This is a genomic window from Lactococcus sp. FSL W8-0209 (assembly GCF_038006585.1).
GTDB lineage: Bacteria > Bacillota > Bacilli > Lactobacillales > Streptococcaceae > Lactococcus > Lactococcus lactis.
The window spans coordinates 403701-519043 of record NZ_JBBOVN010000001.1 but is presented as its reverse complement, the minus strand read 5'-3'; the positions used below and the strand labels follow the sequence as shown (position 1 = coordinate 519043).

The window sequence follows — 115343 nt, the reverse complement described above, 5'->3', positions numbered from 1 at the left end:
AATTCCACGGTGCAATTGTTCCCGAATCAAATTTCCAGAAATATCCATCATTGGAACATCCACCCACATAATCGGATAAGAAGTTCCTGCCCGATAACGAGGCCTACGAATCCCAACGAATTGAACTAATTCTAATAACTCATCAATATGTGCCCAATGAGCTAAACCAGAAATCATGTCACCACCGATAATAAAATAAAAATCACAATCTGGATTTTCTTCATGAAGCTCAAGTACCGTTTGATAAATATCAGCGCCATCTTTAGCTTTCAGGCGACAAGCGTCTACTTCTAAACCAGGACAATCTTCAATAGCTGCGGTCAGCATAGCTGCAACATGCCCGTCAGTATTATGTTCTGGTAAAAAGACAACTTTTTCCAAATTAAGTTCTTGGCGCACTTGGTCAGCAATTGTCAAATGGCCAACATGAACAGGATTAAAATTACCCCAAAAAAGTCCGATTGCCCGTCGTTTCTCGTCTTCTTTAGCTTTTAATTCTACCTTTGTAAAAGGAGTCAATAAATCTATTGCCATTTGTTCACCCATTATATCTTAGTCTTTGATTATTTTTTAGAACACTTTATTTCACAATATTTTTAACTTCAACCGAAATTTTGCGATTTTCTTTGCGGTCAGAAACTTTAAACACAATGAGATTTCGACCGATGATTTGAACAACATCAAGTCCCATTTCTTCAATTGCTTCTGCCACATCTGTTGCCACTTCATCTGAGTTTTGTAAAATATTAACTTTGATTAGTTCACGTGCATCGCAAGCCGAGCGAATGCTTGTCAAAATTTCATTAGACAAACCACTTTTGCCAATTTGAACAATTGGTTTAATATTAACTGCCAAGCTACGCAAGTAGCGTTTTTGTTTTCCGTTCATTTCCATGATTTAATTTTTTCCTATTTCTATTTTTAAAATTTCCGGCAACCTTTAGTTATTGGGTAATTTCCAACTCAATTCAGGCGCAATCAATCCTTTAATCAGATATCCTTTTTCACCCTCAACCACTGATTGCACCAAGGCACTTTTTCGTAATTCAGGTAACTGATAGGCTTTTTCGTAAGGTAACTCTAACTCAAAAGCATCAAAAAGTTCATGTAATTTTTCCAAAATTGCTGTTTTCAGCCATTGCACGCCACTTTCAGATTTAATTGAGAGTTGTAAACTTGGTGATAAAGTTGGTAAGAAATCACTTGGTGCTATATCCATTTTATTATAAACATTCAGCACAGGAATATTGGTAAGCTTCAAATCTTCCATGATTTTTAAAACTGTTTGTTCATGAATTTCGTGATGAGGGTTGCTGGCATCCACAACATGAATCAGTAAATCAACATTAGCTGATTCTTCTAGTGTTGATTTGAATGCTTTAATCAGCTCTGTTGGCAGGTTTTGGATAAAACCGACAGTATCGGTCAGTGACACCGTAAAATCTTCAACCAATTTAACTGCTTTTGTTGTGGCATCCAAAGTCGCAAAAAGTTCATTTTGCTCATATTGTTCTTTATCAAGCCCAACTAAAGCATTCATAATGCTGGATTTTCCGGCATTGGTGTAACCAATTAAACCAATCCGAAAAATTCCTGATTTTGAGCGTTTTTGGCGGATATTTTCCCTTGTTTTTTCAACTTTTTTTAGGGCTTTATCAATGTTTTCAATTCGAGTGCGAATATAACGTCGATCTGTTTCAAGCTTGGTTTCACCCGGCCCTTTAGAACCAATTCCCCCACCTTGACGGCTGAGCATAATCCCTTGTCCCACCAAACGAGGCAAAAGATAATTGAGCTGGGCTTCTTCAACTTGAAGCATTCCTTCATGCGAGCGCGCACGCATAGCAAAAATATCCAAAATCAATTGCATTCTATCGATGACTTTGACACCCAAAGCTTCCTCTAAATTGACATTTTGCCTTGGTGATAAGCGATCATTGAAAATAACCGTATCAATTTCACCCACTTCAATCGCCCAACGCATTTGTTCTAATTTTCCAGAACCAATCATTGTCCGACTATCTGGACGTTCTCTTTTTTGAGTGAATTGGTCAATAACCAAGCCGCCAGCTGTTTTTGTCAGTTCAGCAAGTTCAATCATTGATGACTCAAAAGCCTGAAAATTTTCAGCTGTTTCCACTCCTGCAAGGAGAACTCTTTCTTGTTTTTCTTCTAAATCTATCAAATTTTTAGTAAAATTTTCCTTTTTTATTTTTGTCAGCTGAGTTTAGACTAAAATTGTTATAGAGTCAAACTCTGCTCATTTATTTATTCAGCTGTCACAATTATTTTGATTTGAGAATTTACTGACAGATTTTTCAGCTCGTCAGCAAAGAATGTCGGGAAAGCTTTGTAATTTTTATACTCAGCAATTGGAATCCATTTCAAAAATTCTTTGCTACCATCAGTCCCAAAACTCTCCGATTTTACTGACAGATTTTCTGTCAGTGGTTTCATCAGAAAATAAAAACTCAATTCATGACAATTGACCTTATTTAAAAAATCACTTTCCTGACCTGTAAAAAAATTTTCATGGATAAAAGCTAATCTTTCGATTTCAAGTTGTAAACCAGTTTCCTCATAAAGCTCACGCAGACAAGCCTCCTCGGCCGTTTCACCCAATTGCACAGCACCACCAACCGAATAATAATAATCATTGTGGTCATTGCCAACCATCAAAACAGCATCATCTTTAATAATAATTCCAGCTGCCCGATATCGAAACCATTGATTATTACGCGTAAAACCAATATCCTGACTAGTCTCTTCCATTTTAATCCTCCAAGATTTTACTGACAGAAATTCTGTCAGTAATTTCACAAGACAAACTGTGAATATTTTTTACCCAATCAAAGCCTTACGAACAACTACATCCACACCTTCTGGCACCCAAGCTGCCACAACTGCTTTTTGTGGCACACGAACCCAGCCGAGACCAGAAAAGACAATATCCGATTTGTCAGTAATTTTAAACTCACGACGAACCAATTTAGCACCAACTAAAGCAGGAGCCAAGAGTTCTCCTTTATGCTTCTCATAAAATTCAGTTGCACCTTCAAGTTTCGTCCGATGAACATTGATTTCATTGTCAAAATAAGCCGTCATTCCTTGACGTTCGCCACTTATAAAATCAAAACGTGCCAAACCACCAAAGAACAATGTTTGTTCAGGATTGAGTTGATAAGTTTTCGGTTTAATTTCTTTACGCGGTGACACATATTTCAAATCTTCTGGTTCCAAATAATGAGCCATTTGCCCACGGTGAATAATCCCCGGTGTGTCAATCAATGCCGAATCTTCATCAAGCGGAATTTCAATCTTATCAAGGGTTGTCCCAGGGAAACGTGAAGTTGTAATCACATCCTCAGAACCTGAAGCTGATTTAATAATTGCATTAATCAAAGTTGATTTACCAACATTCGTTACCCCAACCACATAGACATCACGCCCACGGCGGTAGTATTCAATAGCTTCCATCAATTCAGCCACATCATCTTTATTTTGAGCCGAGGTCACTAAAATATCTTTAGGTTTAAGCGAACGTGAAGCCGCTTGTTCTCTCAACCAAGCAGTTAATTTCCCGACTTTTAGTGATTTTGGTAAAACATCACGTTTATTGGCAACCATGAGTAAATCATTTCCACCAGTCAATTTATGAAGGTTAGGAATCAAAGAGCCATTAAAGTCAAAAATATCAACCACATTGACAATCAAAGCATCATGTTGACCAATTTCTTTAAGTAGACGCAAAAAATCTGCATCCGTCAAACTTGTCGGTGCAATCTCATTATAATGACGCAAGCGGAAACAACGCTGACAGTATAAATCCTCAGTTTTGATAGAAGCTTCGCTTCCCTCATCTCCAGCCTGAACAGCTTCCATTTGGTCGCGTTCAGCTATTTTTTTCTTCAAAGCACCCGCAGGCAAAAAGCCAAGTGCATTTTTATCCTCAGTTTGAATTTTTGCACCACAACCAATACAGTACAAATCTTCCATTGTATTTTCATTTTCAATCATATTGCTTATTATACCACATTTCAACAGCATTTTTAGCCTTTTTTCCTATAATAAAAGACCTATTTTATCATCTTTTTACTGACAAATTTTTCTGTCAGTAAATTTCAAAATAAAAAAGAGAACGACAACTTGTCAATTCCCTTTTTTTACTGACAGAATTATTGTCAGTAATTTTTATTGTACAGAATAGTTAGGTGCTTCTTTAGTAATTTGTACATCATGCGGATGTGATTCTTTCAAACCAGCACCAGACATTTCGATAAATTGTGCTGAATCATGCAAAGCAGTAATATCAGCCGCACCAGTATATCCCATTCCTGCTTTCAAACCACCAAGCATTTGGAAAACGATATCTGTCGCTGTTCCTTTATAAGCCACACGTCCCTCAATTCCCTCTGGAACAAGTTTGTTAGCTTCATTAACAGCCCCTTGGAAATAACGGTCTTTAGAACCTTTTTTCATTGCTGCCAAGCTACCCATTCCACGGTAAGTTTTAAACTTACGACCTTGGAAGATTTCAAATTCCCCAGGAGATTCGTCAGTACCTGCAAGCATTGAACCGAGCATAACAGCGTCTCCACCAGCAGCAAGCGCCTTAACAATATCACCAGAATATTTAATCCCACCATCAGCGATGATTGTTTTACCAAATTCACGCGCCACATTTGCCGCATCATAAATGGCTGTAATTTGCGGAACACCTACACCAGCAACAACACGAGTCGTACAGATAGAACCAGGCCCAATCCCAACTTTAACCACATCAACACCAGCTTCAAACAAAGCACGAGCACCCTCACCAGTAGCAATATTACCAGCAATCAAAGTACGGTCTGGGAAATGATTACGGATTTCACGGATTTTACGTAAAACACCAGCTGAATGTCCATGAGCCGTATCAATAACAATCGCATCAGCCCCTGCAGCGAACAAAGCTTCCGCACGCTCAAAAGTATCAGAAGATACACCAACTGCTCCAGCAACAAGCAAACGACCTTGCTCATCTTTAGCAGCATTTGGGAATTCAATCACCCGTTCAATATCTTTAATTGTAATTAAACCAGCCAATTTACCAGCTTCATCAACCAAAGGTAATTTTTCAATTTTATGCTCTTGCAAAATACGAGCAGCTGTATCTAAAGTTGTTCCAACCGGAGCAGTAATCAGATTTTCAGAAGTCATCATATTTTTGATTTGTTGATTATAATCCGTAATAAAACGCAAATCACGGTTAGTAATAATCCCTACCAATTTACGATTTTCAAGCGTATCAACGATTGGTACACCAGAAATTCGGTAAGTTGCCATCAAGTTTTCAGCTTCTTCAATTTTATGATTTGGAGTCAAGAAAAACGGATCTGTAATAACACCAGATTCTGAACGTTTCACTTTATGAATTTCTTCAGCTTGTTCCTCAACAGACATATTTTTATGAACTACACCAAGTCCACCTTGACGCGCCATTGAAATAGCCATTTTTGAGTCAGTTACAGTATCCATGGCAGCAGAGATAATTGGAATATTCAAAGTCAAATTTTTAGCCAACTTTGTCTTCATACTCACCTCATTTGGTAAAACATGAGACTCTGCTGGAATCAGCAATACATCATCAAAAGTAAATCCCTTTTTCAAAAACTTAGTTTCCCAGTTTGACATCGAAAATATTCCTCCATTATCGTGCTATATATAAGCAATATAGCTATATTTCTATGGCATTCGCCAATTTTTTATTTTTACTATTCTACCACTATTCCCAAAGCATTTCAACAGTAGAAAACAGATTAAATAAAAAATATGCAAAATTTAAACTCATAATTACCTTATTATTTCATAAACTCGCCTTAAATATGGTAACATATATTATACAGGGTAAAAAAATACTGTTTAAAATTACATTTAAAACCCAAAGAAAACATTTTCATTAAAATGTTAGTTATTTTTTACTAAAACGCAACAAAGCTTTGTTGTCCTCATTGTAAAATATTATATGAAACCATTTATTTTTCATCCACACAAAGGAAAGCTGAAAATTTAGAAATGAAACTGAAAAAATCCCACATTATTCCCCTAATTCTATTGTCAGGGCTATTTATGGCCAAACCAGTATTTGCTGAAGATAATGTTAGTCAAGATGACCATCCAATGGGCTACTACATCAAACAAGAACAAGAGCAGCAGGCTTCAGATGAAAGTACCAGTACAGACGCAGCTGAAGTACCATCAATCAGAGCACGTTCTTTCGCAGCAGCCATACCAGCTGCGAATGCTCCTGATATTCTTTATTCAGATAATACATCTCTGCCAAGAAAAGATGCCGTTGATATTTCTAGTCATCAATCTTGGATGGTCCAAGCAGATTTTAATGCAATAAAAGCAGCAGGTGTCAAAACTGTTATTATTAAATTGACTGAAGGAACAGGCTATATCAATCCGTATGCTTCAAGTCAGATTCAAATGGCCAAAAGTGCTGGATTAAATATTGCCGTCTATCATTATGCTACCTTGCAAGGAGCTAACTCTCAAGATGCTGGTAACTCCTTGGCTGTACAAGAAGCCAATTATTTTGCAAATACGGCAAAAAAATTAGGACTCTCTACAAATATTGTCATGATTATGGATTGTGAACAACCTTATAAAGATAGCTCTGGAAAAATCATTGGTCCGAATCCCGCTAACGTTGACTGGGCAACTGCTGCTGCAAAATTTGCCAGCCAACTAAAAAGCCAAGGATACAGCAACACGATATTTTATACCTCATCTTCTTGGTTAGGCACAAATACAGCAACTTGCCAAATGAATTATAATACTCTTGGTGGAGCAAAAAAAGTTTGGGCTGCACAGTATCTCTATGGTACTCCCTCTTCCAACAATCTGAAAAATACTCAATACGGTGCTTGGCAATATACCAGCCAAATGCGTTTCAAAGGTGGAACATCAAATCTTTTAAATAATAACTTAGATACTTCAATTGACTACAATAATATCTTCAGCGCTCCTTCACAAAATTTACAAGATGTCTATCGTCTCTACAATGCCAACACAGGTGAACATTTTTATACATTAAATTTTGCCGAAAAAACTAATCTTCAAAATGTTGGTTGGCGTTACGAAGGAATCGGTTGGCTTTCTTCCTCAACTGGTTCACCCGTTTACCGAGTTTATAATCCTAATGCAAAAGGTGGAGATCATTATTACACCATGAGCAAATATGAAGCACAGCAACTCGTTAGCAAAGGTTGGCGTTGGGACAATAACGGAGGAGCAGCTTTTTACTCAAACGGTTCCAAAAATCTCTATGTTGCCTACAATCCAAACGCTTCCTCAGGATCACACAACTACACCACAAATTCCTATGAACAAGACAACCTCCTCAGACTAGGTTGGAAGTATGGTGCAGTCGCGTGGAAAGTTAATTAAAATAAAAAACTAAGAAAATTTTCTTAGTTTTTTTATATTTACTCAGTCTAATAATCTTCAACTAAAACCTAAAAAATAAAAGGTGACTTTTTAAAATTTTAATATTGTAAACAAAGTATCAAAAAGTAAAAGACTATTAGAAATTACTATAATCACACCAGAAAACAAAGCAATTGTCTTGTAAGAAACAACCTTTAATTCAAAGTGTTCATTCCCAGCAAATAGTGGCAGTAAAAAGAACATCGGGGTTATGTAGCGCCCTTGAACCCCACCAATTGCCCCATTAGCTCCATTCGCTCCTGAAGAATATCCCGTAAAGAAATTCACATAAAGGGCTAATATGTTTAGAATGAAAAGGCCTAAAGCACCATAACAAATTAAAGGATCTTTAACAAACTTAGTTTCTGCGAAAGCTGCCGCTAAAATCATTATAAACCATACACTTGTAAGCCAAAATGGCATCATATTATGCGTAGCTAATGGCTGAACAAGAATAGTATTGATATCCTGTACATTTATATTAGGGTTGAAGTTATATGAAAAATTCATAAATAGCTTATAAATAACCAAGCCTAATCCACCATATCGTTGAGCATATACAGCCCCACCAATTAGAACAACGATTAAAAGAATAACACTTGTTATCAATTTTAACCTACCAGGAAGTTTACTAATTTTATTTCTTATTTTACCTTTCATAAGAGTAGATAAAATTATTATAGGAACAATAAGAATTAAAAGTTTAATATTGGTTTTTGCAGCAAAATATACGGCGATTGAACTAATAATCATGGGGATTAGATTAAAAGGAGTTACTCTACCCTTGTCCACCATATTAATACCAATAGCTACAAGAAAAGCCGCGAGAACTAATGTTAATCCGTCATAAGATAAGCTAGAGAAAGTATTCATTACAACAGGACTAAGTCCAATTATTGTAAATACCAATTTCCCTCTTTTAACATATTTGATTATAAAAAATAATATCAAACTATAGACAAACATTGATAAAAGTCGTGCACATACTATCATCATTCCCATTGAAGGATAGATGTGATACCCTAGCCAAACTCCAGCAGCGGGTACTATATGTCCCAAAAAATTATAAGATAATACTTTAGGATACTCCGTAGACCTAGGAAGTTTACTCATAGGCATTCTTTGAACTTCAGTTTCAAAGTATTTTTTAAAGTAATCTCCATTCTGATAAGCAGGTTTTTGATTAATAAATTGATTCCCAAACCATTTTGAATTTTCGCCATAAACCGTTATATCTGTCGTCAGGTGGACAATATTACTTGAGTTAACAAAATGGTAAACACCATCTGGTTCGTTAAAGAATGGCATTCCTATTGATAAAACAACTCCAAAGAAAAGGGCAATTGTTAAATAAAATTTATGGATTTTCTTCTTTATAGTTTCTTCGTTAAATGAGAGTCTAGACCTCTTACTAACTTGTTTATTCTGATAATGATCATTTCTTCTATATCTAACTGTATCCATATTACACCACCCTCACTAAAAGACCACCAATAACCAAAATACCTAAAACAAATAACGCTAGTGGAAAAATTATTGATTTCAGAGCACTAAAATGAACCTCTTTTTGAGGAGTAACAGCCAAGACATTATATTCATTCGTTCCTGCACTATAGTCTGGAATAAGACCATTTATTTTGAACGATTGATTGACTGCCGTTTTGATGCTGGTTTTAATAAGTTGACTACCATTAGGAGAAACTATATTTTCTGAAAAAATGGAGAAATTAATTGGTGTTTTATCAACAGAATAATTAGCGGGAGTAGCTACTTGATAGAGAAAATAATCTTTTCCTTCACCCAAACCAAATAGTTTTATTAAAGATTGGTTAATCTTAGTATCACGCTCATAATCATAATTGAATCTACTATTATTCAACTCAATAGGACTTACTTCATTATCGCCAAAAACATATTGATTTCCTCCCCTTAGCAAGGTATAACTTGTCGGAACTGCCGCAGAAAGGTCTTGAATTTGACTCCACTTTCCTTGACTATCATACAGATACTTCTTACTACCGACAGTCTTTCCCAAAACATAAACGGCATCCCTTACCATTTTGTTTTTACTCGCATCTACTTCAACAAAGTTAATACCAGTTGTGTTTACTTTAGGAGCAGATGAAGTAATCTGAGTCCCTGTTGTTTGGGAGATAACATTAGCTGTCATACCAAAATTATTATCTGGAGAGCTAGATACTTGAATTGGAATATTCATTTTTGTAGTATTAGTACTCGTTCCTTGTTGAATCAATATATCATTTAAGTAGACAACAGGGGAAAGATGTGCTTTTATATCAATTGATACATCACTATCTGTTGGTGGAATTGTCAATTCGTACATATTAATTTGCGAAGAAATTAAAGTCTGTCCTATTGTTTCAGCAACCTTACTTAACTGATCCGAACTAGACAATGGGTCAAATGTTACCCCAGGATTAATGATGGGTGGGATTAATGAATTTACCGTGTTGGGAACTGATGTCTCATCAATAATAATATTAGCATCCGGTCTAAGAACAATTTTTGTCAAAGCGGTAGGACTTAACATTTTTTTATTTACTTTGAGCATATAATGTAGTTCCTGATTTAGCTCAACTGTCCTAGGTTGAGTACTTTTAGAGTTCCCAGAGGCAAAAGAGAGCGAAAGTCCTGAGCTATCCGTGTCCAATTTAACTTCCCCCATACCAGAGGTTACATCAATTAGCTCTACAATTCCTTTACTACTTCCATCCACAATCGCTGTCAGTCCTGTCGGAACTTTTGCAACAGCTCTCCCTTTAGCATCGGTTGTTTCATTTGAACCACTAGGAGTTCGCATTCTAACAAAGTTGCTAGGAGGATTAAAAGACATAATATCTGTTCCATTATTTGTTTCATTAATTGACTGAAGAAGTGTAAAATTTGTACTAAAGAGTGTCGAAATTATCGTTTTTGCTTCACTATCAGAATGTTTATTATTTTCTCCAACAGTTAGTCTGGCAACAACTATCACGTGTTCAGTATTTTGTGTCCCTCGCCAAGCCGAAGAATTCGTGACAGAACTCGGAAAAGTCCCCGACTTAATATGTTCATAGGCCGTTTGATAATTTCCAGCCGCAAAGGTCCCATTTTGAATCGGTTCTCCTGAGGCAGTGACTTTTATTGATAGATTCGCAGTAGAGGTTTTACCCGAGGCGCTCACAACCTGTCCTTCAGAAAAAGTAAAGAGGAATAGCCCCAGCACCCCAATGAGAGTGACTAAGAAGGTTACATTTTTATACATTTTATTCTCCAATCATTTAGTATAAGGGTTATTTTTTACTTACAATCTTTTTGACTTCAATAAAAAGACTGGTTTTCAATAAGATATTAAGAATTATATATATTATAGCACCAATCACTATTTGAAATAAAAGATTACGGAAATTCATCTTCCATAAATTGTTGAGATAGAAAACAACCCCAAACATAATCGCACCGGATAAAAAGTACTTCCAACATGATAGAATCATTGTCCCTATCTCAAAATCATTTCTCAAAATATAGAATTGATAAATTGTTACCGCGGCCTCAGCAATTACCGTCGCAATCATTGCCCCTGTAAGCCCTAAAGACGGAATTAAAACAAAGTTAAGTAAAATATTAAGAACTGCTCCAATTGTTACCGAAGTAGTGAACTCTCGCATTCGATTTAAAGGAAGGAGATATTGGATTCCCAAAACATTACTCCAGGCAATAAAAACAATAATTGGAGCTTCCATCATTAACAAAGGTCCTACAGCTACCCATTTTGAACCAAAAAAGAAGCCCGCAAAATTGAGTGCTATTCCCATCACCCCAAACATTATTGGTATGGCAAGTCCAGTCATAAGAACAAAGGATTTTTTTAAGGTATCCTGAACCTCTTTAATTTTTCCTTTTGAAAAAAGATTGGAAACGTGAGGTAGCATGACTACACCCAAAGAGGTGACAATACTCAATGTTACTTTAATTAGACTATCTGATTGACTAAAGAATCCCGATGCCGTTTTTCCATCAAAAATCCCAATCATCGTCTTGTTGGCAATTGTATAAATTTGTGTTGCAATTTGTGGTAAAAAAAGTAATAATGTTGGTTTTAAATGATGACCTAAGGCAAGTGTTTTCCATTTGGGAGCAAAAATTTCCTTACGTAAATAAGGCCAAAGAGAAAGATTTCCAATCAAAGATGTACCAGTAATAATCAGTACATAAAGAGGTAAATCCTTTGGACTCTTAATAAAAGTAAAGATAAAAATAACCGAGATAATAGAGACAATAAAATTACGACCAACGGTCCGCTTAAAGTTCTCCACTCCCATAAAATACCAAGAGATATCAAAAGCGGCAGCGATAATTGCAATACTTTGCAAAAGATAAATTTCAAAATTCTGTTTTTGAAAAGCCAAGAAAACACAGAAAACAAGAAAAGAGAGAGCAATTGTACAAAATCTCAAAAATGAAATTTCCCAAAAAATTTGACTTCTCTTTTCTTTGTTAGATTGATGATAGGCAATCTCTCGATTTCCATAAGTTGTTATCCCAATTGAACCAGCTAATACAAAATACTGGATAATCGCATAAGTAAAAGTATTTATACCTATGGCTGTTGTTCCTAGTACTCTGGAAATATAGGGTATTGTGATAATTGGAATAATCACAATTAAAAGCTGGTAAGAGCTATTCAAAAGATAGTTTTTTAATACTTTCAATCTTTAAATTCCTTCTCCACAGCCTTTAAAGCTGCATTAAAGACTTGGTCCATATCATAATACTGATAATTTCCCAAACGACCACCAAAAATAACCGTTTTTTCATTATCCGCTAATTTACGATATTTCTTAAAAAGTTCTGAGTTTTTAGTATCATTGACGGGATAATAAGCTTCTTTTGTACGATCCCAATCTTGAGGATATTCTTTAGTGATGATTGTTTTATTATCATCGCCTTTTTTGTCAAAATGACGCCATTCCATCACTCGAGTGAACGGAGTTTCAGCATCTGTATAATTAATAACAGCATTTCCTTGCTTGTTATCCGTTTCAAAAGTTTCTGATTCAAAACGAACTGAGCGATACTCTAATTCTCCAAATTCATAGTTGAAATATTGGTCAATCATTCCTGTATAAACAATTTTAGGGAATTCCGCTAAATAATCCTCTTTGTTTGAGAAGAAATCAGTATTTACTTGAACATCAATCAAATCAGAATCCAGCATCTTATCAAAAATTGCTCTATAACCATCTACTGGAACTCCTTGATATCGATGGTTGAAATAGTTATTATCAAAAGTATAACGAACTGGCAAACGACGGATAATAAAACTTGGAAGTTCTGTTGCTTTACGCCCCCATTGTTTTTCTGTATATCCTTTAATCAATTTTGTATAAATATCAGTACCAATTAAAGAAATCGCTTGTTCTTCAAGGTTTTTTGGAATACCTGAACGACCTGCAGCAACTTTTTGCTCCTCAATTTTTGCCGCTGCTTCTTCTGGAGTTTTCACTCCCCACATTTGATAAAAAGTATTCATATTGAATGGAAGATTATAGAGTTCACCTTTATAATTAGCTACTACTTGGTTAATATAGCCATTGAACTCTGTAAATTGATTAACATAATCCCAAACTTCTTTATTGTCTGTATGGAAAATGTGTGCTCCAAAGTCATGGACATTGATACCATGTTCTTTATGAGTGTACATGTTTCCACCAACATGTGCACGTCGCTCAATAATCAAGCTACGTTTACCACGCTTAGCTGCTTCATGAGCAAAAATTGCACCGTAAGGTCCTGCTCCAACAATTAAATAGTCATAGTTATTAGTATTATATTTCATTATTTATTCTCCTCAAGAATGTTTTCAGCTTTTTTTAAGGCCTCACTCAAAAAGTAGCCTGAGCGAATTTTATTTCCCATTTTTTGAACATTAGTTATCATCTTATTATAATCTTCCTCTGAAATTTCCGCAATCTTTTCAGGCAAATCTAATAAGCTGTTAACAGCGAATCCTAAATTGTTTTCCAAAACGAATTCAGCCAAAGCAGCCTCTTTCCAAACAATCACAGGAAACCCTGCTGCTAAATATAGAGAGGTTTTATGAGGGTTATTATAGCGTTGGTAATTACCGTATGTACCAACTCCCCCCTCTAATTTTTCACTATCCCATACTAATCCGTATGAGCCTTCAATAACATTAGGAACTTCGTCAGATGGAAAACTACCGAAGTAATGGATATTTTCCCCCTCTGCTACTTCTTTTGCCAAGTTAGGACCATATAAATTAAAATTAATTTCTGGAATTCTAGATAACTTCTCTAAATATTGAGACTTTTCAGGAGTTAAATTTCCTGCAATTACTATCCCTTTATTAAATTTCCCACCAGCATTATCGCTAATTGTAGTCAGATAATCAAAGATTTCTAAATTAATAAGATGCTTTTCTTCATACCCTTCTTTAATAAGCCAACTTATCATTTTGTTATTATGAGCAATAAAATAAAAATTACTGTCTTTATAGTTCATCAGATTTCGATAAGCCGTTGGATTTTCACTTCCTAAACGTAATTCATAAATATCGTGTATTAAAACAAAAACATGTAGATATTTAGAACGTTTTTTTAAGAAATATAAGCTAACTCGTTCAAAATAAAAAATAGGAGGAAAATTTAATGCAACTTGACTCCCTTTAGGAAGAAATAACACTCTTATCATGACTTGTATAGAAATTATATAACTGTATAAAAATCTTAAATATTTATTTTTTATATTTACCTTTGGAAGTAATCCTTCATATCCTAAGCTTTTAAAAATTTTGCTGGCATCGTTCACGGCTTTTGAACCAGCATTCATATTTTCACCCTGGACTGCATTAATATAATATTTTTTCAATTTTTCTTAACTTTCATCTTTAGAAGTTTTCTTTCCGAAAATAGCTAGTATTTTATTCCTAGCCATATCAGATAATATTTTCCCACTCCTGTGCTACTCTGTCAATAGTAAACTCTTTTAATCTTTCCAATGATTTTTCTTGATAATTTTTTCTTTCTTCAAAATCATTAATAAGATTCGTAAGCTGTCTAACCATTTCTTCTACATTTCCATTTTCAATAAGAATCCCATTTTTTCCGTAATCAAGAGCATAGCGACTCCCGCTCTGTTCAAAGGCTACTATTGGTAGACCAAAACTCATAGCTTCCACAAGGACTAACGGCAGACCTTCAAATCTTGAGGTCATCAAATAAATTGAACTGTTTGAATAATGGTTCCGAAGTTTCTCGCCAGATAAGCTTCCTTGAAGAATCACTCTTTCTTCTGCATCATTTTCAGACAAATAAGTCTGGAATTCTTTCATATTACCATTACCTGCAACAGATATTTTCCAGCCCTTTGGAAGTTTACCCGCAACCTGCGCTAAATAATCTATCCCTTTTTGAGGATTTGCTATTCTTCCAGTCCATGAAATAACCTTGCTAGTAAGATCAGAGACCTGAGTATTTTTTAAAACCAGTGGATTATTTATTACTCGTGTCTTCTTATTGATTTTCAAAAAGATGTCCCTATCCTCTGGTGTCAAGCATACAGCTTCATCAGCCATAGCAAAACCTTCACGCCAAAATTTGGCAGTATATCTGAAAGGTTTTTCTTGATAAGATTTTGCAGAAAAATGACACCAAGCAATAAATTTTATTTCAGGATTTTGATGCTTTAAAAATGGAATGAGATAGATAAAACCACTACTAATAATAACAGTGTCAATCATATCTTTTTGACAGATCTTACTAATCTCTTTTGCTTTTTTTGACATCCATAAACGGGCAAGAGGATTTAAGTGTAACAAACCTAGCAAACTACTCACTCTAGAAAAAACTTTTAGACTAAAATCACTTTGACCATCTAGCGGACATTCAGTATGTAAATTTTTATTTTGAGGAGTAGCCAATGTAAAAATAGCTACCTGATTTTTTTCTGACAGCTTATTTGCTATTGCCACATTTACTATTTCTGTCCCTCCTAAATTCCATGCAGGGACAACAAATAAAATTCTTTTTTTCATTTTTAAACTCACTTTTTGGAAATATTTTGTTTTTGAAGAGCAATGCGTCAATAACACAAAATCATAGCAATCTGGTACAGAAGTCTACAATATAGCTTTTAGCTCTGGAGAGGTTTATTAATCTCTCTCAGGTCAAACCAAAGCTTTCGTTAATTATTATTTTGGGCCTTCAGAATTCTCTAAAAAACGTTCTCCTAATTCTTTCTTTATCTGCGATGAAGAAGTCTTACCTCTTGGGAAATACATAATTTTTAAACTTGGAAATTCTTCTTTTAAAAAATCAAATTTCCCTCGCCAATCGTCTCCCATCGCAAAAATATCAACGTCAAACATATCAATGTATAAAGTCTTATCATCCCATGTTTGTTCAGGAACTACTAAATCGACATAACGTAGAGCTTCGAGAATATACTTACGAGTATCATACGATTGATAGGCCTTTTTTGATTTTTCATTCCAGTTAAATTCATCTGTAGATAGCATTACAATCAATCTGTCACCAAGATTTTTAGCATTTTTCAACATATTAACGTGGCTCTCATGCAAAATATCAAAAGTTCCAGCAACCAATACAATTTTTTCTTTATCTTTCATTATATTTTACCTTATTTATACTTTCCAAAATCTAAAATGGCCGGATAATGATTATATCTTTTATCTTCTGGTGGAAGTGTCATATAATCACCATAATGTGCAGCCAAATATTTATCTGTTTCCTTTGGAATTTTTATTTTTTGTCCATCAAAATCAACACGTCTAGTTGGTAAGAGGTCATTTCGATCAAAAATTTCTGAAAACATTTTTGACTGATTCATATACATTACTCTTTGCGTTTGAGAAGAGTTATATTTTCTAGCTACTCCTTCACCTTTTTTAATAAAAAATTTAGGGGTAACTTTAAAAAGTTTGAATGTTTTTTGAAAGACTTTTATTGTAGTATTAATAAAAAATAGTTTTATTCCTACTTGATGAACTGTAGGGTTTTCAATTGTTGTAAGATATGAAAGTTTCCCATATATGAAAGATTTTATACCTTGAATTTTTGCACGTCTTTCATTATCTGCTAGATTGTCAAATGCTAAAATATCCAGTACGATCTGAGTGGTATAGCTTTCCTCGCTCTCACTTCTTATTTCGGCCATGAATTTTGTTCCGTTTAGCATTAATCCTGCAGATCTAAGATATGGAAATTTTTCATTTCCCTCACTACTCATAAGACTATATTTTTCATTTTGTGAATTATTCATGACTTGTATAAATTTATCATAATTCTCACCAGTCATTCCAACGTCAATATCATCATCCCAAGGTATCATCCCATTGTGCCTTACAGCTCCAAGTAAACTTCCACCTACTAAAAAATAATCAATATCGTTATCTTCGCATATTTTATCAAAATCTGCTAACATCATTCGTAGTATCTCTTGAAGTCGTTCCAAAGTCTCCGAATCATATTTCTTTTCACTCATTTATAAAAATACTCTTTCTATGTTAAAATTTTCTTTGCTAAGCCTCGAATAAAATCATTATTCCACACTCTTACTGAAATACCTAAATATATTTTATATAGTATTTTACTTTTGTATAAAAATTTGCGGCTATGACTTTGCTTTGAAAAATACTGATTTTGTTTATAAATTTTTTCAAAAAGCTGAATTGCATAGCTAGAACCATCTTTAATACATTTCATTGCTACATAGTCATTTTCATTCATACAAAGTTGATAAATATAATTTAAAGCTTCAGGATACTTATCTTTTACAAAATTTATTTGAAAATCATTTTTTATAAATATAGCTTCATTTTTTTCGGTAATTTTTGACTGGGTGATACTCCCCGAATTAACACGATAATAATAATCTAGGCTATCAACTAGAAAAATATCTTTTGCCCTATCCACAATTGGTAAAATGATTGCTGTATCTTCATGTATTGTAAGATTAGGGTATCTAATATCTTCGAAAATATTTCGCGTATAAAGCTTACCTATTGGCCCAAACGAAGGATAGTCACTTGCTTGAATTCCTTTAAGCTTTTCTAAAAAATTTGCAGATAATTTTTTTACCTCTCCAATTCCTTGATTTCTTTCAAACTTATCCTGATTATTAGTGAATTTTGAAATTGAAAATCCAATTTTTACATCTTTCAAGGCATCATATAGGTGTTCGATGGTCTCTGGATTTATTTTATCATCTGAGTCAAGAAAAAATAAGTAATCACCACTCATATGATTTAGACCAAAGTTACGGGTTAAACCCGCACTACCATTATGCTCTACAAAATGAAGGATACGTGAATCTCTTTGAGCTAGCTGCTTTCCCAAATTTATTGAACCATCAGTTGAATTATCATCAACTAACAATATTTCTAGATTAGTATAAGTTTGAACAAGAACAGAATTTACGCACTCTTCTAAGTATTCTTCTGCATTATGTACAGGAATAATCACACTGATAAGTGGGTAAGTTTTTTTTATTATTTTCTCGTTAATCACTTTGCTTTATTTTTTCATCCTTTTAACAGTATTCAAAAGTCCACGTTCCACAACACGCCAAGTTTTATTCGTTTGAACTAGATTACGGAATTTGACCGCTGGATTTATAATTTTCCCACCTGTTTTAACAAGCAGTCTACTCAAAGATAAAATTTCATCATCTTTTTCAATAGACTCGGCTCTTAAAAAGTTTGTGAAATCTTGCATTTCTTTTTGACGAATTGTTTTTTCTGGAATTGATAGATTAACAACGTATTGAGCAAGAATGAGCTCGGAAAATCTTTGTTTCAATACTTTTTTAACTACTGAACTTGTTTCAGGTGGCAACGTCTTAATAAAATCCCATTCATGTTTTAACATTGCTAAATGCATGGCCCGATTTTTAACCATGTTTCCAATCGCCATACTCTGTGTCCCTGAATTTACTCGATAAACATAAACTGGGAAATCTAAATAGACTTGTGTCTTCACAAAGGTAAGTGGGAAAGTGATGTATTCAACATCGACGTAAAACATTTTTTCATCAATTTTAATCTTGTTATTTTTCAAGATTTCTGTTTTATAGGTAACGGTGTGCATTGGAGGAATCTTGATTGCTTCCACAATCTCTTCATAATTATTAAGCTGATGACTCTTTATTTTTAGCTCCATCATTAAAGTTTCAGCTTTTGTTACTTCATCATGCTCAAAATAAGGATTATTGATTAAGTCTACATCCGTATTTTTTAGAAAATCAACCAGCTTTACAAGATTTTCTGTTTTTACCCAATCATCTCCGTCGACTACTTTAAAATATTTTCCTCTTGCTTCAAGAATTCCACGGTTGATGGTAGAGCCGTGCCCACCATTTTCTTTTTCAATAACTCGAATGGTTTGCGGATATTTTTCAGACCATTTAGTAGCAACTTCAACTGTTTTGTCCTTAGAACCATCACTTACAACAAGAATTTCAATGTCATCAACAATGGAATCATCCAACAAGAAAGGCATGCACTCATCAATATATTTTTCAGTATTATAACTTGGTACTGTAATAGTTAATATTTTATTCATGTCCTTCTTTCTCTTCTCCATCATTAATTTTCTTTTTTAGTAAAGATACTTCTTGTACTAAATTCTTTATTTCCTTTTCAGCAGATATTAGTGAAATTTGATATTTCAGACAGATCAGTAATAAAGCACCTACTAAGAAATACAAAGCTAGTGAGGTTAAAGTTCCAATTCCCAATAAATGAGCGATACTCGTTCCAAAATCAGGAATAAGAGAACCAACAAGCAATATGAGAGCTAGAACAAACCATTTTAGCATATGTCGTATCTCTGCTCTATCTTTACGAACTAAACGAATAGTATAGACAAAGAAGAATGCTGCCAAAATAATTGCTAGTATACGAAGTTGAATGGGCATTATTTTTTCTCCTTTCCTAATAATGAGCTCGCAATAATAGCCAAAGATACACTTATCATATAACTGACTCCTTTTACCATATTAATACTTGAAACTCCAGTGGTTCGTTCAAACATCCTTACTCCCACTTCTTTTACACGAATATTTTTAGAAAAGAGGTGCATGTAGCTTTCGGGTTCTGGATATTGTCTTGGATATCTTTTAACAAATTGCTCAATCACTTTACGGTTTCCTGCTCGATAACCGCTAGTAACATCTTTAATTTTTATTTTAGAAGACATATAAATCAAAGATGATAGAATTTTTATACCCATTTGGCGCGATTTTGAAGACTTAAATTCTGAATTGCTTTCGTCTAAAAATCTAGAACCAACGGTAAAATCAGCTTCATCATTCAAAATAGGTTCTACCAGATTTGGTAAAGAATGGATATCATGCTGACCATCTCCATCAAATTGAACGGCTATATCGTAAGAATTTTGCAAGGCATAAAGATAACCTGTTTGCACGGCTCCACCTATTCCAAGATTTTGAATCAATTCAACGTGGTTAATGTTGTTTGCCGTCAAAATTTCTTCTTCGTTGTCAGTGGACCCATCATTTATCACTACATAATCTAATTGATAAGGACAAGTGGCTTGATAGTCCTCTACAATTTTTAGATTTTCTAATATTCCTTCGCCCTCATTATAAGCCGGGATAATTAGTAAAATTTTCATTTTCTTGTCTTCGGACACAGTGCCAAGTTCTCCTCATAATATTTGCGCTGTACAACTTTCTGTACAGTTTTCTAATATAAATTTTACCATAAATTTACTTATTTTTTTTATTAAGTCCTAAACGGTATACAATAATTACTTTAATCTTTTTAAAGATCATTTCAACCAGATCCCGCAATTTTGTCTGTGTTAAATCAGTCTCTACAGAACGTAAGAGTCGATTTGCTGAAAAGTTCGCAACAAACCCATTATTTGTTTGTATTTGAGAAATACGGAAATCATAACCATTTGCCCACGAAACATAAACAAGAAGGCGTTCAAATGCATGTAAAATACTATTATATGGTAAAGGCTCTTCTGGAACATCAGCCTGAATATTAACATTTAATAAGTTATTCAAAGCTTGAGGACGATACCAAATCATTGTGCCGTAACTCATCACATAGCTATCTTTCTGCTTCAATTCTTTGGAATTTTCAAAGTCTATTTTTTGCCAAATTTCTTGCATATCTGGCCAAATATCACGTTCGGTGATGTATGTTGGCCCATAAAAATGTTCAAAAAATGATGGAACGTCAGCAATCATTAAGCCAAGCTTTGGATTTTTTTCAAATTCTTGAAAAATGGCTTGAGCAGGTTCTAATAAAGAATATTCAATATCTCGTCTCCAAGATTCTCCCACAATCCAATCGTTATCTTTTGATTTTTTAGTGTGAAAATGTCCGCAAAGATCATAATCTGTCATTAATTCTGAAACTTGCATCCACGGAAGAACGTCTCTTCCTTTATTACCGGTTACGATAAATTTTTTTATTTGTGGAAGAGGATAATTTTTAAGAATTTCTTCATACTTTTCTTCTGTATCTGTGGTGATATATAAATCATAATTTTGAACATATTTATCAAAATAATTAAGATATTCAGGAATTAGGTCAAGATAAAATGCATGAAGGTGAATACCAATTTTCAAATTAGTTTTCGAACTTACTTCTTTTGTGAATTTCAGTGTTTTTTCTTCTAACATGTATTCACGGTCCGGATAATCTACTTCTGTCATGTGATTAACAATAAGTTTAACCGGAAAAGAAGTTTCTTGTTTTAAACGTTCAATCACTAAAGGAGTATAAATATTTTCTGCACCATAGCTGAAAGCTTTTATTTTTAGGAAAGGAATGTGTCTTTTCAACAATTCTGGTAAATTGAATACGGAAAAATCATGGACAAGCATGCCTGCCCACTCTTCTTTACGTGTATCAAATACAACTCCTGACTTAAATCCAGCATCTTCAAAATACTTGGTCATTGCTGTTTCGTATTTTACGATAACTTCTACAACATCATCTAAAACTTCAATATTTGCCCAAAAATTTTCAAATGCTTCACTCTTTACAATTTTTTGTTTATAGTTGACAAAATAGCTTTGAATATGGTCTGGTAATACAATCGCTTCTCGATTTTCCCAAGGTTTTACCTTATGGCTTCGATTATTAGTAATTCCCCAAAAGTCAACGCTTGTATCTTTGTCAAATTTTGCTAAAATTCCTTCAAAATCATAAACAGGACCAAAACATGTATCATTCATAACAGTAACGGAATCATACGAAGCCAATTTATCAAATCCATAATGCTTCATCGCGTCTGACCAAGCGACAAAATCATACCCCTTGTTTTCACGTTGCATAAAACCGTCAATAAGATTTTGCCCTGTTAATGTTGATAAATCGTTCTCATCCATTTGACTATTTGAAATGAAGAAAATCTCTTCAAAATTCTGACGTAAATGGGTTAGTTGATATATAACATGGTCGCTTAATTCGTTATTTCGGTTAAAATGTACGTATAGTAATAATTTATTGTTCATGTTTCTTTCCTAAGGGGTGTAGAAGTTTGTTTAATATTCGATAAGCTAGCGAGTTGGTGATATCAGAAATCACTTTTTCTTGGTTAGCAATATGAGTATCTTTGTCAGCTATGATTTTTCTCATTATCTCTTCTTGGGTATTATGATTAATGAGTTCTTGTTCTTTGTCAGCAAGTTTTTGCTCACTATCAATTACTAGATTTTGGTAGTTGTCTACCCAAAGTAGTAGATTTTTTTGTAAGGCTTCTATCAATTCTGCTGGAATTTTTTGAATATATTTGTTGATGATATAGAAATAGGATTTATAATAATTTTCCCAATTGCCACGCTTACTTAAGGACTCATTTAATACTCTATAATTTAACTTTGTAGTGGAGACATAAACTGGTTTTGCTTCATTGTTTATAATTAAATTAAGCCAAAAGTCATAATCTTCAAGAGTTTGGTTATTCAAAGATTCATCAAATTTTGCATCAACAATCTTAGAAGTCCTGACAAGTGATGAGGCATCAATTAAATTCCCCACAATTTCTTTTTCAAAGCTGTATTCTAAGTCTGGACGTAAAACGTCTCTTTGGGCATTAAAATTCCAAAGTTGACAATAAGCAATGTCTGAATTTGTTACTGACAATTCTGTCAGTAATTTTTCGATATGATCATCATTTAAAAAGTTATCACTATCTACGAACAACAGAAAATCGCCAGTCATTTTACTCAAAGCATCATTTCGGACGTAGGCCAAACCTCTATTTTTTTCTGAAAAATAATGTGTTTCTGTAAACGGAGAATCTTGCAACACTTCTGAAATCACCTCTCCAGAAGCATCTGTTGAACCATCATTAAAAATTAAGAGTTCTATTTCTTGATGAGTTTGCCCAAAGATACTGCGCAAGCATTCCTCAATGTATTTTTCATGATTATAACATGTCACTACGACTGATACTTTTTTATCCATAATTTCACCTATTTAAAGATATAATGTTCTATTCCTGAGCGGTATTCATCCATTGGTAGATGAAAGTGGTAAGACCTAAGTGTGGTAACACCTAAGTTCAAGACAAGGGCCATTAAACTAACAAAAAGTACGATTCTTCTCAACCAACTTCCAGTTGATTTAACTGAAATTTTTTGGGCTAGAAGGGTCAAAATTGGTGCCAAGAGTAAGATAAAGACTGTGAAGTATCTTCCTTGTGGCCCTGTGATTACGTGTTCAGTAAAAGCTGGGTCAATGGAAAATTTAAATAATACTCCAAACAGATTAATCAAGTTAATAAGTAAACCTAACCATGCAAACCAACGCGGCACTTGTTCTTTAGTATAAGATAAGAATAAAAGAATTAATGCACCATATTGGATTGGATAAAACCAAGCAGGTATTGCTGCTGTTGAAGTTCCACTGATAACTTGAGTTGTTAATACTGAGTAATAAGGCTCCATGAACGTGTAAAGGAACTTACTTACTACAAGGCGTAATTGGTCATGATATCTAAAAATATAAACCAAAGCTCCTAGGCCAATTAATACACCACTTCCAATAAGAACTTGTAGTTTTGTTAAGCTAAGTTTTAATTTTTTCGCAACTATTACTATAAATACTGCCAAAACAATTAAATAAAGTAAGCGTGAGTTGGCCTTTGAAAAATACAAGGCAATTGACGGAAGAATAATTCTTAAGAAAAAATCTTTTAGCTGAATTTCTTTATTTTCTTGCAACTCTACTGCCAAGTTAATCAAGGTTGCACTTAGCCAAGCAAAAACAATATAATTATAAGAATCATAACTTAAACTTGTAGCAAATTGAATAGCAACAGGAGTGACAGATATGATTGTGAATATCATTTGGTAAGCTTTTAGTTTTTTGATGATAAAATACATCGTCAAAACAAAGAAAATTAAACTAAATAACCGAGCAACCAAGACCATCGAACCTAGTGATGGGTAAATCATATAACCCACTTTTACGCCCAAAGCAGGAATCAAATGCATGATATCCTGATACCATTTTGTTCCTAAGGCACGCTTATCTGTTACTTTACTTTTAGAAACTAGTGGAAGTTTTGTTTCAAAAAAATCTTTGAAATAAGTTCCATCTTTCATTTTCGTTGTGACCGTTGTAAAAGGAAGAGGTGCTGATTGATAATCCTCAGCAGGAAATCCAATTTTTGTTCTATCCACAACTGTATTTGAAAGATAAGACGATTTATCAAAATGATAACTTGAATCGGGCTCAATAAAAAGTGGTTGAGCAATCGCAAAAATCAAGCCAGCAACAAGAGCAACAATTAAAAAAAGTCGCTCTGGTTTTATTAATTTTTTAGTTTTAGTCTTTTCTTTAACCAAAATTCCAATCTCCATTCCGCAAGATTAGGCCGCTTGCTGAATCCTTAGCACTGAGGTCATCTTTTGGAATGTCGAGACGATTAATAATAATGATTTTTTCATCGATATCATAAGCAACCATTTCATCTTTGGCATTCCGAACTGAAACTTGTAGCTTGAGTTTTAAATTATTAACTTGGTCTAGTTTGCATTCATAAACAGCTCGTTTTTCACCTTGACCTTCGGTCAGGTAATCCATTGAGTTGTCATTATAAATCCAGATATTTCGGTCTGCATCGGTTAATGAGAAAGCAACATAAGTTTTAATATCTTCTTTAACATTATAAGAAACTTCAAATTTAATGGGTTGTTCTGGCGTTGTTTGTACTGGTGATAATAAATTTACTTTTAAATCACTGACAAACTCTTCAACTTCTTCTGTTGATTCTTCTTGAGCCGCTCTAAGACGTTTTAAATTGTCCAAACTGTATTGGTTAGCAACTTTATCTACATTTCCTGCAACTTTAATTAGACCATCTTCGATAAGTACCGCTTTATTACAATATTTTTTTACGGCATTCATGTCATGGGTAACTAAAATGGTTGTTAATCCAGATTTTTTTCTTTCCAAGAAATAATCATTACATTTTCTTTGGAATGCTTCATCCCCAACAGCCAAAACTTCATCTAAAACAAGAACATCTCCTCTTGCTTTGATAGCAACTGAGAAAGCCAAACGAACTTGCATTCCACTAGAATAATTTTTGAGTTTTTGGTTCATAAACTCATGTAACTCTGCAAAATCGACAATTTCGTCATACATTTCATCAATTTCTTGAGTTGAAAATCCAAGCATCGCACCGTTCATATAAACATTTTCACGGCCTGTAAGCTCGGGATTGAAACCAACACCAAGTTCAATGAAAGAAACTAATTTACCATTAACGGTAACTTTTCCTTTTTCTGGAACATAAATTTGAGAAATGATTTTTAAAAGTGTTGATTTACCTGACCCATTACGACCAACAATCCCAAAGAAATCACCTTTTTCTACTTCAAAATCAATGTCTTTTAGGACATGTTGTTCTTTATAACCTTTGATTCCTCTAAATCGATTGACAAGAGTTGTCCGAAGGCTTGTACTCGCTTCTGTCGGAAGACGAAAATACTTACTTACATGATCAATTTTTACTGCTAATTCAGCCATTTTGTCTCCTTAATTAAATAACTTCTGCGAATTTCTTAGAGTTTTTAGTAAATATCCAAAGTCCAAGTCCGAATACAAGAATCGGTAAGATATATGGAATGATAATTACAAAAGGATTGTGCCACATTTGCCATAGTGTTGGATTGGCATTGTTACTAAAAGTTAAAATATAACGCATATCTTGAACAATTTGAGCCATTGGATTAAGCATCAATATTTTGGCAATTTCAAGATGTGAAGTTGAGATTTGTGTTACTGGATAGATAATTGGTGTTCCGTAGAAAGCTGCTTGCATTACTACTTCCCAAATTGGTCCTAAATCACGGAAATAAACAAAAAGGGTTGAAAGGATAAAGGCAATTCCCATCGTGAAGATGATTAATTCTAGAAGTAAAGGAACGGCGAATATTACTGTCCAGCTCATTTGTACCCCATTAATTAAAGCAAAGATAATAACGACAACTAAAGAAATCATTAAATTAATAAAAGCGTTGGCAACAACTGAGAAGATGAGGACAGGTTTTGAAAAGTTAACTTTTCGCAATAAATCTCCACGGCTGACAATTGAGAGCATTCCCATATTTGTTGCTTCACTAAAGAAATTCCAGATTGTAATCCCGAGTAACAGAGCAACAGCAAAGTGAGGAATTGCTTCCCCAAAACGCATGAATCTTACGAAGACGAGATAGAGAATCAAGAAAAGTAAAAGGGGTTTTAAGATAGACCATAGGTAACCTATGACGCTTCCTTGGTAACGAAGTTTAAAGTCAGTTTTAATTAACTCTTTAAGTAGAATTTGATTTCTACGGCTGAAGAAATTCATTTATTTTTTTCCTTTATATGCAAATTTTGTGATGATAAGTGCGCGAAAAATACTTGTATGATAATTTTTGTTTTTACGCAAATTATATCGGTCAAGAATTTGTCGACGCTCTGCTTTGGGTTGTTTTAAAATATTGATATAATCACTGACAAGTGCTCTATCAGCTTCCGACATTAGTGACAAATTTTCTGTCAGTAATTTTTGAGCTTGTTTTTGACTGGCTGTAATGAGCCACCAATATTTTTCAAACCATAAGTTTGGGTGTATCCATTTTTTTATCCGTTTTGAGAGGGTTCTTGCCCCCAAAACATTAGAATCGTGCTGACGATAAAGATGAGTAGGTTGGTCAATATAAACCAACTCACCGAGTGCAGCTGCTACAATTGCCAAATACCAATCATGCATAATAATATCATTTGTGCTTTGCCAAAGTTGTGCAAGCTCATGATTAATCATACTCGCTCCACCTGTGACCGTATTTTCGGTCAATTCTTGAACAAGTTTTGTATTTGCATGGTCAGACTGACTGCGTATCATAGATTCCGAAGTCACATTAAGGTTTCTGTCAGTAACTTTCAAATCTGTATAATACATGACCGGTTTACTATTATCATGTTTTTTAGTTTCTTCTAACATTACTGACAGCTTTTCTGGCAACCAATAGTCATCTTGGTCAGCAAAAAAATAGAAGTCAGCATTGTTATTATCTGTCACAAGCTCATGAAAGGATTTAATCACCCCAACATTTTCAGCTCGAATTAATTTAACTCTGTTGTCTTTACTGACAAAATCATCAACAATTTTGCAGGTTCTATCACTTGAACCATCGTCACGAATGATTAAATTCCAGTCAGTATAAGTTTGTTTTTGAATACTCACAATCTGATCAGCGACGAACTTCTCGCCGTTGTAGGTTGACATTAAAATATTAACTCTCATCTCCGCCTCTAGCTAGGTTCTCCGTTTTTCTTAAAGGCTCAGACTCATCAGTAAACTTTGGAGCGAAAAGGTCCTCATATTGAGCACAAATATGCTCCCAAGTATATTTTTCTTCGATAATTGCCTGAGCTTTTTCGTGTAATCTTTGACCTTCATCTGGGGTCAAATTTTCAACTTCTGACAAAGTTGTCAGTAAATTTTCCTTGTCAAAATAAATGACGGAATCGCCTGCTGTCGTCCGGTTGAAATTGACTCCTAAAACAACATTGACCGCTGTTGACCACATGGCCTCAAGCAATCCAGGATTTGTCCCCCCTACCTCATGACCATGTAAATAAGCAAAGGCATGTTCACGAATATATCTCAATTCGTTTTGATTATAGACTGTTCCAACAAATTTAATTCGTGCATCCTTGTCGAATTGCGTTTTTTCGCGCAATTCTTTGAAGTAAGCATTGCCTTCGTGATTAGTAATAATCACAAGGTCTCGTTTTGTTGAACTTTTCATGAAGGCTCTAATTAGCGTTTCATAATTATTTTCAGGCACAAAGCGTCCTACAATCAAATAATAATCATTAACTTTATATTTTACCAGAGTTTCTGATTCTGTCAAATCGGACTTGAACTTTTCTGTTCCATAAGCAATCACTTCTGATTCAACTTGTCCATATTCACTTGTTAAATATTCTTTAATTCCTGCGTTATCTGAAATAATCAAATCAGCATATCGCACCATTTTTTTCTCAGCAAATTTCAAATAAGAACGAATTGGTGCTGCCCACTTGGTTCTTTCCCATTCCAATCCATCAGGATTGACAAATAATTTTCCACCAAGTTTATGGATTTTATTAGCATAATGGCCAATAAATCCACCTGCTGTATTCCCAAGAATATAAAAAATAGGCGCTTTGATTTCTTCTTTTTTACAATATTTAAGTGCCGCATTAATGGCTAAAATATCATAAGCAATCACACGTGCTGAACCAATTTTGGGTAACTTAATTACAAAACAATCTGTTCCAAGATACTCAAAATGTTCTCCAGGTAGTGCCATGTCTGAATTCTCACTTTGACAAGCTACATGATATTTTATATTTTTATTATTTTGATGTTTGACGAGTTCTTCAACAAATGTTTCAAACCCTCCATATTTCGCTGGTAAGCCACGGCTACCAATGATAAAAACGTGTTTTTTCATGTTGTTCCTTTTACTCACTAAAATTTATTTAGTGATTATTTCAGCCTCTCAAAATGAGAATTCTGTCAGTACTGACGAGCTTTTGCAGGTCGCTGACAGAATTTTCAATTAGTTTATTTTAATGACAGAGTCATTATTTTTTGTTAATTTCGCCTTTTACGCCATCTTTATTTTCACGCAAATCGCCTTTTTCAAGCATACTTGCTAAAGCTTCTTGCCATGTTGGAATGACAAAACCTGTCGCTTTTGCTTTTTCAAGACTCATTGTTGAATTAAATGGACGTTTTGCTTTTGCCGGGAATTTACTTGAATCCACAGGTTTAACAAGCACATCTGTGTCTTTCAAGATTTCTTTGGCAAAATCAAACCAAGTCACATCTTCACCAGGCGCAGCATCGTTTGTTAGATGATAAAAACCAAAATCAGCTTTTTCATTAACCAAATAAACCATAAATTCAGCAAGCGTACGTGTCCAAGTTGGTCTGCCGTGTTGATCATTAACAACGGTTAATTCTGGAAAACGTGTCGCCAAGTTTTGCATTGTGAAGACAAAGTTTGGTCCATAAGAACCAAAAACCCAAGCAGTACGGATGATGTAATGTTTTACACCAGAAGCCACAACTGCTTCTTCACCAAGATGTTTCGTCCGTCCATATTCAGATTCAGGAGCTTTTGGTGCATCAACCGGCCACTCTTGGCCAATTGGCAAAGTTCCGCCAAAAACATAGTCAGTTGAAATATAAACAAGTGTTGCCCCAACACGTGCTGCCGCTTCGGCTACATTTTTAGTTCCATCAACATTGATTTTTTCATCAAGTTCACGACCTTCGTCTTCAGCTTTATCAACAGCTGTATAAGCCGCACAATGATAGACAAGTTCAGGTTTATTTTCATCAAAGAATTTATCAACAGCGACGCCGTCAGTAATATCGAGTTCTTTAGCATCTGTTGCTGTATAAGCTATGCCACGTTCATCAAGTAAATGACGCAACTCTGTTCCAAGTTGTCCATTTCCACCTGTTATTAAAATCATTTGTTCTCCAATCTTTAATTTTTTACTGACAGATTTTTTCATTATTACTGTCAGTAACTTTTAGATAATATAATTGGAATTTATTTTATTTATCCAAAACTTTTTGTGTTTCAGCATATTTTGCTTCAACAGCTTCTTTTTCAGCTTTCCACCAGTTTTCGTTTTCACGATACCAGTCGATGGTCGCTTGCAAACCAGATTCAAAGTCAGTATGTTTTGGAGCCCAACCAAGTTCTGTACGCAATTTTGTATTGTCAATCGCATAACGAAGGTCATGGCCAGCACGGTCAGTTACACGGTCATAATCGTCTTTATCTTTGCCCATACGAGTCAAAATATCTTCAAGAACTTCTTTGTTATTTTTTTCACCGTCTGCACCGATAAGATAAGTTTCGCCCATACGACCTTTAGTCAAAATTGTCCAAACACCTGATGAATGGTCTTCTGTATGAATCCAGTCACGAACGTTTTTACCATCGCCGTAAAGTTTTGGTTTGATTCCTGAAAGAATATTAGTAATTTGACGAGGAATAAATTTTTCGATGTGTTGGAATGGACCGTAGTTATTTGAACAGTTTGAAATTGTTGCTTTAAGCCCAAATGAACGTACCCAAGCACGAACAATCAAATCAGAAGCCGCTTTAGTTGAAGAGTAAGGGCTTGATGGATTGTAAGGTGTTTTGTCAGTAAATTTTTCACCTTCACCTTCGCCATGACCTGGCAAATCTTCGCGATAAGGCAAATCACCATAAACTTCATCAGTAGAAACATGGTGGAAGCGTAAATCATATTTACGAGCCGCTTGAATCAAAGTATAAGTTCCGATAAAGTTTGTTTGGATAAATTCATCTTGAGATTTCAATGAATTATCATTATGGCTTTCAGCTGCATAGTGAACAATTGCGTCTGCTTTAGAAGCTACTTGATCAACAATTTCAGGGTCTGCAATGTCGCCAACAACAAGTTCGACACGTCCACTGTCAAATAACATGTTAATGTTATTAACATTTCCTGCATAAGTTAATTTATCCAAAACTGTGATATGCACGTCTGGATGATTGTTATAAACATAGTGTACAAAGTTTGAGCCGATAAATCCTGCTCCACCTGTCACAACGATATTTTTAAATTCAGTCATGTTTTTTCCTTTTTTGATTATTTATTAGTAAATCTTGAAAATTAATCCACTCGATACTCTCTGACAAATTTTGCTTTTGGCACAGCTTTTAAATATTTTCCATTGAAGACCAAATAATCGCCAATAGGGACTGTCATTTTGAGTAAACCACCGACATTTTTTACTGACAGCGATTTATCATTCCAAGAAAAGCCCCCGTCAGTAAATGCCTGATTGGCCCAGCTCGGTCTGTCAGTATTTTTTTCAACTTGCCAAAATTCTAAACGTTTTTTTGTTCGTAAATGTAAAGCAAACATTAGAGTTCATCAGCCTTCAAAGCTTTTACATCTTTTAATAATGGATGATTTTTATCAGCTTCAGAAACTTCAGCATTTTCAACATCTTCCCACTTAATTCCCAAAGTTGGGTCAGCATAATTCACAAAAGCGTATTTAGGTTTAAGTTCAAGTGCCCAGTAATCATTAACTAAATAGCTATAAGAAACTGTGTCAGACAAAACTTGGAATCCATTAGCCACACCACGTGGAACAAAAATTCCTTTACTTGCATCAATCACAGTTTGATAAACATGACCGAAATTTTCTCCTTCACGTAAATCAACCCATGCGCCTAAAACACTTCCGCCATCAGCGACAGAAATATACTTATCCCAAGGTTCAGCGTGGAGACCACGCAAAACATTTTTACGAGAAAAACTTACATTGTTTTGTAATTTTTCTTCGGCAAAGAAGCTTTCTGGAAAGCCAAGTGGCATCATTTTTTCTTTTTGGAAATTTTCTTTAAACCATCCACGATTATCACCATGAACTGGGATATCAAATTCTAACATTCCAGGAATTTGGCTGATTTCTCGTGCAGCCAATGTTTTTTCAAAAAAATTATCAGTCATATTTTTCTTTCTAATCACTATTTTCAAAGTTTATTCAAGAACAACGCTAACTTCATTCAGTCACTTATCTTTTTTCGCTTTTGCATTGACGTGTGATTTTTGAATGTGTTCGAGCGTTAGCTTATTAGGTACATCTGGATGATGTTTTCGACAAAGAACATAAAGTCCATCAGCTGTGCGATGAAGTCCAATTCGATGACAACCTGGTGCATGACATTTTAGTCTTCGCCAAACAACAGCAAAGACACCAAAAAGTGGCAAACAGCTGAAAAATCCGCCCCACCACGCTGACCAACCTGCGTCAGTCACACCAGTAAACCACAAAAACCATTCCCAAATATTTTTTAGCATTGATTGTCCTTCTCGTACTTTGACAACTTTACTTTAATAATGACTTTTTAGTCTTTTCCAATCAAACGAAGCAAGTATTGACCATACTCATTTTTCTTAAGCGGTTGAGCCAATTTAAGAACATCGTCAGCTGTAATATAACCCATACGATAAGCAATTTCTTCCAAGTTTGCCACTTGCATATTTTGCATCCGTTGAACTGTTTCAATATATTGTGCGGCTTCAAGGAGAGATTCATGTGTTCCAGTATCTAACCAAGCAAAACCACGGCCCATTAATTCAACTGATAAATCGCCACGTTCAAGATAAGCTTTATTTACGTCAGTAATTTCAAGCTCTCCACGAGGTGAAGGTTCAATGTTTTTGGCAATTTCAATAACATCATTATCGTAGAAGTATAAACCAGTTACTGCATAATTTGATTTAGGTTCTTCTGGTTTTTCTTCAATAGAAACAGCATTCATGTTTTCATCAAATTCAACGACACCAAAACGTTCTGGATCAGGAACATGATAACCAAAAACAGTGGCTCCTTTTTCTTTTGCAGCTGCATTTTGGAGCATTTTAGACATTCCAGGTCCGTGATAAATATTATCACCCAAAATAAGCGCAACTGAATCATCATCAATAAATTCTTCACCAATAATAAAGGCTTGAGCCAATCCATCTGGTGATGGTTGTACCGCATATTGCAGATTAATCCCAAACTCAGAACCATCTTGAAGTAACTCTTTAAAACGTGGAGTATCTGTTGGTGTCGAGATAATTAAAATGTCTTTAATCCCAGCCAACATCAAAGTTGACAATGGGTAATAAATCATTGGTTTATCGTAAATAGGCATCAATTGTTTTGACGCAGCACGTGTCAGTGGGTAAAGTCGTGTTCCAGACCCTCCTGCTAAAATAATCCCTTTCATCAAAGGACCTCCATAATCATAATTAATCAATATACATTATAACACAAAATTTTTATCAATACACAACCCTCCGTGGTCATTTTGAGGATAAAAGGTTGATAAATAGGCATTTCTGATACTATTTTAAAACGCTAATGAAAAGATTCTACCTATATAAATAAAAAATCTCTAAAATCAGAGACTTTCTTTTTTATCTTCTTGGTTGAGCAACCAAAGCAGATTGAATGTTAAATTGACGTTTCAAGAGCCAACGAACTCCAAAGGCTACAAGTCCAACAATAACTAAAGCAATTGCGGGAAGTTGCAAATTAACTGATGTTGGCAAAAGACCAGAGAAGATGGTTACCGCAATCCAAAGGAGAACTGACAAAGTGGTTGCTGCAAAACCTTTCCAATTCCAAGTCCTACGACTGTTATCCGCTTTAGGACGATAAAAGTAACGATACATCATATACATTACCAAACCAGCAACTGCCGCTGACAAGATTGTTGTAATCAAGCCATAAACCGGAGCCTTAGAAGTGATAAGTGCGGTTGCTCCATTTAAAAGAGAAATAAATCCTAAAAAGAGTAGGCTACTATCAAGCCACATCAAAACTGGATTTTCATTTTTTTCACTGACAGGTCTGTCAGCAACTTTTGGTTGATATTGAGAAACAAATTCAGTTGGCGCTCCCAATAATTTACGAGCAATAATTCCTGATTTTTGACCTTCAATAATTTGCGGAAGAATGTCATTCAAGATTTCTTTAACTTCTTCATCTGATTCCCCAACTAAAATCAGTTGTTTCGTTACCGAATGAATGTATTCTTTATTTTTTGCAGTAAGTTCTTCGATTAAATTTTCCATAATCTCATTTTATCAGAAAGCGTGAAAAAAAACAGCCAAAAATAGTCAAAAGCTTGATTTTTTTATTTGAAAAATGTTATAATCAACAAGTATGTTGTTTTTAAGCACATAAAAATCTAATGGGAGGTAAATATCATGTCTAAAGAATGTTATTTTACTGGTCGTAAGACTGTTTCAAGTAACAACCGTTCACACGCGATGAATCAAACTAAACGTGTAGTTAAACCAAATCTTCAAAAAGTTACAATTCTTGAAAACGGTGAACTCAAAACTGTATGGGCTTCAGCTAAAGCTTTGAAGAAATTGCCAGCAGGCGTAGAACGCGTATAATTTTTGTTTTTTGCAAAACACAAAAATATCCTGTCATCTGACGGGGTTTTTTATTTACTGACAGAGCTGTCAGTAAATAAAATTGTTACCAACAAACTCTGTCAGCGCTGACAAATAGTAAATTTCAAAAAGCAGTTCAAAAGAGCTGTTTTATTTTATAAAAGTATGATAAAATGAGTAATGATATTTAAATAATATGGAGGAAAGTGCCGTTTGTCAGTCAATTTTTCTTTATTTACAAAATTTGTAAATTATTGACGACGGTACAGCTATGAAAATGAGTGTTACTATCAACAACCAACACGGGAATGTCGATATTGCTACCGAAGTCATTGCAACGGTTGTGGGTGCATCTACAACTGAAATTTTCGGCGTAGTCGGCATGACCAGTAAATCTGCTGTTAAAGATAATGTTCGCAGTGTTTTGCGTCAAGAAAACTATTCTAAAGGAGTTGTCGTTACAACTGCCGACAACGAAACTTCTATCGATGTTTATGTTGTCATTTCTTATGGTGTAAAAATTAGCGAAGTTGCAAAAAATATTCAAGAACGTGTTCGTTTCAATCTCGAAAATCAACTTGGCATCACAGCCAGTAGCGTAAACGTATATGTACAAAATGTGAAGGTGGTTGAAGATTAGTGTCAAATATTAATGCAAGTAAATTTCAAGAAATGGTTCAAGCAGCGGCAAGCCGTTTGAACGAACAAGCCGAATATGTTAACTCGCTTAATGTTTTCCCTGTTCCCGATGGAGATACAGGAACAAACATGGGCATGACCATTACAAATGGGGCAAAAGATGTTGCTTCTAAACCAGCTGATACTGTTGGTCAAGTGGCTCAAATTCTTTCAAAAGGTCTTCTTATGGGCGCTCGTGGAAATTCTGGTGTTATTTTAAGCCAACTTTTCCGTGGTTTCGCTCAATATGTTAAAGATTACGAAGAAATTGATGGAATCCATCTTGCAGCTGCGCTTCAAAATGGGGTCGAAGTAGCCTATAAGGCAGTTATGAAACCTGTTGAGGGAACAATTTTAACTGTTTCTCGTGGTGCTGCTGAGTTAGCAAAACGCAAAACTGACGAAACTGATGATGCTGTTGAAATTATGGAAGCAGCACTTGAAGGGGCTAAAAAAGCACTTGCCATGACTCCTGATATGCTCCCAGTTCTTAAAGAAGTTGGAGTTGTTGACTCTGGTGGTCAAGGTTTGGTTTATATCTATGAAGGCTTTTTAATGGCGCTTAATGGTGAATTCGTACCAGAAACACCTGTTGCCGAACTTGGCGCAATGGACCGTATGGTTAATGTTGAACACGAAAGTGTTGCCAATGCTTCAACAGCGGACATCAAATTTGGTTATTGTACAGAAATCATGGTTGAACTTGGTAAAGGTCCAACTTCTCGTGAAAGTTACGACCACGATAACTTCAAAGCTTATCTTGCAGGAATTGGGAATTCACTTCTTGTTGTTGATGATGAGGAAGTCGTTAAAGTCCACGTTCATACAGAAGATCCTGGTTTAGTTATGCAAGAAGGACTTAAATATGGTCGTCTTGTAAAAGTTAAAGTTGACAATATGCGCCTGCAAAATGAAGGTGTCGCTGAAAAAGAAGCAAAATCAACAAATGTTTCAACTTCTACTTCTAAAAAAGACTGGGGCTTAATTGCTATTGCTGCTGGTGAAGGTTTAGCTGATATTTTCCGTGAAATGGGTGTTAATCATGTCGTTTCTGGTGGTCAAACAATGAATCCTTCGACAGAAGATATTTTGACTGCTATTGAAGCTGTTAACGCAGAAAAAGTAATTATCTTACCTAATAACAAGAATATCTTTATGGCTGCAAAATCTGCTGCTGAAGTTGCTGAAATTCCTGTTGAAGTGATTGAATCTGCCACTGTTCCTCAAGGATTTACAGCACTCTTGAGCTTTGACCCTACACGTTCAATTGAAGAAAATAAAGCCGCTATGACTGATGCGCTTCTTGATGTTAAATCAGGTTCAGTAACAACAGCCATTCGTGATACAAATGTCGATGGTATCGAAATTCATAAAAAAGATACACTTGGAATGTTGAATAACAAAATTGTTGTTTCAACACGAAAAATGAATGATGCAATATTTGCTGTCTTTGACCAAATGATTGATGAAGATAGTGAGATTGTAGCGATTTATATCGGTGAAGAAGGTAAAAAAGCCAACGCTGACAAAATTGCTAAAGAACTTGAGAAAAAATATCCTGAGATTGAAGTTGAAATCCACGAAGGAAAACAACCGGTTTATCCATATCTCTTCTCAGTTGAGTAAAATATAGAAATAAAAAAATTCTGATGTTAAACATCAGAATTTTTCTTTTGTTTTATAAAAAGTTACTGACAGAAGCATTTTTCATCGATTAAAATTTCTGTCAGTAACTTTTTTATTGAGTGTATAGAATTATGAAAAGTATTTTACGTACTCTCCATAACCCTCTGCTTCTAATTGGTCAAAAGGAACGAAACGCAAAGCGGCAGAATTAATACAATAACGTAAGCCTCCCTTATCTAAGGGACCGTCAGTAAAAACATGACCCAAATGACTGTCAGCATTACTAGAACGAACTTCTGTACGTTCCATAAATAGAGATTTATCTCGTTTTTCTTTGACAACTCCTTTTTCAATCGGTTGTGTAAATGCTGGCCAACCGCAGCCTGATTGATATTTATCTAAACTTGTAAATAGCGGTTCACCACTCACAACATCAACATACAATCCTTTTTCAAAGAAATCATCAAACTCATTAGCAAAAGGGGCCTCTGTCCCATTTTCTTGGGTAACACGATAAGCAAGTGGGCTTAATTTCTTTTTAAGTTCTTCTTTTTCCATCAGCAATTTTCCTTTCCTACATGTGACCATTGACTGTCAACCTTTTTGACACTAGTGTAAACTTGGTTGACAAAGGGCTTGACACCTTTACATTAGGCTGTCAATAAGCACTTTTTTGTCAAAAACAAGTCCTCATCTAATATGATTCATCCTATCAAAAATCGCTATTGATTTCCATTGAAATTACTTAAAGATTTTAGGAGCTCCATTTCTTAAATATTAAAAGTTACTGTTATTTTTCAGAAAATTATTGTATCGTACTTTAAATTTTGATATAATCATAAATGTAAAACGTACTTGACATTTTCTGTAATCATTTGATTCCGGGAGGTAAAATGAAAACTCTTAACAATACCCATATTGGGCAAATTTATTATATTCATAAAATTATTGGGAAGAATCAAGCTAAACTGCGTGATTTAGGCATGATTTCCGATAAAAAAATAACACTAATTTCTACTGACGGCGAGAATGCAATTGTCAAAATTGATGAAACTCGCCTTGCTTTAAGTTCTGAATTTTTAGAGCAAATTTTTGTAAAAGAAGAACGTTCTAGCGAGGATATCATTGGTTTAGCTCACTTGCAAGTTGGCCAAACTGGTGTCGTTCGTATGATTGATGCAACGTCTGATATCAGGCGCCGCTTGATGGACATGGGCATTACGCGAGGAACAAGTGTTCATCTGCAAAAATTAGCACCACTTGGCGACCCTCTTGAACTTAGGCTTCGAGGCTATTCTCTCTCTTTGAGAAAGACCGATGCTGAAAAAATCAAAGTCGTTCTTGAACAATAGTGAGCAAAATTGTTGACCTATTTTTATCGTTATTTTTGTAAAGAAATTGTCCTAGAACCCTTAACAAAGTCTAACGAAATTTAAGAAGAAATTTTAATAATATGAAAATAATTGCGCTACTCGGAAACCCCAATAGTGGAAAAACGAGTATTTTTAATCAACTAACCGGATCAAATCAGCAAGTTGGTAATTGGCCAGGCGTTACTGTTGAAAAGAAATCTGGATTTTATCGAAAAGATAAAAGTATTTGTATCCAAGATTTGCCTGGTCTTTACTCTCTTTCTCCTTATTCGCTTGATGAGCAAGTTGCCAGAGATTTTTTGACAAAAACACCACCGGATGCCCTCATTAATATTGTGGATTCAACGAATTTAGAGCGTTCACTTTATTTGACTTTACAGCTGATGGAACTTGGAATCCCTATGGTTTTAGCGCTTAATATGAGCGACCTTTTGGCTGGTCAAGGAAAAAAAATCGACATTGAAAAACTTTCTTATAGCCTTGGAATTCCTGTTGTTACAACCTCGGCCATTAAAAATAAAGGTTTAGATGAGGTTGTTAAAGCAGCACTAAAAAGTCATGAAAGTCAGCCTTTAGATTATGACCATCGACTTGAAGGGGCGCTCTCGGAAATCGGTAAAGTAACTGGCTTTACCAATCGTTTTGAACAAATAAAAGTTTTCGAGGGCGACAAACTTTTATTAGCTGGAGAAACAGATAAAGCGCTAAGTCAGCAAGTTCATACTGATAATTCTCAAGCTGGCTTATCAGCAAAACAACTGGCTGAAATTGAGGAAATTGTTTCTATCACCCAAAAATTAATGGCAGATGACCGTGAATCAATTATCGTTAATGAACGTTATGATTTAATTGGTCATATTGTTCAACTTTGCGTTACTCAGACTGAAACTGGTAAAATTAATCTGACAGATCGAATCGATCAGATTATTACCCATAAATGGTTGGGACTTCCTATTTTTGTTTTCGTCATGTGGTTGGTCTATTTTATTTCTATTCAAACTGTCGGAACAGCAGCGACCGATTGGCTCAATGATGTCTTCTTTGGTCAATGGCTTCCTGATTTAATTGCCAATGGAATGAATGCTTTAGCTGTTACTCCTTGGGTTCAAGATTTAGTTTTAAATGGTGTCGTTGCCGGAATTGGGGCAATTTTAGGTTTTGTTCCACAGATTTTTGTGCTCTTTTTACTTTTAGGAATTCTGGAAGATTCTGGATATATGGCTCGGGTAGCCTTTGTCATGGACCGAATTTTTAGACGCTTTGGCCTTTCTGGTAAGTCTTTTATTCCCATGCTTATTGCTTCTGGCTGTGGCGTACCTGGAATTATGGCGACGAGAACAATTGAGCAAGAACGTGACCGAAAAATTACAATTATGGTCACAACTTTTATGCCTTGTTCTGCCAAACTCCCTATTATCGCATTAGTTTCTGGCGCTTTTTTTCCTCACGCTTCTTGGGTTGCTCCTAGTGCTTACTTTTTGGGAATGTCCATGATTATTCTCTCCGGTATTATTTTGAAAAAAACACGGATGTTTTCTGGTGATACTTCGGCTTTCATCATGGAACTTCCTGCCTATCATTTACCTTATGCGATGACTGTTTTAAAATATGCTTTCGACCGTGCGTTTTCTTTCGTCAAGCGGGCTGGTACAATCATTTTCGCTATGAATGTTTTGATTTGGTTCACTTCAAATTATAATTGGACCTTGGCACATGTTGATGCGAGTCAATCCATTCTTGCTGATGTTGGTAAAGTTGTTGCTGTTATCTTTGCTCCTCTTGGTTTTGGCGAGTGGCGTGCAACAGTCGCTACAATTACTGGACTAATTGCAAAAGAAACAATCGTCGGAACAATGGGTGTCCTGTTTGCTCATAATTCTTCTGACAGTCACCAACTCTGGTCTGCTGTTCAAGCCACCTATACTCCTCTTTCCGCTTATTCTCTCCTTGTTTTCAATCTGCTTTGCGCGCCATGTGTTGCTGCAATCTCAACAATTTATAAAGAAATGGGCGATGTTCGTTGGACTTTACGAGCGGTTGGTTTTCAAACTTTAGTTGCTTATAGCATGAGTTTCATTATTTATCAATTGGGTAGTTTGTTTAGCTCACAAAACTTTGATGTTTTTAGTTTATTAGCATTAATTGTATTGTCGGTTGGTTTATATTTCATTTTCAGAAAAGGGAAAGGTCTTACTTATGAACTTAGCTAGTATTGTCATTTTGGCTGTCATCCTCATTATTACTGGATTTGCCATTTTTAAAACTGTTCGTAGCAAAGGGGCTTGCGAAGATTGCAATGTTAACACCTGTCCGGTCAAGGGAGCGGCGGCTCTACCCGTTTCAGCTGAATCTCATTCAACTAAAAAAACAGATGTTAAACATGATTGTTGTAATTAAAAAAAGTTACTGACAGATTTATTATGGTTAAATTTACTACCATAACAAGTCTGTCAGTATTTTTTTAAGCTTATTTTGAATGTTTTAGAATACCGATAATTTTGTCAGTACTTTTTACTTAATAATCTTGATTTGCCTGCCACTTACCCTTTGTTTATAATTGACAAGTAGAAAATTTAAAACTATAATCAAAATATAACTGAAACATTATGCAAAATCTGTCAAAGTTTTTTCACAAAGGCTCACTGACAACTATTTTTGAACTCAAGAAAGGTCTTCTATGAAAAAATACATCATCAGCGTCTTTAGTGTTTTCTTGGTCTGGCTTGCCTACCTACTGGCACTCAATCCTATTCTCAAGGCTCTTGGTCTTATCAATTGGTTACGCAGCCTCGGACATTTTGCTTCACTAACCTCTATTATTATTCAAGAAATTCCAATTATCATCATCTTACTGCTACTCAATCATTTTTTCTGGCATCAAAAATTGCTATTTAAAGGATATAACTGGAAAAAAGCATTAGGAATGCTCATTCTTCCTTTAGTCATGTTTCTGGCAGGTTTAGTTCTTGCAATAGGAAAACATGCCCCCGCTTCGTATATTTTTCTAGCCATTGGAGCCACTTTATTAATTGGTTTTGCTGAAGAACTCTCTTTTAGAGGTTTAATTTTTGGTATTTTAGTTAAAAATTCTAAAGATAAGATTATTGTTCCTTTATTTATTTCAAGTATACTATTTGGACTCATGCATTTGGTCAATATTCGCAATCAACCTTTAGGAAATACTATCATTCAAGTTCTTGGAGTTATGGCTTTTGGACTTTTCGCAGCTGTGGTTTACATGAAAACAAGCAATTTGATTTTTGCGATTGTGGTACATGCCATGAATGATTTCATGGCAATCATGGCCAGTTCGGGTAGTTTATCTTCACAACAAACCAACCCTCTGACAATTCTCTACGAATGGTTTATTTTTGGTACACTCGCTTTCGCATTATTTTACACGGGTTGGACTCAAAGAGAAAAATTCATTGCCGCTATTCAAGAACGTAGTCCACAACTTACAGCCCGTAAGTTACCTACTCTTGCTCAAAGTTCAACTTTCCGTAGAATTTTTGCCCTAGTTTCAATGATTTATGGCATTTTGATTTTACCAACGATGCTCCTTTTTTCAAAAATATCTACCAGTGCTGGCAGTCGAGCAGAAATTGCAAATAAAGCATTACCTATTTATCTTTTATTCCTTCTAGGAATCGCCCTATATGTCTTTTTAATTGTTTTCTTTAATTTCCACTTAGGAAATCTTTGCTGGTTATTACTTCCTTATATCGGTGGTCCAGTCTTTGCTTTAATCGCTCTGGTTAATGGTGCAAGACCACTAACTGAAAAAACAAATCAATCTAAAACAATCAATAATAAAACTCCAAATTAATTCATTTGGAGTTTTTCTTTTTTTAAAATTTAATTAAACTAACAAAGAATAGTAGGACTTGTACAAGTTGAAAAACCATTAAGATTTTAACCGATGAAATAAATGTTTCTTTTTTTACTTGTTTTTGTAAATATGGTTTAGCAAATTTTATCATCAATGGTGCAATTAACAGAATTAAAAGCATAATCGGAGAAAGTAATCCTAAAATTACTGCAACAACAATGGCAACAAAAGCCAAAATTAAAGCTGTAGTCCACCAAATAAGTGCTGCCTTTTTCTCAATATAATGCACGATTGTGTAGCGGTGATTGGCTTCATCTTCTTCTAAATCACAGGTGTTATTGGCTAACATCAGATTTGCAATCAATAATGTATTAGGTAAAGCAATCAAGAAAGTTGTTGCCAGATTCGCAAATGACCATACAAAGTTCTGAGAACTATTGATATAAAGGCAAATCAGAAAAATGACATAACCCATTGTCAAACCTGATAAAAGTTCCCCAAGTGGAAGTGATGAGAGTGGTTTTGGCCCGCCAGCATAGAAAACTCCAACAACATAGCAGAGTAGTCCCAACCAAAAGACTGCCCAACCAGTCATTAAAGCGACAATAATTCCTAAAATCAGACTACCAAAAAAGAAAAAGGCCAATAAACTTTTGATGAGTCCCATTGATAAGTTCTCGCGTCCGATAATATTTGTATTTTTTTGATAATCATCTGTATCTACTGCTTTATGATAATCATTATAGTTGTCCCAAATATCAACAAAACAGTTGAACATAAACATTGCCACAAAATAAATGGCAAGTGCTGACAAATTGACTGACTGATAATGATAAAGCGAGTAAGCAAGCCCTAGTAAAAATGGAAAAATTGAAGCAGTTTTAGCTTTCAATTCAATTAGTTCAGCAAATATTTTAAAATTCATTATTTCCTCTTTTTATTTATCAATTCGTCTATAAAAACTATTTCTTATTTTATCACATTTTAAATCAAAACTTTTAAAATCAAACTAGAGAAATACTAGCTTTAAAAGCTTTATCTCAAAAGTTACTGACAGAAATTTTGAGATAAAAAAGTTACTGACAGAAAACTTTCCTAATAGCTGTCAGTAAAATTTTCTATGAAAAAGCCTGTCAGTGACAGGTTTTCAATAATTTCTTTCCAATAAAATTTGTGTTGCTTCTTCTAGAATCTGCCGATTTGGTGATTCTGGTAATTTCCGAATTTCATTCAAAGCCAGTTCTGTTAATCTTCCGGCAACAAGGAGTGCTCCTGCTATCCCACCTGATTCTGTCACTAATTCTGCTAAATCTAAACATTCTTGTCTTGACAAATTTTCTGGCGCTTCTAAATAAGGAGCAATCGCTTCATCATTTACTTCACGAGCCAAGAGTAAAGGTAATGTATAAATCCCTTGACGGAAATCTGTCAAAATAGGTTTATCAGCTTCATCAAGTCCTACTGTAAAATTTAAAATGTCATCATAAACTTGAAAAGCAAGACCAATTGCTCGACCAATTTTACGGGCAGAATATTGTAATTTTTTATCCCCACCAGCAAAATAAACACCTTCTAAACAGCTAAGACTCAGTAATTCAGCTGTTTTTCCACTAATTGCTTTCATATAGCGTCTCGCTGTATTATTTTTGTCAAAAGCAGATTGCATTTGAGTCAATTCACCCTGAAGAATTTTTTTCATTGATTGAGCATTTTTAGCGACAAAACTTGTCCCATTCATGGTTTCAATCAATAATTCAAAATAAACAGTATAAACAAAATCTCCAGCATAAACAGCTACATCTTTGCCAAATTGTGACTCTATTGACGGTAAACCACGTCTTAAAGGAGAGTCGTCGATAATATCATCGTGAATCAATGTTGCTGAATGAAGCATCTCTAATGATGCAGCGATTTTAATGAGCTTCTCTTCATCTTTAGAGCCATTAGGGACAATCCCAGCGAACAGCAAAAAAAGCGCAGGACGAACCATTTTCCCGCCACGTGATGCAAATTTCTCTAGTGCTGCTTCTATCTCTTGATTATTAATTTTTAAACGCTCAATCATGAGCGCTTGAACATCCTTTAATTTATTCTGAATTTCGGGATAATCCTGCCAAAATGTGAGCAATGTTTTTTCTCTTTCCTCTCGATAATTCATTCATTTCTTTTGATAATGACTTATCAAATATCTTACTCCATTTTAGCAAAATAGACCCAATGTTGCGAACATAATGCCTTTTTTTCATAAGTAAAAAGAAGTTCAGATGAACTCCTTTTTTTTATCGAATTTCCATAATTTGACTTTGAGGTAGGCGGTAACTTGGTTTTCCTTTATCTTCTGAATTTCCAAGCGGAATAATTAGTTCTGGGCGATAACGTTTTTCAACTTCTAAAAGTTCATTCACTTTTTGAGTTCGATTAAAGCCCATGATGATGTTGCTCTCATAACCGTAATTTTTAATAGCCAAAACAAGATTCATTGTAACCAAACCAATATTGATAGAAAGATAATTACTTTCATGAAGTTCTTCAAATCCTTCATACATTTGTGGATAACGACTATTGAAGCGCAGAAGTTGTTCATCGTCCAACTCTCCAGCTCCTAATCTAGCAATATCACGAGAACGTTCAACTAAATCTGTATCGCTAAAGAGGACGATGACTGCACCAGCTTGTTTGATTTGTTCGTGATTGCCAGGATCAACTTCAGAAAGTAATGCTTCCCGTTTTTCTTCTGATTCTACAATGACAAAATGCCAACTTTGAATATTGTGGGCAGAAGGAGCTAAACTTGCTGCAGAAATAATTTGTTTAACATCCACTGTGGGAATTTTTTTACCATCAAAGTTTTTTACTTTGTGTCGTGATTTATTGAGCTTTACGTAATCCATGATACTCCTCTATTCCTCTTATGAGATGTAGCTGAATAGTTTCTCTGAAATTGTTTGCATCAATTTCTAAGTCTAGTAGAGCAGACACCCGTTTTTTCTTTGTTTATATTTTAGCAAATTTTTGTCACTTTTGCATAGCATATTTATTCATTATATTTATTTTTTTATTAAATATAGGTTATTTCCGAAATATTTTACTGACAAAAGTGGAAATAAAAAAACTGCCTGGTCAGCAGTTTTTATATTAGGCTAATTTGGCCTTATTTTTCTTAATTTGTTTAGAACGTAATTGTCCACAAGCTGCATCAATATCTGTTCCATGTTCTTGACGAACGACACAGTTAATGCCATTTTTCTTCAAAACATCATAAAATTTTGCCGTATTATCTTTTGTTGAACGTTCATATTTAATATGTTCTGCAACTGGATTGTATGGAATCAAGTTAACATAAGACAATTTATTTCTAGGTTTTATCAAGTCAGCCAATTGTTGAGCAATTTCTGGGCTGTCATTTTCACCAGAAAGCATAATATATTCGTAAGTCACACGTCGATTGGTTGTTTCTGTGTAATAGTCAATCGCTTCAAAAAGTTTTTCAAGTGGTGCGTTACGAGTAATACGCATCAATGAAGTACGCAACTCATTATTTGGAGCATGAAGTGAAATTGCTAAATTGATTTGTAGATTTTCATGCGCAAATTCTTTAATTTTTGCTGGCATAAATCCACAAGTTGAAACTGTGATGTGACGAGCCCCAATTGCCAGCCCATTATCATCATTAATAACACGCAAGAAGTTCATTAGATGTTCGTAATTATCAAAAGGTTCACCAATTCCCATAACTACCACGTGTGAAACACGTTCATCTAAACCACGTTCATCAAAGTATTTTTGAACGAGCATGATTTGGCTGACAATTTCCCCAGCAGTCACATCACGTTCTTTTTTCAAAATCCCAGAAGCACAGAAAGTACAACCCATATTACAACCTACTTGAGTTGTAACACAAACAGACAAACCATAAGATTGACGCATCAAAACTGTTTCAATCATCATCTTGTCAGGAAGCATAAATAGATATTTCACTGTTCCGTCAGCAGATTCTTGAACAACAACTTGTTCTAATGGATTCAAAATAAAATGCTCATTAAGTTTATCAATAAAAGCAGCTGATAAATTGCTCATTTCTTCAAAAGATTGAACACGTTTACGGTAAAGCCAATCCCAAACCTGAGTTGCTCGGAATTTCTTTTCTCCATTTTCAATTGCCCATTCAATTAATTGGTCACGTGTCAATCCATAAATTGAAGGACGCGTTTCTGTTATTATATTCTCTGTCATTATTTTCCTTAAGTATCTCAAATTTTAATCGTGCAATTTTTCATATCCCTTGAATACACTCATAAAATCAATTTAAATTATTATCATTTATTTATGAAAAACTAAATCACTTAGAAGTCCATAAATGTTAATTCTACGATAATTTTTAGTCTTTGACAAGTTGGCTGACCGTCAAATAACTTTTACAAAATCCTCAATCCTTTTTACGATTACGAATGACAAAGCCTTGATTCTCTTGCTTTTTAGTCTCTGTTTGCTCAACTTTTTTACGAGGATTCCGTTTTTTCATTGTAAATTTTTTATCAGAATCTTTAGCTGGATTTTGTTTTTTATTGTCTGTTTTTCTCTCTTGAGATTTTTTACTGACAGAAACTTTTTTATTTTTGTCAGTAACTTTTGGTTTTCTGTCAGTAGATTTTTCACGAATTTTAAAATCTTTTCGAGCTTCTGATGAATTTTCCGAACGTTTGTCTTCTTTAGTAACTTTCTGTTCATCACGCGCCCGATTTCGATTGCGATTTCTCTTACGACGTGGCTTATCAAATCCTTGCTTCAACTCTTTTTCGGTAAAAAGTTTCTCAGAAACAAAAGCTTCATCTTTTGTCCGAATCCGCCGTAAAACAAAATAAGCACAACCATAATTACAATATTCATTGACATAATCTTCAAGATGATCAATTTTATTGTCTGCCAACATTTTTCTACGACTGGTTGAGAAAAAACCCTTCAAACGCAATTGCTCAAAGCCCCAATCTCCCACAATATAATCATACTTATCTAAAACATCAGAAAAACGTTGTTCTAATTTTTCCGCATCAAAAGCCTCACGATAATTATGAACAATATGAAAAGTTCGTTGTCCAACTTGAACAACTTCCCCTACTGCCATAACATGTTCGCCAGGATATTTATTATAATTTAACTTACTTTCGTCTATTACTTTAGCCATTAATTTTTCTATTTCTATTTATTTTTAAAATGTTCTGCTACAATTTCTCGTAAGAAATAAGGGAATAAAATTTCTGATTTTCCCAATTTTTTCAATAAAGGGAAATACCAAGCAAACAAATATTGGTCAGGTAAAACAATTTGATAACTCTCTTCATCAGAAATTTTTTCAAGTGACCGATTTTCCGAATTTTTTATGTAAAAATCACCTTCGCGTGGCTCAATTCCATGAAATATAAGAGAACCAAATGTTTTTCCACGAAAACCCATTCCTTGAATTTTTTGGGTGGCAAGGAAATCCGAAACATCCATAATTTCAAGCAAAACTTGTCTAAGTTCTTCACCTGTAAATGTGAAACGAACTAAACGAATCGAATGGGGTAAAAATTCATGTAAATCATCTAAAGTTAAATGATTTGGTAATTCATCTGTCACCAACAAACCGGAATTCATGAGACAAAGTTTTGTATTTCCATAATCCGCAAAGATTTTTGCCAAATAATGACTTGCTTTGAAATCCGGTAAAACATTAGGTAAGGCTTTAGGTAAATCAGCAACGACTGTTCCCTCTAAGAGTTTATGCCCTCTCAGTTCCCAACCATTGGTTTCTACCAAATCCGATTTCCTTTGAGGAAGCGTATTGGTTGCTATAGCTTCAATTTGTGCATCAACTAATTGATTATTTTCATTAAAAGTTAAATCAATTTGCCCCACATATTCGCCGTAGCGTCCAGCAGCTGCAAGAAGGGTTTGATTAACTTGAGCACCATGTTCAAATAAATGATGTGTATGAGCTCCAATAATCAAGTCAATCTCATCATAGTCCTTCGCAATTTGCTCATCAACATTCTTACCCAAATGAGAAAGTAAAATGGTAAAATCACAATCCAGTTTTGGTAAAAGTTCATCTAAAACCACAAAAGGGTCTGACAATTCCCAGCCCGCCTGTGGATAAGCAAGAACATAAGGGGCTGTCAAACCAATTAATCCAATTCTTAAGCCAAATGAAGTCGTGACTATCAAAGGCTCAGATTGTGCAAAATTTGTCGTCAAATTTGACAAGAGAACAGGAAAATTAGCTTCATCATAGAGATGAGAAAGCATCTCATGTGTCAGTCCTAATCCCTCATTATTACCTATTGTCGCCGCCGTCAAATCTAAACGATTCATCAATTCAACATTAAATTGTCCCTCTGTTGCCTCCGTCAAAGGATGAACCCGATCCACATTGTCACCCAAGTCGAAAGACAAACTTTCAACTTCTTCATGTGATTTTTCCGCAAAAAAACGCTCAATCACAGGGAAACGTTCCAAGTGAGAGTGTAAATCATTCAAATGGAGGATACGCAGTTTATTCATAATACTATTATAGCATAGCTACTAAGGCTAAACAATATTTCGTCTTACTAGCTTTCGCCTAATTTATAAGCAAGTGAAACTTAAGATTGCTATAGTATCTTCCTCAGAGCAATAAAGCATCTACAGATGCCCTAGCAGTTTGCTTGTGACAAACTTAAGATTTATAACACAGGTAATGGGAATAGGCTTTAAAAGCTTCCGTTCACAAAAATAAGAAGCGCAATTGCGCTTCTTAAATTACTTTAATTTGGATTAAGCTCCTGTTGACCCAAAACCACCAGTCCGTTCTTCTTTTTCTTGATTTTCATCACCATCAGCGACCAAGAAAGGCATGAAGACTCCCTGAACCACGCGCTCCCCTTTTTCAACTAGGACTTCTTCATCAGTGAAATTACGCATTTGCATGAACATATGCCCTTCATTATCAGGATTATTATAGTAATCCTTGTCAATAACGCCTACTGAATTGATTAAAACCAAGCCTTTTTTACGAGGATTTGATGAACGGTCATACATGTAAAGCACTTCACCTGCCTGCATATAGGCCTTCAAGCCTGTTGGAATTAATTTAATTTCCCCTGGCGCAAAACTAACGGTTTCAGCTGCTTCAATGTCATAACCTGCTGAATGTTCAGTTGAACGTTTTGGTATATTAATTCCAGCATTTTTATATTTAGTTACCACTTCAAATCCACGAATTTTCATCTCTTACCTCATTTGTTTTTTTCTATTATATCATAAAAAAAGCACTCAGAGAGCGCTTTTCATTTAGACTTCTTCAGCATTTGTTTCGATAAGATGTTGATACCAGTAATAAGAATCCTTCGGTATCCGTTTCAATGAACCTTCCATTGTTTCATCTTGGTCAACATAGACAAAACCATAACGTTTTTGGTAGCCATTTAACCAAGAAAGGAGGTCAGTATAAGACCAAGTGTGATAACCAATGACTTTTGCTCCATCCGTCATCGCTTCTTTGATTGCTTTAACATGACTTTCTAGATATTTGATTCGATAATCATCATGAATTTTTCCGTCTTCAACTTTATCATATTCGCCCAAGCCATTTTCTGTAATCATCACTGGAATACGATAACGAGAAGTGATACGACGAAGTGCAATTCTCAGGCCTTCAGGGTCAATTTCCCAATCCCAATTAGTTCGGTCAATAAAAGGATTTTGAATTTTTTTATGGAGACCTGGAATTCCTGATTCTTTGGTTGTTCCTTTTTTACCACTTGTATTAAAGGAACCAACTCCAACTCCTCCGTCAACTGGATTCCATGCGTTAGTAGCTGTCTGGTAATAATTAATACCTAGAAAATCAGGTTTAGCTGATTTCAAGAGTTCAGCATCCCCTGCTTCAAATTCAGGTGCTAGCCCATTTTCACGTAAATAAGCCATTGCCGCAATCGGGTATTCTCCGTAAAGATAAACATCCATCCAAAAATGACTATAAAGCTCTTCTGCATTTTCAGCCGCTAAAACATTGAGTGGGTCAGAATCCTTAGCATATTGTGGCGTATAGGCAAACGAAGGCCCAATTTGTCCATCCATTTCATGCTCATGAAATTTATTGATTACCGCAGCATTTGCCAGATTAGCGATATGATTGACCTGATAAAAAAGTTTCATATCTCTTTTTCCAGGTGGGTGAGTCGCGAGTGACCAACCTTGACTTGTAAAAATATTTTGTTCATTAAGCGATACCCAATATTTTACTTTACCTTTGAAAGCTTTAAATAAAACTTCAGCATAGTTAACAAAATCTGCAATAATTTCTCGTGATTCCCAACCACCATATAAATCTTCTAAGGCTTGGGGCAAATCCCAATGATAAATCGTGACAATTGGTTCAATCTCATTAGCAATCAACTCATCAATCAAATCTTCATAGAATTTCAAGCCTGCTTGATTGACTTCGCCACGTCCGTCAGGTAAAATCCGCGTCCAAGCAATTGAAAAACGGTAGGATTTAAGGCCCAACTCTTTCATTAAAGCCACATCTTCTTTATAGCGATGATAATGATCAACAGCGATATCCCCATTCGTTCCTTTAAAAGTCTTGCCTGGAATACGGACAAAATTATCCCAGACACTGGCTTTTTTGCCATCTTCAAAAGGTGCTCCCTCAACTTGATAGGCTGCCGAAGCTGAACCCCATAGAAAATCATTTGGAAATGCTTTTAATTTTTTGTGCTCCATTTTATTCCCCCATTACTTGTTTATAGTCTATATTATAACATTTGTAACCGTTTTATTTTGTTTTATCTTTTGGAATTTGTTTTTTTATTTTTACGTGATTATCCTAAAAAAGTTGTCTTAAAAGACAACTTTATTTTCTTGATTTTATTTTTATATCTTTATGTGCTTGTTGATTTTCTGCTTCTATTTTGTTGGCTTTCTTTTTTTGGCTGCGTGCAATAAGAATCATTGCCAAGCCAATTAAAACGATTGCTAAACCGAGCCAGTTATGATAAGCCACAAGCAATAGACCTAAACTGATAAAAGCGATGCCCCAGGTACTCATACAACACTCACATTAAAGAAGACAGCTGCTCCAAATGAGCTTCCTTTAATTAGCTGTTTAGCCATTGCTGCGTCAGTCGTTGCGTCATCTGTTGGTGTTTCAAAGAAAAGTTTTAATCCTTGTTTTTTTGTATGTTTAAAGCCATTTTCTTCTAAAAGTTGAATAATTTCTTTTTGCATCATTGCAGAATTTACGAGTATCATAGTATTTCCTCCTCTATGAGTGTTTTTTATCACATCTGATAAGGTTTATATTATAAATCTTACCAGATTTAACAAAAAATGTGTAGAGCAAGTTTTCTCACTTGCTCTACCATTAATTTCAAATTTAGTCGAGTTCAGTTTCTTCCAACTTGTTAGCTGCGATAACGAATGGTACCCAGATAACAAAGGTAATGATCAAGTTGATAATTGTAAGGACAATTGCCCGCCAGTCAAAACCGGTTGCCATGAAGGCATTCATAATTGGTGGTGTTACCCATGGCACAGCATTGACAACTGGGTCAACCAAGTGAAGGGCTGTTGCAGTGTAGGCAATGATTACAGAAATCAATGGAGCGACTGCAAATGGAATAAAGAAGATTGCATTCAAGACAACTGGCAGACCGAAGAGGACTGGTTCGTTGATGTTGAAGATACCAGGTGCAAGTCCGAGACGTCCAACAATCTTGTAGTCTTTACGTTTAGAGAAGAGGATGATTGCAATAACAAGTGTAATTGTACCACCTGATCCACCAAACCATGCAAAGGCGTCCCATGAACCACGTACCCAAAGGTTAACGTAGTCACCATTAATGGCATGTGCTTTATCAACCGCACCTTTAGCAATCAAGTCACGGATACCTTGTGAGTGAACTTGGAAGTAGAGGGCTTGGTTATTAAGTCCAAGAGGTCCCCAGATACCATCGAGTACTGGTGCCAAAACGTTTGGTCCGTGAAGTCCGAAGAACCAGAATACTGAAACAAAGAGTGTAACAATCAGTACTGAGAAGATATTTTGTGACAGGATTTGGAATGGCTCTGCAATATAGTGGGTAATCAGGTTAATGACAGAGTCATTTGTCAATTTACCAATGATGTAGTAGATTAGACCAACGATATAAAGTGCTGCAATTGTAGGAATGATTGCTAAGAAAGCTTTTGCTACTGCAGGTGGAACTGATTCTGGCATCTTAATTGTGATGTCAGCAAGCATGAGTTTTGCATAAATAATAACTGCAAGGGCACCCATAATAATAACTGTGAAGTATGCTCCAGCATCGAGGTGAGCTGAGGCAAAGAGTGGTTTCCAAGCGGCAAGCCCTTGATCACCAAGAACGCCATTAAGCTTGTCAGTTGCTGCTACACCAGCTTTACCTGTACCAAGGGCTGCTGTAAATTTACCCATTTGGTTTGGCAATCCTGCAAATAAGGTTGCAACTGATACGATACCACCAGCGAGATCATTGACTCCGTAAGCACGGGCCAAATTGTAACCCCAAGAAAAGGCAAAGATAAGACCAATAACTGTCAGTGTACCTTGGTTAACAAGGGCTGAAATATTGTTCAAATCACCAATGATTGGTGTATTAGCAAGTGTCCAGACTTTCTCTGGTGCTAATTTTGAGAATGCTGTTGCTCCCAACATCATTTGTTGGATAGCTGACGGGAATGTTGTCACGATAGCTGAAATCATGGCAGCTAAGGCACCAGCAAGTGTCGCTGGCAACATACCGATAAATGAGTCACGCAGCGCAACTAGGTGTTTTTGAGACCCAATCTTTGCCGCAACAGGGACGAGATATTTCTCCATCCACGCAGTAATTCCGTTCATGGAATTCCTCCTTTATAATATAATAATAAATAACTTTCAAAAAAACTTTTTGAATATAATTAAGGTTCTGTCAGTACTGACAGGCATAGATTATCGATTATTTTTTGCTCTCGATAAGTTTAAATGAGCTCCATGGTTTTAGGAAATCAAGTAGGAATAATTCATCATCAGCGATACGTCCAACCACATTGACTCGACCATCATTTTCCATTTCACGTAAGGCGATTTGAGTCTCACCTTTATATTGACCATAGCCTTCGTTGTCAATAATGACATCGCCACGTTGAATTTTATCAGTATCGTGAGCGGGGAATTCAAGGTCTTTATAAGTGATTCTTGTCATTGTTGAACGGAGCATGTAAGCTGATTTATCACCACGGTAGCTATGTGTCGCTTCAAAAAGACATTTGCGTTCATTTTCGCTGATTGTTTCACGTGGAACGACTTTAATCTCAGGCATGCTTGCGTTAAATGCTTGGCTCATTGCTTTAAGTTCTTCTTCGCTCGCATAAGCATTGGCAATAGTGACATCATCAATTCCACCGAGGAGTTTGTAATGTTTAACTTGTGTCGCAATTTCAAGGCTTCTGTGGTCTTCAAGAGTACAAAGGCCATCTTGAGTTGGCCAAGGACCAAATGTTGCTGCTTGCGAATTGACAAAGGCCATGGTGTTTAAATTATAGCCTTTGAATTTTTCTGTACATTTAAGATAATGGTTAAATTCCAATCCTGTGTAACGATGTGGGTAGAAATTGTGACTTCCCAACAGTTTTTCAGTATCAGGTGAGTAATCCATTATTGAATCAACATAGGTTGTTCCCTGACTCATGTTGATTTCAATTTTGATTCCGTAAGGATTTCGGGTCATTTTGGCTTCTTCGGCTCCCGTGAATCCTATGTCAAGTCGAACTCCATCTGCACCCATTTCATGGAAAAAGCTGAGGTCATCATAACTAATGTTAAGTTGTGTAAAGAGACCTGGATTGATATCCACCATGACTTCCATTCCTAACTGATTGGCGTAATCAACAACTTTTTTGAAAGCTGCAAGAACCCCTTCTTTATCTCCATCAATTTCGAGTAAAGAAGTGAAGACACGCTTAAATCCATATTGATGCGCTAAATCAAGATAAGCTTTATCTGCCTCAAAATTTGAGCGTTCTGGATAGATAGATACCCCTAATTTTCCCATTTTTTTCTCCTTTTTCTTATTTGTTTATTTCCTTTTTTTATTTCTGAAATAAACCTTAAGTCTATGATAAGGCTTTCATTTCATTTTTGCAAGCGATATCATCTTAAAAAAACATGTTTCTTAAATTGAAACATTAACGATAAATTCTCATTTTTAGATAGGTTTAACGCTTTCTTTCGTTAAAATCTTTAAAATAAGGCGAATTGACCTATACCAATTTTTGTCAGTAATATCAGTGTAACAAACAAACTACTCCTCCCACAATATTCTAATTTTTTAATTTCTTTAATTTTTATCAAAAAAGTTACTGACAAAGCTGTCAGTAACTTTTTTAAAAATATTCACGAAGAATCGCCTGATTCTCTTTTAAAATTTTTGCCGTAAATTGGCCAATGGTCATTTTTTCTCTTTTTCCTTCTCCGAGACTAATATTGTTTTCAGGAATAATTTCGTCAGTAATTTCAACTGAAAAATCGGGCTGACCGTGTACTTTTAAAAATTCCTGTAAGTTAACAATCCGTGCCTGCATATAAGGAACAAGTTTAATTTCTGCTCGCTGTGGCTCTGTCAGTTCTTCTTCAAGGAGAATATCTGAGGGTGCTTGCCAACTAATTTCCGAAAATGAACCGGCATGGCTTGAAATAAAACGATAAAATGCTTGTTTTGCCTCGTCAGTCAAAGTTATCAGTTCTTTGATAACAAATGTCATTTCTGAAAATTCATAGAGAAGATAGCCCAAAGCCTTACCATTTTCGCGATAAATCCCACAGTGAGGTTGTGATTTAAAACTGAAAAAGTAAGACCAAAGTTCTGGAGAGCGAACAAGTGAGCCTTGATTATCAGCCTTTTGATGAACTTCTGTCAGTACTTTAAAAAGGGCTGTATTTTTACTGACAGAAAATTCACTAGCATTTTCATCATCAAACTCAAACTTTTCTCGACTAATTTCGCCCGCACTTCTCTTACCTTTAGGAAAATCTTGAGCTGCTAGTCGATAATGTTTTTGATTAAAAGCATAATGATAACCAAATTTTTCATAAAAAGCATATGAAAATGGTGCTAAATATGAAAAAATCACTCCTTTTTCATAATTATCTCGCAAACTTTTGGTCATTAATTGTCGAATGGCTCCATTGCCTCGAAACTCAGGATAACTGGCAACATAACCAATTCCAGAAGTTTTGACTTCTTGATTTTTCCAATAAACATTAAAGTGTGAATCAATCACCATTGACGTGAGTTTTTGATTTTCGTAGTGTCCATAAGGAGTTGAAAATTCAAGTAATTTGTCAAAAGCTTTTGCCCGTTCCTTTGTTTTAGGCTTATGAAAGGCATAAGTTGCCAAATCTAAAAATTCTTTATTATTTTTTGTATTCGCATTCATAAATTCATTTTAACACAAATTTGTAGGAATAAGAAAACATTTTTGTTAACGTTTACTTTTTTGATTTTTCTAATCGTCCAATAGAAAAACAGCCAAAATCGGCTGTTTCAAATCCAAATTTTAATTTCTTCGAGACCAAATATTTAGCCCAAAATTACTGACAGCTTTCAGTATCTTGTTCTTAAGAGCAATCAGTACTTTTTAATTCTTTCCAATTCAAAATCATCATTCAAGGCTGATTCTGTCAGTAAAGTCAAACAGTAAAACTGAAAATTCAGTTTAGTATTATAATCTTTCCGCCTAGCTTATCACTGAAAATAAAGCGCATGAAAACAACTTATTTCTTTGTAAATCTGAAAGTCTTAAAATTTTCATTGTCTGACACTTTACTTATCTTGCTCTACCGCCATTGTAAGCTCGATTGACATTATCCAAAACAGCAACCATTTGACGCTTTTTAAAACGTCCCAAGAAAAAACCAACGGCTTTGTCGTTAATCATTTGAATAAAACCATTTGATGTTTGGTTCTCTTCAATGACCACCTGAGTGCTTCGGTCATCAATTTTATGCAATTCCCAGCGAGTACTAAAAGTATTGCGATTTGTTTTAGTCGTAAAAGCGTAAATGCTTGGTTCTGTCAGTTCTGTAATTTTAATACTTCCTCTTTGGTTTTTCCCAAAGCTCTTACTATATTCATAACCATTTAAGCTTCTAACTTTCGGACGTTTCCCTGTATTTTTTTCAATGTCAAATAGACACGAATCAATTATTTTTTCAAAGATAAATTCTCTTGGGGCATCAACTATTTTATCAATTCTCATCTTTTTTTCTCCCTCAGCAAGTTTTTTAACTAAGTTTATTCTAACAAGATTAAAGATTCTTTGCAAGCACTTTCATGTTTTCAAAAGCAAAACATATTTTTACTTGAAAAATGGTAAACCGATAAAGAGAACCAAGAGAATAACAAAGGCGCCTGTTGCAAAAATACGGTATTGTTTGGGAATAGATGGAATGAAAGCCTTAGGCGCAAAAATTGCTGACAAAAGCAGTCCACCAATTGCCCCGCCAATATGTGCCCAAATGCTTACATTTCCTAAAGAAAAGAGATTCATAACCAAGTTAGCAACAATCAACACAGTAAACATTCGACCGATTTGTTGTAAAAATGGATGTTTTGTAAAAAATGCTAAACCAACAACTGCCGCAAAGAGGCCAAATATAGAAGTGGATGCTCCTGCCGAAACCACTCTAGGTGTCAAAAGAAAAACCATGGCATTACCAAAAATTCCTGATAAAAGATAAATCAGAGTAAAACGTAGCCAACCAAAAACATTTTCAATTTGCCGACCGATGAAAAAGAGCGTCGCCACATTTAATAAAACGTGTGCCCAACCAATATGGATAAAGAGTGCCGTAAACAAACGCCACATTTGGCTTGGGTCAAACAGCATAACTTGACCAAGTATGGCTCCACTATTGAACAAGTTGATTGCTGAAGTTGCCGATATTCCGTAAGTAAAAAATTGCCATAACCAAACTAAGAGTGTGATAATTGATAAGATATAAGTTGCCTTGTAACGTGTAAAATCTCGTTTAATTTCATTAAAATTCATTATTTTTTCTCCCTATAAAAAGTTCTTGTACTGCGATGTCATGGCTTTCCGCCTCAAAATCCATTTTTTGAAAATCATAAAGTACAGAGGCCGTTGTTCCCTCAAAATTAGCCAAATACCGGTCATAATAACCACCACCAAAACCGATTCGATAACCCTCATCATTCCAAATTAAGCCTGGAACAAGGATAAAATCAGGCTCAACTGCAATTTCAGATTTTGGCTCAAGCAAGCCAAATTTTGAGCGAACAAGATTTTCTTTATCATACTTGGCAAAAATCATTTGACGCTCAGGTAAGCATTTAGGAATCAAAATTTCTTTGTCGTCAGATTGGTCGAAAAGTTCTGTCAAATTAAATTCAATTGGCATTGACATATAAAGCGCTATTTTTTTTGCAGATTTCCATTTTGAGGAAGCGGTTAACTGCTTTAAAACATCCTTATTCTGACGCCTTTTCTCGTAGTCTGAAAAATTTTTTAACATTTGTAATATTTTTTTACGGTTTTCTACTTTACTTTCCATATTAACTATGATAACATGAAAGTGTAAGTTTTTGTTTTACGATTAGTTCTGTGCTTTTGGGTTCATTCCTATTCAAGAAATTAGATTTACAAATTTATAAATAAGGAAGTACCAAAAATGGCACAAGGAACTGTTAAATGGTTTAACGCAACTAAAGGCTTCGGCTTTATCACTACTGAAGAAGGAAACGACGTTTTCGCTCACTTCTCAGCTATCCAAACTGATGGATTCAAAACACTTGACGAAGGTCAAAAAGTTACTTTTGACGTTGAAGATGGCCCTCGTGGACCTCAAGCTGTTAACATCCAAAAATAATTACAGCTTTAAATAAAAATCACTGACAGTTTTGTCAGTGATTTTTTTATTGTCAATTTTACTGACATACTATTTTTCCGTAAGCCTTTACAAATAATTCATATTTTCTCAAAAATACTATTGTAAAAACGATTAAAATGGGCTAAAATAAAGAAATCAACTTAGTTTGTTTAGGGAAAAAATGAAAGATTTAACTAAAGGAAATATTTTAACAGGACTTATTGCATTTACTTTGCCCTTACTTATGGGTAACTTTTTTCAGGTCCTCTATAACACGGCAGATACTCTGATTGTCGGTCAAACCTTGGGAAAAGATGCTTTGGCTTCTGTTGGAGCGACAGGCTCCATCAACTTTTTAATTGTCGGTTTTGCTCAAGGAATGACCGCTGGTTTGACAATTTTAACGGCCCAACGTTTCGGGGCAAAAGATGGGTTAGCCATAAAAAAATCCTATGTCACGGGCCTCTACTTTACAATTGCGATTTCTATTTTGCTCAGCATATTGTCCCTTATTTTTGTGGGACCATTGCTTCAGGTCATGCAGACCCCAAGCCAAATTTTTGAAGGCGCCAAGACCTTTCTAAGCATTATGTTAGGCGGAATGATTGCCACCAATCTCTACGCTTATCTGTCTAATGCTCTAAGGGCTTTGGGCGATTCTAAAACGCCATTGTATGCTTTGATTGCTGCCTCAATTTTAAATATTGCCTTTGAATATTTTGCTATTCTAGTCTTAAAATTAGGAATTGCTGGAGCAAGTGGAGCAACAATTTTAGCCCAAATGATTTCGGTTTTATTTCTTTTTTGGCACATCAAACGAAAAGTTCCCGAATTTCAAATTTCAAAAAATTTATGGCGGCTAGATCGTGCCGAAATTGCCCACCACGCTAGACTTGGTATTCCAATGGGCTTTCAATCAAGTATTATTGCCATCGGCTCTATCACGCTCCAAGTCGCTTTGAATAAAATGGGAACAAATGCTGTCGCTACCCAAGCCATCGTTTCTAAAATTGACCAATTTGCGATGCTCCCGATGATTTCAATCGGCCTTGCCATGGCAACCTTTGGAGCACAAAATTATGGGGCTAAACAGTACAAACGAATTAATCAAGGTTTAACACGGGCTCTTACAATTGCTGTCGGTTGGTCAATTATCTTTGCCATTATCTTAAACCTTGCTCACTTCTATTTCACCACTGCTTTCATTTCAAGTAGTCAAACAGCCGTTATTGAGATGTCGAGTCATTATTATCTTGTGAACGGGAGTTTCTATTGGTTGTTAGCCATTTTATTCGTTACTCGCTCAACAATTCAAGGCTTAGGTAATGCCAAGATTCCAACATTGTGTGGCTTTGCAGAGCTTTTCATGCGGGCAGGAGTCGCTATCATTGGTGTTCTTTTACTCAATTATACGGTAATTATCTCAAGTAATCCTGCCGCTTGGCTGGGTTCAACCTCTATCTTAATTCCAACAACCATCCGCATGATTAAACGTTTTAGACAAAATCAGGATTTAACATAAAACCGCCACTTAGGCGGTTTTTCTTTTAAATTTACTGACAGATTTGATTTTCACTTTCTGTCAGCAAAATATCGTTAAACTTATTGATAAGCTTTGGGTAAAATAAATTGACCCGCTTCCTCAAATTCTTTAGCAACTTTCAATAATTCAATTTCAGAATTTTTTGGTCCCCAAAGTTGAATTCCAAGTGGCAGATTCGTTTCTTCATTAACATAAACGGGCAGAGAAAGCGCAGGCTGACCCGTTAAATTACTGATGAAATTATAAGGCGTAAATGCTAATGAGCGCTCAAAGGCGGCTTCAATAATCTCTATTTGTTGTTCAAACTCATATTGGCTAATTTCTGACATTTCTTTTAGTACTTCCGCTGTCATTAATTCCTGACCAATTTTAGGGGCTGTTTTAGCAGTTGTTGCCGTCAAAAATAAATCATAATCTTTATAAATTTTGTCAGTAAAATCTCTAGCCGCAATATCCCACTGAGCTAAAGCGTTGATATAAGAAGACACCGGAGCTTTTCTTCCGGCTTCTAAAAGCGCATAAGTCAAAAGTTCAACATCTTGACTCGTCAATTTTCGTCCGGCAGCCCGTTCCCAAGGTTCTAACATGGCCACTGTTTCAGCCGCATTCATACGATAATAAGACTGAATCAAAGGACGAGCATCTATAGGAAAATCAACTTCTGTCAATTCATGACCTTGACGCTCTAAAAACTCTACTGCTTTTAGGCTTGCATTCATGGCATCTTTTGATAATTCAATTCCAGAAATCGGGCTTTGGAGTGAATAAGCAATTTTCAATTTTCTTGATAAATTATTGCTGACAGCTTGGTCAGTACTTTTAGTGAGCGCTATAAGTTCTTTTTCGTCCAACAATTTTGCCTGATAAGGTGCTGCTTCTTGTAGGATTTGCATTTCAAGCACAAAACGAGCCGTATCTCGCACAGACACAGTAAGAGCTCCGGAAATCGATGCTCCTTGCCATCCTCGGTAAGAATCAGGCCCTTGTGGCATCCGCCCTCTCGTCATTTTAAGTCCAATCAAGCCCGAAAATGAGGCTGGAATCCGAATCGACCCACCGCCATCTGAAGCTCCAGCAATTGCAAACATCCCAGAAGCCACGGCCGACGCTGCTCCGCCAGAAGACCCTCCCGAATAATAAGCTTCATTCCAGACATTTCGTGTATCTCCGTAGAGTTTTGAATCAGAAATGTTTTTAAAGCCAAACTCTGGAGAATTCGTTTGTCCAAATGGCGTGAAACCAGCTTCTAAGAGTCCTTTAACATAGTTGTCATCCTCTGATGCCACATTCTCTGAAAAGAGCTGAGAGCTAGCCGTATCAGGCAATCCTTTATGAGTTTGTCCCAACATTTTCAAAGCAAAAGGAAGACCAGCAAAAAAACCTTGACTCGTTAAAGCTAAATCAGCTTTTGCCTTTTCTAAATCATAAGCAACAATCGCATTGTAACGCGGATTGAGCTTTTGAATCTTGTCATTTGTCATTTCTAATAACGCTTTGGCAGAAAGATTTCCTGATTTTAATTGCTCCGCCCAATAAGTTGCATCTTTAATTTCAAGCATGATTCTCCTTTAAAAGCTGAGTTTTATATATTTGCTGACAAACTCATTCTGCCAACATTTTACCATACTTATCAAGCATAATAAAAAATATCCGTTCCAAATTAGGACGGATATTTTTTATTATTATAACTAGCAGAACAAAATAAAGTTTTCATATTGCTGTCTTCCACTAACTTATGACCGAACGAAATGTAGGATAGCTGTTTCATACAGCTGATACTTAGAAATTATCCAATTCTTGATACAAAAGTTTTTGCGCAACCGTTGGGTTAGCTTGTCCTTTAGTTGCTTTCATCAATTGACCAACCAAAGCTTTCGCCGCATTTTGCTTCCCACCACGATAATCTGCTACAGATTGTTCATTCTTAGCAAATACATCATGAATGATTGGCAAAAGCACTGCAGGGTCAGAAATTTGAACCAAACCAGCTTTCTTGACAAATTCTTCGGCAGAACCACCATTTTTAGCCAATTCCACAAAGACTTTTTTGGCGATTTTTGAAGAAATAGTGCCGTCCGCAATCAAACGAATCATTTCTGTCAGATTTTCTGGAGTTAAGCCAATCTCATGAAGTTCTTTTTTCTCGCTGTTCAAGTATTGCGCTACTTCACCTTGCAACCAGTTTGAAACCAATTTAGGGTCAGTATCAAATTTGACCGCCTCATCAAAGAAATCAGAAACCTCTTTCGTTGCTGTCAACTGACGCGCATCGTAGTCTGACAAGCCCAAATCATTGATATAATGCACCCGACGAGCGCTGGCCGTCATTGGCAAACTTTGACGCATTTCTTCGATCCATTCGTCAGAAATTTCAAAACGAGGGACATCTGGCTCTGGGAAGTAACGGTAATCAGAAGCACCTTCTTTAACACGCATCAAAATTGTTTCACCCGTTTTATCATTAAAACGACGCGTTTCTTGACGAATTTCGCCACCAGCGCGCAAAATCTTAGCTTGCCTTTCGACTTCAAAGTCCAAAGCTTTTTTGACATTGCTAAATGAGTTCATGTTTTTAACTTCTGTCTTCACACCAAAAGCTTCTTGACCATAAGGACGGAGCGAAACATTGGCATCACAACGCATTGAACCTTCTTCCATCTTCACATCAGAAATTCCTGTGTAAAGAATGGCTTCTTTAAGAGCTGTCAAGTAGGCATAAGCTTCCTCAGGAGTGCGCATATCCGCTTCTGAGACAATCTCAATCAATGGCACCCCTTGACGATTCAAATCGACATAAGAATAACCATCCGTTCCGTGCGTATTTTTCCCAGCATCTTCTTCTAAATGAGCGCGCTCAATGCGAATCGTCGCTTTATGGCCATCTTCAAGTTCAATTTCAATGGAACCATTATAACCAATTGGCTCATCAAATTGTGAAATTTGGTAAGCTTTGGGATTATCAGGATAGAAATAATTTTTGCGGTCAAAATGCATTGATTTGTGAATATCCATATTCAAAGCAAGCGCCGCTTTAATTCCGCTATCAATTACCCCTTTATTCATTACTGGTAAAACACCAGGAAGTGACCAGTCAATCACATTTGTATTTGTATTAGGGTCTCCACCAAATTTTGTTGAGGCGGGACTGAAAATTTTTGAGTTTGTACTTAACTCAACGTGGACTTCAAGCCCAATTACTGTTTCAAAGTTCATTATTTTCTCCGATACTTTCTTTAAGAAAGTCAAATTATCCTAGTCAATATATTGTTTTCCGGTTTTTGACAATTTTTCAAGCAAACTAAGTTGTGACATGGTCGTTCTTTTTACTGACAAGTTTGTCAGCTCTGAGCGTTTTATAAATTTCGTTTCTGAAGTTTCACTATTTTCCAGAAAATCAATGGATAAAGCTTTACACTTAAAAACAAATTTATAATATTGCTTTCCTTGCGGTTGCCATTTGTCTGTATCGAAAATCGCTAATAAGCGTTCAATCTCTCCAGAAACTCCGGCTTCCTCTTTCAACTCTTTAAGTAGATTTTCACTTGGGGTAAATCCAATCTCACCATATCCTCCTGGTAAGGCCCAGTCTCCCTGCATTTTATCCCGAACAAAGAGTATCTCTTTTTCTTCATTTTGAATAAAAGCCCGCACATCAATCATCGGTGTCGGATAAGAATTATTTGGACGAAAGAGAGCTGTCAGCTCCTCTTTCGTCAAAGTCGTTGAATGCTCTAGAAGTTGAGATGAAATTGCTTTGATTTCCTGATAACGTTCAATATCAAAGATATCTTTCCCGTAAAAAAGTCCTGCATCAGCAACTGCATTTAATCGCTTGATTAATTCGTCAAATTCCATTTTTTATTTTCCAAAAATAATCGGTTGTTTTTTGTGGAAATCAGTAGTTGCTTCAAAAGCAGCCGCTACTTGGTAAATCGTTTCTTCATCGTAACGTTTACCAATCAATTGCATTCCCACAGGTAGTCCATCGGCAAAACCAGCAGGAATTGAAATTCCTGGAAGTCCAGCTAGGTTGACTGGAATTGTCAATAAATCCGCCAAATACATTGAAAGTGGATCATCAACACGTGCTCCCAAGTCCCAAGCTGGTGTCGGAGTTGTTGGGCCTAAGATTAAATCATATTTTTCAAAAACTTTTGCAAAATCATTGATGATTAAAGTACGAACTTGACCTGCTTTTTTGAAATGTTTATCATAAGAACCTGCTGAAAGACTGAAAGTTCCCAACATGATGCGACGTTGAACTTCCGGACCAAAGCCTTCAGAACGAGATTTCACATACAAATCTTCAAGATTATTGATGTCATTAGCACGATAACCGTAGCGAATACCATCAAAACGTTGAAGATTTGAGCTAGCTTCAGAAGAGGCAATAATATAATAAACGGCAACACCATATTTACTGTGAGGAAGACTCACTTCTTCAACGATGGCACCCAATTTTTCCAAATGTTTAGCTGCTGCCAAAATTTGTTCTTTTACTTTTTCATCAATTCCTTCACCAAAATATTCTTTAGGCAAAGCAATCTTCATTCCTTTAATGTCTTGACCAATTTTACTTGTAAAGTCAGGAACTGCAACATTTGATGATGTGCTATCATTTTTATCAAAGCCAGAAATGACATTCAAAAGTTGAGCATTTTCTTCGACTGTTGGCGCCAATGGACCGATTTGGTCTAATGATGAAGCAAAAGCAATCAAACCAAAACGACTCACACGACCATAAGTTGGTTTCAAACCAACAATCCCATTGAATGCGGCAGGTTGGCGAATTGAGCCACCCGTATCTGAACCCAATGATAAACGAACTTGACCAGAAGCAACTGAAGCCGCAGAACCAGATGAAGAACCACCAGGTACTTTTGTTTGATCCCAAGCGTTTTTGGTTGGCTTAACTGAAGAATTTTCACCAGAACCACCCATCGCAAACTCATCCATATTGAGTTTACCAATTGTAATTAACCCAGATTCGCTCAATTTATTCGCAACCGTTGCATTATAAGGTGGAATCCAACCTCCAAGAATTTTTGAGGCAGCTGTTGTTTCAATTCCTTCTGTAACAATATTATCTTTGACAGCAATTGAGATTCCGTCAGTCACAACGTCTGGATTAATTCCACGAGCATCAATTGCGGCAGCATCTTGCAAAGCTTTTTCTTCTGTAATTTTCAAAAAAGCATCAATTTGTGGTTCACGTGCAGAAATATCAGAAAGCGTTGCTTTTGTCAGTTCAAGAGCAGATATTTCTTTATTTACAAGTAGCTCATGAAGCTCTTTGATTGATTTGTTATTGTATGACATTAAGCATCTCCTCCATCAGAAAGCATTGCTGGAACTTTGATAAAGCCGTCTTCTTTTTCAGGAACGGCTGCCATGAGTTTTTCACGGTCAAGTCCTTTTTCTGCCACATCTTCACGCATGAAGTTGAGATTATCTGCCACATTCATAGTAAATGGGACACCTTCACCATCAACTTCATCTAACATTTCAACCATATCAATGATTTTTCCAAAAGTATCGGTAAATGATTTTACTTCATTTTCCGAGAATTCAAGCTTCGACAAAAGCGCCACGTGCTTGACTTGTTCCTCTGTAATTTGACTCATATTTTCAATCTCCATTTTTTAGAGTTTATTCTTGTTAATTATAACAAAAAATCGGCATTTTAACAGTCTGTCAGTGATTTTAAACCATTTACCAGTCATTTTTTTAATGATAGAACTTTTTGTCAGTAAAAATAGAAAGCAAAATTACTGACAGAAAAATTTATCTCTGATACAATTTTAAAAATTGCTGACAAATAATTTCGTCAGTAATTATAAATCTGTAATCAATAATCTTTATAAGACACAAACAACTCCCATCTGAGATAGGAGCTGTTTGTGAAACTAAATAGTACTCTAACTATGTATGTGGCTTCTGTCAGCAAGTTCAACCTTCTGACCTAAACACCTGATAGAATTTTGATTAAAAGGCTTATAAAGCACCAACGCGAGTCACAAGCGAATGATAAAAGGGCGAAGCGCTAACGTGGCTTCGCTGGTAATTTTCACGTTCTAAACTTATAAAAATTTGTTTAAAACTCTTATAAAGCACGAAAAGCTCCCATCTGCGATAGGAGCTTTTTGTGAAGCCGAAGTCTAAGCGCTAAAGCGCTAAGACCCTTACATGGCTTCGCTGATAATTTTCACATTCTAAACTTATAAAAATTTGTTTGAAACTCTTATAAAGCACGAAAAGCTCCCATCTGCGATAGGAGCTTTTTGTGAAGCCGAAGTCTAAGCACTAAAGCGCTAAGACCCTGGCTTTTAGAAATTACGTCCTGCAAGTTTATCAAATAAACCAGTATTAAGAACTTTAAGATAAGTTCCTTTCATACCAAGTGAACGTGATTCAATTACACCAGCAGATTCGAGTTTACGCAATGCGTTAACGATGACTGAACGTGTAATCCCAATCTTGTCAGCAATGACAGAAGCGATAACATGCCCTTCTTCACCATCAAGCTCTTCAATGATTGCTTTAACAGCTTTCATTTCTGAATATGAAAGTGTGTTAACAGCCATAGTTGCCATGGTGTCTTTACGGATATTTTCTTCCATTTGTTCAAGTTTAAGATTTGAGAGTTGAACACCAATTACTGTTGTTGCAAGTTCAACTAAGACCAAATCATCATCAGTGAATTCGCCGTCTTCACGCCACATGATAAATGTTCCCAAACGCATTCCAGAACCATAAATAGGTGCTAAAGTTGTCACACCTTTTGGAAAATCGCCAAGGCTTTCTTCTGGAAAGATTGCTAATGGACGGTCAACAGGAACGTTTGCCATTGTATCGTAGATACGTACTGCCGCACGAACATATTCATCAGGCAATTTACGATCATAGAAAAATTGGTCAACACGGTCATTGTTTGTATTATAAGGCAATGAGTAACCAAGCAACTCGCCCTTCGTATTAATCACACATGCATTGCAATCAATGACGTTTGCCAAGCGTTCAGTCATACTGTTATATGGCAACTCTTGTTGCAAATCGGTCACTCCATCTTGCAAAATCGCGGTGATTTTACGTGTTTTTTCAAGTAATGTAGCCACTTTGTTCTCCTATTTTTTTATATTCTTGTTTTTATACAAAATTTTTCATAATCAGTATAACATAAAAAAGCATGAAAAACAATAAAAATTGTCAGAAAATTACTCTCAACAAAAAAAGATATACGAATTATTCATACATCTTTTTCTATTTATTATTTACGATATTGCCAAAGGAAACGTTCCATTTTTTCTTGTATTTCCGCTAATTCATCCACACGAGGCAGATAAACGATTCGGAAATGGTCTGGCTCTTTCCAATTAAATCCTCGACCATGAACAAGCAGGATTTTTTCCTGCTTCAAAAAGTCCAAGACAAATTGTTCATCATTATCAATTTTATACATTTCTCTGTCAATTTTAGGGAAAATATAGAAAGCTGCTTGAGGTTTGACCGCAGATAATCCTGGAATACCATTGATGGCTTTATAAATGAATTCTCTTTGTTCATAAACTCGTCCACCCGGCAACAGCAACTTATCAACCGATTGAGTGCCACCAAGTGAAGTTTGTACGACTGATTGAGCTAAAACATTGGAACAAAGTCGCATTGAAGCCAGCATATTCAAACCTTCAATATAACCCTTAACATGTGATTTTTCACCTGACAGAACCATCCACCCCACACGGAATCCCGCAATGCGGTGTGATTTTGAGAGTCCATTCATTGTGACCACAAAAAGATCTGGTGCCAAGCTAGCAATCGGAACATGAACTGCTCCATCCATAACCAATCGGTCATAAATTTCGTCAGAGAAAATAATTAAATTATTTTCTCTAGCCACTTGAACAATTTCAAGCAATAAATCTTTAGAATACAGCGCACCCGTTGGATTATTAGGATTAATCAAAACAATGGCTTTTGTATTACTTGTGATTTTTGAGCGAATATCATCAATGTCGGGGAACCAACCAGCCTGTTCATCACAGAGGTAATGAACAGCTGTTCCTCCAGCTAAGCTGACAGAAGCCGTCCAAAGTGGATAATCAGGCATAGGAATCAAAACCTCATCCCCTGTGTCCAAAAGTCCCTGCATGGCCATAACAATCAATTCAGAAACCCCATTACCTGTGAAAATATCATTGATATCAAGACTAGGAAAACCTTTGAGCTGACAGTATTGCATAATCGCTTTACGAGCCGAGAAAATTCCTTTAGAATCTGAATATCCTTCGCTATCCACAGCATGTTGAATCAAGTCACTAATGACTTCATCAGGAGCAAGAAAGCCAAATTCAGCTGGATTTCCTGTATTCAATCGAAGAATTTTTTCACCATTGGCTCGCATTCTTTGTGCTTCATCCAATACTGGGCCACGAATATCATAGCTGACATTATCAAGTTTATGCGATTTTTCAAATTTTCTCATTATTGACCTCCGTAATATTATGAAGTTTTGATTTTCAAAACTTACAAACAGATTCTGGTAACACTAGTTTATTTCTTTTTATAGACTTGGAAATATTTTCCAGCATAGTTAGTCACTTTATAGTCCTTATCTAAAACTTTTTTCAAACTAGTCGGAGCTTTCTCACTGGCCTGTAAAACAACGAATTTATCTGATAATTTACCAACTTTCAAATCATAACTTTGGGTAAATTTAATTGGATAATTTGCTGGAACATTATCTAAAGTTGAAATTGTTTTGGTCAAATTGTTAATATTTTTACCATCAGCGACAACATAAACTCGGTCAGAACCTGTGGCATTTGCCTTAATATATTGTGCCACACTTTGCTCTTCTGAAGCAATTGTTCGGTTCATGAAATGATAACTAATTGGTGTAAAAATGACAAAAAGTATTGCCAAAATCGGAGCAAATAAACGATTTTGAAGATATTTCAACAAAATTTGATCGCTATCTGTCAACCCAAGACCTGCAAAAACTATTGTAAATGGCAGGACAGCCAAAAGATTAGAACTATCAAAAGTCTGAGCAAAAACAATCATTGTTGTCAATCCAACAATTCCAATAAGCATCATGACATACCAAACTCTGGCTGGTCCACCCTTTTTGAGTTGTACAATTCCTTGGACGAAACCTGCAACAATTCCAAAAATAAGAGTGAGAACTAAGGCTTTAGCAAGAGTTAATAATAAATCACCACTTGGACCAAAATGTGTAAAGGGAATTAAAATAGACTGTTCAATAGAAGTATAGATTGTTTGTTCTTCAAGAGAATAATAAGCGACTGAGTAACCTACTAATAGAACTCCCAAAATTGTTGCCAGCATTTGGTAAAAACCACGTCCAATTTTACGGCTACCCACATTATGAATAATGAGAGCGATAGCAGATAAAATAAAGAAAACTGACATGACAGGAGAAATGACTAAGGCAAAGGCAGCTGCCATTCCAAATCGAATAAATCCCCTATCTGTAGAACTATCTTGGAAATAAGAACTCAAAAATCGTGCCGCCCATAAGGCAAAAGGAAGAGCAAAGAGCGTTGGACTATCTCCTCCTCTTGCCAAACCTGCAATAATAACTAAGGTAAAAACCGATACAGTTAGTGATGCCGTTTGATTTTTCGTTTGTTGACCCACTAAGCGGTAAACTAAAATTCCACTGATTAGTAAAGCAATAATTTCAAAAAGCCATAAAAGCCAAGTCGTCCCACCAATATTCCCTAACCAATTAATGAGATAAAAAACCGTACCACCTGTCCCATAAAAATCATTAAAAGGAACTAAACCATGATGCATCGCAAATCCAGAATAAAGGTTTTGTGATTGGCTGGCTGTGGCTACTGGTTTCCACAAAGGAAATGCATAAAAAGTTAATGCTAAAAGCACTGACAGACCCGTAAGTAATCCATAGACTGCTAAAGGAATTCTGAGTGTTTTTTCATGTGTCAATTTTTGTCTTGAAGTTCGTTCGACGTTTCGACCTTCTGGTTCTTCTTCTAAATGCCTGATTGCTTGATTCGCTGCCGCTTCCACGACATCAGAATCTTTATTTGCCCAACGAGAGCTTCTCCGCTCATGACGTGACGAGCGGGATCTGTATTCATTTGACATGACGTCCTCCGATGTTTCCTTAGCGGAAATCTTTTTTATAAACAAAATGCTTGTTTCAAATACACAGTTGTAAAAAAATTATACCAAATTTTTGGAAAACACTCAATAAAGTTAAAAATGATTATAAAATTATAAGCAAAAAATTACTGACAAAAAGGTCAGTAATTTCTATAAGTTAATATTATTTATAAACTACTTAATTCCTAATTTTACCAAGAATCCAAAGGACTAAAGCGACAACCGCAATGAATAACCAAAAGTGTGGGTTAAACAAAAGTACAATCCCTGAAATAATCAAACGAATAATCAGTAAAATAAGTAAAATGGGCAAGATATAGCGTACAAATACTCTCAATGCCATCACTCCCAAAAGCACTAACAAAATTGAAAGCAAAGCCCCCATTACAATCAAACCTGATAAAAATCCTACAAACATTTTTTCTCCTTTTAGTAGTAACGACTACGACTGGCTCTCACAAGCCATACAATAATGCTAATTACGAGCAAAGTCCCCCAAAAATGCGGACTAAGTAAGAGCATTAAACCACCGAACAAAAATTTCAAAATCATTAATAAAATCAAAGCAGGTAAAACAATTTTAAAGAATCCTTTTATAAAAAGTAACATAGCTAAAAATAGTACAAGTAGTAAAAACATTCTCTTTCCTCCGATAATTAACAAATTCTCATCACTCATGAATTTGTATTTATATATTAATTATAGCAAGAAAAAAAGCCCGAATTCTCAGTCTTTTGACTGATTTTTCAAGCATTTTTTTACTGACAGAGCTTTATTTTACTGACAGAACAGTCTGTCAGTAACTATTTAGGGCTGACTGTGTTAACTGCGGTCCCGTCAGCATAATTAATTTTTGCATTTGGAGCGACATTGTCAAGAACAACGACAGTTGCTCCACCATTTCCTGACTTTTCACGACCACCACCGAGTTTGATAGACAAGGTTTGACCATTTTTATCAATCCCAACATAAGCCAAACGAATTTGTCGAGGCAAAAGTTCATTTCCTTCGTAGAGAGGGGTCACTTGGTAATCTAAATAATAATTGGGATGATTTGCAAGCCAACTGTCCAAACGATTTTCGTAATAAAGCATGCTGGCTGTATTTCCATCGTTCGTTCCAGTGAAATTTCCACCATTGAACCAAGCCGTTTCTGGCACTAAATTTCTTGCTTCATTATTTAGACCTGAAAATTGATAACCCACTAAATGGCCACGAGCCATTAGCCACATTTTACCAATCGAACCATCTGATTTTTTATAATAAAAATTATAATTATGCCAACCAACCGGATTATAGGTCAAGGGTTCACGTTTGACTTTAGGTTCTTGAGAATCATTCAATTGAATATGTGAATCAACCGCACGACCTAAAGCATCAGTATTGGCCATGACCATTTGTCTTTGATTTTTAAAAGTTAAAGGTGCTTGTTTAACCGAACTTGCCAGTGATTTTGTGGAAACTTGGCTACTATTATCAGTAGCCGAACTATTTCCTTGTCCCAAATGCAGACGTCCCGAACCAAAATATCCTACAGCCAGTGCAATAATGACTACAATGACGCTTGTTAGTGTTTTTATTTGTTTCTTATTCATAGCCTAATTATAGCAAAAAATTTCAAGGATTTTACAATTCTGAAAAATTTTTATAATCATTTTAAAGAAGCTTTGAAACCACACCACTTCCCTTAATATTGTATAATAAAAACAAAGCAGGAGGAGGAAATCTGATGTACGAATTTGAAAATCCAGAACAAGAGGTAATGTTTGATTATCTCAAAAATGCAAAAACCATCGCTGTCGTTGGGATTAGCGATAAAACAGACCGTTCATCTTTTTTAATTGCTCAAGGATTACAACAAAATGGCTACCATGTTATTCCAGTCAATCCAAGACTTGCTGGCCGTGAATTACTAGGTGAAAAAGTCTACGCTTCTATCAAAGAAGTTCCTTTTCACATTGATATCGTTGATATCTTTCGTCGAAGTGAGTTTTTGGCGGATGTTGCTCGTGACTTCATTGAAACTGACGCCGATATTTTCTGGGCGCAATTGGGCTTACAATCTCAAGAAGCTGAAGAAATTCTTCGAGAAGCAGGAAGAAATAAAATTGTGATGAATCGCTGTATTAAAATTGAATATGCCTATTCAGGCTTAGGAAAAAAATGACTACAAAAGTTATTCTATAGACTATTACGTTTCCCCGGCAACATTTTATCGATTTTTTTTGATACAATAATAAAGTTGAATTACACAAACACAAAACTCTCGTCTAAAAAGTGGGAGTTTTATCTGTTTTTTAGGCGGATGTTTACGCATTCATAAATTTTTCTCAAAGAAAGGAACTTTATGAAAGAAAAACTTTGGACAACAACTTTCGTTGTTAATATGTTACTTAATTTTATTTTTTATCTTGTTTTTTATCTCCCTACTGTTGTTATTGGTACAATGGCTATGGAACGTTATCACGCTTCTGCTAGTATCGCTGGTATTTTATCTGGAATTTTTATTGTCGGCGGATTTATTGCTCGACTTTGGGCTGGAAATAATATGAAACGCCTTGGTGCAAAAAAACTTTTGTACATAGGAACACTCATTTATTTCTTGCTTACCTTTGCTTATTTCTTTGTGTATAGTGTCGTTCTACTTTTAATTTTACGTCTTGTACACGGACTTGGATTTGGTATTGCTGCAACAGCTTCTGGAACTTTGGCTGGTGCCATTGTTCCTTCTTCAAGACGTGGTGAAGGAATTGGTTATTATGCGCTTTCTGTCACATTATCGTCAGCAGTTGGTCCCTTTTTATCAATGTTTCTTTACCGGACATCAGGTTTTTATTCATTAATTTGGCTTTCTGCCTTACTTTTATTTATTGCCTTAGTCGGAATTTTCTTCATACATGCTGAAAAAACTACTGACAGCTCTAATTCTATCGATAATAAAGTCCATAAAAAATTCGCTTGGTCAAATTACTTTGAAAAAGAAGCTTTACCAATTTCATTAATTGCCTTTCTCATAGGTATTTCATACTCAAGTATTCTGTCATTTATGGATGCTTACGCTCATAATATTCATCTTTCAGAGGCTGCCTCATTTTTCTTCTTAGTTTATGCCATTACTGTCCTTCTTTCTCGTCCAATTACTGGTCGTGTCTTTGACGGCTTTGGTGATAACTTTGTAATGTATCCAACCTACCTCTTCTTTGCACTTGGCCTTTTACTGATTGGTTTTGCTCATTCTGGTTGGATGTTGCTCCTTGCTGCTATATTTATCGGTTTAGGCTACGGCTCATTTTCGCCTTTTGGACAAGCAATTGCCATCCGTAATTCAGAAGCTCATCGTTTAGGAATCACAACTTCTACTTTCTTTGGCTTTATGGATATGGGTGTCGGTTTTGGACCATTTATTTTAGGAATGTTTATGCCTCTATTAGGCTATCGTAATCTCTATTTTGCATCAGCAAGTCTTGCACTTCTAATTGCTGTCATTTACCATTTCGTTCATGGACGTCATGCTAAACGTGAAAATTAAGCTACTGATTGTTCTGTCAGTAAATAAAAAAAAGCTGTCAGTAATTTTGACAGCTTTTTTATTATTTACCAATATTTTCGTAATAAGCAATTGAAGCCATGTTGAGGTAAGGAGTAGTCCAGAATCCTGCTAAACCACCTGAGATACCATAAAGAACATACCACCAGAAGAAACTCAATTTGAAAATGAAGTAATTTCCACGCAAACCTTTCATCATTGTTGCTGATTCGCTAAGAACGCCCATAACACCGCTGTAACGCCCTTCTTCTAACTGATCAAACAAAACATAAGTTGCTTGTGACCAACCAAGTCCCAAATAAATTGCAAATGCCCAACCAATCACTGGGATAAACATCAAGGCAACAAAAATCACCCCTTTGACAATACTTAAAAGAATAATTTTGCCAGCTGAACCATCATAGAAAGGTCCAAAAACATTTTTAAATTGTGGATTATTTCGTTCACCACGGAAAATTTTGATATAGTTAAAAATTGCCCCAACTGTTACTACCGAAACAAACAAGGCTACAACAATCATTAAAATAGCAATAAGCAAAGTCGCAAAGCTAATCACCATCCAAACACTACCTGGAATACTATCAAAATTAGAAGTATTGTAGTCCATGGACTGCTTTACACCATTTCCTCCACCTAAAATCCCCGCAATAATTGGAATAATAAAGAGTAACATTTTTGAACCAAAATTATCTTTTAAAGCTCCTTTGGCTTGATTTTTCAATTCCCATCTTGACATAAAATACCTCCCAATAATTTGTCTTACATTATATTTACTTAATTATACCAATAAATAGGCAAAATCTCTAAGACTTTCGCCCGATTTTCAAAAAATCATCTATAAAAAGCGTTTAATTTTTGTTATACTTATAAGTGCTTGCTTTTTAAGCTACAAGAAGACTCGATTCTACGAGTAAATAAAGGAATCTTATGACAGAACACGCAATAAAATACAGATTAATAAAAAAAGAAAAACATACAGGAGCAAGATTAGGAGAAATCATCACACCGCATGGTACCTTCCCAACTCCAATGTTTATGCCCGTAGGTACTCAAGCTACCGTTAAAACAATGAGCCCAGAAGAACTCAAAACATTAGGCTCAGGGATTATTCTCTCAAACACTTACCACCTCTGGTTACGACCCGGAGATGAACTTGTCGCTGAAGCTGGCGGTCTTCACAAATTTATGAATTGGGACCAACCTATCCTGACTGATAGTGGTGGTTTCCAGGTTTACAGCCTAGTTCAAAACAAAAAAAATATCACAGAAGAAGGCGTTAAGTTCAAGAGCCATTTGGACGGACGTGAACTTTTTCTTAACCCCGAAAAAGCAATAAGCATTCAAAATAATCTTGGCTCTGACATCATGATGTCCTTTGACGAATGTCCACCTTTCTATCAACCCTATGACTATGTCAAAGCTTCTGTTGAAAGAACTTCCCGTTGGGCTGAGCGTGGTCTCAATGCTCATCGTCGTCCAAATGACCAAGGACTTTTCGGAATTGTTCAAGGAGCTGGTTTTGAAGATTTACGTCGTCAATCAGCTAGAGACTTGACTTCAATGGATTTCGCTGGTTATTCTATCGGTGGTCTTGCCGTTGGTGAATCTCATAAAGAAATGAATGCTGTCCTTGACTTTACAACACCAATGCTTCCAGAAGACAAACCCCGCTATTTAATGGGTGTTGGTGCACCAGACAGCTTGATTGATGGCGTTATTCGTGGAGTTGATATGTTTGACTGCGTTCTTCCTACACGAATTGCTCGTAATGGAACTCTGATGACTCATTTCGGTCGAGTTAACATTCGTAATGCTAAATACGAACACGATTTTACTCCACTTGACCCAATGTGCGATTGCTACACATGTACTAACTATACACGCGCCTACCTTCGTCATTTAATCAAAGCCGATGAAACTTTTGGTCTTCGTCTTTGTTCATACCACAATCTTCACTTCCTCGTAAATCTAATGAAAGACGTTCGCGGGGCCATTATGGATGACAACCTTCTGGAATTCCGAGAAGATTTCTGTGAGCGTTACGGCTACAATCAACCCAATGCCAAAGACTTCTAGTTCTTGAAAATAGGTTTAAAAAGTTGTATCATAATAAAAGTGGGTAACTACTTTCATTTTGTGCCGAGTTAGCTCAGTCGGTAGAGCACTTCACTCGTAACGAAGGGGTCACAGGTTCGATTCCTGCACTCGGCATAGATAAAAAACTTTATATCGTTGGTATATAAGGTTTTTTTGTTTATCTTTTTTTATTTACCCCTCTTTTTGCCCCATTATTTATTGTTTTAATTAATCTCTAAGAATTAATTATATTAAATTTCATTTAATTAACAAATAAATTACATTTCAAGCTCTTTATTTATCTTTTTCTTTTAAACTCAATAAACACAAGATATTGAGTGTGTTTACATAATTTAATCTATATATTGTGTCATCTTGTATTATCTGCTAAAATAGGTGTAGACCATTGAGTAGGAAACTTCATAAGTTTTGAAGGGAGTTGGTGCCTTGGATTATTGTTTATTTAAAAGGTTATTCCCTTATATGAAAGTAAATCTCAATAATGATTGAAAAGATTATTTGCTTAATTGAGCTTATTCATCTTTTACTTGATATCTATAAACTTTTTAAATAGAGTATAATAGTTATCGAAAAAAGTCGTTAACTCCCCAGTAAACGACTTCATTGCTATGTTGCAACCATAATACTATGAAACTTACCAATGGTTTTAAAGAACTTGTACACGCAAGTTCTTTTTTTACTTTATCTAAATGTTGCCAGTAGATACTCTCTTAATAATAAATATATTAGCTTATTTGTTAGCTTGTTTGTTAGACAATCTATAAATATTTTATAAACTTTTTGTAAATAATTTAGTAAGTATTTCAGTAACACTTTTAGTAAATGTTTTAGTATATTCTATGGTGTAATTATTGTATAAGTAAATTATATTATATATAGATACTTCTGTCAATGAGGAAAAAAAAGGGGGTCTTATCAAATGGCTTTATTTATCCTTTATTTATCCTTTATAAATTAGTTAAAAATATTTAACTAATAGCTAACTTAATACCTAACCAAATACTTAACCAAATATTTAACCAAATATTTAACCAAACTTTTTTATAATTTTCTAATTGCTTCAAAACCTGCATCTCTCTTTTCAGATAACAAACGACGATAGGTTTTTTCAAAAGGAACCAATTATCTTTCATTCGGTTCAAGGAAGCCAATTTAAATCAGCTTCCTTTAGAAAGTTATTAGATGAGCATCAATTGCTTGCTTCTTACTCCAAGCCTGGATATCCCTATGATAATGCCGTCACTGAGGTCTTTTTCAAGTATCTTAAACAACGAGAAATTAATCGCAGAACTTATCACTCCATTCAAGAAGTTCAACTCTCTTGCTTTGAATACATCGAACAATTTTATAACAATTATAATCCTCATTCCGCCAACAATGGTTTAACTCCAAATTAGAAAGAAGAAAATTATTTTAAGAAAATATAGCTCATTTTGTGTCTAAATATTTGACATTGGTCCAAAACTGATTTTATACTTTAAGTATCAAATGTCAAGAAGATATTTTTTATATTGAATTGTAAATAAAAATAGTTTTTAACGTATCCTTATACACCAAATATAATTTTGACGAATTCCTAGAAATAAATTTGATCTAATTTCCCTTCAAATAATAAATACATAAAAAGCGACAAATATTTTGCTAAATTAATTCAATGAAGTCAGTTTAAATTTAAGCAAAGAGTGTGTTGAGTTTTTTCACCAATATTTCTACCTCTTCAAGAGTATTATCAAAACCAAAAGATACCCTAATGTACCGACTAATTTCCGAATCCATTAATCCTACTGATCTTAAACTAGGATCTGGTCGAGGATCTAAAATACTACAAGCACTCACAGTTGATAAACAAATTCCAAGTTGTCCCATTTTTGTAACTACTTCTTGTCCCTGAGTATTTGGTAAAACTAATCCACAAATACCTGGGAAATCTCCTTTAATGACCTTAATAGTCTGAGCAATTGAGGTCACTAATTTAAATTTTAATTCTTGAAAATGTTTCAAATTTTCATTAATTTTTAAATAGTTATCTTGCAGAGCAACTGCCAAACTCGCTATCGCAGGGACATCCACAGTACCAGGTAAAATACCGTTCTGTTGAAATACATTTTTATATTGGGGTGTGACAATCGCATTAGGCGATAAGAATAGGAGACCACATCCTTTTGGTCCATTAAATTTATGCGAACTCACACTAAACCCAGAAATATCTACAAAATCTAATGGGATTTTAGAAATAGCTTGCACTGCATCCATAAAAAAGGGGACATCATTATTTTTTGCGATTATTTTTAAATCTGAAATGTCTTGTACTATGCCTGTTACTGAGTTAACTGCTTGAATTATAATTAATGCTGTGCGGTGTGTAATTGCATTTTCTAGTACTTCGGGGCTTACCTTCCCTTCACTGTTAACAGGTAATGTACAAACATTTATTTTTCCTTGGAGCTCTAACCTCTCTAAAGTCTGGTAGACAGATGAATGCTCTAAAGGACTAACTAAGACATCACACCTCTCCTCAGATGTATTTAATAGGCTTACTATTCCCAACTGGTTTCCTTGGGTTCCTCCATTTGTAAAAACTAAACCTTCTGTTGGAATATGGAGCAATTCGGATATATTAGTCTTTGCTTGTGTAATTATATTTGAACTCTGATTTCCAAATAAGTGTAAGCTATCACTATTTGCGTAAAATTGTTGAGCCACTTGCATGTAGATTTTTAAAGCCGATTCACTCATTTGGGTGGTAGCGGCATGGTCAAAGTAAATCATATTTTCCCCACTTTTTTAGCTTAACTTTAGCATGTTCTCAAGTGCAATTTTTGCAAAATGAGAGGTTTCATTGTCAACTTTTACGATGTTTAATTCCTCTGGTCGTTGTATTAGATTATCCATTGTTAATGCCAAATGTGGCAAATCTATTCTATTCATCAATACACACGAGCATGCAATAGGATTTAATAGCATCACTTTTCTATCTGAAAATAGTCGCTGAAGTCTAATCACAAGATTATTATCTGTACCTACAGCTATCCTTGAACCTACTGGAGATTTATGAATATAGTTTATTATGTCTGCTGTTGAACCCATCTCATCAGAAGCATTAACAACTTCGTTAGTACATTCAGGATGTACGATTATTTTAATGTCAGGGTAAAGATTACGGAGATTTTTAATTTGCCTTACAGTAAACTGCTGATGAACTGAACAATATCCATCCCATAAAATAATCCGAGTCTTTTCTGGATTATTTTCTATTAATTCTTCAGAAAGTGGCTTCCACAACGCCAATGCCTCTTGAGAAACCCCTAATTGTATAGAAATATTACGTCCAAGATTTTGATCTGGTAGAAAAAACAAGTATTTTCCTCGAGTCAATGCCCATTCGATTATATTCCTTGCATTTCCAGATGTGACTACTACACCATTATATTTTCCGACAAAACTTTTTATTGCAGCACTAGAATTAACATAAGTGATGGGAATTATATCTGAGCTACTATACCTATTTTTCAAAAATTTCCAAGCTTTTGTAATTTGAAAACTATTTGCCATATCGGCTAGAGAGCATCCAGCTGTTGGGTCTGGAAATATCACTTTTTGTGAATTGTCTGTTAGTATATCAGCTGTTTCAGCCATAAAAGTCACACCACAAAAAATAATTTTTTTTGCCGTTTTATTTGTTGCTGCAATCTGAGCGAGTTTAAGAGAATCACCAACAGCATCAGCAAATTGCACAATTTCATCTTTTTGATAATGATGTGCAACAATCATAAGTTCATCGCCAAAATGGTTCTTTATTTCTCTGATTCTTTCAATCTGTTCTTCAGGGGCTTCTGCATAATATTTTTCTAACCTAGCCTGCCTCTTAATGTCTAATATATCCATTAGTAATTAATTTCTCCATTCATTTATTACGAAAAAACTTTGCTTATAACTCAATCATTTTCAAAACTAAACACTTTTTTTACTCCTTCGCTACTATTAAAACTAATATCTAAGGCTACTGCAGAGTGAGTAACTGCTCCTAATGAAATATAATTTACTCCTGTCCCTCGATAATGAGAGATGTTTTCAAGAGTAATACCACCAGAGATTTCCGTAATAATCGTAGGAGGAATAAGATGTATCCAATTTCTAATTTCTTCTGGACTTCTATTATCAAACATTATAATATCAACACCTGAAGTTACAGCTTCTTCAACTTGTGCTTGAGATTCAATTTCAACCTCAATTTTGATCATATGTCCTAAACTCTCTTTTACTTTTTTGACAGCATTAGTAATATTTCCACAATAGGCAATATGATTGTCTTTTAACATAACACCATCATACAGTCCCATCCTATGATTATATCCTCCACCAATTTTAACTGCTTGCTTATCAAATAGGCGAAGTCCAGGCATTGTCTTTCTTGTATCACAAATACGAATTTTTGAATCATTAAGCAGTTGGATTGCCTTGCTTGTTTGGGTAGCTATTCCACTCATACGTTGCATCAAATTAAGGATTACTCTTTCTCCAGTAAGCATTGTACGTACTTCTCCTGTAGCATATCCAATAATATCGCCCTTTCTTACTTCATCCCCATCTCGAAAAGAAGTTGTGAAATTTGCATCATTGCCCAGAATTTCATAAATTAATTGTGGAATCTCTAAACCTGCAATAATTCCATCCTCTTTAGCCAAAAATACCCCAGATGATGCCAATCCTTTTTCAAAAATAAGTTCAGTTGATATATCTCCGCCCCCAATATCTTCCAATAAATATTCCATTAATTTATTTTTTTTTATCATTGCAATTCGTTCTCCTCTTGAATGATATAATGTGCGCCAAGGCTGATTTTACGTTTTAAAATAGCTAACGCGATTTTTTCTGAAACCAAACACAAATTTGCAGTTTCAAGATTTTCCTTACTTATTTTTTCTGGTAAAAATTCAAACTGATACCTTTTGAGCCACTGAATAAATTCGCATACTTCTGATCTTTTTCTAACAATCCCTAAAGAATTTGACACTTTCTGTATCAAAATCTCTCTTTCAGGCAAATTAAATGGTATTTCCTTCGGATTTATTTGCTCTATCAATGTATCTAAATTCTCACGTTTATTCTTTCTATCTAGAGACTCCTTAAGTATCGAATGTGCCACAGAGCGACCAAATGCTAATATTTCTAAGAGAGAATTACTTGCTAAACGATTTGCCCCATGTACTCCTGTACAGGCTACCTCTCCCACAGCATAAAGATTTTTTAAACTTGTTTCACCTTTTAAAGTTGTCTTTATCCCACCCATTAAAAAATGCATTCCAGGCTGAATTGGGATTTTTTTTGTGACTTGAAATGGTACATTAATACTTAAAAGGTAATCAGATATAAATGGAAATCGCGTTTCAAAATTTTTTACCATTGAAATATCTAAGTATACTTTATCTCCTTTTTTTATATACTCGTTGACCACCCGGCTGACAACATCTCGTGGAGCGAGATTTTCTTTAGGATGTCTACCAATCATTATTTTATCACCACGACCAGATATTAGTACGGCACCCGCTCCCCTTACAGCTTCAGAAATTAAAATAGGCGGTATCTTATTTTCAACAGATAGCAAAGTAGGGTGAAACTGTAAAAATTCTAGATCAGTAAGTTTACCTTCAGCTCTTATAGTCATTGCTAAGCCATCGCCAGTAACAGTTTTATCATTAGTTGTAAGATTAAACAATTGTCCTACTCCTCCACTAGCAAGTACAAATATATCAGCATCAATCATTTGAATATTTTCTTCTGAATCTAGATAACTAAGCCCAGTTACTTTATTGTTGTTAACTTTCCAACTTACTGCCATGGCAGATTCAATCCATTTAATCTTTGAACTTAATTTATTTTGGACGAATTCAGTAACATTCTTCCCCGTTCGATCACCACCAGAGTGTACAATTCTTGAAAAAGAGTGTGCTCCTTCTAACCCAAAACTCAAATTCCCGCTTTCATCACGATCAAATATTAATCCCGAATGAATTAAATCTTTTATTACCTCTGGACCATTTTCAACTAAAAAGTTTACAGCAATCCTGCTGTTGTGAAATTCTCCGGCAATCAAGGTATCCCTGATATGGCTTTCCTTTTTATCTTTTGGACTTAAAACTGCTGCAATCCCTCCTTGTGCTAACATAGAGTTACTGTCACCTCTAGTTCCTTTTGTCAATATTGTTATCTCTACTTGTTGTCCTAAATAATATGCAACAATACTGCCTGCTAATCCAGAACCAATAATCACTACTTTTTTCATAACCAAGCCCTCACTCACCATTTAAAGGGAATACGCTATTCCTTTCATCTGTAGCTTGTAAGTGCCATTCTTTCTTTAAAAGTGGCATAATAAATGATAATAATGCGACATCAAGGGCATCAATCATCCAAGCCGTACCAATAAGCAATAAAATATGCTGTTTTATCTTCATATTTTCCTCTTTCCAATAAAAGTAATTTTAACTTTTATTACGATGAGAAAAATTTAACACATTTTTATCATAATGTCAAGAAATATTTTTTGGCCGGTCTTCCAGGACCATTACTTTCCTCCTCACCCGTTGGCTTTAGGTGCTGTTTGTGGTTTTGTAAAAAATTGGAATTATCCGGCTCATATTTTCCAAAACACTCAAAAATATATCTTGCTGATTTTAAAGTAAACGAACTTCCCAAAATCAATAAAATCGTTGGTTGGTAATCTAGTTTGTTAAACACTCTATGGCAAGCGACAGTCAAAATCCAATTGTGATCAAAAGCTAATCTTATTTTTGAATTCTTTGTCATTAGATATTCATTATTCCTTAACGTTTTAAATTTCAAATCATCTTTATTAAAAGTGAAAATTTGATTCTTCTGCATCTTGACTGAAAACCAAGAAACATCTTTAGCACCTGGTCCTGGAATAAGTTTCAAGTTTTGTGGTAAAAAAATCATATAACTTAGTGAAAGTGCTCGGTAATCAGGATTCCGTTCAGGTGCTGTAAATGTAGCAAGCTGTTCAGAATGAATATCAGACAATTCTAGTCCTATCTTTTCTTTTACAAGTCGTAATGAAGCATCATGAGCACTCTCTCCTTCACGTAAAAGAGTTTCTGGTAAAGCCCAAAAAGATTGAAAAGGTTCAGCTTCTCTTTTTATTAACAGAACATTAATTTCTTGTTTTTCTGGATCAAAACTCCAAATTATGTTAGTGACAGTAATATAAGGACGTTCAATTATGATTTTGCTCATTTTTTCTCCTAATTTATTCTTTTATCATTTAATTTTCAAAATACTATTGTATCCCCTTAAAAAGTATTTATTTATAGAACCCGAATTGCTAGTTAATTTCAGTGGAAAATAAATAAGTCGTGCTATCCTAATCTTAAACAACTAAGCATTAGAAAGCGCACGACTTATATGACTTATAATAGCACACTTCCAAAAGTTTTTGTTTATTTACTGACAACCATTGAGACGCTTTATCAAACGAGTGTCCCCCCTTGAGGTTCAAAACCGAAAGAACGTCCATCTTGCAACATCTGACTGTTTAGTGATTACTTGTTACCTATGGGGCGTACTGCATTTTAGTGAAACACTTAAAGCAAAGCACCAATTGGCTCAAAGTTTATTTCCTAATTTCCTAGAATATTCTCGCTTTGTGCGCCGTTGTAATGCCCTCTTACCGAGTATCCAAGTCATTCGCCAAGCTCTCGTCTTTAAAGAAGTTGAAGGGATTGATGTGTCCATTATTGATAGCTTCCCCATTCCTTTGTGTCAGCAATTCGTAATTTTAGAAGCAAAGTTCTGGGCGACTATGCAAATGTTGGCTACAATGCTACCAAAGGTCAGTACTTTTATGGCTGTAAATGTCATGCTTTAGTCAGTGAATCAGGCTATGTTATCGACTACGTGATTAGTCCTGCTTCAATAGCTGACAGTACAATGGCCGAGGAAGTATTATCTCAATTTGGCACACCCATAGTCCTTGGAAATATGGGATATTTAGGTCAGTCACTGCATGATAGGCTGGAATTAAAAGGAATTGATCTAATTACACCTGTCAGGAAGAACATGAAGCAAAAGAAAATCCTTTTCCCTAATTTTTCAAAACGTAGAAAAGTGATTGAGCGAGTTTTCTCTTTTTTGACAAATCTAGGAGCTGAGCGTTGTAAAAGTCGTTCGCCTCAAGGTTTTCAATTGAAATTAGAGATGATACTTTTAGCGTATTCTTTACTGTTAAAATCAGCTAAATCACTGGAACCAGAGACTTTAAGATATTCTATCGGGTATCAAGTCATGGCTAAATAATCAACTAGCAATTCGGGTATTTTATAAGAATAGTATATCATGTTCATTGTTATTTTTAAATATCCTATAAAAGTATTTCTAATTTTCGAATTGCATCAAAACCTTCATCCCTTTTTTCTACTAACAAATGACGGTAGGTTTTTTCAAACTGTAATACAGTATGGCCTAAAACTTTGGCACAAATATCCACAGGTATTCCCGAATGAATAAGATAACTAGCTCTTGTGTGTCTTAATCCATAAACCGATAAGTTGTAGGGTCTTATTTTCATATCTTCCAATATGTTTCTTAGAGCTTTGTTGCTTGACACTGTACTTGGTACATCATGTGATAAACCGTAATGTTGAAAAACTAAATTGTATTTATTTTTGATTTCTAATTCAGCATTACTCAATTCCTGAACTTTCTTTAAACCTTTTAAAACCTTTATATCATTTTTATTTAATGGAATATCTCGGATTGAAATATTAGTTTTTGGAGCAACAAATTTCCAAATTTTTGGCGAGGTATTAAATCTTCGATATGTATGAATTATTTCATCTTCAAAATTAATGTCATTCCACGTAAGAGCAATCATTTCCCCATATCTCATACCAGTAGAGAGTAAAAAATAAAGTACATAAGGGACAACTGATTTTTTATAATTTAATCTTTGTCTTAATTCCCCTTGTAGTTTCATAATATCTGATGTACTATGAAGATATTTATCCTCAATCAGTTTTGACTTCTTTTGAGTATTTAAATCTACACCTAGTGTAAAGTCATCAACAAGCACTTTATCACTTTTCGCCAACTGTATAGACTTATGAATAACACTATTTATTCTTTGTAAAACATCGTAACTAACTTTTTCTCCCAATTCATTCATTTTTTGTTGATACTGACTTGTCTTAATATTTTTTATTGGAATATCAAAGTTTTCTTGAATCACATTTTTATAATAAGAGTATTTTCTAAAAGTTGCTATTTCTAAATTTTTACTATTAATTTTCACATCAAGCCAGTAAGCATATAAGTTAGGCAGAGTCATTTCTGGATTTAACTTACTTCCATTTTGAATTTCTTGAAAAATAGGACTTCCAACTAGTTGAGCCATTCTTTTTGTTTTAAAACCACCTTGATAAGCTAAACTTTTTCCTGATTCATCTCTAATTTCATAGTGCCAAAGTTTTTTTACTCCACGTTGCCTATATCTTATTGTTGCCATTATGCTACTTCTCCAATCCCTATAATTTCGCAAATAAATTTAAATGGTGCAAAATTTTGCTTACCATTATAAAAGGTAAAGCCTGCTGAAACTGCTTTTTTCTTTGCATCATGTACTACCCTTTTAGCCTGAGTTGGTGGAATACCTAATTGTTCTAAATCTTCACTTGTAATTATTGGTTTGTTTATTAGTTTTTGATTCATTAAATTTATTCTCCTTTATCTTTTTCGTATAACGCAAAAAAAATAGAGCAAGATTCCTCTTGCTCTTTTACTTAACCTTTAAATATCTCTGATATATCCATGACTTGTTTTTGAATAATCACCAATTGCTAAATCTCGACCATAAGCACCAAAGTTAAAATATCTTTGTAACGTTTCTACACTTAGAACTTCTAAACCACCCATTTGCTTGATTAATTCTTGTGCCAAATCTTCATCATTTTCTGCTTCTACAAAGTCCAAATCATCTTTATTATTGATAATATCATCAATACTATAAATTTCAAGAAAATCTTTTAAATGATCTATGTCAGAAATTTCTTCTAATTTTTCCGCATACTCGTTCAGTTCTTGAATTGATGAATACTCGCCAACTTTGTAGCCGTAAAAATTTTCAAAGTCATGTATTGCATATTCTTCCCCATGCTCTATATCTAAAAGTAAGTCTGATTTAATTCTTGAAAATTCAACAGGTAATTCATACCACTTCCCCCTTGTTTTTCCATTATTATAACTGTTTAAATTTACAACATAAATTTTTGGTGTTTCCATATTCTTCTCTTTTCTGATTTTTTTATTTTCCTATCACATAATGTAATTGACTAGCTTGTACTTTTGTTAATACTTGGAAAGTATAAACTGTGCTAAAACCAGTTCCTGACTGTGAAATCAAGACTGAACCGTCTGAATGTATTCCTTCCACGAAAGCCACGTGACCGTAAACAGGGTCTGCGTTCCATTGACCGCCTACTGTTTGACCACCGCTAAAGCTAACCGCACTATGAATTGTCGGAGTTGTCGTTACAGTATATCCTGCTTGATGTTGCCAATCAGCCCCATTTCCCATATACATTCCAAAAGTAATACCGAAATCTTTCGCTCGATTCCATGTGAACCATGTACATTGTTTATACTCATAACTTGTCGCAAGATAACCACTTGTATTGATTGGTTTATCTAAAGTCCAACCAGAAGGTATATCTGGAGTAATTCCTGAACCGCCACCAGTTCCACTATCACCATCAGTCGTCATGAACGTGTACCAATATTCCGCAAAACCTTGACGTTTTGAAAGGCTATCAACCGCTCCTGCACGTTCCCACTTTCGCATAATATCTTCAGTCGTTTGCTTAACATTAGTTCCTTTGACTAACTGTTTAAGTAACGTTGAATCTGTACCATCTTGCTCAAACATAAACTCAACTTGAAGATTAGTATCTGTCCAAGATTTTTTCTGACTTTTCGCGTAGTTGAGCAAATTTACTCGCCTGCCACTATCCCATTGAGCCAAACCAAAAGCATAACCACCTAAAGTGGTATCCATTGCTTTTGTTTCATTATAAGTTGCATTAGATTGAACAATTGAAGGTTGAAGTTCACTTTCTGCTTGATTATTACCAAGTAAAGCAGCCGCCCCTTCTTTCGTTCCACCTTCTTTTAGAACTCTATCCCAAATCACTTTGGCAGTTTGTTGCTGTGGTGTATTAGTATTCACATCTGCATTTATAGATGAATCACTTGAACCTACGAATAGAGCAAAAAAAGCTAGAATTGGCAATAAAAGCAATAAAAAAGGAAGGCTAAATAATATAACCTTCCGTTTAATCACCTTTTTCATTTTTCCCCTCTCTATTATTTAATTACAAATGGATTATCTGGTATTTTTTGAGTAAATGGATTGTCATTGTCCTTTTCCCACGGCTCTTTTTTCTTTTGTCGTGGTTTTTTTATCCCTTCAGGCATATTTTTACCATGTAAAACTTTTGGTTTCCCTGCATTTTCAGAAAATATTGGTGATGCACTTGAATTATTCTTATTATTTTCATTAAACGCTTTTTTATTAATTGAAGGTTTAATAGTATCAGCTGTTTTTGATTTGTTTTTCATCATTGGGTCAACTTTATTCATTGTTTCACCTTTTGATTTTTTATCATTGGCTGAATTAGGTTTATTTTTAAGGAATTCCTCTGCTCTAGCATTAGTTGTCTCATACATGTTTTTTATTCCTTCACGTTTACCATTGCGTTTATTTTGAAGATTATTATATGCTTCAGTATTTTTACGCAAGCGTTGTTTATCAAACGCTTCACGGAATTTAGAACGCTTTGTATTTTCTGACTGATTGAATTTACCTTGACGTTTATTCATCTTTTCTCTCAACTTTTGCTCACGTTGATTAAGTTTTTGACCCTTTTCAGAATCAGAACCCTTTTTTTGCAATTTGTCTAAGGTTTTATTGTAACGTTGGTTATCCCAACCATGTCTAAGCGAACCAGTACCTGCTGTAACTTTATCTTTCGCAAATTTACCTGCAAGCATGCCTGCGGTTACTCCACCAGCTACCCCTGCTAAAACAGGAGCTTTCAACGTTCCCATTGCTTTAGATTTTGCATTTGATAACATGTTATCCATACGACCAGTGAATTTTCCTTGCCCCATGTGATGAGATGAGAAAATACGTATAATTTGTTTACGTTTAATATAAACAAAAATATAAAGTCCAATCTTTACTAGGGTTATAAAAAAATAGTTACTTCCTAAAAGAGAACTTAGTGCTAGACTAACAATTCCGTCAAATAGACCAATGAGAGCTGTTCCAAATACCCCTAAACCTGATAAAATCAGCACACCAAAACTTGTTTTACTCCATTTGATTATTGTTTGTTCAAAGCGAGGGAAAAATGAGGCAATTGCTGCAAATGGTAATATAAACACTAGAATAATGAAAAAGAAATCCATAAAGAATGAGAAAATAGAAAAGAATAAATAAATTGCCCCAAGCAACAAAGCATTAAATACACTTGCTAGTGCTGTTAAAAATTTATCCCCTAGTTTTTTAAAGGTTAAGTGTTTATCTTTTAAATCTTCTTGTATTTTCTTAATCGAATCGTTATCATCATCTGAAGTAAGCAAACGGTCAATATCACTCTGCTTAATATTTATTTTTCCGTCTTTATCTATCTTGACATTATCAAAATTAAGGTAAAGAAAAGGAATTTTAACCATTGTCGTAAATAAGTCATTTTTATCAGTTCCTGAAACACCTGCTACTGAAATAGTTTTAACAACACTTGTTGTAACATCATTCATTGCATCATGAACTTTAGTTACTAGGCTATTTCCCCCATAAACAAAAAATGTACTTAAAGCAATGATTAAAAGAACTTTTCTAATTCCCTGCATCATTTGCTTATTTAAAAAATAATATAGAAGTGTCAAAAACAGCCCCATAGCGACTATCGGAAGTAACTCTGGACTCATAAACTTACCGTAAATGGTTTGAGCAGTTTGGAAAACAGATGCTCTCCAATCACTAAGTATTGAATTACCATTTAAGCCTTGATTGACAAAATTTACAAACTGATAAATGGTTTTCGTCACGAAAAATTGTGACCGTATAAACACCATTTGAATACCTGCGGTAAATGAAGGAAGTATCACGACTTTATCACTTGCATACATATAAGAGGTATAATTATCTAAATCTTTTCTAGCTTCCTCATTTTTGGCTTCATCTACTACTGTACTTGGAGAATTAGCATCTCCATAGTCATTCATATTATCAGCAATTGGTGGATTGACTAAACCACTATTCCCTGTATTAGAGGAATCTTTTTTATTAGATGTATCATTTGAGCTATTCTTTGAATCATCTTTTGAATTATTTTTATTGTCTGAAACAGAAAAATCAGGGGTTGACGGAGGAGTAAAGCCTGAACTATCTGCATAAGTGTGTAGGGCTAAAACACTTAAAAATGCGAATAGCCCCACAAATAACAACATTTTCTTTTTCACTATGCCACCGCCTTTGTATTTTTCATTTTAGTTTCTACAGTATCAAATAAAACTGTGACTTCTGGTAATTGGAAATCAACCGTAATTCTAGCTGTCCGTCCAAATGGATCACGCATGATACATTGTCCTTTAGTCATATTGTCATACCATGCCTGCGTTGTTTCCTCAACTGGAAGTTTAAAGTAATTAAGGACTTTATCTGTTTCAGTCGGTTCACGAAAAGCAAAAATTGTACCAAAAGCCGTTGAATCATCTTCTGTTTCCACATCTGAAATAGATTGTGTAATCAATCCTAAGAAATTGTTTTGAGAACGTCCGACACGTTTCATTGACATTAAAATAGATGCTCCGATTTCTGTCTTATTAAAGAACCACGCTTCATCAACAAATATAATGGTTTCTTGTGTTCGGTCACGTTCCCCAAATTCACGACAAAATTCGCCTAAAGCATACATGACAATTAATGACTCTTTATGGTCGCTTGTGATTTTTTCATCTGCTTTAGGAAGATTTAAACCAGTAACACCCAGTACTGTAATGCGTGCGTCCATATCAACTGCTGAATTTTTACCGTGAGAAAAAACTAGCTCCATTTGAGAATTTTTAATTTTTCTTAAAGCCAAATTAGCACGTGTAGAAATCATTTCATCTGTTGAATCTAGTAATCTTTCAAAAACATTTAATAAACCAACTTTTTTTCCTTTTTCTCGTTCACTCATTACTGCATCTAAAGATTCAAGAAAGGCAATTTCAAACTTATCTTCTTTTGTATATTTTTCACCAAGTAATTCTTCAGTAACTTTTACAGAAATTTTCTTACAAGCATCACCATGTAAAAATACTAGAGGGTCTAATGCTCCATGATTGCTTTCTTCTTTTGCATCTAAGCTGACAAAGTGAATGTTATTAATATAATCAACAACTGGTTTATAATACTTATATTCAATCCCTCGAATTACCCAGTAAAGCTGTTCTTCATCTTCAATTGCTTCACGTGCTTGCTCAATTTCAAACTCCATTTTTGGAAAATCGGCTTCATATTTTGCTTTGATTTTCATATATTGAGCCTTCATTTCATTTTTAGGGTCAATATAAAGTGTCAGAGCTTTAAGAAGTGAGTGACAAAGGAATAGTCCTTTAGTTAGGAATGATTTACCTTCACCAGTTTGTCCTACAATGGCAAAAGCTGGATTGTCTGTGATTTTTCCTGCAATCCCTTGCTTATTCGCTTGAAACAGGTTAAGAAATACAGCATTGGTAGAACTAGCAAGTGCTTTTTTATAGTCACCTGCCCAAGATTCGACTGCATGGTCGATTCGCCCAATAGGAAAACCGATATCTGAACCAATTTTTTGACTAGTGAAAAACAGATTTTCACAGGCTGATGAAAGTTTCATAGCTTGAATACAATATTTGTCTTTTTCTTCCAATTGTTCGATAAATCGATTTTTATAAAAGAAATAAAGTTGGTCTGACATGCCAGAAACAACTTGAACTCCAATATCTTTCATATCAGATTGAATAATTTTTTTATAATAATTAACCTCTCTCATACTTTGACCTGCAACTACAAAAGTCGCTAGGTAATTGACAAAGAGTTCACGATTATCTACACCGTCAGTCATTTCATCAAGAATAACACGAGCAGTTGCAAGTGACCCTTTTTGATTTGAACCATTTTCATAGGCTTCGATTTGGTTTTCTTTGATTCTGTCTGATGCACGTTCTCCTTTTGATGCTAAAGAAAAAGCCCCTTTCATTTTAGAGAAATGGAACTTCCAATGTAATTCAATAGGAAACGGTAATTTTTGAGCATGTTCTACTAAATGAAGATTATTTACAACGTTTGGCATATTAGCAATAGGCAACGTTTTTACTAAACTTTTTCCGTAGCTATTTTTCAACCCAATTACACCATTTGATAATGGTTCAATGACTGTATCATCAATATTTTGTACGCTACTTTCAATTGATGCTATTTCTTCATCACGATTATAATTAAGACCTCGTAAATAATCTACTCGTTGATAAAAGCCTGTTTCTTTTTTTGTTGTTTTTCGACCTTGAATTAAGGAAAGATTTAACTCTAAATCTCTATTCGCCTTCTCATAGGATTCATACCAATTCATCTCAAATTCAAGTGTTTGACGAACGACAGCGACTGCTTTTTCTTTAAATCGCCCCCACGCATCTTTTAACATTTGTTTAATATCACCTGAAACTTCAAACGATTTTAAAGGGATAGTCATAAAGAACTTATAGTTAATCAATTGACCAATTGAACCATATAAATCTTCATTTGTTTTTTCTAAGAAATAAAGCGCCATATCATAAGTATCATCTGCGCAATCCTCCAACAGCGCCCCAAAGCGTTCTTCTAAATTAATCGGAACTGGTAACATTCCAATATCAAACGATAAATTAGGTGCTAAACTAGCTAATACCGCTTCAGTTCTTTTTTTAAATTTTATCTTTCCTTCTACGTCCATACTTGAAATAATAGACGCAGGCACTTCATACATTGCAATGACTGAACCGTCATCTCTAAGTGCTAAGTTATCATGAACAGAAATAACTCTATTCTCAAAATCGACTTTATTCACTTTTTATTCTTCCTCCATAAATTCATCTACACTTCGCAATTTTACTTTTTCATATTTTTGACCCTTATATATTTCAATAGCTTTCAACCCAAACCCAAATTGATAAACGATAAAGTCCCACAAAAATACTGGTGGTAATTTATCATCTGGGCGCAAATCAGATACTTTAACCGAAATTTGCCATGATGCAAAAAGCGTAAGCGCTACTTTCACTTGCCATTGAAAATATGGAATTAATTTTCCAACTGTAAAATATAGCAAAATGAATACTAAGAAAAAATAAGCAAATAAGGAAAGACGGACTGCCTTTCTCAACGCAAAATTATCTGTCAGTTGCTGTATCCAAAAAGGTTGGTCTAATGACAATTTATAGGAAAACTTAGGCACTTCTTCTTTTTTTGCTTTTTCAGACATTCCGCCTTCCTTTCTAGCCTAAACCGAGAACTTTTTTCACTAAATTACCAACTGGTGTAAGCAAACCACCTGGATTATTGACGAGTAGAGCCAATAATGAACCAAAAACAATAACAACTATCATTTTTCCATACTTTCGACCGAAAAATTCTTTTCCTGCAAGATAACCAAGCGCTATCCAAACTACGATTTGTCCTTGTTGTTGAAACCAAGACCAACCACCAGTCAACCCAATATCGCCAAAGATAACATTGTTAATTAATATATTTCGTAACATTTTTTCTCCTATTCTTTTTTACCTTCAGGTAAAGTGTGTTTAAAGTCAGTCGCAAAATATGACTGCTTTTGTTTTTCAATCGTAAATTGATAATTTTCTACATGTGTACCGAGTGCATTTTTCATTGTGATTTGAACTACCGCATAATATTTATCTCCCCCTTTTGCTTCATAGGTCGCTTGGTCTAAAGATTTAAATTCTTGACCCTTATTAAGAGATAACCCTTTTGAAATCAATTTCAACGTATCACCGTCAGTTGTATAAGCGGTAAACAATGATTTTGTGAACTTATCCAAATCTTTTTTTACAGAATCACTCGTTTTTCCTGAATCAGACCACGTTTTAGTAGGCACTTGATTTTCAGTAGCTTGTAAATCAGGAACACTTGAAAAATAAGGTTCATCTGAAATATAGTAAGCTGAACCTACTTTTTGGTAAGGAATCGTAAACAAAGTTGTTTCATCATGATATTTCACCACATTTTGTTTCGCTGTATCTTTTCCCTTTTTGACTTCTTTTGTTGTGACTTCACTAGCACTATAAGTCACTTTATAAGTCGCTTCATTATCCGTCAAACTCATCATGACCGCACCCTCGAATTTGGAAGGTGTACGTTGAATACCTTGACTAATCACTGGCAGATTTTGAACAAAGTAAGCATTAATATCTTTAACTGCTGTTTCTTGTTCTTTTTCATCTTCAGGGAATGTGAAATAAGTTTGAACAAAGCCGTCAAGATAATTTTTCGCTTGCAAATCAAGCCCATTACCTGATGCTTTTTGCGTAGCGCTCACTTCTTCACGAATGATTTTATGAGTGGGTTTATATCCACTTGCTACTAGACTACCTAAAGCAACATTTGCAATAAATAAAAAAACAACCCCTCCCACGACCAAAGCCCCAGCCTGTTTAGCAGACATCTTTTTTAGTTTTGGTGGTTTTTCATTCGGCTGTTTCTTTAACATTTTAGGTTTATTCTTTTCAGGTTTTCGACTTGAAAGAAGGGAAAATTTCGATTCCTTTTTTTCAGGAATTTTAGTTGTTTCTGAAACTTTCATTTCCGATTCACATTCTTCTTTTTCAATAACTTCTGAAGTGTCTGATTTTTTATAGAAATTTTCTAGTTTTAATACCTCAGTGTCACTCAAAGATTTTGATGTTGATTTAGCTGAAATTCCAAATTCTTGAGCCTTAGAGAGTAACTCTTTTCTCTCAACCCCTAACTTGTCAGCTAATTCATAAATTTTAATTTTGCTCATATTCCTCACTTTCTTTTTCAACAGCTTTAAAAGATACATCACTTCTCAACCATTTTTCAGCCACTTCTTTCTTTTTAATATCAAAAGTAGTAGCAAACTTTAAATGTTTCGTAGGGCCACCGTCCGCACATAAATAGCCACCACGCATTTTTACAACGTACATTTTCACCTCTTTTTTCAATTTAAAATAATATCTCACCAAAATAATTTGGCGGACTTCTTGATTTATATTTTGTTTTTTCATTTTTGGATCTATACTATAAAATTAGACACAAATAAGTGTGTTATAATCTGTATAGGAAGACACAAAAACGAAAGCAAAAACACTATTATAATTTTTAATAAAGAATCATCTTTTTTCATTTCTAACCCTTTCTAATTTCCCAATTAGGCTTTTGAATATTAGATTTTGGTAAAAATCGAGGAGCAATCGCAATTGACAGCAGAGTTGAAATTGGATTGTATTTCTCACACAGCCACATGACTTTTTTTTCATTAATTCCAGGCCAAAATTGATTTGTACCATCAGAAAAGAAAATAGTAATATCATACAAATCTTTATATGGTGCTTTGTGAAGTGAAAAATCAATCTGTGGTTGTGCTTTGCTCATATTTGTTACTGTCATATTTTTATTTCTCACTCATGGTGAGTATCCTTTCTCTTGCCTTACCATGAGTGAGGCTTTTAACATTGTTACTTTTCAGATAAGGAAAGGCAAACCCTACCCTTATTTCAAAGATTTACGTGGACTATTTATTTAGCGCCACTACGTGCTTGCGCTTGCGCTTCTTCCAGTTTTCCCTTTAATTCATTAAATGATTTCTTTGTGAAATTGTATGATGAAGAAGCCTTGACAAGATTTCTAATCAAGTCATTTGTACGGTTCGCAATAACTTCGACTGTATCATCTGAAATAGAAGTATCATTTTCTACAGTACGGAGCGCTTTCCCCTTTCCTTTGAGCTTTTGAGCAGCATCTTGAAAGGCATTTCCTGCATTGATTACAGCTTCAATTTCATTTAAATCAATTGCAATTTGATTAAGTTCTGTTTTTAAAGTTGGCATATTTTATCTCTTTCCTTTTTTTATTTCCCACCACAAAATTTGCCTTCCCTTATCTGAAAAATAACTTTGTTTTTACTTATGAAAAATCATAAAGTTGCTTGCGCTAAATCATTATCAATTAGAAAGTAAATTGCCATTTTATAGCCTTCAGGCAAATCAGCAATTCTTTTATCTTGATAGAGTGAATAATATTTTTTACGTGTCATTGAATCAGGCGGAAACATCAAGCCTATTTCATTAAGCAATCCCAACGCTTCAGTTTCATTTGGAATATAAAAAAAGAGCTGGTCATAGACTCCCTGCTCAAATTTTTTCAAATTAAATTCATATCCACTCATTTTATACTGGAGCATTCGGACGTTGTTTGGAACTCTTAACATTCTTTTTTGAAAATGTTCTACATTAGGTCTAATCACCCTTCTCTCCTCCTTTAACTAATTATCAATCAAATATATCCGCAAGTATTGCAATAACAACCACAAATACAATAATAGCTACGATAACTTTAATTACTATTTCATCAACTGGAAAACCTGTCAATTTGAATAAGCTATCCATTTGCACCCCTTATCATTCTAAATTCCTTCAAGAACTTTTCTTGTCTTTCTGTGAGTTCTGCTTCATTAAAAATTTCTTCCAAACGACTTTCACCTGTCAGTTCTTCAGCTTTTTTTAACAATAGATAAGTTGATACAGGCCCACCACGTTCAAACCATGTATATTTTCGGTTCAAATCAGGCACTTCAGGACGAACAGTAAAATGATAAGCATCCATTCTACCCATCATATCGTACCATTCACTATCTAAGTTTCCTTCCTTATCATAAAATGTCAGATTATCATTAATAATTTTGACCCCTTCATCGGCTAAATCAAAATCTTCCTCGATATATCTTTTTATAAAGTCGGTTGATATTTCTTTTCGCATGGAAATTTCATAACGATTTCGCAAACCATACATTTCACGTATCGCTTCAACGGAAGTCATTTCTTGACTTGCTCTCTCAAAATCTTTTTCGTAGAACCGAAAAAATAAATGAGTATGTTTAGATCCAAAATAAACAGTTAGACCGTCATTAATCATTCCTTCTTTTGTCCTTCTTCCACCAAGAACTGCAGAATAGTTTTGTTTGCGACCATTCCACCGACCCTCACGGGCAGAAGTTAAAAGTTTGAACAAGTCAAAATTTCCTTCTTGCGGGTTATATTGTTCATCAAGTGCTAAATCAAAACGTGTGATTTTTACAAAATCATCATTATCTGGTGCCTTTTTATTGGCATAGAGAAAACAATCGTTAAAAAAATCGTACCAAGTACGCTGTTTTTGATGATATTCAAACTCATATTCCATTTCACGGCACGCTTGACCGCTCATTTCAATTAGCACACCTGCTTTTATATCTTTATCATGATAATAAACATTGATGTGACCGTAACTAATAAAAAAAGGGTATTGATAACGGTTATACTCATTGAGTTGAAAATTCTCAACGTTTAAACCTAAAATCTTAGAAACAACTTCACGAACATTTAAAGTCTGAAAGCGAATATTTGTATAGTCATTTGTACCAATAAAAACCGTTGAACTCTCCCTTTTTTTGAAAAAGGAGTGTCTTATTTTTTCTTCCATTGCAGAAGTAATAGCACGTTCGCCCTTTTCCATTTTTCGGTAATAGCTCAAAGATATCCCTAAGAGGTCACACATAAACTGTTGAGTAACATTCGCACTAGAGCGTATATCCTTTAAATCAATCGTTCGTTCCTCACTTTCTAAAACATAGAAGAGGTGACACAAGCTATACCGTTGGTATGACTAGGATAGTTAGACTTGTGTCACTTGTACCCCCCCTCATTAGCATTTTTGGGGGGTCAAGTCCAAGCTGACGGCAAGCCGTCAGCCGTGCAATCACACGCTCACTCCTTACGCTACGCTCGGAGCTATGCTTACGTTCTCGCACTTTTTCAAAAAAAGCATTACGTTTAAAACGCAATAGCCTTAAAATAAAATCCAATAGTTTTTCCTCCAATTCTTTCAAGAATAAACCGCTATCGCGCACTACCGTTTGCGAGGGCAATTCGACCGTGGAAAATGACTTGCCTATGGCAAGTTGTCTAAAGACAAACGGAAACAAGTTCCTATCATTTACTCACCGCCGATTGCGTGGTGTTTATTTTTTTAGAAGCAACTTATATATATTAGTATAATAACTAACCAATGCTCATCTAAAAACTATTAATTTTTTCAAAAAAAAAAAAGAGAATAATTTTTATACTCTTAATCCTCTTTTTAAATATTATTATGTTAAAAGCTCTCTGTTTTCTCCTGCAAATTAGAAATCTCTTTCTTTAGATTCTGAATATCATTTGATAAGTCTGATAACTCTTCTTTTTTTAAATTAACAGTATTTATCTTCAGTTCTTTTAAAAACTCATTTAATAAATTCTTATTATTTTTAGACATATTGGCTAATGTAGAAAACAATATTCTATAATAATCATTCTTATCTTTATTTTCCTTGGAACTTGCTTGAATAGTTTTAGCAGTTGAAATAAAAGCCAATTCATCAATTTTTCCTGCACGCCAACACAGCTTGCCATCAACATATACTAAATTCATAGTATTTGTCTTTTCTAAATCAATTTGTCTCTTCAGTTCCGTGATTTGTGATTCAATTACTTTGAAACTCGCAATCAAATTTTTTAGCTTCTTTTCATACTTATCCAATTTTAATAACGTTTCTTTTTCCATTTAAAAATTAACTCTCTTCCATCTCTGAAGTACATTCTTCCAAAAAATCATAAAAAACTGTTTCAGGAATTATTTCAATTTCCTGTCCTTGCGCTTTTAGCTTTTCTGCCTTAATATGCTTATTACTCTTACCTAACTTTTTTATTTTGGAATAATCTTGTTCTCCTAATACTAAAAAATTAGTTGATTTTGTTACTGAATTATCTAATTCGCCTCCCAAGTCCTTCACCAATTGTTGGGCATCTTTTCTAACCATAACCTCTAGTTTCCCAGTAAAAACAAAGTGTTGACCATATATAGGAGTATTCTCATTAAATTTCGTATTTTCAGTAGAAATATCAGAAACTTTGTAGCTCTTTCGATTATAATTTTTTTTCGAAAATTTTTCCAAATCTATTTTATGGTCAATAATGTATTGCTTAAAAATTTCAAAAGCTTTATTAGTTGCATTTATATCAACTTCGGCACGATGAAGTTCATTATCAATAATAATATTATGACGTTGTATTAGGTCCGATAAGCGATGGTGACGTTCATCTTTAAACAATCTTCTACTAATTCTCATAGTATCAATGAAATTATTAGATAAAATAATATTTCTACTTTCAAACTCATCGTACAAAAAATTAATATCAAAATTTACATTATGCCCCACCAAAATATTATCCCCAATAAAATGTTGAAGATCTTGATAGATGTCATCAAAAATAGGTGCTGTTTCAAGTATTTTGTTAGTAATCCCAGTTAGTTCACTAATGAAAGGATCAACAGGAAAACTAGGTTTTAATAAAGTTTGATATTTGTCTACTATCTCACCATTTGATATTTTTAATGCTGCAACCTCAATAATTTCATCCCACTGAGGTGATAGCCCTGTAGTTTCAATATCAATGACCACATATTCTTCTGGAAATTGTAAAAGTGATTTTCCTTTTTGGGTTCTTAATCTCTTTTCAGTCTTAATTTCACTAACTTCACCAGTTTCTAGGTTTATCTCTACTCCTATCATAACGTTCTCCAAAATAAGTTTAGTATTTTATAATATTAATTATACATTATTGAATACTAAAAACAACTCATTTCTTTAAAATTAACAAATTCTTTTTCAAACTCTGCTTCATCAGCTAGGACAGTATCAATGGCTTCATTCAAAGTACATTCTTCTGTCTCTTTAGTTAAGAAAACAGTTTGTAAAGCAAAAAAATCATCTTCATTATAAGGTGACTTCTCGCTTATCGAGTAACCCCCACTTATTAAGCGTTCCATAGCTGTTTTGACAGTTTTTGAAGGTTGACCTAACTTGCGAGATAAAGAAGTAATCGTATAAGATTTTTCTTCCAAGACACCACTTTCTGCTCGTTCCTGTTCAACGTTAGATATTGGTGGAGCTTCAAGCTGAACTTCAGTAGTATCAGCTAAAACTGGTAATTTTGAAAGTTCCTCATGAAAATCATATCCTTTATCAAATGGTACAGAAGGACTGTAAAATTCACGTGCTAGTTCACCATTATTCGCAACATATCCACGACCAATTTTACCCTTGATATATTTGAAAACTTTTTTCTCATTTTCATCACCAAAGACCATACGATAACCTGAACCAGTCAAACGACCAACCGCCAACCGTTTCATAAAGTTATCACGTAAAGCTGATTTCAGATATTCAGCGTCTGGACGTTGCATGGCAAGAATTAAGAAGACCCCTGACTGACGCCCCTTTAGAACAATTTGAGTTAAAATCTGAATGACTTCATCAAATTCTCTAAAATCTAAACTAGAAATAAAAGCAGCCCATTCATCAAAAAGAACAAATTCAGGTGTCAAACCATAATCAGAATATCGTTTTCCTGCCTTATAATCAGGGTGATTTGTCATATAATCATAGCGTTCGTCCATAAAGTGCATTTTTGAACGTAAACACTCAATCATAGACTCTTTATCAAAGAACACACGATTTTCAAAAACTGGAACATCTCTCATTCCCACAAAATCAGACCTTTTAGGGTCGCATATATCAACGTGTCCTACCTTCGCAAGGGCTGATAAAATCGACATCAAAAGAACTGTTTTTCCGCCCCCAGTACCGCCTGCAATCAACAAATGGGGGTCAGCTTCATAATTCCAGTAAACCCCATTCATTAATTTTAAACCTAGCTTTTTATCGACTATGACATCATTAACTGGGATACGATTACGTTCTCCGTCAATTGCAAAAACATACTCAACAAATGCGTTTTTAGAAAGAATTTTATTTTCATTGATAAAATTTTGTTCTTGATAATCAGCAAAAAAAGTTGTTTCTAAACCGTCAGCCAAATCAAGAAATTTTTCTTGATGAACCCCACCGTCAATCGGAAAATATGTATGTAATTCATACGTGTTAGGTTGCTTCAGATAAATAGGCGCTAGTTTTAACTTTTCATGACTTCCTTTTTCATCTTTAACCGTTTCTTTTTCAACTAAACCATGCTTCACAACATAGTTCAGTAACAATCTTTTATAATTGTTTTTTGAAAAGAAAAGGAACTTGTGATAAAGCAAAATCAATAAACCAAAAGCCACCGAAAATGCAATGAGCAAAATACCTACAGCATAAATTGCTAGCACTTTTGGTGGCAAGGTTTCTAAATTTTTATAAAAGAACCCTACAGGACTAGCGACAAGTAAACCAGTGATCAATACAAAAAATTCACGGTCATACTTATCTCTAAGCTTTAAACGTGAGCCTTTACTTATTGTACGTTTTGCCATTTATCATTTCTTCGGTTCATTATTTTTAGCTTCAGGTTTTGCGGTTTGTTCAGGTTTTGAATTAGATTTACCCACTTTTTCAATGCCTTCAGCATTCCATTTTTCACCTGAAAAGTAATTCGTTCGGAATTGACCGTTTCCAGTAGGTACAATTTCTTTATCAGACCAAAAATTAATTGAGCGATTCGTCAATTTAATTTCATCTTCATATTCAAGTCCTGAAAAATCAGCTTCAGCAGGCATTTTTACTACAATTTGCTTGTCTTGTGCATCAGAATAAACGTTGACCTCATAATAATCTATTTTATCCGTTGGATAACGTTTAATTTCACCAGTTTCTTCATTTGGTTCTCCGTCCTCAAAGACCATTACTGGTTCAGCATGCAAGAACAGAACTTTCCCTAATGCTTTGTCAAAATCACCGATTTCTTCAGTCAACTTGTTTTCTTTTTCAAAAACTTTACTTAATTTTAACGACATTTTAATTCCCCCTATAATTACGCTAATTTGAGCGCTTCAGCATAAACAACATATTCTTGTGAATATTTGCCCTTTGGTGTGCGATTACGAACATAAGCAACCGTGACATCTGTCAAAACAACTTCTTGACGGCGAGTAGGTTTAGCCCCTTTACCATTTGGTACACGCAATTCAAAACCTTGCGGTTGTAACGGACTTGTAGCTCGATATTTTGTATATCCTGATTCAGTAGATGTTTTTGCGACTGGTTCAATGGTCTTATCGACAGTAACTTTTGAACCCAAGAGTTTCGTTGCATTAATTGGAATTTTAATCATATTTCCACCTTTCTTTATTAGTTTAATGACATCTCGGTCAATTTATGCGAACGTAGGGACTTGAACCCCATTCAACCATACTAATTCGTTCGCTTAAATAAAAAATCACTCTCATTTAAGAAAGTGATTTTTTTAAATAAATAAAATATTTTATGCAGGCTCAACACCATATCTTATACTATGTTCAAATCCTAAATTAATAACTTCAGCTGAATTTACCGTAGCATCTACATAGCTTTGAGCTTCACCTAAAGTATTGAAAGTTTGAGAATATCTTCTCACTCCGTCAACTGATACCCAACCAACATATCGTGTTTGTGGCTAATTATTATTGTTATTGCCACCATTTGACCAATTATTATTTGTATTCGAGCCATTACCGCCTGTATCTGTGTTTGTATTAGAATTGCTTTGTCCGTTATTACCTTGACATAGATTACTTGAACCCGAATTAGAGTTATTTTGAGAAGTATTTGAACCACCTTGTGAATAGTTATTTTGACTTCCTCCACCGTAAGAATTAGAACCACTAGCAATATCATTATCTACTGTGCTTTGTGAATCAGTACCTGTATTAGCATTGTTACTATTACTAGTTGTATTTCCAGTTGAATCTGATTGTTCTTTATTGGTATTGGTTATCTTCGTTTTTGAATAACTTGCAATCTTAGCTTGTTATGCCTTTGTAGCATCATCTGCTTATTTTTTAGAAGTCGCAAGTTGTTTATTCAAACTGTCTTTCAAACCTTTTGAATAAGAGCTACTGAGCTTATTTACAGATTGTTGAGCTGTTTTAGATTTATCTTGATTCATAGCGTCTTTTTGATAGTTACTAACGGCTGTCTTTGCTTCATTTTCTAACTTCACACGATTTTTAATACCAACTACTTGATTATCAAACGCTTTTTTTACTTCAGCATTTTTTACTTTAAGAATTGAATCTTCAGCTAGTTTAATGTTTTTGTCGGTAGGAGTTTTTTCAGCAATATCAAGTAATTTCTTACTGTCTGCTTCATTAATTTTTTCAAGTTTTCTTGCTTTTTCGGCTCTAGCCTTACAAAGTTTAATTTTTTTATTTTTTAAAGCTTCGATTTTTCTTTCTTTTGCTTGATGATTTGCATGATTAACTATTCCAGTAGTAACACCACCGATTAAAACAATCGCAACTGCTCCACCAATAATTTGCTCTTTTTTAGTCCAATTTAAAGGGTTCAAATTCTTATTCATAAATACATTCCTATCTTTACTCTAATTTAAGTTCATTATATCACAAACTTTTTGGCTTGTTAAAGTTAATTAACATTGTCTCTTGATTCACTTTTTTTAGTAACATATCTATTACGCTGTGAATTTTTTTCTATATTCTTCTAAAGAATATTTTGCATTAAACCCTTTAGGGTCATCATGCAACTCTATATTTTCTAAAGTATCTAATAAAAATTCCTCTCCATTCATAAGATGACTAATACCTAACATATACATAGGAGAAACTTTAAAGAAATTAGCAAACATTACTATAGTTTTATTACTAGGTGTCCTTGCTCCTCTTTCGTAGCGATTATAATTTGAGCGCACGAGCCCTAGCATCACTTACTTCTTTTTGTGTTAAATTGTGACTGTGTCTTAAATGAATCAAACGTTCTGAAAAACTTTCCATAAAAAAACTCCATTCTTTTTATAAGGGAACAACTGGAATCGAACCAATATCAACACTTATAAAAGTGATTACTCTAGCCTATTAAGCTATATTCCCATAAAAAAATCTATCCTCAAATTAAGTCTGGCAGATAGTCTCAACACATCTGATAGATACTTATTTCATAAGATAGATTTTTACTAAAACCATTATTTTTCTAAAATAAAAAACTGCCATTTCTAACAGTTTAAACGACTAGTTTTTGTCATTTCGGACGATTTTTTATAATTTATATTTTCAATAATTTGTTATTGTCTTTACGCAGGCAGTAACCCTTTAGACCAGAACCCTCTTCCTCTCGCTTTGGTCTTTGATTTATATAGCGCCCCTACTGAAAATCCTCCTGCTCTGCGGTATGTATCTCCCCAAGGTCAGGCACGCTGTTATTTCGAAGTTAGTTTTAAGCTTTCTGCTTGCATTGAAAATCTCCTTCTGAAATGCTATAATAATAATTGCTACGTTATTTATATAACATTTCTGTGGGAGTTGCCAAAGCGCGCTTCCGCTTATTTTTCTTGTAGTTTTTAACGTTCTACGTTAACTACATAAATGATTTTAACCTATTACGTTAAAAATGTCAACTATTAAATGCATTTTTTTCGATTTTTTTTGGAGATGATACAAATATGTTCTACGAACGCTTGAAATTGCTTGCTAAAGAAAAGAAAAAATCTTTCAATGAAATTGAATCTGAACTAGGATATTCAAAAAATTCTATGTATCACTATAAAAAAGTTAAACCAAGTAGTGATAAATTATCTAAATTAGCCGAATATTTTGGCGTAAGCTCTGATTATCTTTTGGGCAATACAGATTTAAAAGAACCCAAAAAAGAACCAGTTGACCTTGAAGAATTAACTTCTGATGACGGTATCAACTGGGACGAATGGCTTTCTTTTGGCGGTAAACCAATTTCTGAACATGATAAAAATAAAATCAAGGAAATTTTTGGAGATCGCTTGAAAGACTAATTTATGAATAAAGATGAACTTATCGAACTAATCTTACTTAATATTGAAAGATTAGGAATTGTCATGGCACCGACAAAATTAGAACAGTTTGCTATTATAAACTGTGAAAAATTTATTGGAGTTTATGACCCTTCAAGCGTGACCCCTTTTATTCTTGCTCATGAATTGATACATGCCAAGTATGGTGATAAACTACGCCATTGCGATAATGATATTTTAAGTTGTGAAGAAAAGAGAGCAAATAAAGAAGCAATTATTCTTTTGTGGGAAATATACAAAGAACAAGGTGGTAATGCATCTTATTTTTCAAATTTTATTGAAATAGCTGGTTGCCCTTTTGAAGAATCTATCACTATTCTAAGAGAAATAGAAATGAATGATGAAAATATTGAAGAGATTACTCCATGTTTTGAAGGAAATCTAAGAGAATGTGCTATTCATTATATTTCTGGCTTTGATGTATTAAATTCAATCAAAGTATATGATTTTCTTGAATTATATAATTTATCTTATGATTTATATGATGAAGCAGTTAAAGAATTTCAGCAACTTTCAGACCAACAAAATCTAGCCTATTAAAAAAACTTGTAAGATTTCCTACAAGTTCTTTATTTATAATAAATATATGAACTATTTTCATTTCCGATTCTTTGAACTATTTTCACTTCTACTCTAGCAGGTTTAAAATAATCTTTTGTATCTCTCATACCAGATATTAAGTATCTTTCTAAATCCCTCGCTTCATACTCATTATCAAAATCTCTTTCTTCATAATCAAAATAATTTGTTTCATATCTAATTACTCGCCACTTTATTTTTGGATATTTTTGTTCAAATTCAATTTTTTTGTTTTTTTGAAGTTCATCTTTAGTTGTTGAATATGAATTATTGTTGCTCACGAATCCTTTATTATCTGATTTTGGGTCGTAACTTTCAAGACCACCCATTACCATTAAAATAAAAACTACTACAATTACTAGTAAAACTATTATAAATATAATCATATAAAACTCCTAAATTTTTGCTAATCTTTTTTAATTTTAAAGTTATCTACATGTATTTTTTCGCAATCAATATCAAATTTATTCTCCAATATAATTTTATTTATGTTTTCTTTATCATTTTGGGAATAATAGCTAAATAAATATTTTGCTTCAGGGGCGCATCTGACTAGTTCTTTAAAATAAACCCAGTCTATCTTATTATATGAATGACCTAAGATTATTACTTCATGAATATTTTTATTTTTAACAAAAGACTCAATTGAGTCTTTTAAAAGATTTACTGGTTTATAAAATCTTCCTATATTTTCATCATAAAACTTATTAGAATTAAGCTTTCTAGAACCCTGTTCTGCAAACATTCTTTGTGTTTCCTTAAATTCCTTCGTAAAACTTGTTTCTAAACCTGGTAATTTGTCGTCTATTTCTGGCGAATGAAATCCTAATACTACATCTTCTAGATTTTTTACAGAACCATGTAAATGTAGTACATCTTTTTGTTGATAAACATCTTCCATAGTATTTGTATAGTTAAAGGAAATTACAGACGAATCTTCATCTATTTCATAGATATTTTTCGTATTTTTTAAAATAATCGTTTGTATCCATTCTTGAAAACTAATATATAAATATGGAACCCATATATATAGTTCCCTTACCTTATTGTTAAAATACTTTAAGGCATACTCTTGAATTTCATTATGATATATTTCAGTATCGAATGTACTATCTTGTTTTTTTTTAAACTTTTTAAAACAATCAATAAATTTATGCCTCTCACCTCCAATATCTAATTTGCAGCTCCATTCTTCTTCAAAGATTATAATTTTCCCCTCTGATATTTCTGATATTATTTTCTCAGTCTGTTCTTCAAAATCGCTCCATAAATCATTTGGTTGACAATATCTTTCAAAATTTCGTAAAATATCTCCTTTTGATATTATTAAATCTTCATCTGTATATACTTCATCCCTATGTTCCAATAAATATAATCTAAACTCTGTATATGATGTTTTCAGATTGTGTGATAAATCAAAGCCATTACCAACTATATATAATTTCATTGTATCTCCCATTAACTTAACTCAATAACTATAAATATAAATGTAAATATAATTATATAATAATCAAAACAGAAAATCTCGAAAAAATATGCAAATAGAAAAACACTAATTCAAAAAAATAATGTTTTTTTAGTTACATATTTGAATACTCTTAACTTGAAATGCCCCCAATTTGCCCCATTTTATTTTTCACTTTAAGAGCTTTTCTATAGTGAACACTTTGAGAGCTTTATAGAGCCTGTATTTAACTTTGAAAACTATCTAAACAATCCTGCACTCGGCATTATTCAAAATAACTCAACCTTTTATGGCTGAGTTATTTTTGTAAAAGCCATCGCCGCTGGATACAGAAAGTCTTTAAGATAGAGTTCTAATTGTAAACCCTACCATAATTCACTAAAGTAATATAAAAAACACTACCAAACAAATAAAAAGTCTGGCAGTGTTTTTTTATTTAACTTATTAAACAACTCAATATGAATCATCTTTTACTCGGGATAATACCCATTTCTGGCTCAGAAGGTACATTTCCATTTTTTGTGTATTGTTCAGAGACGTAAATGTAGTCTCAATATTCTCTACGTCTTTAAAAGGAATTTTCCCAATCAAATACTCTGGTAGAACTTTAAAATAGTCTGCCAGCTCCATTAATCTTACACCAGAAGGCATCCCTCCATTTTTATAATTCGCAAGAGCATTCCTAGTGTAGCCTAAGTCTCTCTCAATCTGATTAAATGATTTACCAGAATTATGAGTTAATGCTCTCAAACGTTGATAAAATATATTTTCCATTTTCTTATCCATCAATACACCATTAGTCGTGTACTCTTTCCTTAATTATCTCCCGAATATTTACCTCATTGTATTATCAATTAAATTAGTCAAAAATTTCTCAGATTCATTTATTGATAATCACCTTTTCTTATGGAGCACTTGTCAGCGTCCAAGATAGCGTTCCTTTAAAATTAGCATCCGCTTTTTGGAAACCGATAGGAACCCTTAACGTAAAGAGACTTGGCGATTTTCCGTCTATAACTACTGTATCTCCAGTTTTACCTGAAGTCGTAGAATGAATTATTTGTGGATTACTAGTGAGTACTTGACCATCATATGAAAGATAATTCATGAATGAAATTCCACCCATTACTGGAGCTCCAGTATCACTCATCACTTCTTGAATTGGTGAAGTTTGAGCTACACTGACTGTCCATGGCGTTGCCAAACTACTTGCTCTAGTATCTGACACTACAACTGAATTATCCAACACACCTTGATAACTCTTTTCTACTGAAGAAATCGTATTTTCACCAAAATCAATTTTTGTTGGAACAGAACTAAAGCCAATTTTACCATTATAAACTAGGTTAGCTTGATAAATATTGACTTCAGAAAATGCAACTCCACCCGCTCCCGCTACGGCATCTTTCAAGCTACCATAGTTTACTTGATAAGGACTCAAAAAATCTTTGATAGACCAACCTGAAGCATTATTGGTAATCCAATCATTTAACCAGTTTTGTGCTTTATCAATTGAAGTTGCATCAATAGGAGCTCCTGTCAATACTGTAGCAATAGTATAGGGTTGAGGTGCCGTTGGAGCTCCATTACCTGAACTTTGATCAATGTTTACCTGTAATGTGATATCTTTTGATAGAGCTCTTAAAGTTATCGCAAAGTTATTTGCTCCAACAATAAATCTAGGGTTTGCTGCTTGTGCTGCTTCAAGAGCTGTCATTCCTTGAATACTACCATCTACATAGGTTTTCCCATCTGGTGCGACTACTTTATCAATAGCGTACCCCTTAGGAATATTTGGTGTAAAACTAAGCTGCTCTCCACCATAGCCCCAAATACTAGATGAAGAAGGCAAAGTAGCCTGAAGCTCACCTGCTACCCCATTTTGTCCGGGAACATTTGAAGCCCAATTATAGCTTATTGTTCCCGTTTGCTTCTCTGCCGCAATGGTCACTTTAAAATTATTCGAACCAGTAGTAAAGTGGTCATTTGCCTTTAAGGCTTCAGTAACAGAGGAATAAGTTTTGTTATCAGGCCCTAATACTTCATTGACAACGTAACCTGGTTCAAGAGTTGGCATAACAAAACTCAAATCAGAACCAGTTAAACCTGATAATTGAATAGTATCAGGTAATGCTGGAGGATTGGTTGGAACGCTGTTATTATAATCAAAACTTACTTGTCCCAACTGATTAGTAGGAGCCAAGGTTACCTGATATTGATTATTAGCGGTCGTTGTATCAAAACTTGGATTTAAGGCGAAAAAGGCTGTAATCGTTGCATCCGTTGTCGCTCCTGACGTTGCTTTACCACTCGCCGAAGTAATCTTAGAAATATAGTAACCAGCAGGTACTTTATCCGTTAAATTCTTTTGAACATTGAGGGAAGAAGCTGAAAAGAGTTGGTCTGTAACCCCTGATACTGACAGTTTTGATGGAACAGCAGGGGTTCGTTGAGCCGTTGGATCATAATTAAAAGTAAATCCACCCGTTTGCGCTAAAGGAGTGTAAGAAAAATTAATCTGGTTAGGATTTGCCGTTCCACTAGGGAAATTTTGAACAGTAACTGCCGAAGAAATTGACTTAAAGGTATAGCCTGTTGGCGCTACTGGTGCAAAATAATCATAGTTATCTGAGGTATTTGTCGTATTACCTTGAGGCACCACCCCAATCTTATCACCTACATTGGCAGTGATTGTAGAATTTTCCCACGCACTACCTTTGGGAGCTAACTGACCACCAGTTGCACTATTAAGATAGTTAACATTAACTGGTTGCACTCCTTTTCCAGCACCAACTAAACCAATTGTAACAGTCATTTGTGAGTAGTTCCCGCCGGTTGCAGCCATAAATCCAATTGACATACTTTTTTGAACGGTCAGTTTTGCAGAAGCAACATAATCAGTGTTTGAATTTCGAGAAGTGTATTTCATCGTTCCGGTAACTGTTCCGTCCGAATTTAAAACAGGGTTAGTCCAATACATTTCAAAGGCATTGGAAGAATTATTCTTTGCAGTATAATCAGAACTAGCATTAAGAACCTTTTTGCCCGCACCATCACCCTGAGCAATAACGGTTGCCGTATTATAATCACTTCCTAAAAGAATGGAAGTCTTTCGATATGAGTAGTTATTTCCAATGAAATAAGTTCCCGAACCGAGATTACCTACCCCTAAATTCCCCCCAGTTGAACCACCAGAAAGTTGAGAAGAAGACAAATTTGTAAGTAAAACTCCATTTGCATCCCCCAATTGACTACCAGAACCAGTGCCAAACCAACCAGCGCTTGCATAAGTACTTCCACCAAGTGAGATCGGTTGAGTCATATCCACTGCCCCATTAAAAGGGAGCCATGAACCTGTATCTCTCTGATTAGTTCCAAAATCATAGGTTGATATAGATGACCAGCTTGCTCCACTCGTATTTTTTCCCACAGGTGTAAAATTACCAGGTGTCTGAAAGTCGCCAAGTGTCCACGTATGATTTCCCGTATCGACGGTTCCCCCAGGGTTTAAAGTAGTCGTCGCATTAGCTGCTGACACTGTTGTCTCTCCATGTAGGGCTAAAATTGGCAACAAGGTACTTACCAAAAGTAGGGCACTTGCGCCAATATTTGTAGATTTTTTAAGTAAGTTTTTTATTTTTCCCATTGTTGTTTTCACTTTCGTTAACCACCTTATTTAAAATGATAAAAAAGCTGTTTCTTCACTTTGGAAGAGACAACTTTTTTATTCCTAGATTAAGGCGCAGTTATCAAATCCCATTGGAGAGTTGTAGAAAAGTCCCCTGCTAAGGCTGATCCTGAAGGAACGCTTAGAGAAATAGGTCCTCCAGCAGTATTCCCTTTATAGTCTGCTGCTTTACCATAGCTTGTCAAATATGTACCTGTGGTACCATCTATTGACATTACATTTTGTGCAGTACCAGGATCCAATGTGAAGCCAGCCTCAGCAGTTGGAGTATAAGCCCCTCCACCAGCATTAGCAGCTGTACCTGCTGAGAAGCTCAAAGTAGCTCCTTTAAGGTCGGCACTGCCATTGTTAAATTGCTTCAATTGAGTCACATTTAATTGTGTCCCATTCTTATCTCCGCTTCCCAAACCACGAAGGTCGTGCATTTCAACAAATGCTCCAACAGGTGTACCGTTAAAGGCAGTTGTGTCAGCATCCGCAAAGTAAGTTTCTGATTTAGCCGAAATTTCGTGTTTACCAAAAGCTAAGTCAGAAGCATAGTCAATCGCAAGTTCTCCTGGTGTACCTCCAGGGCCAGTTCCTCCAGGAACTTCTGGGTTAGTGATATCTGGTGGTGTTGTTGTATTGGCTGTGAATCCGATCGTTCCTGTTGAATTCCATTGTTCTGCTTTAACTGATGCTGCTGATACTGCTGAAGCTCCTGAAGCTCCGGCTACAAGAAGGGCAAGAGTTGCCGCTGAAAAAGTAATTGCTTTTTTCATGTTAGTTTCTCCTTTGAGTTGTTAAATATATATAATTAAATTATTTTAATTATCGAGTTAAGTTTAATTGAACTTATTTACGTCTTTTTAAATAAACAAGTCCAATAATAAGGTTAAGTAAGCCAATCCCAGTCCATTCCATAGGAACTGATTTTTTATCTCCTGTTTTTGGAAGTTCTTTATTTCCAGAGCCTGTAGATGGATTTTGAGGATTGACAACTTCTGGTTTCTCCTTAGAAGGCAAACTACCAGTAAAGCCGACTGTTGCCCGCGTCGTAGTATTCTTTTCTTCTTGAGCAGAAACAGAGAGGGGATAAGAAGCAATCACTATCAAGAGCCCCATAGAGATAAACAAAGTTTTTTTTCTTTTATTCAAAGTTTTCTCTTCCTTTCTTACTGACTTTAACTGTCACTATTTTTGATGATTCTCTTTTTTACGTCGGGAGCTAAAGATTAAGAATATCAATAGCAGAATAATTAGAATAAGTGCAATACCAATAATCATTAGCCAATTAATAGGTTCTTTATAATGGACCGTTGGGTCACTATTATTGAGTTTTTGGGCCTTTTCTCCTGCAATTTCAAAGTCCTTTTCAAAAGTCCATTTATATTCGTAATTTACACTTTTACCATTAACAGTTGTCTCATAAGCTCCCGTGGCACTTTTCACACCATAAACTGTCATCGAAAGATGATATTTACCAGCTTCTAGTGCTTTAGAAGATTGATCGCCAATGTTACCTTTGATGGAAACTGGAATCGCAAAATCAAAATTAGAGTTCGGAGCCATTTTCATATCAGAATTTTCAAAGCTATATTTCAATTCTGAATTAGTTACTCCTTTGACGGTCGCTGTCGCGTTCATATCTTGAAGATAAGTTGGGGAAATGTTTTGTAGGTTTGCCGCAAATACATTTCTCGAATTCACTTGTGTAGCTTTGACTTCATTAAGCCTAAGTTGAGGAGAAACTTTCTGGGTATTTTGTTGAGTCACAAGAGCAATCACATATCGATATTCATTCTTGATGGAAACACCCTTTGATGAACTTGATTCTTGATTTCCCTCTTTTTCCTTAAAGGAAAAACCTCCTGCCAAAATACCGGTATCCATTCCTTTAGGCATGCTAACCTTTGCAGTCATTATTACCTGAGCGTGTGCGGCAATCGTTACTTCTTTTTTAGGAATATCAACAAAGTCTTCAATATTATATTTTAGAGAACTATCCTTTGTTGCTTTAGATGAATCATAAATAGCAAGTCCATTTCCATTTGTGGTCGAGTGGGCAAATGCCATCTCTACCGTTATGGACTTAGAAGTCGCATTATTTACCTTAAAAGATAATGTTTGCTGAGATTCTGGACTCATTACTAAATTAAAATATCCCAAATTTTTATCCACTTGATTCTCAGGTATTTCTGGGCTTACATTAAAGTTAGAAGATGAGGCATAGATACTTTTACTACAATAGAGTAAGCTAAAGACAAGCACTAATACTAAACTGACTTTACCTATGATATTTGAAACTGAATTCTTCTTTTCAATCATTTTATTTCCATTCTTGACAAATTTATTTAATTTCTATTTTGCTCCGAAGTGATAGATTGAAAAAATCATTCATTAATTCTAGGATTCTATCTTCTTCTTATTAAAGAAAGATAAGTCACTGCTAAATTATTCTAAAGTCATAATCAATATGCTGTAATTGAATTTCTCTTTTTTTGTATGATGAAAAATTGGCTAGAGTAACAAATTCTATTCAAATAGAAGAAAATGTCTCTCATTGACTACTTAATTTTTTAGTGTTTTCTTTAATTCTTGTTCTTTAATTCTCTCTTTTTAAAATTACTATCCTTATTTTATAGCCTCTCCTTAACCAATTTATTTAACTATATATAGAGCCTTTTTTGAACTTTATTTCGCAATATTTTATACTTATTATTGAGCATTTCGGGCTTTTTCTATTGCTAGTCTCCGAAAAATTAGTATTTTTCGGAACGACATGATTATAAAATACAAAGAATGCTTAAAATAAAACATCACCGCCCTCTAAAGCAGTGATTTTTTATTTTACTTTTTTTAATATTAGGTAACTAAAGCAACTATGTCATTAAAAGTGAGCTTATTCGCTCTTTACTAGAGCAGTCGAACTGTTAACGCTATCGATGTAATTTATATATTACCGTTTCATTATAGGCCTAAGAATATTGATAAATTGAAGATATGGAGTATTCGATAAATCTGCATTAATCATTATTTGGGCCTGCAACTTCCATTTTAAATTTCAAAAAAACAAAAAATATTAAGAAGAAATTACAAAAAATCAAATTAACCTCTTTTTTTCTATTTTTTCTTAGTTTTCGACAATTAAAAGTTTAATTTTATAACTAGTTTTCCATAGTCATAAAAACATATTAAATAATCGTTCAGCAACTCTTTCTGAAAATAAAAAAACATGGCGAGTGCCATGTTTTTTTATTTATTTTTATGATTTTTGTCTTTTAAAAAGTACAAGTAAAGCAGAAATCATCATTATTAGACCAACTAAAGAGATTAAGGTATTGTGTTGCTCTCCCGTCTTAGGTAATTCTGATTTTTTAGGGTTCAATGGAAGTTTTTTGTTAATGAACTTTCCACTATTAACTACTTGAGGTTGATTTTCCGCTTTTGCTGTAATTTCAAAAGTTTTCGTTTCCTGACTCAACTGATAGCCAGTTGGCGCCTTAGTCTCAACAAAACTGTATTTCCCTGGTTTTAAATTATCTGCCTTAATTACTCCATTCGCATCTGATTTTATTCCCTCAATAGCTACTTCATGAGTATCGGAATTAATAACATTGAAAATCGCACCCGACAATGTCTTACCATTTTCATCGACCTTAATTAATTTAGCAGAACCTTGATAGTTAATGAAATTATCTGAAGCAATAACTACATGGGGTTGACCTTCTTCTTTGCCTGAAATCGTAAAATCAACTTGAGAAGTATTCAAAATATATCCAGTTGGTGCTTGTGTTTCAACAAAGGAATATTTTCCTGGTACGAGGTCTTTGATTAAAACTTTACCTTCTTTATCGGAAACCAAATTTTCTTTGACTGTTTGTCCGTCAGCATCAATAACCCTGAAAACAGCACCTGATAAAGAGTTTCCTTTGCTGTCATGCTTGATTAACTCAGCAGAACCTTGGTAATTAATGAAATTATCTGAAGCAATAACTACTTTTTGTTCACCTTCTTCTTCACTTGAAATGGTGAAATTAGCAGGAGTAGTGTTCAAAATATAACCACTTGGTGCTCGTGTTTCGACGAAAGAATAATCTCCCGGTGATAGGCCATCAATACTTACTTTACCATCTTTGTCGGAAGTCAGGCCTTCTTTGACTGTTTTGCCATCCGCATCAATAACTTTAAAGATTGCTCCTTCTAGAGCTTGACCTTTACTATCATGTTTAATCAGTTCCGCTGAACCTTGATAGTTAACGAAATTGTCTGAAGCGACAACCAGTTGAGGTTGACCTTCACTCTCAGCTAAGATTGTAAAAGGGGTAGGAATAGTATTTAAAATATAACCTGTTGGAGCTTTGGTTTCAACAAAGGAATATTCTCCGGGGGCTAAATCATCAATACTTACTTTACCATCTTTGTCGGAAGTCAGGCCTTCTTTGACTGCTTTGCCATCCGCATCAATAACTTTAAAGACTGCTCCTTCTAGAGCTTGACCTTTACTATCATGCTTAATTAATTCAGCTGAACCTTGATAGTTAACGAAATTATCCGAAGCAATTATTAGACTAGGCTGACCTTCTTCTTCAGCTAAAATTGTAAAATGAACTGGTATTGTATTTAGAATATATCCTGTTGGAGCTTTGGTTTCAACAAAGGAATATTCTCCGGGGGCTAATCCATCAACTACCACTTTACCATCTTTACCAGAAGTTAAATTAGTTTGGATTGTCTTGCCAGCTTTATCAACAATTTTAAAAACTGCACCAGAAAGTGGCTGACTTTCGTTATCTTGCTTAATTAATTCGGCTGAACCTTGATAATTGATAAAATTATCCGAGGCAATAACCATTTGTGGCTGGCCTTCTTCTTCAGCTGAAATTGTAAAATGAACTGGTATTGTATTTAAAATATATCCTGTTGGAGCTTTGGTTTCAACAAAGGAATAATCTCCCGGCGCTAAACCAGTAGCCGTAACTTTACCATCTTTATCAGAGCTTAAATTAGTTTGGATTGTATTACCATCTTTATCAATAACTTTGAAAATCGCACCTGATAAAGCTTGACCATTACTGTTATGTTTAATGAGTTGTGCTGAACCCTGATAGTTAACTTTTTCCAAGTTGATATCTGGGATGATTCCTTCTTCATTGGCTTTAAGCTCAAAGTCAATTGGGGTTGGGTCCAAAATATAACCCGCTGGGGCTTTGGTTTCAACAAGTGAATATTTACCAGGTGTTAGTTTTTCAATCGTTACATTTCCAGAACTGTCAGAAGTAAGTTTTTCGTAACCTGAAACAACTTGACCGTTGCTGTCTAGCACTTTAAATTCTGCACCTTGAAGTGGATTTTTTACCTCTTTACCATTTTCAATGGTCAGTCCTACTTTTTTCAAGATTACTTTCGTTGGTTCATTTTCAACGTCTTGAATTGGGAAATTAGAAACTTCTCCGTCTTTTGAAACTGTTATTTTCTTACCTTTGACTAGTTCTTCATCAAGTGTATACCCTGTTGGGGCCTTAGTTTCAATAAGAAGATAATCAGTAACACGCAAATTCCCAAGTTTTAAATCACCATTTTTGTCGGTATCTCCTTCACGAATTAATTTATCTTTTTTGCCATCTGTACCGATAGACCAAAGTTGAAGATGAGCTCCCGCAAGTTTTGCTTTGCCGGGAGCACTTTTTCCAAAGTAACTGAACCTTTTGATCCGTTTGCACTTCCGTTATGATTAGTTACGGGTACATCTTTTTCAACATCTTGTTCTATTGTTTTCTCGTTGTCTCCAGTAATATGGGCTTGATTAGTTACCACATCATTAGCTTTGTCAGAAGTAATTAATGCACGATATTCTACAACATATGCTGTGTTAATTTCTTATAAAAATTTAATTTTAACTGTTTGAGCCCCTGTAGAATTATCAGTTTGGATATCAACAGAATAATCTTTGCCTTGTTCAAGAATAATATTTTTGTTCTCAGTAATATTACCAGAAGCATCAATACTTGTTCCATAAATAAGAATATCTTTTGCTACAATATACTGATTTGAGGAAGGATTATCGGTAACTTCAACATTTTTTAAGGTAGATTGCGAGGCGTTTACTGTAAGTTTCCAATTTACATAATTAGAATCTGTACTTGACTGTGAACCATCTTTCGTTACGAATTCTCCTTGATGTGCTGGAGTAACACTAGCACTTAAATCATGTGAAATGTCCTTATTTGTAAATGTCGCTTTGTTTTTGTACTCCTTCTGATTGATGAGATTACCTTCTAGACTTGTTTCAAATATTAGAACATAGGCTTTTGTGCTTCCATCTGGTAGTTCTACCTTAACACTTCCTTTGCTTTCTACTATTTTTATTCCCATATCTGAAGTAACTTCAGCACCTAAAGTATAAGTACCATTTTTATTAATCGTAGCTTCATATATTTTAGCACTTCCAGAAACATAGTTTTGATCATCAGAGATTGGATCAGTTATTGAGGCATTGCTTAATTCTTGTTGATTGAAATTTGCTGCAATTGTCCATGTAATTTTTTTGCTGGTTGCATTATATGAACCAGATTTTTGTCCATTATATTGGAACGGAGGTATTGGTTTAAATTCTTTATGATCATTATTAGTATGATCTCCTCCATTTTTATCCTTCCAAGTCATTGAAGCATCATTTACAAATTTGATATCTCCTTCATGACCAGACCC

Annotated in this window: 112 protein-coding genes, 2 tRNA genes and 3 pseudogenes (2 of these 117 cut by a window edge); 18 read left to right on the top strand and 99 right to left on the bottom strand. The window is 34.7% G+C overall.

Annotation, left to right across the window (positions count from 1 at the left end):
• The 6 genes from MKX45_RS02640 to guaB form a co-directional block, all read right to left on the bottom strand.
• A protein-coding gene (locus tag MKX45_RS02640; RefSeq protein WP_012897052.1) for a nicotinate-nucleotide adenylyltransferase crosses the window boundary here: on the bottom strand, positions 1–534 show its 5' portion. The gene continues 66 nt to the left of window position 1, outside the view; only the first 534 of its 600 coding nucleotides appear in the window; the start codon lies at positions 532–534; its stop codon lies beyond the left edge, outside the window.
• Between the two features lie 46 nt (positions 535–580).
• A complete protein-coding gene (yhbY, locus tag MKX45_RS02635; protein ID WP_014571941.1) occupies positions 581–895 on the bottom strand; it encodes a ribosome assembly RNA-binding protein YhbY in 315 nt (104 codons plus the stop codon).
• 45 nt (positions 896–940) lie between these two features.
• Positions 941–2185, bottom strand: coding sequence for a GTPase HflX (gene hflX / locus MKX45_RS02630; RefSeq protein WP_010905219.1), 1245 nt, complete (start codon positions 2183–2185; stop codon positions 941–943).
• Positions 2186–2268: 83 nt separating this feature from the next.
• Positions 2269–2772 carry an NUDIX hydrolase gene (locus MKX45_RS02625; protein ID WP_340816767.1) on the bottom strand — a complete coding sequence of 168 codons (504 nt, stop codon included), beginning with the start codon at positions 2770–2772 and terminating at the stop codon, positions 2269–2271.
• 69 nt (positions 2773–2841) lie between these two features.
• The gene (gene yqeH, locus MKX45_RS02620) at positions 2842–4017 is read right to left on the bottom strand and encodes a ribosome biogenesis GTPase YqeH (RefSeq protein WP_014571938.1); all 1176 of its coding nucleotides are present in this window, start codon (positions 4015–4017) and stop codon (positions 2842–2844) included.
• 174 nt (positions 4018–4191) lie between these two features.
• Positions 4192–5673, bottom strand: a complete 1482-nt coding sequence (gene guaB / locus MKX45_RS02615) for an IMP dehydrogenase (RefSeq protein WP_003129822.1) — start codon at positions 5671–5673, stop codon at positions 4192–4194.
• A 435-nt stretch (positions 5674–6108) separates the two neighbouring features.
• Here guaB and MKX45_RS02610 point away from each other — a divergent pair, with 435 nt between their 5' ends.
• Complete coding sequence (locus MKX45_RS02610) at positions 6109–7434, top strand: GH25 family lysozyme (RefSeq protein ID WP_340816766.1); 1326 nt, start codon at positions 6109–6111, stop codon at positions 7432–7434.
• A gap of 90 nt (positions 7435–7524) precedes the next feature.
• Here MKX45_RS02610 and MKX45_RS02605 read toward each other — a convergent pair whose 3' ends face one another.
• The 26 genes from MKX45_RS02605 to MKX45_RS02480 all read right to left on the bottom strand — a co-directional run bounded on the left by MKX45_RS02605 (position 7525) and on the right by MKX45_RS02480 (position 33675).
• Entirely contained in the window at positions 7525–8937 is a 1413-nt protein-coding gene (locus MKX45_RS02605) for a DUF2142 domain-containing protein (protein WP_259747390.1), read from the bottom strand.
• A gap of 1 nt (position 8938) precedes the next feature.
• Positions 8939–10738 carry a cell surface protein gene (locus tag MKX45_RS02600; protein ID WP_340816765.1) on the bottom strand — a complete coding sequence of 600 codons (1800 nt, stop codon included), beginning with the start codon at positions 10736–10738 and terminating at the stop codon, positions 8939–8941.
• Between the two features lie 28 nt (positions 10739–10766).
• Complete coding sequence (locus tag MKX45_RS02595) at positions 10767–12185, bottom strand: oligosaccharide flippase family protein (RefSeq protein WP_340816764.1); 1419 nt, start codon at positions 12183–12185, stop codon at positions 10767–10769.
• Positions 12182–13312: a UDP-galactopyranose mutase gene (glf, locus tag MKX45_RS02590; protein ID WP_340816763.1), complete on the bottom strand. Its 1131-nt coding sequence runs from the start codon at positions 13310–13312 to the stop codon at positions 12182–12184. The genes MKX45_RS02595 and glf overlap by 4 nt, the downstream gene beginning before the upstream one ends.
• A complete protein-coding gene (locus tag MKX45_RS02585; protein ID WP_060416349.1) occupies positions 13312–14364 on the bottom strand; it encodes a sugar transferase in 1053 nt (350 codons plus the stop codon). The genes glf and MKX45_RS02585 overlap by 1 nt, the downstream gene beginning before the upstream one ends.
• Before the next feature lie 67 nt (positions 14365–14431).
• Positions 14432–15529: a glycosyltransferase gene (locus MKX45_RS02580; RefSeq protein WP_195918591.1), complete on the bottom strand. Its 1098-nt coding sequence runs from the start codon at positions 15527–15529 to the stop codon at positions 14432–14434.
• 156 nt (positions 15530–15685) lie between these two features.
• On the bottom strand, positions 15686–16123 hold the full coding sequence (tagD, locus tag MKX45_RS02575) for a glycerol-3-phosphate cytidylyltransferase (RefSeq protein WP_060416347.1): 438 nt from the start codon (positions 16121–16123) through the stop codon (positions 15686–15688).
• An 11-nt stretch (positions 16124–16134) separates the two neighbouring features.
• The gene (locus tag MKX45_RS02570; protein WP_060416346.1) at positions 16135–16998 is read right to left on the bottom strand and encodes a LicD family protein; all 864 of its coding nucleotides are present in this window, start codon (positions 16996–16998) and stop codon (positions 16135–16137) included.
• 17 nt (positions 16999–17015) lie between these two features.
• Complete coding sequence (locus MKX45_RS02565; protein WP_060416345.1) at positions 17016–18023, bottom strand: glycosyltransferase family 2 protein; 1008 nt, start codon at positions 18021–18023, stop codon at positions 17016–17018.
• 6 nt (positions 18024–18029) lie between these two features.
• Positions 18030–19076, bottom strand: a complete 1047-nt coding sequence (locus tag MKX45_RS02560; RefSeq protein ID WP_340816762.1) for a glycosyltransferase family 2 protein — start codon at positions 19074–19076, stop codon at positions 18030–18032.
• A complete protein-coding gene (locus MKX45_RS02555; protein WP_060416343.1) occupies positions 19069–19431 on the bottom strand; it encodes a DUF2304 domain-containing protein in 363 nt (120 codons plus the stop codon). The genes MKX45_RS02560 and MKX45_RS02555 overlap by 8 nt, the downstream gene beginning before the upstream one ends.
• Positions 19431–20150 carry a glycosyltransferase family 2 protein gene (locus MKX45_RS02550; protein ID WP_060416342.1) on the bottom strand — a complete coding sequence of 240 codons (720 nt, stop codon included), beginning with the start codon at positions 20148–20150 and terminating at the stop codon, positions 19431–19433. The genes MKX45_RS02555 and MKX45_RS02550 overlap by 1 nt, the downstream gene beginning before the upstream one ends.
• 94 nt (positions 20151–20244) lie before the next feature.
• Positions 20245–22011, bottom strand: a complete 1767-nt coding sequence (locus MKX45_RS02545) for a rhamnan synthesis F family protein (protein WP_195918592.1) — start codon at positions 22009–22011, stop codon at positions 20245–20247.
• Positions 22001–22966 carry a glycosyltransferase family 2 protein gene (locus MKX45_RS02540; protein ID WP_195229041.1) on the bottom strand — a complete coding sequence of 322 codons (966 nt, stop codon included), beginning with the start codon at positions 22964–22966 and terminating at the stop codon, positions 22001–22003. The genes MKX45_RS02545 and MKX45_RS02540 overlap by 11 nt, the downstream gene beginning before the upstream one ends.
• An 8-nt stretch (positions 22967–22974) precedes the next feature.
• Positions 22975–24366: a DUF2142 domain-containing protein gene (locus MKX45_RS02535; RefSeq protein ID WP_340816761.1), complete on the bottom strand. Its 1392-nt coding sequence runs from the start codon at positions 24364–24366 to the stop codon at positions 22975–22977.
• Positions 24344–25537, bottom strand: a complete 1194-nt coding sequence (locus MKX45_RS02530; protein ID WP_340816760.1) for an ABC transporter ATP-binding protein — start codon at positions 25535–25537, stop codon at positions 24344–24346. Before MKX45_RS02530 ends, MKX45_RS02535 begins: the two co-directional genes overlap by 23 nt.
• Before the next feature lie 13 nt (positions 25538–25550).
• Positions 25551–26360, bottom strand: a complete 810-nt coding sequence (locus tag MKX45_RS02525) for an ABC transporter permease (protein ID WP_011675426.1) — start codon at positions 26358–26360, stop codon at positions 25551–25553.
• Positions 26361–27299: a glycosyltransferase family 2 protein gene (locus tag MKX45_RS02520; RefSeq protein WP_340816759.1), complete on the bottom strand. Its 939-nt coding sequence runs from the start codon at positions 27297–27299 to the stop codon at positions 26361–26363.
• Positions 27289–28497 (bottom strand): beta 1-4 rhamnosyltransferase Cps2T, encoded by a 1209-nt coding sequence (gene cps2T, locus MKX45_RS02515; protein WP_195918595.1) that lies wholly within the window; start codon positions 28495–28497, stop codon positions 27289–27291. Before cps2T ends, MKX45_RS02520 begins: the two co-directional genes overlap by 11 nt.
• A 133-nt stretch (positions 28498–28630) precedes the next feature.
• A complete protein-coding gene (rfbD, locus tag MKX45_RS02510) occupies positions 28631–29530 on the bottom strand; it encodes a dTDP-4-dehydrorhamnose reductase (protein WP_025016599.1) in 900 nt (299 codons plus the stop codon).
• Between the two features lie 85 nt (positions 29531–29615).
• Positions 29616–30668, bottom strand: a complete 1053-nt coding sequence (gene rfbB, locus MKX45_RS02505; RefSeq protein ID WP_012897032.1) for a dTDP-glucose 4,6-dehydratase — start codon at positions 30666–30668, stop codon at positions 29616–29618.
• Between the two features lie 41 nt (positions 30669–30709).
• Positions 30710–30964: a hypothetical protein gene (locus MKX45_RS02500; RefSeq protein ID WP_003129781.1), complete on the bottom strand. Its 255-nt coding sequence runs from the start codon at positions 30962–30964 to the stop codon at positions 30710–30712.
• Entirely contained in the window at positions 30964–31557 is a 594-nt protein-coding gene (locus MKX45_RS02495; RefSeq protein WP_010905193.1) for a dTDP-4-dehydrorhamnose 3,5-epimerase family protein, read from the bottom strand. Before MKX45_RS02495 ends, MKX45_RS02500 begins: the two co-directional genes overlap by 1 nt.
• Before the next feature lie 60 nt (positions 31558–31617).
• The gene (locus MKX45_RS02490; RefSeq protein ID WP_012897030.1) at positions 31618–31908 is read right to left on the bottom strand and encodes a hypothetical protein; all 291 of its coding nucleotides are present in this window, start codon (positions 31906–31908) and stop codon (positions 31618–31620) included.
• Between the two features lie 47 nt (positions 31909–31955).
• Positions 31956–32825, bottom strand: a complete 870-nt coding sequence (rfbA, locus tag MKX45_RS02485; protein ID WP_340816758.1) for a glucose-1-phosphate thymidylyltransferase RfbA — start codon at positions 32823–32825, stop codon at positions 31956–31958.
• 190 nt (positions 32826–33015) lie between these two features.
• Positions 33016–33675 carry a DUF1129 domain-containing protein gene (locus MKX45_RS02480; protein ID WP_340816757.1) on the bottom strand — a complete coding sequence of 220 codons (660 nt, stop codon included), beginning with the start codon at positions 33673–33675 and terminating at the stop codon, positions 33016–33018.
• A gap of 135 nt (positions 33676–33810) precedes the next feature.
• Here MKX45_RS02480 and rpmB point away from each other — a divergent pair, with 135 nt between their 5' ends.
• The 3 genes from rpmB (at position 33811) to MKX45_RS02465 (ending at position 36309) form a co-directional block, all read left to right on the top strand.
• Positions 33811–34005 carry a 50S ribosomal protein L28 gene (gene rpmB / locus MKX45_RS02475; RefSeq protein ID WP_003129776.1) on the top strand — a complete coding sequence of 65 codons (195 nt, stop codon included), beginning with the start codon at positions 33811–33813 and terminating at the stop codon, positions 34003–34005.
• 277 nt (positions 34006–34282) lie between these two features.
• The gene (locus tag MKX45_RS02470; protein ID WP_025016601.1) at positions 34283–34645 is read left to right on the top strand and encodes an Asp23/Gls24 family envelope stress response protein; all 363 of its coding nucleotides are present in this window, start codon (positions 34283–34285) and stop codon (positions 34643–34645) included.
• Positions 34645–36309 carry a DAK2 domain-containing protein gene (locus MKX45_RS02465; protein ID WP_128267474.1) on the top strand — a complete coding sequence of 555 codons (1665 nt, stop codon included), beginning with the start codon at positions 34645–34647 and terminating at the stop codon, positions 36307–36309. Before MKX45_RS02470 ends, MKX45_RS02465 begins: the two co-directional genes overlap by 1 nt.
• A gap of 129 nt (positions 36310–36438) precedes the next feature.
• Here MKX45_RS02465 and msrB read toward each other — a convergent pair whose 3' ends face one another.
• Positions 36439–36867, bottom strand: a complete 429-nt coding sequence (msrB, locus tag MKX45_RS02460; protein WP_139008581.1) for a peptide-methionine (R)-S-oxide reductase MsrB — start codon at positions 36865–36867, stop codon at positions 36439–36441.
• Positions 36868–37202: 335 nt separating this feature from the next.
• Between msrB and MKX45_RS02455 the strand changes: the two genes are divergently transcribed.
• The 4 genes from MKX45_RS02455 to MKX45_RS02440 all read left to right on the top strand — a co-directional run bounded on the left by MKX45_RS02455 (position 37203) and on the right by MKX45_RS02440 (position 41511).
• Positions 37203–37661 carry a ferrous iron transport protein A gene (locus MKX45_RS02455; protein WP_164875341.1) on the top strand — a complete coding sequence of 153 codons (459 nt, stop codon included), beginning with the start codon at positions 37203–37205 and terminating at the stop codon, positions 37659–37661.
• Positions 37662–37762: 101 nt separating this feature from the next.
• On the top strand, positions 37763–39892 hold the full coding sequence (gene feoB / locus MKX45_RS02450; RefSeq protein ID WP_340816756.1) for a ferrous iron transport protein B: 2130 nt from the start codon (positions 37763–37765) through the stop codon (positions 39890–39892).
• Positions 39879–40079, top strand: coding sequence for a hypothetical protein (locus tag MKX45_RS02445; protein ID WP_003129760.1), 201 nt, complete (start codon positions 39879–39881; stop codon positions 40077–40079). Before feoB ends, MKX45_RS02445 begins: the two co-directional genes overlap by 14 nt.
• Positions 40080–40359: 280 nt before the next feature.
• Entirely contained in the window at positions 40360–41511 is a 1152-nt protein-coding gene (locus tag MKX45_RS02440) for a CPBP family intramembrane glutamic endopeptidase (protein WP_340816755.1), read from the top strand.
• A gap of 22 nt (positions 41512–41533) precedes the next feature.
• Here MKX45_RS02440 and MKX45_RS02435 read toward each other — a convergent pair whose 3' ends face one another.
• From MKX45_RS02435 to MKX45_RS02360, 16 genes are all read right to left on the bottom strand, one after another.
• Positions 41534–42439, bottom strand: a complete 906-nt coding sequence (locus tag MKX45_RS02435) for a prenyltransferase (RefSeq protein ID WP_340816754.1) — start codon at positions 42437–42439, stop codon at positions 41534–41536.
• A 222-nt stretch (positions 42440–42661) separates the two neighbouring features.
• Positions 42662–43642 carry a polyprenyl synthetase family protein gene (locus MKX45_RS02430; protein WP_038602630.1) on the bottom strand — a complete coding sequence of 327 codons (981 nt, stop codon included), beginning with the start codon at positions 43640–43642 and terminating at the stop codon, positions 42662–42664.
• Positions 43643–43793: 151 nt separating this feature from the next.
• Positions 43794–44405, bottom strand: coding sequence for a nitroreductase family protein (locus MKX45_RS02425; protein ID WP_003129755.1), 612 nt, complete (start codon positions 44403–44405; stop codon positions 43794–43796).
• A gap of 244 nt (positions 44406–44649) precedes the next feature.
• Positions 44650–45747 carry a 23S rRNA (adenine(2503)-C(2))-methyltransferase RlmN gene (gene rlmN, locus MKX45_RS02420; RefSeq protein ID WP_012897023.1) on the bottom strand — a complete coding sequence of 366 codons (1098 nt, stop codon included), beginning with the start codon at positions 45745–45747 and terminating at the stop codon, positions 44650–44652.
• A 193-nt stretch (positions 45748–45940) separates the two neighbouring features.
• A complete protein-coding gene (locus tag MKX45_RS02415; RefSeq protein ID WP_003129753.1) occupies positions 45941–46696 on the bottom strand; it encodes a YutD family protein in 756 nt (251 codons plus the stop codon).
• Positions 46697–46710: 14 nt separating this feature from the next.
• A complete protein-coding gene (locus tag MKX45_RS02410; protein WP_128267468.1) occupies positions 46711–48054 on the bottom strand; it encodes a bifunctional metallophosphatase/5'-nucleotidase in 1344 nt (447 codons plus the stop codon).
• Positions 48055–48306: 252 nt separating this feature from the next.
• Positions 48307–48759: a dUTP diphosphatase gene (locus MKX45_RS02405; RefSeq protein ID WP_015081909.1), complete on the bottom strand. Its 453-nt coding sequence runs from the start codon at positions 48757–48759 to the stop codon at positions 48307–48309.
• 63 nt (positions 48760–48822) lie between these two features.
• Complete coding sequence (locus tag MKX45_RS02400; protein WP_015425683.1) at positions 48823–50259, bottom strand: glycoside hydrolase family 1 protein; 1437 nt, start codon at positions 50257–50259, stop codon at positions 48823–48825.
• A 130-nt stretch (positions 50260–50389) separates the two neighbouring features.
• Complete coding sequence (locus MKX45_RS02395) at positions 50390–50584, bottom strand: hypothetical protein (protein ID WP_012897017.1); 195 nt, start codon at positions 50582–50584, stop codon at positions 50390–50392.
• Positions 50581–50787 carry a hypothetical protein gene (locus MKX45_RS02390; RefSeq protein WP_010905174.1) on the bottom strand — a complete coding sequence of 69 codons (207 nt, stop codon included), beginning with the start codon at positions 50785–50787 and terminating at the stop codon, positions 50581–50583. Before MKX45_RS02390 ends, MKX45_RS02395 begins: the two co-directional genes overlap by 4 nt.
• 124 nt (positions 50788–50911) lie before the next feature.
• Entirely contained in the window at positions 50912–52396 is a 1485-nt protein-coding gene (locus MKX45_RS02385; protein ID WP_012897016.1) for a PTS sugar transporter subunit IIC, read from the bottom strand.
• 97 nt (positions 52397–52493) lie between these two features.
• A complete protein-coding gene (locus MKX45_RS02380; RefSeq protein WP_057719786.1) occupies positions 52494–53588 on the bottom strand; it encodes a DUF871 domain-containing protein in 1095 nt (364 codons plus the stop codon).
• 331 nt (positions 53589–53919) lie between these two features.
• Entirely contained in the window at positions 53920–54972 is a 1053-nt protein-coding gene (locus MKX45_RS02375) for a GNAT family N-acetyltransferase (RefSeq protein ID WP_128267466.1), read from the bottom strand.
• A gap of 390 nt (positions 54973–55362) precedes the next feature.
• Positions 55363–55794 (bottom strand): DUF3284 domain-containing protein, encoded by a 432-nt coding sequence (locus MKX45_RS02370; RefSeq protein ID WP_012897013.1) that lies wholly within the window; start codon positions 55792–55794, stop codon positions 55363–55365.
• A 99-nt stretch (positions 55795–55893) separates the two neighbouring features.
• Positions 55894–56586, bottom strand: coding sequence for a rhomboid family protein (locus tag MKX45_RS02365; protein WP_003129738.1), 693 nt, complete (start codon positions 56584–56586; stop codon positions 55894–55896).
• Complete coding sequence (locus MKX45_RS02360; RefSeq protein ID WP_128267463.1) at positions 56576–57109, bottom strand: 5-formyltetrahydrofolate cyclo-ligase; 534 nt, start codon at positions 57107–57109, stop codon at positions 56576–56578. The genes MKX45_RS02365 and MKX45_RS02360 overlap by 11 nt, the downstream gene beginning before the upstream one ends.
• Before the next feature lie 117 nt (positions 57110–57226).
• Between MKX45_RS02360 and MKX45_RS02355 the strand changes: the two genes are divergently transcribed.
• Both MKX45_RS02355 and MKX45_RS02350 read left to right on the top strand, forming a co-directional pair.
• Complete coding sequence (locus MKX45_RS02355; RefSeq protein WP_003129735.1) at positions 57227–57424, top strand: cold-shock protein; 198 nt, start codon at positions 57227–57229, stop codon at positions 57422–57424.
• A gap of 181 nt (positions 57425–57605) precedes the next feature.
• Positions 57606–58946, top strand: a complete 1341-nt coding sequence (locus tag MKX45_RS02350) for an MATE family efflux transporter (RefSeq protein ID WP_340816753.1) — start codon at positions 57606–57608, stop codon at positions 58944–58946.
• 80 nt (positions 58947–59026) lie between these two features.
• Here MKX45_RS02350 and MKX45_RS02345 read toward each other — a convergent pair whose 3' ends face one another.
• From MKX45_RS02345 to MKX45_RS02295, 11 genes are all read right to left on the bottom strand, one after another.
• Positions 59027–60526 carry an amidase family protein gene (locus MKX45_RS02345; protein WP_057719790.1) on the bottom strand — a complete coding sequence of 500 codons (1500 nt, stop codon included), beginning with the start codon at positions 60524–60526 and terminating at the stop codon, positions 59027–59029.
• Positions 60527–60746: 220 nt separating this feature from the next.
• Entirely contained in the window at positions 60747–62180 is a 1434-nt protein-coding gene (gene gatB / locus MKX45_RS02340; RefSeq protein WP_057719791.1) for an Asp-tRNA(Asn)/Glu-tRNA(Gln) amidotransferase subunit GatB, read from the bottom strand.
• A 39-nt stretch (positions 62181–62219) separates the two neighbouring features.
• Entirely contained in the window at positions 62220–62822 is a 603-nt protein-coding gene (locus MKX45_RS02335; protein WP_057719792.1) for an NUDIX hydrolase, read from the bottom strand.
• Between the two features lie 3 nt (positions 62823–62825).
• A complete protein-coding gene (gatA, locus tag MKX45_RS02330) occupies positions 62826–64286 on the bottom strand; it encodes an Asp-tRNA(Asn)/Glu-tRNA(Gln) amidotransferase subunit GatA (RefSeq protein WP_057719793.1) in 1461 nt (486 codons plus the stop codon).
• Positions 64286–64591: an Asp-tRNA(Asn)/Glu-tRNA(Gln) amidotransferase subunit GatC gene (gene gatC, locus MKX45_RS02325; RefSeq protein ID WP_010905163.1), complete on the bottom strand. Its 306-nt coding sequence runs from the start codon at positions 64589–64591 to the stop codon at positions 64286–64288. The genes gatA and gatC overlap by 1 nt, the downstream gene beginning before the upstream one ends.
• 702 nt (positions 64592–65293) lie before the next feature.
• Positions 65294–66082 carry a GTP-sensing pleiotropic transcriptional regulator CodY gene (codY, locus tag MKX45_RS02320; protein ID WP_003129722.1) on the bottom strand — a complete coding sequence of 263 codons (789 nt, stop codon included), beginning with the start codon at positions 66080–66082 and terminating at the stop codon, positions 65294–65296.
• Between the two features lie 152 nt (positions 66083–66234).
• Positions 66235–67449: a pyridoxal phosphate-dependent aminotransferase gene (locus MKX45_RS02315; protein ID WP_057719794.1), complete on the bottom strand. Its 1215-nt coding sequence runs from the start codon at positions 67447–67449 to the stop codon at positions 66235–66237.
• A 68-nt stretch (positions 67450–67517) separates the two neighbouring features.
• Complete coding sequence (locus MKX45_RS02310) at positions 67518–69101, bottom strand: APC family permease (RefSeq protein ID WP_015425675.1); 1584 nt, start codon at positions 69099–69101, stop codon at positions 67518–67520.
• Positions 69102–69297: 196 nt separating this feature from the next.
• Positions 69298–69537: a hypothetical protein gene (locus tag MKX45_RS02305; protein ID WP_010905161.1), complete on the bottom strand. Its 240-nt coding sequence runs from the start codon at positions 69535–69537 to the stop codon at positions 69298–69300.
• An 11-nt stretch (positions 69538–69548) separates the two neighbouring features.
• Positions 69549–69758, bottom strand: coding sequence for a hypothetical protein (locus tag MKX45_RS02300; protein ID WP_057719796.1), 210 nt, complete (start codon positions 69756–69758; stop codon positions 69549–69551).
• Between the two features lie 164 nt (positions 69759–69922).
• Positions 69923–70714 (bottom strand): DNA/RNA non-specific endonuclease, encoded by a 792-nt coding sequence (locus tag MKX45_RS02295; RefSeq protein ID WP_057719797.1) that lies wholly within the window; start codon positions 70712–70714, stop codon positions 69923–69925.
• A gap of 131 nt (positions 70715–70845) precedes the next feature.
• Here MKX45_RS02295 and MKX45_RS02290 point away from each other — a divergent pair, with 131 nt between their 5' ends.
• On the top strand, positions 70846–71286 hold the full coding sequence (locus tag MKX45_RS02290) for a CoA-binding protein (RefSeq protein ID WP_440971574.1): 441 nt from the start codon (positions 70846–70848) through the stop codon (positions 71284–71286).
• Positions 71287–71466: 180 nt separating this feature from the next.
• A complete protein-coding gene (locus tag MKX45_RS02285; RefSeq protein WP_340816752.1) occupies positions 71467–72648 on the top strand; it encodes an MFS transporter in 1182 nt (393 codons plus the stop codon).
• A 61-nt stretch (positions 72649–72709) separates the two neighbouring features.
• Here MKX45_RS02285 and MKX45_RS02280 read toward each other — a convergent pair whose 3' ends face one another.
• Positions 72710–73402: a DUF975 family protein gene (locus tag MKX45_RS02280; RefSeq protein WP_003129712.1), complete on the bottom strand. Its 693-nt coding sequence runs from the start codon at positions 73400–73402 to the stop codon at positions 72710–72712.
• A gap of 191 nt (positions 73403–73593) precedes the next feature.
• On the opposite strand from MKX45_RS02280, the gene tgt reads away from it, so the two are divergent.
• The 3 genes and pseudogenes from tgt to MKX45_RS02265 all read left to right on the top strand — a co-directional run.
• Positions 73594–74742, top strand: coding sequence for a tRNA guanosine(34) transglycosylase Tgt (gene tgt, locus MKX45_RS02275; RefSeq protein ID WP_003129711.1), 1149 nt, complete (start codon positions 73594–73596; stop codon positions 74740–74742).
• 62 nt (positions 74743–74804) lie between these two features.
• A tRNA-Thr gene (locus tag MKX45_RS02270) sits at positions 74805–74877 on the top strand.
• Positions 74878–75875: 998 nt separating this feature from the next.
• Positions 75876–76206, top strand: a pseudogene (locus MKX45_RS02265) (integrase core domain-containing protein); the annotation flags it as partial.
• Between the two features lie 228 nt (positions 76207–76434).
• Here MKX45_RS02265 and MKX45_RS02260 read toward each other — a convergent pair.
• The 6 genes and pseudogenes from MKX45_RS02260 to MKX45_RS02235 form a co-directional block, all read right to left on the bottom strand.
• Complete coding sequence (locus tag MKX45_RS02260) at positions 76435–77532, bottom strand: cysteine desulfurase family protein (protein ID WP_279360988.1); 1098 nt, start codon at positions 77530–77532, stop codon at positions 76435–76437.
• Between the two features lie 15 nt (positions 77533–77547).
• Positions 77548–78648: a quinolinate synthase NadA gene (gene nadA, locus MKX45_RS02255; protein WP_340816751.1), complete on the bottom strand. Its 1101-nt coding sequence runs from the start codon at positions 78646–78648 to the stop codon at positions 77548–77550.
• 50 nt (positions 78649–78698) lie between these two features.
• Complete coding sequence (gene nadC, locus MKX45_RS02250; RefSeq protein ID WP_279360986.1) at positions 78699–79556, bottom strand: carboxylating nicotinate-nucleotide diphosphorylase; 858 nt, start codon at positions 79554–79556, stop codon at positions 78699–78701.
• Positions 79553–81046 carry an L-aspartate oxidase gene (gene nadB, locus MKX45_RS02245; RefSeq protein WP_279360985.1) on the bottom strand — a complete coding sequence of 498 codons (1494 nt, stop codon included), beginning with the start codon at positions 81044–81046 and terminating at the stop codon, positions 79553–79555. The genes nadC and nadB overlap by 4 nt, the downstream gene beginning before the upstream one ends.
• A 49-nt stretch (positions 81047–81095) precedes the next feature.
• Positions 81096–81218: pseudogene (locus MKX45_RS02240) on the bottom strand (MFS transporter); the annotation flags it as partial.
• Between the two features lie 67 nt (positions 81219–81285).
• Positions 81286–82017: an NUDIX domain-containing protein gene (locus MKX45_RS02235; protein WP_279360984.1), complete on the bottom strand. Its 732-nt coding sequence runs from the start codon at positions 82015–82017 to the stop codon at positions 81286–81288.
• Between the two features lie 168 nt (positions 82018–82185).
• Between MKX45_RS02235 and MKX45_RS02230 the strand changes: the two are divergent.
• Positions 82186–83076 (top strand): annotated as a pseudogene (locus MKX45_RS02230) (IS982 family transposase).
• A 64-nt stretch (positions 83077–83140) separates the two neighbouring features.
• Here the strand turns inward: MKX45_RS02230 and MKX45_RS02225 are convergent.
• The 22 genes from MKX45_RS02225 to MKX45_RS02120 all read right to left on the bottom strand — a co-directional run bounded on the left by MKX45_RS02225 (position 83141) and on the right by MKX45_RS02120 (position 101968).
• Positions 83141–84283 (bottom strand): site-specific integrase, encoded by a 1143-nt coding sequence (locus MKX45_RS02225; RefSeq protein ID WP_279360983.1) that lies wholly within the window; start codon positions 84281–84283, stop codon positions 83141–83143.
• A complete protein-coding gene (locus MKX45_RS02220; protein ID WP_021214806.1) occupies positions 84283–84486 on the bottom strand; it encodes a DUF3173 family protein in 204 nt (67 codons plus the stop codon). The genes MKX45_RS02225 and MKX45_RS02220 overlap by 1 nt, the downstream gene beginning before the upstream one ends.
• Before the next feature lie 78 nt (positions 84487–84564).
• Positions 84565–85056 carry an antirestriction protein ArdA gene (locus MKX45_RS02215; protein ID WP_279360979.1) on the bottom strand — a complete coding sequence of 164 codons (492 nt, stop codon included), beginning with the start codon at positions 85054–85056 and terminating at the stop codon, positions 84565–84567.
• Between the two features lie 22 nt (positions 85057–85078).
• Complete coding sequence (locus tag MKX45_RS02210; protein WP_279360978.1) at positions 85079–86122, bottom strand: phage tail tip lysozyme; 1044 nt, start codon at positions 86120–86122, stop codon at positions 85079–85081.
• Between the two features lie 14 nt (positions 86123–86136).
• Positions 86137–88299 (bottom strand): hypothetical protein, encoded by a 2163-nt coding sequence (locus MKX45_RS02205; protein WP_340816750.1) that lies wholly within the window; start codon positions 88297–88299, stop codon positions 86137–86139.
• Positions 88299–90902: an ATP-binding protein gene (locus tag MKX45_RS02200; RefSeq protein WP_279360974.1), complete on the bottom strand. Its 2604-nt coding sequence runs from the start codon at positions 90900–90902 to the stop codon at positions 88299–88301. The genes MKX45_RS02205 and MKX45_RS02200 overlap by 1 nt, the downstream gene beginning before the upstream one ends.
• Positions 90903–90905: 3 nt before the next feature.
• Positions 90906–91316, bottom strand: a complete 411-nt coding sequence (locus tag MKX45_RS02195) for a TcpE family conjugal transfer membrane protein (RefSeq protein ID WP_279360973.1) — start codon at positions 91314–91316, stop codon at positions 90906–90908.
• A 13-nt stretch (positions 91317–91329) separates the two neighbouring features.
• Positions 91330–91593: a TcpD family membrane protein gene (locus tag MKX45_RS02190; RefSeq protein ID WP_012897131.1), complete on the bottom strand. Its 264-nt coding sequence runs from the start codon at positions 91591–91593 to the stop codon at positions 91330–91332.
• An 8-nt stretch (positions 91594–91601) separates the two neighbouring features.
• Positions 91602–92852 (bottom strand): translation initiation factor IF-2 N-terminal domain-containing protein, encoded by a 1251-nt coding sequence (locus MKX45_RS02185; RefSeq protein WP_279360960.1) that lies wholly within the window; start codon positions 92850–92852, stop codon positions 91602–91604.
• The gene (locus MKX45_RS02180) at positions 92839–93096 is read right to left on the bottom strand and encodes a hypothetical protein (RefSeq protein ID WP_279360959.1); all 258 of its coding nucleotides are present in this window, start codon (positions 93094–93096) and stop codon (positions 92839–92841) included. Before MKX45_RS02180 ends, MKX45_RS02185 begins: the two co-directional genes overlap by 14 nt.
• A gap of 121 nt (positions 93097–93217) precedes the next feature.
• Positions 93218–93478 carry a histidinol-phosphate/aromatic aminotransferase and cobyric acid decarboxylase gene (locus MKX45_RS02175; RefSeq protein WP_279360958.1) on the bottom strand — a complete coding sequence of 87 codons (261 nt, stop codon included), beginning with the start codon at positions 93476–93478 and terminating at the stop codon, positions 93218–93220.
• A gap of 128 nt (positions 93479–93606) precedes the next feature.
• Positions 93607–93918, bottom strand: coding sequence for a hypothetical protein (locus MKX45_RS02170; protein ID WP_279360957.1), 312 nt, complete (start codon positions 93916–93918; stop codon positions 93607–93609).
• A gap of 86 nt (positions 93919–94004) precedes the next feature.
• Positions 94005–94334 (bottom strand): hypothetical protein, encoded by a 330-nt coding sequence (locus MKX45_RS02165; protein ID WP_063280782.1) that lies wholly within the window; start codon positions 94332–94334, stop codon positions 94005–94007.
• A 134-nt stretch (positions 94335–94468) separates the two neighbouring features.
• Positions 94469–95713: a replication initiation factor domain-containing protein gene (locus MKX45_RS02160; protein WP_336618776.1), complete on the bottom strand. Its 1245-nt coding sequence runs from the start codon at positions 95711–95713 to the stop codon at positions 94469–94471.
• A 507-nt stretch (positions 95714–96220) separates the two neighbouring features.
• On the bottom strand, positions 96221–96667 hold the full coding sequence (locus MKX45_RS02155; protein WP_259747318.1) for a hypothetical protein: 447 nt from the start codon (positions 96665–96667) through the stop codon (positions 96221–96223).
• Positions 96668–96674: 7 nt separating this feature from the next.
• Positions 96675–97676 carry an exonuclease domain-containing protein gene (locus MKX45_RS02150; RefSeq protein WP_279360952.1) on the bottom strand — a complete coding sequence of 334 codons (1002 nt, stop codon included), beginning with the start codon at positions 97674–97676 and terminating at the stop codon, positions 96675–96677.
• 56 nt (positions 97677–97732) lie between these two features.
• Positions 97733–99418: an FtsK/SpoIIIE domain-containing protein gene (locus MKX45_RS02145; RefSeq protein ID WP_279360951.1), complete on the bottom strand. Its 1686-nt coding sequence runs from the start codon at positions 99416–99418 to the stop codon at positions 97733–97735.
• 3 nt (positions 99419–99421) lie between these two features.
• Positions 99422–99898, bottom strand: a complete 477-nt coding sequence (locus tag MKX45_RS02140; protein WP_252174863.1) for a DUF961 family protein — start codon at positions 99896–99898, stop codon at positions 99422–99424.
• 17 nt (positions 99899–99915) lie between these two features.
• The gene (locus MKX45_RS02135; protein WP_014570437.1) at positions 99916–100215 is read right to left on the bottom strand and encodes a hypothetical protein; all 300 of its coding nucleotides are present in this window, start codon (positions 100213–100215) and stop codon (positions 99916–99918) included.
• A gap of 699 nt (positions 100216–100914) precedes the next feature.
• Positions 100915–101442 carry a hypothetical protein gene (locus MKX45_RS02130; protein ID WP_340816749.1) on the bottom strand — a complete coding sequence of 176 codons (528 nt, stop codon included), beginning with the start codon at positions 101440–101442 and terminating at the stop codon, positions 100915–100917.
• 111 nt (positions 101443–101553) lie between these two features.
• The gene (locus MKX45_RS02125; protein WP_279360996.1) at positions 101554–101790 is read right to left on the bottom strand and encodes a helix-turn-helix transcriptional regulator; all 237 of its coding nucleotides are present in this window, start codon (positions 101788–101790) and stop codon (positions 101554–101556) included.
• A gap of 105 nt (positions 101791–101895) precedes the next feature.
• Positions 101896–101968 (bottom strand) — tRNA-OTHER (locus MKX45_RS02120).
• Between the two features lie 569 nt (positions 101969–102537).
• Between MKX45_RS02120 and MKX45_RS02115 the strand changes: the two genes are divergently transcribed.
• Entirely contained in the window at positions 102538–102882 is a 345-nt protein-coding gene (locus MKX45_RS02115) for an XRE family transcriptional regulator (RefSeq protein ID WP_260313528.1), read from the top strand.
• A gap of 3 nt (positions 102883–102885) precedes the next feature.
• Positions 102886–103461 (top strand): hypothetical protein, encoded by a 576-nt coding sequence (locus MKX45_RS02110; RefSeq protein WP_153927524.1) that lies wholly within the window; start codon positions 102886–102888, stop codon positions 103459–103461.
• Between the two features lie 29 nt (positions 103462–103490).
• Here the strand turns inward: MKX45_RS02110 and MKX45_RS02105 are convergent, their stop codons facing one another.
• From MKX45_RS02105 to MKX45_RS02060, 10 genes are all read right to left on the bottom strand, one after another.
• Positions 103491–103886 carry a hypothetical protein gene (locus MKX45_RS02105; RefSeq protein WP_259763272.1) on the bottom strand — a complete coding sequence of 132 codons (396 nt, stop codon included), beginning with the start codon at positions 103884–103886 and terminating at the stop codon, positions 103491–103493.
• A gap of 20 nt (positions 103887–103906) precedes the next feature.
• The gene (locus MKX45_RS02100) at positions 103907–104947 is read right to left on the bottom strand and encodes an AbiH family protein (RefSeq protein WP_279360990.1); all 1041 of its coding nucleotides are present in this window, start codon (positions 104945–104947) and stop codon (positions 103907–103909) included.
• Positions 104948–105418: 471 nt separating this feature from the next.
• Positions 105419–105739, bottom strand: a complete 321-nt coding sequence (locus MKX45_RS02095; RefSeq protein WP_031287883.1) for a helix-turn-helix domain-containing protein — start codon at positions 105737–105739, stop codon at positions 105419–105421.
• Positions 105740–105869: 130 nt separating this feature from the next.
• Positions 105870–108623: a WxL domain-containing protein gene (locus MKX45_RS02090; protein WP_240664815.1), complete on the bottom strand. Its 2754-nt coding sequence runs from the start codon at positions 108621–108623 to the stop codon at positions 105870–105872.
• 77 nt (positions 108624–108700) lie between these two features.
• Positions 108701–109414 (bottom strand): WxL domain-containing protein, encoded by a 714-nt coding sequence (locus tag MKX45_RS02085; RefSeq protein ID WP_340816748.1) that lies wholly within the window; start codon positions 109412–109414, stop codon positions 108701–108703.
• 73 nt (positions 109415–109487) lie between these two features.
• On the bottom strand, positions 109488–109790 hold the full coding sequence (locus MKX45_RS02080; protein WP_057719806.1) for an LPXTG cell wall anchor domain-containing protein: 303 nt from the start codon (positions 109788–109790) through the stop codon (positions 109488–109490).
• Positions 109791–109826: 36 nt separating this feature from the next.
• On the bottom strand, positions 109827–110960 hold the full coding sequence (locus MKX45_RS02075) for a DUF916 and DUF3324 domain-containing protein (protein WP_057719807.1): 1134 nt from the start codon (positions 110958–110960) through the stop codon (positions 109827–109829).
• Positions 110961–111897: 937 nt separating this feature from the next.
• Positions 111898–114267, bottom strand: coding sequence for a SpaA isopeptide-forming pilin-related protein (locus MKX45_RS02070; RefSeq protein WP_340817255.1), 2370 nt, complete (start codon positions 114265–114267; stop codon positions 111898–111900).
• Entirely contained in the window at positions 114237–114449 is a 213-nt protein-coding gene (locus MKX45_RS02065) for a hypothetical protein (protein ID WP_340816747.1), read from the bottom strand. The genes MKX45_RS02070 and MKX45_RS02065 overlap by 31 nt, the downstream gene beginning before the upstream one ends.
• 63 nt (positions 114450–114512) lie before the next feature.
• Positions 114513–115343: the 3' portion of a collagen binding domain-containing protein gene (locus MKX45_RS02060; RefSeq protein ID WP_340817253.1), read on the bottom strand. Its footprint extends 1116 nt past the window's final position; 831 of the gene's 1947 nt are visible here — the last part of the coding sequence; the start codon falls outside the window, past its right edge — the gene reads right to left on this strand; it ends in the stop codon at positions 114513–114515.

Excerpts from the sequence above, each read along its gene's own strand:
- yhbY (WP_014571941.1), bottom strand. The coding sequence starts at position 895 with ATGGAAATGAACGGAAAACAAAAACGCTACTTGCGTAGCTTGGCAGTT.
- MKX45_RS02625 (WP_340816767.1), bottom strand. The coding sequence starts at position 2,772 with ATGGAAGAGACTAGTCAGGATATTGGTTTTACGCGTAATAATCAATGG.
- yqeH (WP_014571938.1), bottom strand. The coding sequence starts at position 4,017 with ATGATTGAAAATGAAAATACAATGGAAGATTTGTACTGTATTGGTTGT.
- guaB (WP_003129822.1), bottom strand. The coding sequence starts at position 5,673 with ATGTCAAACTGGGAAACTAAGTTTTTGAAAAAGGGATTTACTTTTGAT.
- MKX45_RS02610 (WP_340816766.1), top strand. The coding sequence starts at position 6,109 with ATGGCCAAACCAGTATTTGCTGAAGATAATGTTAGTCAAGATGACCAT.
- MKX45_RS02605 (WP_259747390.1), bottom strand. The coding sequence starts at position 8,937 with ATGGATACAGTTAGATATAGAAGAAATGATCATTATCAGAATAAACAA.
- MKX45_RS02600 (WP_340816765.1), bottom strand. The coding sequence starts at position 10,738 with ATGTATAAAAATGTAACCTTCTTAGTCACTCTCATTGGGGTGCTGGGG.
- glf (WP_340816763.1), bottom strand. The coding sequence starts at position 13,312 with ATGAAATATAATACTAATAACTATGACTATTTAATTGTTGGAGCAGGA.
- MKX45_RS02580 (WP_195918591.1), bottom strand. The coding sequence starts at position 15,529 with ATGAAAAAAAGAATTTTATTTGTTGTCCCTGCATGGAATTTAGGAGGG.
- tagD (WP_060416347.1), bottom strand. The coding sequence starts at position 16,123 with ATGAAAGATAAAGAAAAAATTGTATTGGTTGCTGGAACTTTTGATATT.
- MKX45_RS02570 (WP_060416346.1), bottom strand. The coding sequence starts at position 16,998 with ATGAGTGAAAAGAAATATGATTCGGAGACTTTGGAACGACTTCAAGAG.
- MKX45_RS02560 (WP_340816762.1), bottom strand. The coding sequence starts at position 19,076 with ATGAATAAAATATTAACTATTACAGTACCAAGTTATAATACTGAAAAA.
- MKX45_RS02555 (WP_060416343.1), bottom strand. The coding sequence starts at position 19,431 with ATGCCCATTCAACTTCGTATACTAGCAATTATTTTGGCAGCATTCTTC.
- MKX45_RS02550 (WP_060416342.1), bottom strand. The coding sequence starts at position 20,150 with ATGAAAATTTTACTAATTATCCCGGCTTATAATGAGGGCGAAGGAATA.
- MKX45_RS02545 (WP_195918592.1), bottom strand. The coding sequence starts at position 22,011 with ATGAACAATAAATTATTACTATACGTACATTTTAACCGAAATAACGAA.
- MKX45_RS02540 (WP_195229041.1), bottom strand. The coding sequence starts at position 22,966 with ATGGATAAAAAAGTATCAGTCGTAGTGACATGTTATAATCATGAAAAA.
- MKX45_RS02535 (WP_340816761.1), bottom strand. The coding sequence starts at position 24,366 with ATGGAGATTGGAATTTTGGTTAAAGAAAAGACTAAAACTAAAAAATTA.
- MKX45_RS02530 (WP_340816760.1), bottom strand. The coding sequence starts at position 25,537 with ATGGCTGAATTAGCAGTAAAAATTGATCATGTAAGTAAGTATTTTCGT.
- MKX45_RS02525 (WP_011675426.1), bottom strand. The coding sequence starts at position 26,360 with ATGAATTTCTTCAGCCGTAGAAATCAAATTCTACTTAAAGAGTTAATT.
- MKX45_RS02520 (WP_340816759.1), bottom strand. The coding sequence starts at position 27,299 with ATGAGAGTTAATATTTTAATGTCAACCTACAACGGCGAGAAGTTCGTC.
- cps2T (WP_195918595.1), bottom strand. The coding sequence starts at position 28,497 with ATGAAAAAACACGTTTTTATCATTGGTAGCCGTGGCTTACCAGCGAAA.
- rfbD (WP_025016599.1), bottom strand. The coding sequence starts at position 29,530 with ATGATTTTAATAACAGGTGGAAATGGACAACTTGGAACAGAGTTGCGT.
- rfbB (WP_012897032.1), bottom strand. The coding sequence starts at position 30,668 with ATGACTGAATTTAAAAATATCGTTGTGACAGGTGGAGCAGGATTTATC.
- MKX45_RS02500 (WP_003129781.1), bottom strand. The coding sequence starts at position 30,964 with ATGTTTGCTTTACATTTACGAACAAAAAAACGTTTAGAATTTTGGCAA.
- MKX45_RS02495 (WP_010905193.1), bottom strand. The coding sequence starts at position 31,557 with ATGACTGATAATTTTTTTGAAAAAACATTGGCTGCACGAGAAATCAGC.
- MKX45_RS02490 (WP_012897030.1), bottom strand. The coding sequence starts at position 31,908 with ATGCTAAAAAATATTTGGGAATGGTTTTTGTGGTTTACTGGTGTGACT.
- rfbA (WP_340816758.1), bottom strand. The coding sequence starts at position 32,825 with ATGAAAGGGATTATTTTAGCAGGAGGGTCTGGAACACGACTTTACCCA.
- MKX45_RS02480 (WP_340816757.1), bottom strand. The coding sequence starts at position 33,675 with ATGGAAAATTTAATCGAAGAACTTACTGCAAAAAATAAAGAATACATT.
- rpmB (WP_003129776.1), top strand. The coding sequence starts at position 33,811 with ATGTCTAAAGAATGTTATTTTACTGGTCGTAAGACTGTTTCAAGTAAC.
- MKX45_RS02470 (WP_025016601.1), top strand. The coding sequence starts at position 34,283 with ATGAGTGTTACTATCAACAACCAACACGGGAATGTCGATATTGCTACC.
- msrB (WP_139008581.1), bottom strand. The coding sequence starts at position 36,867 with ATGGAAAAAGAAGAACTTAAAAAGAAATTAAGCCCACTTGCTTATCGT.
- MKX45_RS02455 (WP_164875341.1), top strand. The coding sequence starts at position 37,203 with ATGAAAACTCTTAACAATACCCATATTGGGCAAATTTATTATATTCAT.
- feoB (WP_340816756.1), top strand. The coding sequence starts at position 37,763 with ATGAAAATAATTGCGCTACTCGGAAACCCCAATAGTGGAAAAACGAGT.
- MKX45_RS02445 (WP_003129760.1), top strand. The coding sequence starts at position 39,879 with ATGAACTTAGCTAGTATTGTCATTTTGGCTGTCATCCTCATTATTACT.
- MKX45_RS02440 (WP_340816755.1), top strand. The coding sequence starts at position 40,360 with ATGAAAAAATACATCATCAGCGTCTTTAGTGTTTTCTTGGTCTGGCTT.
- MKX45_RS02435 (WP_340816754.1), bottom strand. The coding sequence starts at position 42,439 with ATGAATTTTAAAATATTTGCTGAACTAATTGAATTGAAAGCTAAAACT.
- MKX45_RS02425 (WP_003129755.1), bottom strand. The coding sequence starts at position 44,405 with ATGGATTACGTAAAGCTCAATAAATCACGACACAAAGTAAAAAACTTT.
- rlmN (WP_012897023.1), bottom strand. The coding sequence starts at position 45,747 with ATGACAGAGAATATAATAACAGAAACGCGTCCTTCAATTTATGGATTG.
- MKX45_RS02415 (WP_003129753.1), bottom strand. The coding sequence starts at position 46,696 with ATGGCTAAAGTAATAGACGAAAGTAAGTTAAATTATAATAAATATCCT.
- MKX45_RS02410 (WP_128267468.1), bottom strand. The coding sequence starts at position 48,054 with ATGAATAAACTGCGTATCCTCCATTTGAATGATTTACACTCTCACTTG.
- MKX45_RS02405 (WP_015081909.1), bottom strand. The coding sequence starts at position 48,759 with ATGAAAATTCGTGGATTTGAAGTGGTAACTAAATATAAAAATGCTGGA.
- MKX45_RS02400 (WP_015425683.1), bottom strand. The coding sequence starts at position 50,259 with ATGGAGCACAAAAAATTAAAAGCATTTCCAAATGATTTTCTATGGGGT.
- MKX45_RS02395 (WP_012897017.1), bottom strand. The coding sequence starts at position 50,584 with ATGAGTACCTGGGGCATCGCTTTTATCAGTTTAGGTCTATTGCTTGTG.
- MKX45_RS02390 (WP_010905174.1), bottom strand. The coding sequence starts at position 50,787 with ATGATACTCGTAAATTCTGCAATGATGCAAAAAGAAATTATTCAACTT.
- MKX45_RS02385 (WP_012897016.1), bottom strand. The coding sequence starts at position 52,396 with ATGAACGGAATTACTGCGTGGATGGAGAAATATCTCGTCCCTGTTGCG.
- MKX45_RS02380 (WP_057719786.1), bottom strand. The coding sequence starts at position 53,588 with ATGGGAAAATTAGGGGTATCTATCTATCCAGAACGCTCAAATTTTGAG.
- MKX45_RS02375 (WP_128267466.1), bottom strand. The coding sequence starts at position 54,972 with ATGAATGCGAATACAAAAAATAATAAAGAATTTTTAGATTTGGCAACT.
- MKX45_RS02370 (WP_012897013.1), bottom strand. The coding sequence starts at position 55,794 with ATGAGAATTGATAAAATAGTTGATGCCCCAAGAGAATTTATCTTTGAA.
- MKX45_RS02365 (WP_003129738.1), bottom strand. The coding sequence starts at position 56,586 with ATGAATTTTAATGAAATTAAACGAGATTTTACACGTTACAAGGCAACT.
- MKX45_RS02360 (WP_128267463.1), bottom strand. The coding sequence starts at position 57,109 with ATGGAAAGTAAAGTAGAAAACCGTAAAAAAATATTACAAATGTTAAAA.
- MKX45_RS02355 (WP_003129735.1), top strand. The coding sequence starts at position 57,227 with ATGGCACAAGGAACTGTTAAATGGTTTAACGCAACTAAAGGCTTCGGC.
- MKX45_RS02350 (WP_340816753.1), top strand. The coding sequence starts at position 57,606 with ATGAAAGATTTAACTAAAGGAAATATTTTAACAGGACTTATTGCATTT.
- MKX45_RS02345 (WP_057719790.1), bottom strand. The coding sequence starts at position 60,526 with ATGCTTGAAATTAAAGATGCAACTTATTGGGCGGAGCAATTAAAATCA.
- gatB (WP_057719791.1), bottom strand. The coding sequence starts at position 62,180 with ATGAACTTTGAAACAGTAATTGGGCTTGAAGTCCACGTTGAGTTAAGT.
- MKX45_RS02335 (WP_057719792.1), bottom strand. The coding sequence starts at position 62,822 with ATGGAATTTGACGAATTAATCAAGCGATTAAATGCAGTTGCTGATGCA.
- gatA (WP_057719793.1), bottom strand. The coding sequence starts at position 64,286 with ATGTCATACAATAACAAATCAATCAAAGAGCTTCATGAGCTACTTGTA.
- gatC (WP_010905163.1), bottom strand. The coding sequence starts at position 64,591 with ATGAGTCAAATTACAGAGGAACAAGTCAAGCACGTGGCGCTTTTGTCG.
- MKX45_RS02315 (WP_057719794.1), bottom strand. The coding sequence starts at position 67,449 with ATGAGAAAATTTGAAAAATCGCATAAACTTGATAATGTCAGCTATGAT.
- MKX45_RS02310 (WP_015425675.1), bottom strand. The coding sequence starts at position 69,101 with ATGTCAAATGAATACAGATCCCGCTCGTCACGTCATGAGCGGAGAAGC.
- MKX45_RS02305 (WP_010905161.1), bottom strand. The coding sequence starts at position 69,537 with ATGTTTGTAGGATTTTTATCAGGTTTGATTGTAATGGGGGCTTTGCTT.
- MKX45_RS02300 (WP_057719796.1), bottom strand. The coding sequence starts at position 69,758 with ATGTTTTTACTACTTGTACTATTTTTAGCTATGTTACTTTTTATAAAA.
- MKX45_RS02295 (WP_057719797.1), bottom strand. The coding sequence starts at position 70,714 with ATGAATAAGAAACAAATAAAAACACTAACAAGCGTCATTGTAGTCATT.
- MKX45_RS02285 (WP_340816752.1), top strand. The coding sequence starts at position 71,467 with ATGAAAGAAAAACTTTGGACAACAACTTTCGTTGTTAATATGTTACTT.
- MKX45_RS02280 (WP_003129712.1), bottom strand. The coding sequence starts at position 73,402 with ATGTCAAGATGGGAATTGAAAAATCAAGCCAAAGGAGCTTTAAAAGAT.
- tgt (WP_003129711.1), top strand. The coding sequence starts at position 73,594 with ATGACAGAACACGCAATAAAATACAGATTAATAAAAAAAGAAAAACAT.
- MKX45_RS02260 (WP_279360988.1), bottom strand. The coding sequence starts at position 77,532 with ATGATTTACTTTGACCATGCCGCTACCACCCAAATGAGTGAATCGGCT.
- nadA (WP_340816751.1), bottom strand. The coding sequence starts at position 78,648 with ATGGATATATTAGACATTAAGAGGCAGGCTAGGTTAGAAAAATATTAT.
- nadC (WP_279360986.1), bottom strand. The coding sequence starts at position 79,556 with ATGATAAAAAAAAATAAATTAATGGAATATTTATTGGAAGATATTGGG.
- nadB (WP_279360985.1), bottom strand. The coding sequence starts at position 81,046 with ATGAAAAAAGTAGTGATTATTGGTTCTGGATTAGCAGGCAGTATTGTT.
- MKX45_RS02235 (WP_279360984.1), bottom strand. The coding sequence starts at position 82,017 with ATGAGCAAAATCATAATTGAACGTCCTTATATTACTGTCACTAACATA.
- MKX45_RS02225 (WP_279360983.1), bottom strand. The coding sequence starts at position 84,283 with ATGGCAACAATAAGATATAGGCAACGTGGAGTAAAAAAACTTTGGCAC.
- MKX45_RS02220 (WP_021214806.1), bottom strand. The coding sequence starts at position 84,486 with ATGAATCAAAAACTAATAAACAAACCAATAATTACAAGTGAAGATTTA.
- MKX45_RS02215 (WP_279360979.1), bottom strand. The coding sequence starts at position 85,056 with ATGGAAACACCAAAAATTTATGTTGTAAATTTAAACAGTTATAATAAT.
- MKX45_RS02210 (WP_279360978.1), bottom strand. The coding sequence starts at position 86,122 with ATGAAAAAGGTGATTAAACGGAAGGTTATATTATTTAGCCTTCCTTTT.
- MKX45_RS02195 (WP_279360973.1), bottom strand. The coding sequence starts at position 91,316 with ATGTCTGAAAAAGCAAAAAAAGAAGAAGTGCCTAAGTTTTCCTATAAA.
- MKX45_RS02190 (WP_012897131.1), bottom strand. The coding sequence starts at position 91,593 with ATGTTACGAAATATATTAATTAACAATGTTATCTTTGGCGATATTGGG.
- MKX45_RS02185 (WP_279360960.1), bottom strand. The coding sequence starts at position 92,852 with ATGAGCAAAATTAAAATTTATGAATTAGCTGACAAGTTAGGGGTTGAG.
- MKX45_RS02180 (WP_279360959.1), bottom strand. The coding sequence starts at position 93,096 with ATGAAAAAACAAAATATAAATCAAGAAGTCCGCCAAATTATTTTGGTG.
- MKX45_RS02175 (WP_279360958.1), bottom strand. The coding sequence starts at position 93,478 with ATGACAGTAACAAATATGAGCAAAGCACAACCACAGATTGATTTTTCA.
- MKX45_RS02170 (WP_279360957.1), bottom strand. The coding sequence starts at position 93,918 with ATGCCAACTTTAAAAACAGAACTTAATCAAATTGCAATTGATTTAAAT.
- MKX45_RS02155 (WP_259747318.1), bottom strand. The coding sequence starts at position 96,667 with ATGGAAAAAGAAACGTTATTAAAATTGGATAAGTATGAAAAGAAGCTA.
- MKX45_RS02150 (WP_279360952.1), bottom strand. The coding sequence starts at position 97,676 with ATGATAGGAGTAGAGATAAACCTAGAAACTGGTGAAGTTAGTGAAATT.
- MKX45_RS02145 (WP_279360951.1), bottom strand. The coding sequence starts at position 99,418 with ATGGCAAAACGTACAATAAGTAAAGGCTCACGTTTAAAGCTTAGAGAT.
- MKX45_RS02140 (WP_252174863.1), bottom strand. The coding sequence starts at position 99,898 with ATGTCGTTAAAATTAAGTAAAGTTTTTGAAAAAGAAAACAAGTTGACT.
- MKX45_RS02135 (WP_014570437.1), bottom strand. The coding sequence starts at position 100,215 with ATGATTAAAATTCCAATTAATGCAACGAAACTCTTGGGTTCAAAAGTT.
- MKX45_RS02130 (WP_340816749.1), bottom strand. The coding sequence starts at position 101,442 with ATGAATAAGAATTTGAACCCTTTAAATTGGACTAAAAAAGAGCAAATT.
- MKX45_RS02115 (WP_260313528.1), top strand. The coding sequence starts at position 102,538 with ATGTTCTACGAACGCTTGAAATTGCTTGCTAAAGAAAAGAAAAAATCT.
- MKX45_RS02110 (WP_153927524.1), top strand. The coding sequence starts at position 102,886 with ATGAATAAAGATGAACTTATCGAACTAATCTTACTTAATATTGAAAGA.
- MKX45_RS02105 (WP_259763272.1), bottom strand. The coding sequence starts at position 103,886 with ATGATTATATTTATAATAGTTTTACTAGTAATTGTAGTAGTTTTTATT.
- MKX45_RS02100 (WP_279360990.1), bottom strand. The coding sequence starts at position 104,947 with ATGAAATTATATATAGTTGGTAATGGCTTTGATTTATCACACAATCTG.
- MKX45_RS02095 (WP_031287883.1), bottom strand. The coding sequence starts at position 105,739 with ATGGAAAATATATTTTATCAACGTTTGAGAGCATTAACTCATAATTCT.
- MKX45_RS02085 (WP_340816748.1), bottom strand. The coding sequence starts at position 109,414 with ATGAAAAAAGCAATTACTTTTTCAGCGGCAACTCTTGCCCTTCTTGTA.
- MKX45_RS02075 (WP_057719807.1), bottom strand. The coding sequence starts at position 110,960 with ATGATTGAAAAGAAGAATTCAGTTTCAAATATCATAGGTAAAGTCAGT.